This window comes from Sciscionella marina DSM 45152, assembly GCF_000379465.1.
Taxonomy (GTDB): Bacteria; Actinomycetota; Actinomycetes; order Mycobacteriales; family Pseudonocardiaceae; genus Sciscionella; species Sciscionella marina.
On record NZ_KB905465.1, the window covers coordinates 114601 to 227082 of the forward strand.

Here is a 112482-nt window from a genome sequence, read left to right on the forward strand (position 1 = left end):
ATCCTCGCCGTCCCGGATCACCGAAAGTCCCGTGACGGACGTGTCATAACTCACCATTCCGGGCAATTTGGCGGCGCACCATTCCAAATAGTCATGGAATTCGACGCGCAACGGAAACAGAGTTTTGTGATTGATGAAATCGACGAGCCGTCCATTGTCGTGTAAATAATTGAGGAAACTGAATTCACTCGTCGGACGACGCATGGTCACCAGATCCTTGAGGAACGAGACCTGCATCGTCGCCTCTTCCAGGAGCATCCCGCGATGCCAGCCGAACCGCGGCTGGCGTTCCAGAAAGCGCGCTGTCACCGGAGAGTCGCTGTCCTCGTTGTGCTCGGAGAGCGCGATCGCGAGGGCCAGATTCGACGGTCCGAAACCGATCCCGAGGACGTCGTATGTCACCGGTTCGCCCGCCCCGGCCCTCACCCCATTGGTCGTGCCGTCGCGGAGATCATCCCGAGTGATTCCCTGTGTCATGCCCGTCCTCGCGTCGTGTGTCGTTCCGGTGGCATTTTTAGGGAACCCTAACTTAGGTTAGCCTGTGTTCGCCAGATGGGTGTGAGCTAACGAAGGAGACAGAATGCGCGTCGCTATGTTCGGTTACCAGACCTGGGGGCACCGGACGTTGTCCGCTCTGCTGGGCTCGGAACACGAGGTGGTGCTCGTGGTGACCCATCCGCGCAGCGAACACGCGTACGAGAAGATCTGGTCCGACTCGGTCGCCGAACTCGCCGAGGAACACCAGGTCCCGGTGCACATCGCGCAGCGGCCGACGGAGGAAACCGTACAGGCGCTGCAGGACGCGGCCCCGGACATCATCGTGGCGAACAACTGGCGGACCTGGATCCCGCGGGAGATCTTCGACCTGCCCCCGCGTGGCACGCTGAACGTGCACGACTCGCTGCTCCCGGCCTACGCGGGTTTCGCCCCGCTGGTCTGGGCGCTGATCAACGGCGAACCCGAGGTCGGAGTGACCGCACACATGATGAACGAGGAACTGGACGCGGGCGATGTCGTGCTGCAGCGCTCGGTCGCGGTCGGCCCCCGGGACACCGCCTCGGATCTGGTGCTCAAGACCGTGGAGCTGATCGGGCCGATCGTGGTGGACGCGCTCACCCAGATCGAGTCCGGCACCGCCGTGCTCACCCCGCAGGACCGCAGTAAGGCCAGCTTCTTCCACAAGCGCGCGGTGCGGGACTCGCGCATCGACTGGACCTGGCCCGCCGAGGACCTCGACCGGCTGGTGCGCGCCCAGGCCGATCCCTACCCGAACGCGTTCACCACGCACAACGGCGCCACGCTGCGCGTCACCGAGGCCGAGGTCTCCACCGCGAACTACGGCGGCACCCCCGGCCGGGTGTTCGTCCGCGAGGGCGAGGGCATCGTGATCGTGGCCGGACCACAGGCGCGCTCCGGACACTCCCCTGGGCTGAAGCTGCTGCGAGTGCGCACCGAGGACGGCACCGAACACGCCGCGCCTGACTACTTCAAGCGGATGGGCGACTACCTCGGCGACTAGCTTTGCCGAGGGGCCGCCTCAAGCGGCCGTCTCCGCGGCGAAGCCGCTAACCACCCAAGCAACCGGCACCGCCACCTGAGCCGCCCCTCAACTCAAGCCGCCTTCTCACCCTTCTCCTGCTCCGCGAACTGGGTGCGGTAGAGGTCGGCGTAGTGCCCGCCGAGGGCCAGCAGGTCCTCGTGGGTGCCACGTTCCACGATCCGGCCCTGGTCGAGCACCAGGATCTGGTCGGCCTGGCGCACCGTGGCCAGGCGGTGCGCGATGACCAGCGAGGTACGCCCGGCGAGGGCGGTCGCCAGCGCGCGCTGCACGGCCACCTCGGACTCGGAGTCCAGGTGCGCGGTGGCCTCGTCGAGCACCACGATCTCCGGTTTCTTGAGCAGCAGCCGGGCGATCGCGATGCGCTGTTTCTCCCCGCCGGAGAGGCGGTAGCCACGGTCGCCGACGAGGGTGTCCAGCCCTTCGGGCAGTGCCTCGAGCAGTCCGCTCAGGTGGGCGGCGCGCATCGCCTCGCGCAGTTGCTCGTCGGTGGCCGATGGCCGGGCGTAGCGCAGGTTGGCCCCGATGGTGTCGTGGAACAGGTGCGCCTCCTGGGTGACCACGCCGAGCCGGTCGTACAGCGAGGAGAGCCGCAGTTCGCGCACATCGTGGCCGCCGATGCGCACGGTCCCCGAGTCGGCGTCGTAGAGGCGCGCGGCGAGCTGGATGGTGGTGGTCTTGCCCGCGCCCGAGGACCCGACGAGAGCGACCATCTCACCGGGCCGCGCGGTGAAGCTGAGCCCGTGCAGCACGCGCTGCTTGCGAGTGCGTTCGCCTGTGGCGACCGCTTCGAGCGAGGCGAGCGAGACCTCGTCGGCGCTCGGGTAGGAGAAGGTGACGTCCTCGAACTCCACGCTCGCCTCGCCCGCGCCGAGCTCCACCGGCCGCTCCGGCTCGCCGATCATCGGCTCGAGGTCGAGCACCTCGAACACCCGGTCGAAGCTGACCAGCGCGGTCATCACGTCGACGTGCACGTTGGACAGCGCGGTCAGCGGGCCGTAGAGGCGGGCGAGCAGGGTGGTGATCGCGACCAGGGTGCCGAGCTGGAAGGTTCCCGCGATCACCAGCGAACCGCCGAGCCCGTAAGTGATCGCGGTGGCCAGCGCGACGATCATGGTCAGCAGCGCGAAGAACCCGGTGGAGTACATCGCCGAGCCGATGCCCAGATCGCGCACCGCGCCCGCCTTCGCGGTGAACGCGCGGGTCTCCTCGGCCGGGCGGCCGTAGAGCTTGGCGAGCATGGCACCGGAGACGTTGAACCGCTCGGTCATCATCGAGCTCATCTCCGCGTCCCGGCGCATCTGTTCGCGTGCCACGGCGGAGAGCTTGCGGCCGAACCACTTGGCCGGGAGCACGAACAGCGGCAGCAGCACCAGCGCGACCAGGGTGACCTGCCAGGACAGCACCAGCATCGTGGTCAGCACGATCACCAGGCTCAGCGCGTTGGACACGATGGCCGACAGCGTCCCGGTCAGGGCCCGCTGCGCGCCGATCACATCGGAGTTCAGCCGGGACACCAGCGCCCCGGTCTGGGTGCGCACGAAGAAGGCCACCGGCATCCGCTGCACGTGGTCGAACACCTCGGCGCGCAGGTCGTAGATCAGTCCCTCGCCCAGCCGCGCGGAGAACCAGCGTTCGGCGAACTGTAAACCGGCGTTGACGATCGCGATCGCCGCGGCGGCTCCGGCGAGCCAGAGGATCACGTCATACCGGCGTGGCACGATCCCCTCGTCGATGATCGCCTTGAGCAGCAGCGGGGTGACCACCCCGAGCGCCGAGCCCAGCGCGACCAACAGCAGGAAGAGCAGGACCGTCCGCTTGTAGCTCGCGGCGTAGCCGAGCACCCTGCGCAGCGTTCCCTTGGACAAGCGTTGCCTGGTCACCGATTTGTCCCTGGAGAAGGACTGCATCGTCTGCCAGCTCGAGACTTCGGACATGCGTCGAGTATGAAACCTCAAGTAATGTAGAGGTCAACCCTGCTCGGCGGATGTGCGTACCGTGAGCCCGGTCTCGTCCTCGCTCACCGACAGTTCCGTGCGCAGGCTCCGCAGCTCGGAGAGGGCGTCGAGGTGCGTACCACCGCAGGGCACGCTCGCCGTGCCGCTCGGGAGTTCGCACTCCCAGGTGCGCAGGTCGGTCAGCAGCGGGCCTTCGCTGCGCACCCCGACCTTGGCCCCGGACGCGCACCATTCGGCCAGCTTCCCGTTGACCGCCTGCTCGATCCCGGACGTGTCCGCGGCGAGCTCGCCCGCCGTGAAGCCCTTCTTGCGCAGGGATTTCCCGATGCGGTACTCGTCGATGCTGCCGTTCTCGAGGATGCGGGAGCGCACCATGGCCAGCGAGTCGAAGTCCGGGCTGCCGAGCGAATCGGCCCGCACCTCCTTGCGCCAGCGGTCGGCGAGCGCGGCGTTGAGCGCGAAGGCGAGCAGGTGACAGCCGGTGTGCCCGGCCGAGAGCGCGGCGCGGTACCCGGCGTCCACGAGGAGTTCCACCTCAGCACCGACCTCGGGCGGCCGACCTTCCACCACGTGCGCGACGTGCCAGGACCACTCCGGGTCTCCCCGGCGCACCGGGATGTCCTCGGCGAGGAACAGCCGCTGCCCGTCACCGGCCGCGGTCACCGTGTCCAGGACGGCGAGCCCGCCGAGGGTTCCGGTGTCCCCCGGCTGATCCGGCCAGGTGTGATCCACCGGATGAAACGGTGTGCTGTCGGTGAGCACGGCAGAGCGTCCCGCCTCGAGCTCGTGCACGGCGAGCACGCGGGCGCTGCCGCGCAGCCCGCCATCCGGGAAAACGATCTTCGTGGTGGGTAGCAAGCTGGGGATCCCGTTACTTCTTCGGTGCAGTCACTTTTTACCGCCGGCCTTCTTCGCGGCCTTGCGCAGTTGCAGGATCCGACCATACCCGGGGATCGCCACGAGCAGCACGCCACCGACGGCGGCGAGCAGCAGCGCGACACCCGCGGGCAGACTGCCCTGCGCGCCGAAGAAGTAGATCTTCACCGGCTGCAGGTTCTGCACGATGAAGATCAGCAGCAGGACCAGCACGATCGCGGCGAGCACGAGGGTCGTCCACACCACGCCCATGCGAGTGTTCTTGACCTTCGGCTTGGCCGGGGTGCTCGTGCCAGGGGCTGGTGTGTCCGCCGCCTGTTCGACCTCGGTCGTCCCGGGAGCCTCGACGGCCTCTGGAATCTCGGCCTGCTCCGAGGACTGCTGTTCCTTGTTGTTCACCGATTCGCTCCTCTCCGTGCGAAGTGTGTCGCCAGGTGTTGTCGTTCTACCTTCTAGACACGCGCCGGAGTGGAAAGATCACCCGCGATTCGGTAACGATTCGGACGTCAGCGGCTACCGGGCCCTTCCGTGGCGCACTTTGACCACCTTGCGCACCAGCGCGAAGACCAGCCGGTTGCGGTTGAAGGTGAACAGCTCACCGCCGGGGATGGAGAACCGCTTCTCCGCGATCGATTTCGGCCGGGAGAACTCGCGCAGCCCCTCCTCGCCGTGGATCCTGCCGAAACCGCTCTCCCCATGCCCGCCGAACGGCAGCGCCGAGGTCGCCGCGAAGGCCATCACCGAGTTCACCGCGGTCGCGCCCGCGTTGAGCCGGTTCGCAATCTCGGCGCCGTGGTAGCGGGAGAACACCGAGGCCCCGAGGCCGTAGTCGGTGGCGTTGGCCAGTTCCACCGCCTCGTCCATCGAGCCCACGGTGCGCACGGTCAGCGTCGGGCCGAAGGTCTCCTCGCGCACCGCGGCGCTGTTCTCGTCCGCGTCCAGGATCACCACCGGATCCACGAAGGGCTCGCGCACCGAGTCCGGGCCGCCGATGACCGCGCGCCCACCGGCGGCCAGCGCCGCGTCGATGTGCCTGCGCACGGTGTCCGGACCGGTCGGCATGGTCATCGGGCCGTAGCTGGCGTCGGCCTCCCCGCCGGGGCGCAGTGCCCGCGCCTGGGCCCGCAGCGCCTCGAGGAACCGGTCCCGCACCGGGCGCGCCACGTACACCCGCTCGGTCCCGATACAGGTCTGTCCGGAGTTGGAGAAGGCCCCGAACGCGGCCGCGTCCGCCGCGGCTTCCACATCCGCGTCCTCGGCGACGATGAGCGGGTCCTTGCCGCCGCATTCGAGCACCACCGGGGTCAGGTTCTCCGCGCAGGCGGCCATGATCTTGCGCCCGGTGCCCGGGGAACCGGTGAAGGCGAGCTTGTCCACCCCGGAGCGGCACAGCGCGGCACCCGTCTCGCCGAAGCCGGTGACCAGTCCGAGCACCCCGGCAGGCAGGTGCGGGTTCGCCTCGGTGAACGCGTCGACCAGGTACTCGCCGACCGTCGTGGTGTACTCGCTCGGTTTGAACACGACCGTGTTCCCCGCGGCCAGCGAATAGGCCAGCGAGCCCATCGGCGTGTAGACAGGGTAGTTCCACGGCCCGATCGCGCCGACCACCCCGAACGGGCGCTGTTCCACGGTCGCCGAGAAGTTCCCCATGAGCAGTCCGGTGCCCACCTTGCGCGGCCGCAGCACCCGGCCCGCGTGCTTCGCCGCCCAGCGGATGTGCTCGAGCGCGAGCAGCAGTTCGGCGTACGCGTCCTCGTGTGGTTTGCCGTTGTCCTTGTGGATGACCTCGGCGAACTCATCGCTGTGGTTGACCAGGTAGGCGGCCCAGCGCAGCATCGCCTTCTCCCGGTCGGCGAACCCGAGGGTGCTCCACCGGCGCGCGGCCTCCCGGGCGGTGACCACGGCGGCGTCCACATCCTCGGCGGTGTGCACCGGATAGGTCGCGATGAGTGCCCCGGTCGCGGGGTTCACCGCACGCAACTCGGCACGGTCGGCCCGCGCGGTCCCCTTCGTCCCCGCGACGGTCTCAGTCATCACGTACTCCTCACATCGGCCGCGCAACCTTATTCGTACAGCGTGCCCCGCGAACCCTATAATTGACAAGATGCCAATACGCCCCGAAGCTCGCTGAGCATGAGTGTCGACGTCCCCGCACGCCGGGGCAGAAGGCTCGAACCGGATGCGCGCCGCGAACAGATCTTCGAGTGCGCGCGAACGCTGTTCCTCGCGGGCGACTACTCCGCGGTATCCACCGGGGACATCGCCGCGGCCGCCGGGGTGGCGCGGGGGCTGATCAACCACTACTTCGGCACCAAGCGCGCCCTCTATCTGGAGGTGCTGCGCGAATCGCTCACCCTGCCGCCGATTCCCGAGCTGGATCTGCCGCAGGGTTCGCTCGAGGAACAGGTCACCGCCGGAGTGACGTGGTTCGTGGAGTTCGTCTGGCGCAACCGGCAAGCCTGGATCGCCTTGTCCGGGGTCGGCCCGGCCGCCGATCAGGACATCCGGCAGATCGTCCACGAGGCGGAGGAGACCTGCACCGATCGGCTGCTCGCCGCAATCGAACTCGGCGAGCGGCTCGTGGACGAGGGCTCGCGGGCCACGATCCGGGCCTTCGCGGGCATGGTGCGCGCCACGGCAGCCGAATGGCTGGTGCGCGGCTCGATGGACCGCGAACGGGTGCGCGAGCTGCTCAGCTGCTGCCTGCTCGCCATCCTGCGGGACGTGCTCGCGCCTTGACCGCGGCACGCACAGCGGGGGCACTCACAGCGGGGGCACGAAACCGGGCAGCCAGCCCGAATCCTCCCCGTCCCCGCACACCGGGCACGGGGTCGAGGCGAGCTGACCGGGCGCGACCTCACGGATGATCATGCCGTCCCCCGGGATGATCAGGGTGCGCACCCGCAGGGTCTCGTCCGGGCCGTCGACGTGGGTCTGGGCGACGCGCCGGCATCCGTGACAGACGGTGCGCAGACCGGGGAACGCACCGTCGGCGCGGTAGTCGTCGAACGGAAGAGCACCAGCCATGCCTCCACGCTAGCGAAGCAACAGGAATACCGCTCCACCGGCGACCGGTCCGAGCAGCGCACCGGCGATCACCTGGGCGAGCGTGTGGTCGGCGAGCCGTACCCGCGACCAGCACACCACCGCCACGGCCGCGTACAGCGCGAGGTAGGGCAGCCCGTAAACCGCGGCGACCGCGGCCGCGGCACCGGAGGCCACCGCACCGTGCAGCGAGATCTTCCACCACCGGGTGATCACCATCGCCACGACGAGCACGGTGAGCATGGCGGCGAGCAGCGCGATCAACTCCTGAGGCGCGCCGCCGAACATCAGGCCCGCGAGACAGCCGAGCGCGCACAACAGGCAGGCAAGCATCGGCACGAAGCGTTCCTCGCGGTTGCGCACGTGGTGGGTCTCCCATCGGCCGCGTCGCGCCCCCTGCACGATGAAGGCCATCGGCAGCGCGCTGCAGCACAGGGCGACGAGCAGTCCCCAGCCCAGCGTCGGCCACGGTCGGTACCCGGTTGCGTGCCAGGCGATCGCCAGCGGCAGGAACACCACCACGATCCCGGGGGAACCGCCCTCGCTCAGCGCTTTCGCGAGCCTCATCGGTAGGTGAGCAGTTCGCGGCCCGCGCCGTCGAAATGCGCGTGATCGTTGAAGCACAGCAGGTTCGCCCCGCTGCGGCCGATGACGACCTTGCTGATCGAGGCGTTCGCGGTCACCCGGTTCAGCGCGATGAACCCGCGCACATCGAGCCCGAGGATGCTGGCCACGACCGCGGAGATCACCCCGCCGGAGGTGAACACCACCGCGGCGGCGCCCTTGCCGAGCTCCCCGCGCAGCTCGTGCATCGCGTCATCGATGCGCTGGCGGAACTCGTACCAGGTGCCCGGCCCGGTCTCGCTGCCCCAGTGCCCGAGCGACTGCTCGAGCAGTTCCTGGCTCGGCGCCGGCCAGACCGCGTCCTCGCCCGCGTAGCGGCGGATGATCTCGGCCGCGTCGTACTCGTTCCACCGCTGATCGGCACGCGCTTCGAGCTCCGGAAGCGCCTCCGCCGCGGTGTCCAGTTGCCTGCGCAGCGTCCCGGAGAGCGTCAGCTGCGGTGCCACACCCCTGCGGCGCAGTTCCGCCCCGACCAGCCGGGCCTGCTCCCGCCCGAGTTCGGAGAGCACGTCGTAGTCCTCGGCACCCCAGGCCGCCTGGCCGTGCCGGACCAGGTAGATCACACCCATATCGCTCCTGGCTTGCGTACCGTGTACACCGAACACCGTAGAGGAGGTCCGAGCATGGCGCGCTGCGTCGTCCACATCGCCCGTCCGGTCACCGACCCCGATCGTTGGCGGTTCTTGCTCGACGAGGGGGAACAGGCCCGGGCCGACCGGTTCCGGCAGGCGATCGATACCGCGCGGTTCGTCACCGGGCGCGCGGTCGCGAAACTCGCCATCGCCGATCACCTCGGCAGGAAACCCGCCGATGTCTGGTTCCGGCTCTACTGCGCGAACTGCGACAGTGCCGAACACGGGAAACCGGTCGTGGACGGGGTGGAGTTCTCCATCGCGCATTCCGGTTCCTTCGTGCTCGTCGCGGTCACCGGGGAAATCCCGGTCGGCGTGGACGTGGAATTCGTCAACCAGCGCACCGATGTCGATTCACTCGCCGGGAGCGTGCTCTCCGAGACCGAACGCGCGGAATTCACCGCGACCGGCGATGCGGCGCGGCGTGCGGCGTTTTTCACCTACTGGGCGCGCAAGGAAGCGCTGGTGAAATCCACCGGGCTCGGGCTTTCCGGGGAACTGCGCTCGGTCTCGGTCACCCCCGCCGACGCGGACCCGGGCGTGGTCTCCTGGAACGGCCCAGAAAAAGTCTGGCTGACCGATCTGGCGCTGGAGGACTACGAGGACGGTACAGACTACCGAGCCGCCCTCGCCGCGCTGACCACCGAAGAGCTCGAGGTCGTGTTCCAGCATTTCGCTGCATGACCAGCACAGTGCCGCATGACCAGCACGGCGCCGCATGAGTTCGGCGCTTGACCTCCACCGCGCTGGAGGTCCGAGCATGGACCGCATGCCCTTGTGGATATGCGATGTATGCGGACTGGAACACCCCGACACCCCCGAACCGCCGGGCTGCGTGCTCGACCGCGGCGAGGTGACCATCGAGGAACGTGGCGATCTCGGGCCGCATCCCGAACACTGGTCCACGCACGAGGAACTCGTCGCGCAGCCGCACGAAACCGTGCACCACGAGCACGGGCGCGGGATCCACAGCCTGCACCGGGAGCCGCGGTTCGGGATCGGCCAGTGGTCCTTCCTCGTCCAGACCGGGAACGGGAACCTGCTCTGGGATCCGCCGAACTATCTGGACGAGGAAGTCCTGGAACTGGTGCGCGGGCTCGGCGGAGTCGACGCGATCGCCACCAGCCATCCGCACATGTTCGCCGCCCAGGTCAGCTGGAGCCACGCGTTCGGCCGGATTCCGGTGTACGTCAACGCACTCGACGAGGAATGGGTCCCGCGCCCGGATCCGGTGCTCGAATACTGGGACGATGAAACCGAGCCGCTGCCCGGAATCAGGCTCATCCACCTCGGCGGGCACATGCGTGGCAGCGCGGTCGCGCTCACCGCGGACGGGACCTTGCTGGCCGGGGACACCATCAGCGCGGTGCCCACACATCCCGCCTGGGTTTCGTTCACCCGCAACTACCCCAAGCTCGTGCCGCTCTCCCCCGCCGTGGTGCGCCGCATCGTCGACCGGCTGGACGCCTATGACTACGACCGGCTCTTCGTGCTCAACGGGTACACAGTGGACTCCGACGCGAAACGGGTGGTGCACCGATCCGCGGAGAGCCACATCCGCTGGGCGAGCGGAGAATTCGACCACCTGACCTAGCAGCCCGGCTCAGCCGCCCAGTTTGGCGACCGGTCCGTGGTGCACGGTGCGGACCTTGTAGTCGGCATCGTGGTATTTCTTCGCCCCCGATTCGTAGACCACGTACAGCTCGCCCTTCGCGATCGCCAGATCCTCGGACATGTTCGGGGCCACGATGCGTTTGCCGACCGGTCCCTGGCGCGCGTCGACGGTGAGTTCGCTGTCGTTGTTGCGCCCGAACGAACGGCTCCACACGAAGTTCTTCGGGGTGATCGCCATGCCCTGTACCTTCGCAGGCACCTTGAACGAGGAACCGTCGTATTTCGGCTGTTCCTTGGCGTCGAGGGTGTAGCGGTACACGGTTCCCTCGTTCTTTTCGTCGAAGGTGCCGGCGTAGAGTTTGTCGCCCGAGATCTCCATGAAGGAGCTCGCCTTCAGATGCGAGATCCCGGAGTTCTTGATCGTCGAACCGTTCTTCGCCTTGGCGATCGCGTCCTTGGAGTACCGGATCACCTGTTTGTCGCTGCCTTTGGTGCTGGACACCCACAGGTAGTGCTTGCTCTCCGCGAGGGTTCCGGCGTGGCCCTTGTCGTCCAGTACGAGGGTTTTCTGCTGTTTGCTGGTCTTGCGGTCCAGGATCGCGATGCGCGCGTTGCCGCCCCCCTCATGGTAGTAGGAGACGACCATCGCGTCCTGCTCGGGCAGATAGGCCAGCCCCTGCGGCACAGAGGGCGTGGTGTCGAGATAGGGGATTTTCGCGGCACCACGGCTGAACGTGGAGTAGTACTGCTTGTACCGCGGCGGGTCATCGGCGTTCGCGGTCGCGGCGGGCAGGATCGTGGCGAGCAGCGCGGCACCGGCCGCTGCGGCTATGAGGTTTCGCATGTGTCCAGCATCACGATTGTCCGATTCCCCGGCAACATCCGTTCTGCGATGTTCACCCATCCATTGGTCGGTGGTGTCAGAACTTAGGGACTATTGCGGCATGACTTGTCCGGCTACGTCGTGGCCCGGGCGACGGTGTGCACGTAGAGGTTTGTGAGCCGTCGGTGCACGATCCGCCAGCCTTCGGGTCGCCGCTCCAGAGTGTCGTGGAACAGGCCCGCGGCGATGACGTTCGCCGGTTCCCCGGTTTTGGTCTCGTGGGTATGCAGATGCGGGGACACGGCGGTTGCCCGGTCGCCGTCGATCGTCACGGTGGCGTGTCCTTCGACGTGCTGCCAGACGGTGTAGATGTCGGCCATGCCGCCATCGCGATCAGGGCCGCGCATCAGGTCGGCGAGGTCCGCACGGCTCATCGCCGCGGGCATCCCGGCCTCGGAGTAGTCGAGTACGGCATCCTCGGAGAACACGTCCGCCCAGTGCTCCAGTACGTCGAGATTCTCGTCGTGGGGCTGATGCAGGTCCTGCCCGAGACCGTAGCGCGCGATCACGTCCTGGATCTCGAGACGATCCAAGAGGTAGCGGACGTCCGATTCGAGTGACATGGGGTCCCCTTTGCTCAACACCGGCGTTACCGACCTCGTGGCCTCATACTCTCAGGTGCACACCCCGGCGAGCCGGACGTAACCGCCGAGGTTCTCGTCGTCGGCGCCCAGCAGCCCCTGCGCGGAACCGGGGAGGCAGGCGATGCCCTCGATCTTGTGCCCGGTGAACCGGCCGCGGGACTCGGGTTTCCCGGTGTTCAGCCGGGCTTTCGCCGAGACGGTTCCGACCCGGTAGACGGCCGAGTCGAAGGGGCCGTCGTCACCGTCGTCCGAGGCGGAGGAGATCAGCAGCCCGCCCCCGGGCCGGATCTTCACGTCGGAGATGTGCCGGACGTGCTCTTCCGGATAGGGAACCCGGACGTCGGCCTCGTCCACTTTCCCGAATGTGAACTTCGCGGTGTCGAAGGGTGCCGCGAACAGCCGCCCGGGCCGCTTCTCGGCCTTGCCCCGGTCGGCCCACACCGCGACGGTGCCGCCGTCCTGTTCGGCGAGCGCGAAGCCCTCGTAGTTCGCCTTGCCCTTCGCCGAAGGCAGCTCGAAGGTCTTGCGCACGGTCGCGGTGCCCCCGGCGATGGTGAACGCGTACCCGGTGCCCGCGCTGGCCAGTGCGATGTACTCGCCCGGTTTTCCGGGAACCGCGTCGATCGATTCCAGGTCCACCGGTTCCGCACCGGACCAGCGCAGCGGGGTCGGCTTCGCCCCCTCGCCGTCGACGAGGTGCACCGCGGCGAGCCGGTTCTGCCCGGGTTCCTTGTTGTCCCGCACGACAAGCGCGTCTACCACGCTCTTGGCCGCTCCAGTGCCGGACGACCCGGTGATCACCGCACCACTGACGCCCTCGGTGATCGAATCGCCGACCCGGTGCCAGGCGCTGTCCGCGCCGGCCGGAACGGACGTGAGGGCACCTGCGGCGGCGAGCGCGAGACCGGCGACGATCTTCATGCGGCACAGGCTAGCTAATCACCGCGCAGAACGGAACGCAGCGATTCGAGTACGTTCGGGTCCTCGATGGTGGAGGGCACCGGCTCATCGCGGCCGTCGGCGATCGCCCGCATGGATTTGCGCAATACCTTGCCCGAGCGGGTTTTCGGCAACGCGTCGACCACGGCCACCTCCCGGAATGCCGCCACCGCACCGATATCCCGGCGCACTGCGTCGACCAGCTCTTCGCGCAGCACCTGCTCTGCGATGTCCACATTGGCCTTGAGCACTACGAATCCCTTGGGCAGCTGGCCTTTCAGCCCATCCGCCACCCCGATCACCGCGCATTCGGCGACCGCGGGATGCGCCGCGAGTACCGCCTCCATGGACCCGGTGGACAACCGGTGCCCCGCCACGTTGATCACATCGTCGGTGCGGCCCATCACGAACAGGTAGCCGTCCTCGTCCAGATAACCGCCGTCCCCGGTCAGGTAATACCCCTCGTAGCGGGACAGGTAGGACTCGATGAACCGCTCGTCATCGCCCCACAGGGTGGGCAGGCAACCGGGCGGCAGCGGGAGTTTCACGCAGATCGCGCCCTCGGTGCCCGGCGGGACCTCGGTGCCGTCCGGGTCGAGCACCCGCACGTCGTACCCGGGAACGGGAACGGTCGGCGAACCGGGTTTGACCGGCATCGGTTCCAGCCCGCGCGGATTCGCCGCGATCGCCCAGCCGGTCTCGGTCTGCCACCAGTGATCGATCACCGGGACACCCAGTTTCTCGTGCGCCCAGCCATAGGTTTCCGGATCGAGCCGTTCGCCGGCCAGGAACAGGGTGCCGAACGCGGAGAGATCGTAGTCCGCCAGCAGTTCCGCGTCCGGATCCACCTTCTTGATGGCGCGCAACGCGGTCGGTGCGGTGAACAGCGCCTTGGCCCGGTATTCGGAAAGCACCCGCCAGAACGCGCCCGCGTCCGGGGTACCCACCGGCTTGCCCTCGTAGATCACCGTGCTCGCGCCGACGAGCAGCGGCGCGTAGACGATGTACGAGTGCCCGACGACCCAGCCGACATCCGAGGCGGTCCACCACACGTCCCCGGGACCGATGTCGTAGATGTTGGTCATCGACCAGGCGAGCGCGACGGCGTGCCCGCCGTTGTCCCGCACCACGCCCTTCGGTTTCCCGGTCGTTCCCGAGGTGTAGAGGATGTAGAGCGGATCGGTCGCCCGCACCGGAACGCAGTCCACGGGCTCGGCGGCGCGCACCGCGGCGGTCCAGTCCACATCCCGGTCCCCCAGCTCCACGCGCGCCTGTTCGCGTTGCAGCACAACGACATGCTCGACGCTGTCCGTCGCCTCGACGGCTTCGTCGACGATCGGCTTGTACTCCACGACCCGGTTCGGTTCGACCCCGCAGGAGGCGCACACCAGCACCTTCGGTTCGGCGTCCGCGATCCGCGCGGCCAGTTCCTTGGGCGCGAACCCGCCGAAGACCACCGAGTGCACCGCCCCGATCCGGGCGCAGGCGAGCATCGCGATCAGCGCCTCGGGCACCATCGGCAGGTACACCACGACCCGGTCGCCCTTGCCCACCCCGAGCCCGCGGAGCACACCGGCGAACCGGGCGACCTGATCGAGCAGCTCACGGTAGGTGTAGCTGGCCTTGCTACCGGTGACCGGGGAATCCCAGTACACCGCGACCTGCTCGGCCCGCCCGGCGGCCACGTGCCGGTCGAGCGCGTTGTGGCAGGTGTTCAGCTCGCCATCCGGGAACCAGTGGTAGAACGGCGGCTCGGTATCGTCGAGCGCGCGGCTCGGCGGGCGCTGCCATTCGATGGCTCCCGCCGCATCGAGCCAGAACGTGTTCGGGTCCTCGATACTGGCGCGATATTGCGTACTGTAGTCGCCTCCGTGCGCATTCATTGCCATATCGTGCACCGGAGAAGCCTCGAAACACCACCGTTACCGGGAGTGGCTAGCCAAAGTGCAAGAGAGACTGCACCATGACGCTATGGAAGCCGAGCGACGACGCCGGATCGTGGTGGGTGTCGATGACGGATCGGACAGTGCCCTCGCGGTGCGCTGGGCCGCCGCACACGCCGCCGCCGTCGGACTGCCACTACACTGCGTGTACGCAGAGTTCAATCCGTACACCATGGCCGCGGGCGACGCGGGGATCCCGCCCGCGCTCGATCTCGGGATGTCCAGATCGGATACCGACCGAGTGCTCAGCGACGCCATGCGCATCGCCAGCGAGGTCGCCCCTTCGCTCGACATCCGGGCGCACGCGGAACCGGCGAGCCCGGCAACCCTGCTGCTCGGCGAGGCGAAGATGTCCTCGCTTCTGGTGATCGGCAATCACGGCGCCGGCGTGCTCTCCGACCTGCTGCTCGGCAGCGTGTGCGGGACCGTGGCGGCGCGTTCGGCCTGTCCGGTGGTCGCGGTGCGCAGCAGGCTCACCGAGCTGGACCAGCTCGCCCCGGTCGTGGTCGGCGCGGACGGCTCCGAGGTCTCCGAGCGGGCGATCGAGTGGGCGCACAAGTTCGCCGCCTGGCACGACAAACCGCTGCGGGTGCTGCACGTGTGCCGTCGCGGGCGTGGTGACCTGGACCAGGCGCGGGCCTACACCGAGCAACTGCTCGACCGCTGTGCACACCCGGGTGTCCCGGTCAGCACCGAGTTCGTGGACGGCGAACCGGCCGAGGTGCTCGCCGGTGAAGCGGAGAACGCCTATCTGCTCGTGGTCGGGGCACGCGGGCACGGGGTGGCCTCGGGCCTGCTGACCGGCTCGGTTTCGCACGCGCTGCTGCGCCAGGCGCCCTGCCCGGTCGCCGTCGTTCGCAAGCAGGTGGTGCTGCAGCCGGTATGACGAGAGAACCGAGGGCAGGACGGTCGACGCAGTAGCCTGGGCGGTATGGGCATCCGTGCGCGCGTTCGGGAACTGCTCGAACGCCCGGGTTCGGCGAACCTGCAGCGCTACAGACCGATCGTGACCAGGGCGGGCGAACGCGAGCGGGAACTGCGCGAGTACAGCGACGCCGAGCTGACCGCGGCCGCGAACCGGCTGCGCGAGGGCACCTTCGACAAGGCGGGGCTGGCGCAGGTGTGCGCGCTCGGCAGGGAGGCGGCCCGGCGCACTCTCGGCGAACGCCCCTTCGAGGTGCAGCTGCTCGGGGTCGCCGCGATGCTGAACGGGCGCGTCGTGGAGATGGCGACCGGCGAGGGGAAAACCCTGGTCTGCGCGCTCGCCGCGGCCGGATACGTACTACAGGGCCGCCGGGTGCACGTGGTCTCGGTGAACGACTACCTCGCCCGCAGGGACGCCGAGTGGATGGCCGAGTTCTACGCGCTGCTCGGGGTCTCGGTCGGGTCGATCGATCAGCACAGCACCGATGCCGAACGGCGCATCGCCTATCGGGCCGAGGTCACCTATGCCTCGGTCAACGAGGTCGGTTTCGACGTGCTGCGCGACCGGATGCGCACCGAGGCGAGCGAACTGGTCACCGCCGAGCCCGATGTGGTGCTGGTGGACGAGATCGACTCGGTGCTCGTGGACGAGGCGACGGTGCCCCTGGTGCTGGCCGGTTCCGCCGAGCGCGCTCACGGGGATCCCCAGCTCGCCGGGCTGGTGCGCAAGCTGAAATCCGGCACGCACTACGAGGTGGACGCGGACGAGCGCAATGTGAACCTGACCGATACCGGGCTCGATCACGTGGAGCGCGAGCTCGGCGGGATCCGGCTGCACACCGAGGAACACGCGGCGCTGCTCACCGAGCTCAACCTCGCGCTGCACGCGCGGGCGCTGCTTCGCAGGGACGTGGACTACCTGGTGCGCAAGGGAAAGGTCGAGCTGGTGAACCGCTCGCGCGGGCGGGTGGCCCGGCTGCAGCGCTGGCCGGACGGGCTACAGGCCGCCGTGGAGGCCAAGGAGGGACTGGCCGCGAGCCCGACCGGCGAGGTGCTGGACTCGATGATCGTGCAGTCGCTGATCGGCCGGTATCGCACGGTCTCCGGATGCAGCGGGACCGCCATGGGCGTGGCCACCGAGCTCGCCGAGTTCTACAAGCTCAGCCTCGGCGCGGTGCCGACGAACCTGCCCTGTGTGCGCGAGGACGAACCCGACCGGCTCTACGAGACCGCGGAGCGGAAGCAGGCCGCACTCGTCGAGTACGTGCGCGAGGTGCACGAGACCGGGCGCCCGGTGCTGATCGGTACCGCCAGCGTCGCCGAATCCGAGCAGCTGGCAGCCCAGCTCGACGAGGTCGGGGTGTACGGGGTGATCCTGAACGCGAAGAACGATGCGCAGGAGGCCGGGATCATCGCGCGTGCGGGCGAGCACGGCCGGGTCACCATCTCCACCCAGATGGCCGGGCGGGGCACCGATATCCGGCTCGGTTCGGCGAACGGGCGCGGCGGGGAGCGCATCGCACGGCTCGGCGGGCTGTGCGTGGTCGGTTCCGGGCGCTATCACACCGGCCGGCTGGACGACCAGTTGCGCGGGCGCGCCGGGCGGCAGGGTGATCCGGGCAGTTCGGTGCTGTTCACCAGCCTCGAGGATCCGGTCGTCACGCACAACATCGCGGAACCGCGCCCGCCCGCGCAGGTCGGTGAGGACGGCCAGGTGACCGATCGCCGCTGCGTGGAACTGGTGCGGCACGCGCAGCGCGTCTCCGAGGCCGCGCATCTGGAGATCCACCGCAACACCTGGCGGTACCACCAGCTCATCGCCAAGCAGCGCGAGCTCGTGCTCACCGAGCGGGACGCGGTGCTGCGCGGCGAACGGGCCGCCGAACTGCTGCGCGAGCGCTGTGCGGACCGGTACGCCGCGCTGCGCGAGGAGGGGCACGAGCGCTCCGCGATCGACCGCGCCGCCCGGCTCGTCATGCTGTTCCACCTGGACCGCCGGTGGACCGAGCATCTGGCCTTCCTCACCGATGTGCGCGAGGGAATCCATCTGCGCGCGCTCGCCAGGGAAACCCCGATCGACGAGTTCCACCGGATCGCGGTCGCCGAGTTCGCCCAGTTCTCCGCTCAGGTCCACGAACGGTCCGCGAGCACCTTCGAGGAAGTGAAACTCACCGAGAACGGCGTGGATCTCGAGGGAATCGGGTTGCGCAGGCCGAATTCCACCTGGACGTACATGGTGACCGACAACCCGTTCGGTTCCGAAGAAGAGCGCGCGCTCGCTTTTCTCGGGCGTGCGCTCAAATCCCCGAAGACCGATCAGGACTGAGCACCCGAATTCCGCAACCGCTCGAGATTCGCCGGAGCGGCGCCCAGCCACCACCGCGGATCCGCGCTGCCCTCGGTGGTCTCGCCGTCCCGGTGCACGAAGAACCGCTCGTCCCGTCCCGGTGTGTCGAACGCGCCGTCCAGTGCGCGCCGCACCCATTCCGCGCTGTACGCGAACACCTCGGCCGCGACCCCGCCGAGCGGGTGGAATTCGTTCTCGTACACCCGCATTTCCTTGGGTGCGGTGATTTTCTCGAACGTCGCGATCGCGTTCTCCACCGGGGTCAGCTCGTCGAATTCCCCGGTACCGAGCAGCACCGGGCGCTCGATGTTCCGTACCAGATCACCGAGCGGCATCTGCTGTTTCAGCTCCCGGTCGAAGGCTTCCTCATCGGTGTACCCGGCCATGAAGAGATAATTGTTCTTGAAGCTCGGCTGGGCGCGTTCGAAGATCGTCTCGAAATCCCCGGAAACCGCTTCGTAGGAGGCCACCGCGCGCAACCGGGTGTCCGGGTTCGCCAGCGCACGCAGTGACCAGTAGCCGCTCATGCTGATCCCGAACATGCCGATGCGGTGCTCGTCCACCTCCGGAAGACCGGCCAGGTATCCGGCGTAGGTCTCGATCGCCCGCTCGTAGTTGTCCAGCGTGACGGTGCAGCCGTTTACCCGGGTCTCCCCCTGGCCCGGCCCTTCGATGGACAGCGCGACCACCCCGCGCGCGGTGTAGTAGCGCTCGGCCGCGTAGATGTAGTCCTCCTTGATCATGTCCATCCCCGGGCCGAGGATCACCGCGGGCGCACCGGTCACCGGGCGATCGGGCAGGTGCAGCAGCGCGTAGATCGTCCGGCCCTCGAAGTCCAGCTCCACCCGGCGCACCGTGTTCCCGCGCAGTTCGCCGAGCCGGGCCACGCAGTGATCACAGCGCTCGCGCAGGTTCGCCTTGCGCGCATCGACCGGGTCGAAGATGGAGTACTGCGCGCGCCCGTACATCACCGCGGCCCGCAGGTACAGATCCGAGGCGGTGCGCGCGAAGCCGAGCGATTCGTGGTGCTCGGCCCGCCGCTGCGCCTGTGCCGCGATCGCACCCCAGGCCTTCGGCTGCATCGCCCCACTCTTGACCAGGGCGAACACCTTGTCGAAGTCGGTGTGATCGTGGCCGAGCTGTTCCAGGGTCCCCTTTCCTTCCGGGTGCAGCGCGTCGAAACCGCCCTGGGCGAGGGCGATGTCCAGCGACCAGCTCTGTCCCGTCGAACGTGTGGTCACGGCAACCTCCAACTGTGTCAGCAGAAAATACTAAGTACTTATTGATTAACTACTTAGCTAATGTAGCGAGGCTTCCGGTCGGGCGCAAACCGCCCTCGGACAGGCGGCCGGGACGGGACAGAGAGGATGTGCCGGATGAGCGACCGAACAACGGCGGTGGACCAGCTCGCGAAGGCCGCGTACCGACTCAGCGCGGCCGATTCCCGGCTGCGCGGCCGGGCCACCCGCGTACCCGGCGCGCTGTCCCTGGCACACGCACGCGCGCTGAAGAGCCTCGCCGAGCACGGCCCGATGACCGTCGGCAAGCTGGCCGCCCAGGTGGAAACCACCGGGGCCGCGGTGACCCAGCTGGTCACCGGGCTGGTCACCGCAGGATTCGTCACCAGAGAGCGCCTGCGGTCCGGGGACCGGCGCACCACCACCGTCGCACTCACCGAGGCCGGGCTGGCCCGGCACCGGGAACGCGAACAGGTGGTCACCGAAGGGCTGACCGAACTGCTGCACGAGCTGGACGCGGACTCGATCGAGACGGCCGCGAACGTGCTCGATCAGCTCGCGGTCCTCTACGACCGGCTCTGAATCACGACCGGCTCTGAATCACGACCGGCTCTGAATCACGACCGGCCCCTGCCCGCGCGGTTAGCACGACCGCCGGAAATCGGCCAGGAAACTCACCCTCGTGTCCGGGGAATCGTCCGGGCGAACTCGCGCTGAACCCCAGGAACACCACGTTCGGTGCAGAATGCGGTGACGGGCAGAGTGAGGGGAGCCACCATATGCCGCAGCCGAGCGAGAATGCCAGACCGGAAAACCGAATCGAAACGGTCGCCGAGCGCACCAGGGCGAAACTCGGCGAGCTTTCCCCGAGCGAACGCAAAGTCGGCCGGATACTGCTCGCCGCCTATCCCATCGCCGGCCTCGAAACGGTTTCCGAATTGGCCAAACGGGCCGGGGTGAGCGCGCCGACCGTGCTGCGATTCGCCGCACGCCTCGGATTCGGCAGCTATCCCGCCTTCCAGGACGCGCTGCACCGCGAGGTGCACGAGCTGCTCGGCGCGGGACCGCACCTGGCGCCGATCCCGGACTGCGACGGGCCCCAGCTCACCGAGGCGCACGGCCGCTATCAGGAGACGATCACCGCGACGTTCAGTGCGCTGCCCGCCGCCGAGCTCGAACGCGCGGCCGAACTGCTCGCCGATCCCAGGCTGCGCGTGCACCTGCTCGCCGGCCGGTTCGGCACCTGCCTCGCCGACTACCTGTGGAACCAGTTGCTGCTGGTGCGCAAGGACGTGCTGCTCATCCCGGAGAACGAGCCCTACCGCACGAGCACCCTGCTCGATCTGGGCCGCCGGGACACGCTGATCGTGTTCGACTTCCGCCGCTACGACACCGCGATCGTGGACTACGCGCGCCGGGCCCAGGCGGGCGGCGCGCACATCGTGCTGTGCACCGATCCCCGGATGTCCCCCGCCGCCGAGGTGGCCGAGGTCGTGCTCTCCGCCCGGATCGAGGGACTGACCCCGTTCGATTCGCTCGTGCCCGCCTGCGCGGTGGTCGAAGTGCTCACCGCCGCGGTCGCCGAACGCATCGGCAATCCCGCACGCGCCAGGCTGCACCGGATCGAAGCGATGCGCGCGTTCACTGAACCGACCGGTTGATCCCGCCGCGCAGCTGCCGCGAGAACACGGCCGTGACCAGCAGTACCGCGCCGATTCCCGCGACCACGTACCCCAGCACATGCATGCCCTCGGTCGGTGTCCTGCCGGTCTGGGCGAGTTCGATCACCGCGGCCGCGATGTTCGCGCCGATGTACTGCGAGGTGCGGTAGAGCCCGGAAGCCGCGCCCGCTTGCTCGGCCGGCGCGGCCGCGTACACCGCCGACTGGTTGCCGATGGAGTTGAAGCCGTTCGGCAGGCCGAGTACCGCGGCCACCCCGAACAACAGCGCGAGCGGGGTGTCCCTGGCGACGAGGGCGAGCAGGCAGGCACCGGCCAGCAGCCCGGTGGAACCGATCACCAGCAGCGGCCGGATCCCGTTCCGGCGCTGCATGCGCGAGGCGATGGTGACCACGACGACGCCGAGCGCGGCGAGCGGGAGCATGACGAGTCCGGCGAGCCCGGTGTCCAGTCCACGGCCCGATTCGAGCCAGGAGGGCATCCCGTAGAAGATCAGATAGAAGGCCACGTAGGTCAGCGCGGTGCGAGCATAGGTCGCGCGCAGGCTGGGATCGGTGAGCAGCCGCAGATCCAGGAACGGCCGGGCGGCGGCGCGTTCGCGGACGAAGAGCACGACACCGAGCAGCACCGTGATCGGCAACAGGTACCACTGCGGAGTTTCCGCGAGCGAGAGCAGGAACAGCATCAGCGCCGACATCGTCGCGGTGAACAGCACCAGGCCGGAACCGTCCACAGTGGACAGCTTGCGCAACACCCCGCTGCGCTGCTCGTCGGCGGGCAGATAACGCACCGCGAAGAACACGGCGACCGCGATGAGCGGCAGGTTCACCAGGAAGATCGACTGCCAGCCCGCGAACTGTACGAGCAGGCCGCCCAGTGGCGGGCCGAGCGCGACCGCGACCTGACCGGCGATCGCGAGCACCCCGATGCCACCGACCGCATTGCCGATTCCATGCCGGTCGGCGTAGGCCCGGATCATCGCGATCCCCGCCGGATACGGCGCCGCCGTCCCGATGCCGAGCAGCACCCGCAGGGCGATGAGCACCCCGATGTTCGGCGCGAACGGGGCGAGCACCGAGCTGATCGCCACGATGGCCAGTCCGCCGAAGAACACCTTGCGCGGGCCCAGAATGTCCGCGAGCCTGCCCATCAGCGGAGCCCCGACCGCGGTCGCCAGGTAGAGCCCGGAGATCAGCCAGGAAACCGAGGCGCCCGCGTGGAACGAGGAACGGATACCGACCAGCGCGACCGCGATCATCGAGGAGTTCAGTGCCTGCAGCAGGGTGCCGAACGCGATCGGCACCACCAGCTTGGCGGGGACCTTCGGTGCGCGCGCCGCGTCCTGGCGCGCGTTCGATCGCATCGGTGTCACTTTCCTTCGTCTTGACTCATTGCTGAGCATGGCTCACTAATGTGTGCCGGCGCAAATCGGAATACTCCGGACACGAGCGGTGGTTATGCTCGTCTGGGTCCGATGTATGGCGATACGAAAAGGACGAACGTGACAGCCACCCAGGCTATCGACCAGACCAGAAACCACCCGCTCCGCACCAGAATCAGGTTCGCCTTGATCCTCGGCGCGCTCACCGCATTCGCGCCGCTCTCGATCGACATGTACCTGCCCGCACTTCCCGCACTGCGTAACGAGTTTCACAGTTCCGAATCGCTCGTGCAGCTCACCCTCACCGCCTGTGTCGTCGGTCTCGGCGTCGGCCAGCTGATCGCCGGTCCGCTCTCCGATTCGCTCGGCAGGCGCCGCCCGCTGCTGGTCGGGCTCGGCATCTACGCGCTCGCCTCACTCGCCTGCGCGTTCGCCCCTTCGGTCCCCGCGCTCATCGGTCTGCGGCTGGTGCAGGCGCTCGCCGGGTCGGCCGGGCTGGTGATCGCCCGTGCCGTGGTGCGCGATCTGTTCTCCGGCAAGGCGATGGCCAAGTTCTTCTCCATGCTCATGCTCGTCAATGGGCTCGCCCCGATCCTGGCCCCGGTGCTCGGCGGTCAGCTGCTGCGGGTCACCACCTGGCGCGGGGTGTTCGTGGTGCTCACCGTCGTCGGGGTGCTGCTGCTCGCGACCACCGTGTTCACCCTCCCGGAAACCCTGCCGCACGAACGGCGCGGTGCCGGGAAGGTGAGCGCGACCCTGCGTACCTATCTGCGCCTGGTCACCGACCGCGGCCTGCTCTCCTGCGTGCTCGTCGCAGGCATCTCGTTCGGCGCGCTGTTCACCTACGTGAGCAGTTCCTCGTTCGTCCTGCAGTCCGGATACCACCTGAGCCCCCAGCAGTTCAGCTTCGTGTTCGGCGCGAACTCCATCGGCATCGTGTTGTTCGGCCAGCTCAACGGCAGGCTGGTCGGCCGCTTCTCGCCCCGGGCCCTGCTCGGCGCCGGGCTCGGGATCTCCGCGGTGGCCGGGCTGCTGCTCGTGCTCGCCGTGCTGTTCGGCGCCGGGCTGGCCGTGGTGCTCGTGCCGATGTGGGTATCGGTCTCCTCGGTCGGGATGATCATGCCCAACGCGAGCACGCTGGCGCTGTCCGATTACCCGGATTCGGCGGGCTCGGCCTCCGCGCTGCTCGGTTTCGGGCAGTTCCTCATCGGTGGGGTCACCGCCCCGATCATCGGTCTCGGCGGCGCGAACCCACTCCCGATGGCCGGGTCCATCTGCGGTTTCGCCCTGATCGCACTGCTCGTATACCACACCATGGTCAAGCCGGCCACGCGCTGATCATTCGACGGCTGAATTCGACGGCTGAAATTCGAGGGCGCAGCACCGAGTCACTGTGTACAGTCCCGCCCATGCTCGAACTGGCGCTCGATGAGGACATCCGGCTCACCTCACTGGAACCGTGGCAGGCGGCGGAATTCGCCGAGTTCATCGCCACGCACCGGGAACACCTGGGCCGGTGGCTGCCGTGGGCGAACACGATCACCGATACCGAGGGTGCCCGGGCCTGGCTGGCCGATTACGCCGAGAAACAGCGCGCCGATTCCGCCCGCGTCTACGCACTGCGCGACCGGGGAACCATGCTCGGCGGGGCGGTGTTCCGGGTGTTCAGCGCCGAACTGGGATTCTGCGAACTGGGCGTGTGGCTCGCCCCGCACGCCCAGGGGCGCGGGCTCATCACCCGGACCGCGATCGCGATGATCGACTGGGCGGTCACGGTGCGCGGCATCGCACGGGTGGAATGGCGCTCCGTCTCCGCCAATGAGCGCAGTATCGCGGTTGCCGGGCGGCTCGGCATGCACCGCGACGGGGTGCTGCGCGAGGCGGTTCCGCGCGACGGTCAGCGCCTGGACATCGAGGTGTGGTCGCTGCTCGGGCACGAATGGCCGGCCATGCGCGCCAAGCTCATCGGCCGCTGTAGCTGATCGATTCGAGGCTGCGCCCGGTCGTGCGCGGCCCGAGCACGGCAACATCCACGATCACCAGCACCATCGCGGCGACGATCACCGCGAACAGCGAGGCCGATCCCGCCAGGTCGAGCACCGGGACCAGCAGGAACGGCATCGCCGCATTGGTGAGCCTGCTGATCGAGTAGGCGCTTCCGGCTGCCGTGGCCCGCACCGAGGTCGGGAAGATCTCGACCTCGTAGGCGTGGTACGCATTGGAGAAGACGTTCGAGGAAAGCGTGTAGCAGAACCCGAACACTGCGATGAGCACCGCGCTCGTGGTGAAACCGAAGGCGAGCCCGAACGCGATCATCGCCAGCGCGCCACCGCACACCAGCCACTTGCGCTCACCGCGTTCCATGATCGGCACCGAGAGCAGCGAACCGACCGGATAGCCGAGGTAGGACAGCGCCGTATAGGTCAGCGTCGAGGTGACCTCGAATCCCTTCTGCTGCAACACGAGCGGCACCATCGTGCCGAACCCGTAGTAGCCGACCGTCTGGAACACGTGGAAAATCCACAGCATCACGGTCCGCTTGCGCCACTGCCCCGCGAACAGCTGGCGCAGCGAGAGCCGCTCGCGTTCGGGTTCGAGCTCCACCGGTTCCCTGGCCCTGTCCCCGGCCAGCCGCTCGAACCGCCTGGTCGCCTCGTCCGCTTCCGCTTGCCTGCCAACGGATTCCAGCCAGCGCGGCGATTCCGGGAGGGTGCGGCGCAGGAACCAGATCAGCACCGCGCCCACTGCGCCCGCGCCGAGCAGCCAGCGCCAGCCTGCGATACCGAGCGGTGCGGCGGGAGCCAGCGCCATACCGGCGAACCCGGCGACCGGCATACCGCAGAAGCCGACCGTGAAAGCCAGTGCCACGAACCGGCCGCGTACCGCCGAGGGCAGCAGATCCGCCAGATAGACCGCGCCGAGCGGAAGTTCCGCGCCGATCCCGACCCCGGCGAGGAACCGCGCCACGATCAGCAGCTCCACCGAATTCGAGAACGCACCGAGCAGCGAGAACACCGAGTACACCGCGAGGGTGGCCAGGAACGCCGTCCGCCGCCCGATCCGGTCCGCGACCCGGGACATGATCAGCGCGCCGAAGAACGAGCCGACATAGACCGAGGCCAGGAGCAGCTTCTTCGCCGTGGCACTGCCACCGAGCTCCTCGGTGAGCGTCACGGCGAGAATCCCGGAGAGGAAGGACTCATAGAGATCGAAGAAGAAACCGATCCCGATGACCATCGTCGCCTTGCGGTGCAAGGCCGTTATCGGGAGCGCGTTCAGCCGCGCCGCAACCGAGAAATCCGCCACGTGTCCGTCCAACCATTGACCGACAGCCGCCTACCGCGGCCAGTTCGACTTCGGCATGCTAACCGGTTGCCCGGAGCCGGAGAGCCCCGGCTGGCACACTTCCCGCTCAGTGGGAAGCCGGAAATTCTGTCCTCACCGAAGACATCTGGCCCACCCGGCGGCGCCGTCCTAGACTCGCCGGATGACCGCGATCCGAGCCGCGCGCGTCGGCGATGCCGAGGAACTGTCCACAGTGGCCAGGGACGCCTACGCGCACTACGCGGACCGGATGGGCAAGGAACCGGCGCCGATGCGGGAGGACTACCTGGCCGCCATCGAAACCGGCGGGGTCTGGGTGGCCGAAGACGACCGGGCACTCCTCGGCCTGCTCGTGCTCAAGTTCGAGCCGGATCATCTGCTCCTGGACAACATCGCGGTATCCCGCGAGGTACGCGGCACCGGGCTCGGCGCCCGGCTGCTGGCGTTCACCGAGGAACGGGCGCGCGAGCACGGCCTTCCGGAAATCCGGCTCTACACCAACGAAGCCATGACCGAGAACCTGAGTTACTACCCGCGGCACGGCTATGTGGAGACACACCGTGGCGTCCAGAACGGCTACCGCCGGGTGTTCTTCTCCAAGCACCTGTAGCCGCCGCAACCGAGCCGAGGATGAGGACGAGAAACCATGGTCGAGTATCTGCCCCCGCCCCGCACCCTGCTCAGCGGACTGGCCATGGTCGAGTCCGCCCGGTGGCACGACGGCCGGTTGTGGTTCGCCCACTGGGGTGTCGGCGAGGTCGTCGCCGTGGACATGGACGGCAATGCCGAGGTGATGGCCGCGGGCCCGCCGAGGATGGGGTGGTCGCTCGACTGGTTGCCCGACGGGCGCCTGGTCACGACCGGACCGGAGGTGACCCGCCGGGAACCGGACGGGACACCGGTGACGCACTGTGAACAGGGCGGCAACGAGATCGTGCTCGATCCGCGGGGACACATGTACGTCAACGGTTTCGATTTCGATTTCCTCGGCGGCGGGGCACCGGAGCCGGGCTGGATCAACCTCGTCGCGGCCGACGGGTCCTACCGGCAGGTGGCCGACGGCATCGAGTTCCCCAACGGGATGGTGGTGACCCCGGACGGTTCCACCCTGGTCGTGGCCGAGTCGTTCGCCGGGCGGCTCAGCGCGTTCGACATCCGGGAGGACGGCGCGCTCACCGGCCGCCGGGTATGGGCGCAGGATCTGGGCCCGGACGGCATCTGCGTCGACGCCGAATCGGCGATCTGGACGCAGACCGCCGACACCGCCGCACACGCCGGTGATCCGGACGCTCCCGCCGGAGCGTGCGTCCGGGTGCTCGACGGCGGCAGGATCACCCACCGCATCGAAACCGAACTGCCCTGCTTCGCGGTCACCCTCGGCGGGCCGGAGGGACGCCACCTGTTCCTGCTCTGCAACGAATTCGAGGGGGTCGACCAGCTGCAGGCGGTACAGTCGCGGCGCTCCGCCCGGATTCTCGTGACCGAGGCGCCGGTGCCCGGGGCGAACTGAGTCCGGCGCGGCGCGCTCAGTTCTCGAGCCGAACGGTGACCGTCACCTTTCCCGATTCGTCGCGGTGCGCGATCGCGTGACCGTCGCGTACGGCGCCGTCCAGCTCGAGCGAGATCGGCCCGCCCGGATCGGTGAAGTTGCGCCACCAGTTCTTCGTATCCGGCATCCGGACCCCGATCCGGACCGTGTCTCCGTGCCGCCGGTATCCCACCGGGGTGCTGAACTTCCGGCCCGAGCGCCTGCCGGTGTAGGTGACGACGGCGATGCGCCTGCCGACCAGTTTTCCCCACCGCGGGGACGAGTGCAGTGCACCGACCCGTGCGTTGAACCACTCGACGGCACGTTCGATCGGTGGTGCTACGGAGCGCATGGAACCTCCAGGGCAGAGTGATCGGGAACCGGCACGCCTACGGCGTAGCCGGGGTCATCCGGCGAGCTCACCGAGCTCCCCTTCGCACAGCGCGTCCGCGGAAACCTCGGTTCCGTTGTCCACCAAGGCTTGCAGTGCGTCCCCGTCGTCCCAGAGGTTCACGTTCATCGCCGCGCGGACGGCTCCCTCGCGCAGCCAGAAGGCGATGAATTCCCGGTCGGCCAGCGATCCGCGCACCACCAGCTCGTCCTTGCCCGGATCGGCCAGCCCGCGGTACTCGCAGCCGAGCTCGTACTGATCGGTGAAGAAATAGGGCGCGGCGGTGTAGTCGCCCGCCTCGCCGAGGATCGCCGAGGCGGCGTGGATGCCCTGGTCCTTGGCATTGGACCAGTGCTCCACCCGCACCCGGGTGCCGTATCGCGGATGGTCGTGCGCGGCGATGTCCCCGATGGCGTAGATCTCCGGAACGGAGGTGCGCAGCGCGGAGTCGACGGCGACCGCTCCCCCGGCGATCTGGATCCCCGCGGCCTCGGCGAGTTCGATGCGCGGCTGCGCGCCGACGGCGAGCACGACGACATCGGCGGGCAGTTCGCTGCCGTCGTCGAGCCGCACCGAGCGCACCGCCGCGTCCCCGGTGAACCCTTGGACACTGCGGCCGAACCGGAACTCGACACCGTTCTCGGTGTGCAACCGGGTGAACACCTCGGCGATCTCGTCCCCGAGCACGCCGAGCAGCGGAGCAGGCCCCTGCTCGACGACGGTGACGGCGGTGCCGTGCTTGCGTGCGGCCGCCGCGACCTCGCAACCGATCCAGCCGGCGCCGATCACCACGAGCCGGGCGCCCTCGGTGAAGGTCTCGCGCAGCGCGAGCGCGTCCTCCAGGGTGCGCAGGGTGTGCAGGCCGGAGAGCTCGATTCCCGGCACGGCAAGGGTTTTCGGCCGTGACCCGGTGGCGAGCACGGCCGCGTCATAGGCGTAGCTGCCGCCCGCGGCGTCGAGTACGGTGTGCTCCTCGGTGAGCAGCCGGGTGACGTCGGTCCCGGTGCGCAGGTCGATGTCGAAGTCGCGGTAGAAGCTCGGCTCCCGCACCCAGTCGGGCTCGTCCGCCTCGCCGAGCAGGATGCCCTTGCTCAGCGGGGGCAGTTCATAGGGCTGGTGGCGCTGCGCGGAAAGCAGCGTCACCGCGCCGTCGTAATCGCGCTCGCGCAGCTGCGCGGCGGCACTCGCCCCGGCCAGACCGGCACCGACAATGACAATCCGCGACACCATGGCATACCTCCGTAGTCGAAATGTCCGCCAATCGGGTGATGAACAAGCAGAACGGTCGCTACTCGCGTCATCCATGCCTTCTGCCATGCTCTCACCTCCGCAACGGGACGCAGCAGGGGAAGGTGAACCGACCGTGTCGAATCAGTGGCGGCTGCACTATCGGGACATCTCCGGCCGCAAGCGCGAGCTGAAAGTGGTCTCCGAGCCCTCTTCGGTGACGCTGCTGCTGCCGACCGGCGATCGTGCGACCTTCACCCCGCTCGAGATCGGCAGGCTGCGCGCGGCGCTGCGGGATGCCGCCGCCGAGGCGACCGCGGCCGCCGAGGCCATCGTGTGGCACCCGAACCGGTAACCATGACGGATGTAATCGGGACGAATCAGCTGTCTGTCGCCACCGGGCCGGGGCCGGGACGGCATGATGTGCCCTATGCGACCCGCAAACGTTCCCTCCGCGGAGCACAGTAAGCAGTTACGGCTGCGCAATCCGGCCCACCGGGTGAGTCCGAAAGCCAAGCGCATGTGGCTGGTCGAGGGCTCGATCGGCTGGCTGGTACTGCTCGTGCTCGAGGTCCTCGCGGTCACGCTCGACTGGTTCCCCGGCCTGCCGACGGCGATCCGGGTGCTGATCCTGGCCGTCACCGTGCTGGCCGCCGCGGCACATCTGACCCTGATGCCGCTGATCCGCTACCGCGTGCACCGCTGGGAAACCACCGGCGAGGCGGTGTACACCCAGAGCGGCTGGCTGAACGTCGAATGGCGGATCGCCCCGGTCTCACGCATCCAGACCGTGGACACCAAGCGGGATCCGATCGAGCGGATGTTCGGGCTCTCCTCGGTCACCGTGACCACCGCCTCCGCTGCCGGGCCGGTGCGGATCAAGGGGCTCGACCACGAGATCGCGATGTCGCTCGCCGATGAACTGACCGCGACCACCGCGAGCAGCGCGGGAGACGCGACATGAGCGCGCCGCAGGCGGCACCGGAACAGCCCTGGCGACGGCTCAACCCCAGGATGATCGTGGTGCGCCCGATGCACGACGGGATCACCCTGGTGCCCGTGCTGTTCTTCTACCTCGTCTTCGGCGAGGGTGACCGGCTCAAGATCATCCTGTCCTGCGCGGCGTTCGTGCTGCTGCTCGCGCACGGGCTCGCGCACTGGTACCTGACCACCTACCGGATCGATGCCGAACAGGTGCAACTGCGCACCGGACTGGTCTCGCGCAAACGCCTCTCGGTGCGCACCGACCGCATCCGCACGGTCGAGACCACGGCCAAGTTCGGGCACCGGATCTTCGGCCTCGAAGCGGTGCGCATCGGGACCGGTCAGCAGGTCAAGGAACACGAGGACGAGCTCAAACTCGACGCGATCACCAAGACCGAGGCCGAACGGCTGCGCCTGACCCTGCTGGATCGCGGCCGGAAAGCCCGGGCGGCCCCGGAACTCGGCACCGAATCCGCCACCGACCCCACACAACCGGTGCCGCAGCGCGCCGAGGGCACCGTACTGGCCAGCATTCGGTGGGCCTGGCTGCGCTATGCCCCGCTCACCCTCACCGGGCTGACCGCCTCGGCCGTGATCATCGGCGTTTTCCTGCGCGCGCTCAACGAGCTCCAGGTCGATCCGGCCAGCGTCGGCGCCGTCGACTGGGCGGTGGACACCGTGCGGCGCAACAGCATTGTCGTGGATGTGCTGCTGATCCTCGCCGTACTGCTGGTGATCGTGGTCGTCGGCGGGCTGATCGGTTACGTGGTCCAGTTCAGCAACTACCGGCTCACCCGCGAACCGGACAAGACCATCCGGGTGCGCCGCGGCCTGATCACCACTCGCTCGATCACCGTCGAGGAAGCCAAACTGCGCGGGATCAGCGTGCGTGAACCGGCCCTGCTGCGGCTCGGCAAGGGAGCGCGGACCGTACTCATCGCCACCGGCATGAGCAAACGGGACCAGACCCCGCTGCTCGTTCCGCCCGCACCGAAACGGGTCGCGCACGACGTCACCCGGGATGTGCTGCGCACCGAACAGCCACCGACGGACGCGAAGCTGCTGCGGCATCCCCCGGCCGCGCTGCGCAGGAGGCTGGTGCGGGCGCTCGCCTTCGCCGCGGTGATCACCGGCGGGCTCGCAATCGCCGCGGCCGCGGGCGGACTTCCCGCGTGGCCATGGCAGCTCGCGCTGGTGCTCGTGCCGATCTGCCTGTGGCTGGGCTTCGACCGGTACCGTTCCCTCGGGCACGCGCTCTCCGGGCCGTACCTGGTCAGCCGGTCCGGATCGGCCCAGCGGGACACCACGGCACTGCAGCGCACCGGGGTCATCGGCTGGACCGTGCGGCAGTCCTTCTTCCAGCGCCGCTCCGGGCTGGTCACCCTCACCGCGACCAGCGCGGCGGGACGGGGCGCGTACCACGTGTTCGACCTGGACCAGGGCGAGGCGACCGCGTTCGCCGAAGCCGCCACTCCGGGCCTGCTCAGCCCCTTTCTCGAACCGGGTGCCAGCGAAGACGAACCAGCCGAGTTAGGCTCACCAGCGTGAATGACCATCTGGTATGGATCGACTGCGAGATGACCGGGCTCGACCTCGGGAACGACGCGCTCATCGAGATCGCCGCACTGGTCACCGATGCCGAGCTCAACGTGCTCGGGGACGGCGTGGACCTCGTGATCAGCGCACCCGAGGAGAAACTCGAGCGCATGCCCGATGTCGTGCGGGAAATGCACGCCAACTCCGGGCTCACCGAAGAGGTACGTGCCGCCACCGTCACTCTCGCCGAAGCCGAACAGGCCGTGCTCGACTACATCCGGCAGTACGTGCCCGAGGGCAAGAGCGCCCCGCTGGCGGGGAACTCCATCGCCACCGATCGCGGCTTCATCAGCAGGGACATGCCCACCCTCGACAGCTACCTGCACTACCGCATGGTCGACGTCTCCTCGGTCAAAGAGCTGTGCCGCCGCTGGTACCCGCGCATCTACTACGCTCAGCCCGACAAGGGCCTCGCACACCGCGCGCTCGCCGACATCAAGGAATCCATCAGGGAACTCGAGTACTACCGCAAGGCCGCTTTCGTCGCGCATCCCGGGCCGAGCACCGACGAGGCCAAGGCCATCGCGGCCGAACTCGCCGCCAAACCCCTCCCCGGTGACTGAGCCCGCGAGCGTTGCGCTAAGCTAGCCGAGCCGCGTGCGGCGATGGTGGGTGTAGCTCAGCAGGTAGAGCACCTGGTTGTGGTCCAGGAAGTCGCGGGTTCAAGTCCCGTCACTCACCCCAAAAGTTTTTGCAGGTCAGAGGGGCACCCGAGGAAGGTGTCCCTCTAGCACCCCGAATCCGTCCCCGCGGTCGGCCGGAGTCGGCCTCCTGGCGAGTAGCAAGCGAGGTCCGCATGGAAACGAGACAGCTGCCTGCCGCCCAGTGTGATCCAGACCATCAGCGCAACGATGGGGTCACCGGACATTCGATGGTCCAGGACATGCTCAATGGCTTCGGCAGCTGTCGGACGCGAACTCGGCGAGGCACGCGGCGCACAACTCGTGCCCTGCTCCAGGAGCGGCTCCGCGAGCCACCACAGATCGATATTCTCACCGGACCGAGCATCTGCCCGATCAGACCTCGGCTCGACGAGATCTTCCCACGGCGATGAACCGTTCCGGTGGAATGCCCCGTCAGTCTCGAGTCAGCTTCCGGTGGATGTCGTGGTGCGCTCGGGTGGCTTCGCCGCCGAGCCGCGAATACTTGTTGTGTTCGTAAGCGGCGTAGTTGCCTTCGAACCAGAACCACCGTGCCGGATCCTCGGGCGTGCCTTCCCACGCGAGGATGTGAGTGGTGATCCGGTCGAGGAACCATCGGTCGTGTGTGGCGACGACGACGCAGCCCGGGAAGGCGAGCAACGCCGATTCGAGAGATCGCAATGTCTCGATGTCCAGGTCATTGGTCGGTTCGTCGAGCAGCAGGACATTGCCGCCTTGTTTGAGTGTGAGCGCGAGGTTGAGCCGAGTGCGCTCGCCACCGGAGAACAGCCGCGCGGGTTTCTGTTGGTCCGTCCCGGTGAATCCGAACGCGGCGAGATAGGCACGGGACGGGATGTCGACCTTGCCGACGGTGACGTAGTTTTCCCCCGCCGCAACCAATTCCCAGGCCGTCTTGTCCGGTTCCATTCCGGTACGCTGCTGGTCGACATAGGACAGTCGGACGGATTCGCCGAGCCTGATTCGCCCCTCGTCGGGACTGAGGACTCCGGCGATCATCGTGAACAGGGTTGTCTTCCCGACACCGTTGGGCCCGATCATACCGACAATACCGTTTCGGGGCAGTGAAAATGACAGGTCCCGTATCAGGTGGCGCTCACCGAGCGATTTGGATACGTGCTCGGCCTCGATCACCGAGCTGCCCAGCCGCGAACCGGGCGGGATCTGTATTTCCTCCGGATCCACGGCACGGGCGGTGGTCGCCGCGGACATCATTTCTTCGTATCGGCTCAACCGGGCTCTTGCTTTCGCTCGTCGCCCCTTCGGGCCCGCGCGGCCCCAGGACAATTCTTCTTGCAGGTGTTTGCGTCGCTTGGCGTCTTTGCGCTGTCGACCGTCCAGCCGGGCTTGTTTTTCGTGTAGGTAATTCGAATAGTTACCCTGGTAGATATAGGCATGCCCGCGATCGATCTCGAGAATCCATTCGGCGACATTGTCCAGGAAATATCGATCGTGGGTGACCGCGACAACGGTGCCCGGATACGATTCCAGATGTCCCTCGAGCCATTCGACACTCTCCGCATCGAGGTGGTTGGTCGGTTCGTCGAGCAACAGTAGGTCAGGTCGTGCGAGCAGCAACCGGCACAAGGCCACTCGCCTGCGCTCGCCACCGGAAAGTGAGCGCACCGCCATGTCCGCGGGCGGGCAGCGCAGCGCCTGCATCGCCTGCCCGAGGCGGGCGTCGAGATCCCAGGCACCCACCTGGTCGAGCCGTTCCTGCAACGCCCCGAGCTCCTCGAGCGCATGCTCGGTCGCGGAGTGCGCCAATTGCCCCGTCAGTTCGTGGAACCGGCTGAGCATGTTCCTGGTCCTGCGGACACCTTCTTCGACGTTGCCGAGCACGGTCGTCGTGTCGTCGAGCTGTGGTTCCTGGAGCAGAACGGCTCTGGTGGCCTCAGGGCTCAGCGTGATCTCGCCGCCGGAGGGAGGATCCAGGCCGCCCATGATCCGCAAGGCGGTGGATTTTCCGGCGCCGTTGGAACCGACGACGCCGATCCTGGCTCCGGAAAGGAGTGCCAGAGTCACATCGTCGAGGAGCACCCTTCCGCCACGGGCGACCCGAATCCGGTTCAGCTGGAGAATCGTTCGCATGAGATCGATCCCTCCCGGTTGTGCGCGCTTGGTCTGACCGGGTGGCCGGATGGCCTCAGTCATCCCGGACTGCTGGGGAGAGCGGTTCATCCTTGCGTGAAGTGGGCACGACCTACCTCCTGTGTCATGAGGTAGGGACCGTTGGCGGTCGGTCACCGCATACCATGGCGGGTCCCTCCGCCGGTATCGCCGTGTCCAGGATAGCGCATCGACTCTGGAGTCGCGCCGGCTTGACTGCCGACTGTGCCTGCGGTCATGCTGGCTTCGTTGTAGCGATGGGGCTCGCTCATTGCCTCACCGGCCCTGCCGGTGAGACTGATGGCTCCTACTGGTCTCCGGTGCCGTATCGGGAGGTAGGAGCTGCATGCGGTTGTCGCGGTACGCGGTTCAGCGCGCCCGCCTGGCCTATGGGGATGATCAGGCCCGCTCTGCTGCGGTGCTCTTGACGGTCGGCACCAGATCCGCCCGGCGGTTTCCACCCGGCGTACTCGGTCCACCAGTCCCGTGCGCGGTACGGGCTCATCCGCACCGCAAGCCTTCGTGGTGGATGAACGGAACCGGAACACGGTCCTTGCGGGCAGTTGCCGGGACCATCCGGAAGCGAAAGGAGTGCGATCGTGGTCAACAAGGACGACGCTGATACCAATCTCCGGTGTTCTGTCGTTGTGTATCGCGGCGACGATGTTCTGCTCTGCCGGCGGCGTTCGGACTGGGTGCTGCCCGGCGGCACCCCTCGCAGACACGAAAGCACCGCAGCTGCGGCGCGGCGCGAAACCGTGGAAGAAGCCGGTCTGCAAGTCGCCCCGACGAGGGTCGCTTTCGTCTTGGAGACGGTCAACACCGCAGCCGGTCACCATCTGGTCGAGATCGTTTTTCTGGCGCATATGGCCGAACACGGGACGGAACCCGTGCAGCGCGAGGACGGTCTCGTACCGCAGTTCGTGTCACTCGCCGAGCTGCACACGCTGCGCCTGAGTCCGCCGATCGGCGGACATATCCGTGCGCTGCACCGCCAGGCCGGGGCAACGGGCGCTTACCTGGGTAATGTCTGGCGACCGCAACCAGCCGAGGAGGTCGAGTAGCACGGCCGCCACCTGCGAGACGGGAGCGGACAGGTGACCGGTTCTGCTGGAAACCCTGAGCCCGGTGCCCGTGCGCCGCAACGGAAGGGTCGTTTCCCGCGGCCGCGGCGGTATCCACTGGCGGTGCGGTTCGTCATCGTGGTCGGCGTGATGAGCTTCTTCGCCGATTTCACCTACGAGGGCTCGCGCAGCATCCTCGGTCAGTATCTCGGTCTCCTGGGGGCCGGGACGCTGACGATCGCGGTCATCAGCGGGCTCGGCGAATTGCTCGGCTACGGATTGCGGCTGCTGTCGGGTCCGGGAGCCGATCGGACCGGCTGGTATTGGCCGATCACCATCGGCGGTTACGTGCTGCAGATGTCGGCCGTGCCCTTGTTGGCCCTGGCCACGTCGTGGCAATTCGCCGCCGTGTTGGTCATCCTCGAGCGGATCGGAAAGGCGATTCGCAACCCTCCCCGGGATGCGATGCTCTCGCATGCCGCCGCGGGAATGGGCTATGGGTGGGCATTCGGGATACACGAGGCTCTGGACCAGTTCGGAGCCATGATCGGGCCGTTGGTGATCGCGCTGGCCTTGGCGGTCTCCGCCCACGACTACCGGCTCGCATTCGCCGTTCTGGCCGTCCCGGCCGCATTGATGCTCGCGTTGTTGGTCGCTGCGCGGTTTCTGTATCCCCGCCCGCAGGATTTCGAGTCCACGAACACCGCTACGAACGGACCCGGTCATCCGCGCATGTTCCGGGTCTACGTGGTGGCGACGGCATTGGTCGCCATGGGGTTCGCCGATTTCCCCGTGATGGCATTCCACTTCCAGCAAAACGGTGTGCCGACGGTGATCACGCCGATCTTCTACGCCAGTGCGATGGCCGTGTCCGGGGCCGGTTCCCTGGCGTTCGGGCGGCTGTTCGACCGGGTCGGGATCGGCCTTCTCGTGCCACTGACCGTGATTGCCGCGGTGTATGCACCACTGGCATTTCTCGGCGGGTTCTGGCCGTCCCTGATCGGCAGTTGCCTGTGGGGGCTGGGCATCGGCGTGCACGAATCGATCATTCCGGCCGCCGTTGGCTCAATGGTCCCTCCGGCACGACGGGCATCGGCCTACGGGATTCTGACAGGCAGCTACGGGATCGCCTGGTTTGCCGGCAGCGTGGCGATCGGCGCCCTGATCGGTGTGTCTTTTCCGGCTGTCGTGTCGTTCTCCGTGGCAATCCAGCTCGCCGCGATCCCGCTGCTTCTGGTCGTCCGCCGAGAACGGCGTCCTGCCCGAGCGCGTTGATCAGCATGCACGACATCCGCTGCCCCCGATCCCTCATCGATGCGGTGGTGACCGATCGGAGGAGCTCGGACGGCGAGCGAGTCCTGTCCGCGTTGCTCACCGACCGGAACCGAGGGCTCACCGCCCCAGACTGCGGAGCTCGGGGCTGAGCAGGTCGAGCAATCTGCTACAGGGCCAGGCGCTGCGCCGCCGTTCGGTCTGGTCGACGGTCTCATGCAGTTGGGCCTGGTAATCGTCAGGGCCAGACCAGCGCGGACACCGTTCGTACAGCGGGCACGGGCTTGGCCTGCGTTTTCCGCGCGCACTACAGATCGGTGTCTTCCCCGTACGAAAGGCACGCAATGCGCGCCAGAGCAACAAAACCTCGTCATCGCTCACCCGAGCCATGCCGACACCTCGCTTTCTCCCAACAGTGATCGGCCGGTTGGCAACGGCATGGCCGGCGATCTGTCCCCCACCGCCGCGTCTGCCGCCATGCCAGGACGCTCATCGTCTCGGAAACGTCGTGGGTCACAGGAATTGCTCAGGCATCACCGACCCATGGGACTGCGGTGGGGAATCGGTATTCTCGGGCGCGGTTTTCGGCCACAGCACCACCGCCGCGCCGGTACTGATCGCCCACCCGGCGATGACGTCGGTCGGCCAGTGAACACCGAGCACCAGTCGGCTCAACCCGACTGCCGCACCGACCACCACGACGATGGCGGCACTGCTCCGAGTTCGGTCGGGACACAGCGAGGAGGCCACGAGTACGGCCCCGGTCCCGGCCAGTGTGGTGTGCCGGGAAGGGAAGCTCGGACCCGAATACCGTGCGCGACGCAGGTGCTCGGGCGGGCGCGCCCGATCGACCGACCGCGCCAGCACATACCGGGACAGCGAGATCAGCAGCAGTGCCACCACGGGCCTGCAGACCGCTGCCGGGTGCCGCGCCCGAATCCCGGCCGCGACACTCGTTGCCGCTACCGCGCTCCACACCAGAGAAGTCTCCCCCAAGCAAGTGACCGCGTTCGCCAGCCGAACCTCGCGTTCGCCCGTGGCCAGCGCGATCTGCTCGAGGATCCGGTACTCGATCTCGCGATGCCGCGCCGGTCCGCGGTACCCGGACCGGCGGATCGATGACTTCAGCGAAAATGAGGCCATTGCGCCCGGTCCCGGCTGTGCTCGACTCGCAGGCGAATCGGTGCTGTGAGGTCGATCTCGTCGAGATCGGCCTCGGCGACCCACTGAATCCCGCTCGATTCGACGCTGACCCGCATTTGCCCGCCCACCGGATGAGCCAGAAAACACACGGCGAATTCTTGTCGCACATGCCCGTCCGGATAGGCCATGACGTAGGCGGGATCCGAATAGATTCCGACCAACCCGGCCAGCGCGATGTTGATCCCGGTCTCTTCCTTCACCTCACGGACAGCGGCGTGCCCGACGGTCTCGCCGACCTGTTGCGCTCCTTCGGGCAGATTCAACGCGCCGGTATCGGCGCGCCGGATCATCAACAACGCACCGGCCTCGTCGAACACGCAGGCGCACGCGGTCACGGCGATGATGTTGGCCGCCGGAGCGTTCTCGCTGTGGAAATACTCCAGCCGTGCCGGCTCCGCCGAAACCGGGTCGTCATCGTCCGGGGGCAGCCACTCTCGTTGCCTGGCAGTTCCGGCCAAGGGTTCATCCCGCCTTTCGTGCTGTATGGCTCAGCGCCGCCAGTGCCAGCGCGGCCGTCTGGCTGTTCGGATACGTCTTCGTCGAACGCAGGGGTCGCGGCGGGACGATCCGCCATCGCCGTCTGCCCGCGGGATCGGTCTCCCGGCGTATCCTTCCCACGTAGGCGCCGTCGCAACACACCACCTGGATCACCGCCGAACCGGGAACCAGATCGGCGCGGCACGGACCGGCCTGTTCCGCCAGACGGGCAATGGCCTGCTCCTCCAGAGCCATCAGCCTCGCGTGGTAGACCGTCTGGGCGGCCCGATCGGAAACGAGGTCGAACGAACCGCCTGTCAGCGCGTTCGATGAGACCGGCGAGCTGGACACCGCCAGGGGATCGGCGCAGCCTGGCCCACCCCGCCACGGAAACACCATGTGCCGCTACCTCCGATCCGCGCGTTTCCGCGCTCGAGGTAGGGACCGTTGACGGCACGAACACCGTGATTGGCGGCGAGCCCCTCCGCCGTGCTACCGAAGTTTAACGCACGGTCCCAGGATTTCCCAGCATTCGCGATCCGCGTCGCGCGCGGCGGCGATGGCGGAAGTCCGCCGCAGAACACCGCCGCAAGGTGGCCGCGGTCGCCCGGCACGCATCGCCAGATGACCCGATCGATCGGTTTCCCGGCTCGGATCCGCGGTTGACGGAACTTCGCGATTGACGCAGGATCAGAGACGACGCGATGAAGCCCGCGGATGCGCCCACCGAGGACGATGATGGCTCCTACCGAGGCCCATCAACGCCTAGGTGGTGTCGCGAATGGCGAGCGTAGATCTCCGGCACGCAACGGTCGATTTCCCTGTCTTCGACGCGAAGAGCAGGTCCTTGAAGAAGACGGTCCTCACCGGAGCCGGGAGCCGGATCGCGACCGCTGACCGGATTCCGGTCGTACGCGCACTGGACGATGTCTCACTGCGACTCAATGTGGGTGATCACCTCGGGCTCGTCGGCCACAACGGTGCGGGAAAATCCACGCTGCTGCGCGTGATCGCCGGCATTTACGAACCGACGGCCGGACATGCCACTACGAGAGGACGGGTGGCGCCGGTATTCGACATGGGCGTCGGTATGGACCCCGAGTTGAGCGGATACGAGAACATCTTCATCCGCGGCCTTTTCCTCGGAGTAAGCCGCCGCCGAATGCTGGGCCATGTCGACGATATCGCCGAGTTCACCGAGCTCGACGACTATCTGTCCATGCCACTGCGCACGTATTCCACCGGCATGCGCGTCCGCCTCGCCTTGGGTGTCGTCACCTGCCTCGCTCCGGAGATACTCGTGTTCGACGAGGGAATCGGCGCCGTGGACGCGAGTTTCCTGAACAGGGCACGACAACGGTTGCGCAGCATGGTCGACCGCGCGGGAATCATGATTTTCGCGAGCCATTCCGAACAGATGCTCCTCGACCTGTGCGATCGGGCCCTCTGGCTGGACGGCGGGCGGATTCGGGCGGTGGGCACGGCACGAGAAATCCTGGACGGATACACGACACAATCGCGGACACCGTGAGATCCGCACCGCCGTGAGCTCGTTTTCCCTATAGCGGGCCTCGCTGGCGGCAGGAAAGAAATAGGGGCTCACTGCGCCAGCGAGGCGGTCAGCGGAAAGCGCAACCATCACGCTGACCGCCATCGAGTCTATCAGCGTGATTGCGCTCAGAGAAGATTGTGCTGACGCCGAAAAGCAGCTTCTGACCGAGACGTGTTGCGCTCGGAACGCAGCACATCCCGGCATTGCACAGGCGACGAATACTAATTCTGTACCGGTGACCGACACGGTTCTCGACGGAGCACGGTCCCCGCTATGCCTGCGAACAGAGCATTTCCGGTTGTCAGTCGACGGCCTCCATCTCCAATTGTCGCCGGTCCTCCTCGCTCATGATGTGCGACAGGGCTTGTCGCGCAGCGGCGGGAAGAGAACCGAACTCGCGTGCCACGGTGCGCAGATGCCTGCGTTTGGCTGCTCGCCGGGGTAGTCCTGGCGAGGGCTCCAGCTGTGCAGGTATCTGATCCCGGACCTCGTCGTCTCCGGCGGTATCGCCACTCGAGGTGAGAGATTCGGTCTCGGCCTCCGTGTCTTTCTCTTCGCTCATTCCTATCGGACCGGAGCGATCACCATGCAGAAACTGCCGCACCACGTGTTCGTGACTGGTCAACAGCACCTCGCGTGGACCGAACATGACAAGACGTTTCCGGAACAGCATTCCGAGGTTGTCCGGAACAGTGCGCGCGATGTTGATGTTGTGGGTGACGACGAGAATGGTCGCGTCGATCTGGGTGTTGATATCGATCAGGAGCTGCGACAGGTAGGCCGTACGTACCGGGTCGAGGCCGGAATCCGGTTCGTCGCACAGAATGATTTCCGGATCGAGCACGAGTGCCCTGGCCAGACTCGCCCGCTTGCGCATGCCACCGGAGACCTCGCCGGGCAGCCTGTCCTCCGCCCCGGAAAGGCCGACCATGGCGAGGCGTTCCAGCACATTGTTCCTGATCTCGTGCTCACTTTTCCGGGTGTGTTCGCGCAGCGGGAAGGCGATGTTGTCGTACAGATTCATCGAGCCGAACAGGGCTCCATCCTGGAACATCACACCGAACAGGCGACGAGCTCGATAGAGTTCATGCTCCGAGCAATGCACGAGGTCCGTGCCGGCGACGGTTATCCGGCCGCTCTCGGGTTTGAGGAGCCCGATCAAGGCTTTCAGCAGCACCGACTTGCCCGTACCCGAAGGTCCGAGCAGCACGCTGACTTCCCCCGCGGGAAGGGTCATGGTGACGTCGCGCCAGATATCGGTCGGCCCGAACGACTTGCTGATGTGGTCGATCTCGACAGCCCTGCCCGTCATCGTTGTTCACCTCCTGTCACGACGCCGGGCGCTGCGCCGCTCCGGCTGTACAGTTCCGCCGGGAGCGCCGAACTCAGCTCGGGGGACAACGCCCAGCGAAGCGAGGAACCGTCGTCGAAGTCGGCGAACAGTTCCGCTTCCGCTGTCCGGATGCTCCTGGCCGGGCCGACGGGGACGGCCACCATGCTCACCCCGTGCACCAGCGGCAGCCGCTCATCGTCGCGCCGAAGCACCAGCAGCTCCGAACTCGTGAGGATGGCACAGGTGTCGAGGCATTCGGTCTTTCCTCGGCGGCGTGCTCGTTGCCGCGGCCGTATGCACAGCGGTTCGCCCGGGGAGAGCCGGACCAGCGGAGAATGTTCGATGTGCCGCCATGGGGTCGACAGCGCCGCACCGGTCAGCCGCGGGTAGCGAGAAGGAACATGCCCGCCGAGGCGCACCCGGATATCGATGAGGAGATTGCCGATCAGCGGCCACGAGGTCCGTGGATACCGGAACATCAACCGCCGGTCCGCGCCTGTCACGGTCAGCAGGCCACACGCCCCGTCGATCGTGTGCTCCACGGCGGTGATCTGCGGGTAGGCGAACGCGGCCGCGACTCGTTCGTATGGCAGATCGTCGACCCAGAGCGCCACACCGTTCTTTCCGATACCGAGCACCTGTGTCGGTGTCAGGACCCAATCCCTGCCGACGCGGGCAAGGTCGGCCGGGGCCACCAGCAGCTGTTGCGGGTACCGCACATCGACCAGCTCACGCAGCGCGGCCACCGCATCCCCCGGCGCCGCCGACCAGGTGGACGGCAGATACGGCGGAACGCTCACCTGAAAGGCTCTGAGGAGCTTGACGGTCGAGGCGTCGAGCCCGATCTCCCACGGCAGTAACGCTATGGCTGAATCCCGGTTCGTGGCACGGTCACCCGTGACGACGCTGAAGAACCCCATACCTACCTCCCGCTCGTGCTGGAAGTAGGGACCGTTGGCGAAGCAGTCGTCCGCATCAGTTCGGCGAGCCCCTCCGCCGATGTCGTCATGGTAGCAACGTGATCACCGGCGTGGCCAGCTCGAGGCGGTGAGGAACCCACCGCCCGCGCCCGGTCCGGTCATGGTCGTGGTCTCGGTGGCCAACCGCGGGCGATGCGGTTAAGCTGATGGTGGGTGATGGGGCTCACCGACATGCCGCGTCCGAATCGCTGACGGTCCCTGCGGATGGAGACTGGACGGAGGACGGGCATGTGCAGCGCACCCGGGGACACCTTCGCTTTCGCCGGTCTGCTCTTCGACCGGGTGGACGTGCGCGACCAGGCTCTGCGGTCCGCGCCTCCCGACTGCCTCACCGATCTGTGTCTCGATCAGGTGATCGAGACGATCATGCCCGGTGAGCAAGAGCCCGCGAAGGCGTTCTTCTACTGCCCCCAGCCGACCATCGAGGCGATCACCGCACGCCAGCAGCTCCTGCGGGACATCGAGCAGCCCTTTCTCTTCGACGCGTTCCAGACCTTCTGCACGGCGATCGGACGGGTGCGGAACCTTGTCGCTCAGGCCGGCCGCACCTACTATCGACGGGCCCGGGAGGCCCGGCTGCTCGACGCGGCGCAAACCTATTTCGCGACGGTACGCGAGCTGCACCGCCGGTTGTGCGCTGCCCAGCTGCACGCGACTCGACTGCGCACTCTGCGGCAGTGCCTGACCGGATATGTCGAATCGGCCTGGTTCAGGCGAGCTGAGCAGGCCGAAGCGCAAACTCGGGCGCAGCTGCGGGAGATCCGCTATTGCGTTCGGATCAAGGGGCAGCGAGTGCACGTCTTCGGCTACGAAGGCGAAGCCGACTTCAGCGCCACGGTCGCCGATCTCTTCACGAGACTGCATCCCGTCCGGCCGACCGAATTCCCCGAGTCCCCCGATGAGACCTCGGCCATGGACCACGTGCAGGCCGCCATCCTCGATCGCGTCGCTCGCCTGTATCCAAGGGCCTTCTCCGCCCTCGACATGTTCTGTTCGGCGTATCCGGATCTCCTCGGCCCCGGGGTCGAGCGCCTCGATGCCGATCTGCGGTTCTGCCTTGCCTGCCTACGTTTCGTACAAGACTTTCGTGCTGCCGGGTTCGCCTGGTGCTACCCGGAGGTCGTGCAGCGGCCCGAAACCGTGTACGCCAGCGGTTCCTTCGACCCTGCCCTGGCGCACCGGCTGCGCGCTACGGGAAATCCCATCGTCCGCAATGACTTCCACCTCTCCCCTGCCGAGCGGCTGATCGTGCTGACCGGTCCCAACCAGGGTGGTAAGACGACCTTCGCCACTTTGTTCGGCCAGTTGCACTATCTGGCGGGCCTGGGTCTTCCGGTTCCCGCCACCGCTGCCCGCCTCGCGCGATTCGACCGGATACACACGCATTTCGGGCGGCGCGAACATCTCGCCGATCTGCGAGGTGGTCTGGAAAGCGAGCTCCGGCATCTGCACCGGATCGCCGAGACGGCCACACCGGACAGCATCGTGATCTTGAACGAGGCTTTCAGCTCCACCAGCACCGCCGATGCCGTCTCTCTTGGGACACGCTTCATCCGGCTGCTCCTCGCGCGCCGAGTCCTCGGCGTCTACGTCACCTTCCTCGATGAGCTCGCCGCCGAGGACACCGGAATCGTCAGCATGATCGCCGAATTCGACACCGGGACTCCACCCGAACCCAGTTACCGCATCCGCCGCGGCCCACCGTGTGGCCGTCTGCACGCCAGCATGCTCGCCGCCCGCCACCGGCTCTCGTACCGGGATGTCATCGAACGGATCGCGCGATGAAGGTGTGGCTGCTGCACGCCGATCGCGACTCCGAGCAGGAGCCCGCGCAACCCTGCGATGCCGACACTCTCGCCGAAGACCTCGAACTGGGGACGCTCGTCGACGCGATGGCCGACGGCGACCCCTTCCTGGCGGCGACCGGACGGCGAATACTGTTGTCCAGCCGCACCGACCCGGACGAGCTGCGTTACCGGCAGGCCGCCGTGCAGGACGCGATAGCACAACCCACAACCGTCGAACGGCTGTATCGTCTCGCGAGCCAAACCCTGGAACAACGCCGCCGCATCTGGCGGTCCCTGCTGCACAAACCGGAGACGATCCTGCCGTGGGCACTCGACACACTCGAGGTCTATCTCGACACGTTCGAGGAGCTGGCGCCGGTTCTCGATCAGGCGGATCGGTTCCGGTCACCGGCCTTCACACAGCTGTTCGATCGCCTGACCGGCGAGCTCGAGCAGGGTTACCTGAGCCGGGTCGGCACGATCTCGCACATGCTCCGGATGCGCTCCGGGGTATTGTTCAGCGCGACACTGGGGCGTGGCCACACCGGCAGCGACTACCTGTTGCATCAACCCCGGGACTGGCCGGCTCGGGCGCGCACAGCGGCTTCGCCGCGACGGAAGACCTACAGCTTCTCGATACCCGATCGCGACGAGGCCGGGGAACGCGCACTATCGGCGATGCGCGACCGGGCCCTGAGCACGGTCGCCGCCGTCGTCAGCCAGGTCGACGAGCACCTGTGCCTGTTCTTCACCACGTTGCGGCGCGAACTCGCCTTCTATCTCGGTACTGTGCGCCTGCACCGGCGGCTCACCGCTCTCGGGCAACCGACGTGTTTTCCCGTTGTGCACACCGTGAACGATCGGTCCTGGTCCGCGCGGCAACTCTACGATCCCTGCCTGGCTCTGCACCAGGACAAAGCTGTGGCCGGTAATGACCTCCATGCCGACCACCGTGCTCTGGTGCTTGTCACCGGCGCGAATCGCGGCGGTAAGTCGACGTTCCTGCGTGGCCTCGGCGTGGCTCAGCTGATGACCCAGTGCGGAATGTTCGCACCGGCCGAGGAACTGGAGATCAGTATCTGTCCCGGGATCGCGACCCACTATCGACTTGGTGAGAATCGGAGTCGCACGCGCGGGAAACTCGACGAGGAATTGCACAGGCTTTCCCGGATCGTCGAGCACGCCGAGCCCGGTGCACTGCTGCTGTGCAATGAATCGCTGGCGGCGACCAACGAACGAGAGGCCGCGCTGATCGGTTCCGAGCTGATCGCCGCCCTGGTCGAACGAGGCATCAGAATCGTGTTCGTGACCCACTTCTTCGAGCTGGCGAACAAGCTGACGCATCAGCATGGCTCCGGAGTGCTGTGCCTGCGCGCCGAGCGGCGCGCCGACGGGGAACGGACCTTCCGCATGACCGAGGGCGAGCCTTCGCCCACCAGTTTCGGCCAGGATCTCTACGCCCGGTTCTTCGGCGGCGAATCAGCCGATCCTGCCTGGTCCGAAACCGGGAGACCGGGATCCGCCGTGGTGTGGAACGGATCCGGGCGATCATGAGCGGCACCGGCAGCACCGATCCGCGACACGGCACCGCCCGGCTGTCCGTGCTGGCCGCGCAGGTGCGACCACTGTTGTCCACGGCGGAGAACCGAATCCTCGACGATGCCGTGCAGCGCACCCGACAGGGACAGCTGCGGGTGCTGGTCGTCGGCGAGGCCAAACGCGGCAAGAGCACACTGGTGAACCGGCTTTTCGGCACCGAACTGTTGCCCACAGGGGCATTGCCGGTCACCAGTGTCGCCACGGTGGCCACGGTCGGCACCGACCGCAGCGCCGGGGTGCGCTACCTCGACGGCCACGAGCAGCTCATCGACACCGAGGAGATAACACGATTCGTCAGCCAGCGCGAAAACCCCGACAACCGGATGGGAGTCGACCACGTCCATCTCACCGCGCCGAGCGCGGTGTTGCCCGACGGCATCCAAGTCGTCGACACACCGGGCACCGGCTCGGTGCACACCGCCAACACCGAGGAATCGGCCCGCGCCCAAGCCACGGTCGATCTCGCGCTGTTCGTCGTGGCTGCCGATCCTCCCATCTCGGCAGCCGAGCTCAGCCTGGTCGACGACGTCATGACCACCGCCTCGGCCTCGGCGATCGTGATCAACAAGATCGATCTGGTCCCCGCGGCCGAGGTGCCCCGGATCGTCGAGTTCACCCGCGAGGCCATCGCCGGCGTCCTGGAATCCCCGCCGGTGCTGTTCCCGACCTCGCTCCGGCAACCGGGCGCCCCGACCGAACTCGCCACCTGGTTGTCCGGTCATATCGACGCGCACGGCACCCGCGACATCCAGAACTCCACCGCACGGGTGCTCCGCAGGCACGCGACATCCGCGCTCGACGGGTTGCGGGTACGGCAGCATCTGCTCCGGCAATCCCAGCGGCAGCAGGCCGATACGGTCGAGGCGCTGCGACAGATCCTCACCCGTGCGCAGGCCTCCTCCTCGACCGCCGCCGATCACATCCGCGGCGAGCGCGACCGTGTCCTGCGACAGCTCAACGACGACCACGAACACGCGGTGGCCGAGGCTCGCATGGCGATCGGGCGGGAAGCGGCCCTGCCGCTCACGACCACCGATCCGCCCGAAGAAGCGACCGCGCGGCGCCGCACGGAACTTTCGGCGCTCACCGGAGAGTACTGCGCCGTCTGGTTCGATTCCCTCGGCCCACGACTCGAGCAGGCCATGCGCGATGCGGCCGGTCAGGCTCTCGGCGAGCTGCGCGAACAGCTCCGGCAAGCGCGCCAGGCCGCTGAGCGGACACTGGACCTTCCGCTCTCGGATGTCGACGAGCCCGAACCGCCCACGCCACCACGCCTGCCGCACATAGCGCCGACCGATTCCGCCGTCTGGCACGAACTGGTCACCGGCACACTCGTCAAGCAACTCCCCCGCGGTGCACGCAGACAGCGGCTCCAGCGCCGGCTCCGCACGTGGGGACCGGACAGGGCGGCGCAGGCATTCGGCAAAGCACGCGCCAGTCTTCAGCAGTGGCTGTACGATACGGCACTCACCTATGACCACAGCCTGGTCGCCATTCACCGAACCCAGCTTGCCGCGCTGGAAGAGGGAATCGACCACGTGCGACAGCACTCCTCCGACAGCGACACCGCAGCTCAGTGCACCGCATTGACAACGCAGATCCATCGGCTCGAGCACGTTCTCGCCGAGCTGGACACCGTGCGTGCACCCGAGTTCGCAGGCGAACACTCCACCCGGACGCCAGGGAATCGGCAACTGCCCGGCAACGAATAGATTCCGGTCACGCCGACGAACGAACCCGAGCCGGGCGCCGGTCCAGCCCGTCCGGAAACCAGCCGGAACGGAGGTCACGGCTGCTCATCGCGGCACACGGGCCTGGTTCGGAGGGAGCGTTTACCCGGTATTGCCGCGGCTTCGCGGAACGAATATGCTCGGGAGCAATGGCGATGGGGCTCGCCAACAACCGCGGCGCTTCGCTGCTGACGGTCCCTGGTCGATGCGGTAGTGCGCGGTCAGGAGCCACGTGGATGATGCTGGGCGAGCAACGTATGGTGGACGTCGTAGTCGAACAGCCGCGAGGTCACCGCCACCGATACGAGGTCGGCCATGATGGCCTGAAAAAGCGTCTGCAGGGAATAATCCAGACTCACGCCCGATGTCCCGGTGAATACGGCTATATCGTCGGAACCGCGGACTCCGGTGGGCCGCTGCACGCCGTCGTGCTGACCGAGGAAGCCACTTTTCCCGGTTGCGTCATCACGGCCCGGCCGATCGGTGTGCTGTGTTACGAACGAGATATGCGCGCATCCGTGATCGTCGCGGTTCCCGCGGTTTATTCCTCCTATCAGGAAATCGAGGACATCGACTCCTTGCCCGGGCACCATCGGACCGAACTGCGACAGCGGATCGAGCGGCTGACGGGGGTACAGCCCGATAGGGACGCGACCGTCACGAAGTGGGGAGACCACACTATGGCACGGCGAATCATCAACAAGGCCTTGGACGATTCCGGCGAACAGAACACGGCTGTTCGATCGGCCGCAGATCAGCCCGCTGCGGAACCCCGGGGGCATCCGGGCGACCGGGGAGCTACGGCCCCTCGTTTCGCCGCGCACGCGGTTCTGGGTTTCGAGCCGCATCATGAGGGTGACACGGTGCTGGCGGCCGGAGTGGATCTCGCGTCCCGTCTGGGGCTCACCTTGCACGTGGTGCATGCCATCAACCTCACCGACTATCCGGTCGATCCGGATTCCGCGAACTGGGAACGTGACGGTCAGTCCCATGTGGACGCCGACCGGCGCCGAGCCGAGAACATGCTGCGGCGATCCGGGATCACGTGGACCTATCGGGCCGATCGTGGCGACCCGGTACAGCTGCTGCGCGGTGTGGCGGACGAATACGACGCGTTGATGTTCATCGTCGGCAGCTCCGGAGAAGGGCCGAGCCGTGTGGTGCGGCGCCTCTTGCAATCACCGTCGGTCTCGCATGCCTTGATCAACCGGACCCACAGACCGGTGGTGGTGGTCCCCCCGCATGCCCTGGAACACACGGCACCCAGCTGAAGGGACATCTCCGGAACGGCTTGCACCGGTCGCGGTGTCGCGGCGACGTCCTCGGAGTGTGCACGGCTATGGGACCTCGGCCCCCGAGTGTTTGCCGGGGACGGATACCGACGCCGATTCCTGCTTTGTGCGCCACCGATACCAGAACGGCGATCGTCCTCCGGGGGCACGACGCGCGATAGCCGCCCGGGACAAGGCTTTGATGATCGTAGCGCCGGCTTGTCCGGTGATCATCTCGATCTGGAGCGCGGACAGACCGCAGTCGGTGTACAGGGCATCGAGTGCCTCACGCGTGAGAACGACCGGGCTCGGAAAGCGTTCCCAGACGGGTCTTCCCGGCGGGACAAGGGGAATACCGAACCGGCGCAGCGTCTCGAGAACCGCTTCGTCTTCATACAGTGCCGAGATGAGTTCGACACCATCGGAGCTCTCGGCGTGGTTCCCACCGAAGCGAACCGCCACACCGGCGTCATGCGCCGTGCGCAGCGTGCTTTGATAGGGAGCCTGCAGCCGCTCGCTGATCTCGAGCAGCGACAAGGCACATTCGTCATGGAGATAGGCGAGCGCGGCGACGTCGATCTTGTGCCGGTCGGCTCGGTCCAGACCGCCGCGCGGGCGCGCCGCTATCCCGGCCTGGCGAAGCCGGGTACGGACGCGGCGTTCCGGTATTTCGAACAACGCGGCGATCTGCTTCGAGGACAACCGTTCCTGCTCGTACAGTCGTCGCAATACGGTGGAAAACCCGGGCGGTTCGGCCACCCGGCGAGCCGGGCGAGCACGTCCGGCACCTCTCGATGCGACGGAAACGCCTGCCTCCTCGAGTAGGCGAGTCGCGCGCCGGCGATCGATACCGAGATCCACGGCGATCTGTCGTATCGATTCCCCTCGGCATGTGTAAGCATGCACCACGGCGTCTTCCAGCGTGTCGATGCTGGCACAGACACAGGAAAAGCCGTCCACAATGGCCTGACTACCCACGAGACTACCCCTCCGGCAGCGGTCTTCCGGGTAGAAGCCATCAGGACGTCACGGTGTCCGGTTCACGGTGGGCCTCATCACCGTCGAGACTTCTTTCTTACTAGGCGGATCGAGGCGTCGCAAGTACTGTCGTAGAGTTCGTTCTCACGTCTACTCCGTTCGGTTTCGCACGAAACACGGGCATGGCAACGGATCGGGTGCTCGAAGAGCCGAATCCGTGGATCGGCCGGTACGAGACGGTCGGCTATTCCCCGCGGACCGGTATCGTTCCGGCGGGCAGTCCGTAGGGCATGCTCTGTTCGCCGCGTTCGATCGCGAGTAGCCGGTTGTACTTGGCGACCCGCTCACCGCGGGCGGGCGCCCCGGCCTTGATCTGGCCGCAACCGATACCCACGGCGAGATCGGCGATGAAGTCGTCCGGGGTCTCGCCCGAGCGATGCGAGACCATCTGTCCCAGCCCGCCGGCTTGCGCTCGTTCGATGGCCTGGCGAATCTCGGTGACGGTGCCTGCCTGGTTGGGCTTGATCAGCACGGCGGTGCAGAGCTCTTCGCGGACGGCCCTGTCGATCAGCTCCGCATTGGTGACCAACAGATCGTCACCGACGATCTGCGTTCGTTCTCCGAGTTCCTCGGTGAGCAGCCGCCAGCCGTCGAGATCGTCCTCGGCCATCCCATCCTCGATGCTCCATACCGGATAGTCGCGGACGATCTCCACATACCGCGCGGCCAGTTCGGCGGCACTGTGCGAATGTCCGGCCAATCGGTAGGTTCCGTCCGGATCCCGGAACTGAGACGCCGCCGGGTCGATGGCGATGGCGAGCCCGTCGAGTCCCTCCGCGTAACCCGCATCCTGAATAGCGCGTTGCAGCAATTCGATCGCCTGTTCCGGAGTGCGAAGGTCCGGCGCGAAACCACCTTCATCACCGAGGCCGGTCGCATACTTCTGCTCGGCCAGCAGCGCCCGCAAACGGTGGTACACCTCTGCTCCCGCGCGAACGCCCTCGGTCAGCGAAGGAGCACCGATCGCGGCGATCATGAACTCCTGGAATTCCAAACTCGTCCTGGCGTGCGCGCCACCGTTGAGGATGTTCATATGTGGCACGGGTAGGCGCGGTTGCCCGCGTCGGGACCGGAGGCTCGCCCACAGCGGACGTTCACCGATCTCGGCCATCAGACGCGCCACCGCGAGCGAAACTCCGATCAGGGCGTTACCACCGAGCCGGTCCCGGGTCCGCGTTCCATCGGCCTCGATCATCGCCTGGTCGATGGCCTCCTGACCTTCCCAGGTGCGGGACCGGAGAAGGTCGGCGATTTCCCCGTTGACCGAGGCGACCGCTTTCGTGACTCCGGCGCCGGAATACCGGTTCGGGTCGCCGTCACGGAGGTCATGTGCCTCCTTGCTTCCCGTGGACGCCCCGACCGGCACGCTCGCCGAGGTACGGAGTCCGTCCCCGCGCATCACGGTCACCGATAATGTCGGCATGCCACGCGAATCGAGAATCTCTTCGGCGTGCACGGAGGAAAGATGCAGTCGGCTCACAATGATGTGTCTCCTTAGGTTTCGGGAACATGACCGCCGGTTCCGGACCTGAAATTTCCGGGAACGGCGGGGGCCGGTCATCTCCGTACTGGCACTGTGTTTCACCTCTAGTTCAGCGCGACGACGACAGCGAGCACGGCAACGAAAGCGATGAGCATATAGCTGACATAGGCGTCGAGCCTGCCGTTCTGCAGCCGTTTCACGATATGGATCAGTCCCAGGAACGGCTTGAGCAGCGGCCGGTAAAGCAATTTCTCGACAAGCTCGGCCACGTCACTGGTGTAACCCAGGTGCGCGGTCTCGATGTCATGGTCCTGGTCGGTCTGCTGCCCGCCGGTCTCGGCCTCGAGGACGTGCAGCTCCGAGCGGGTGAGCAGGACATTGGCGAGAACTTTGCGGGTGGGATTGGCGAATCCGAAAGGAGTGTATTGGTTCTCGCCTGCCACACCGCTGGTGGCCGAACGCCAGGCCGGGACCGATCGTATTCGCCATACCCGGTGACGGCCGAACGCGATGGCGATAGCCAGGACGCACAGCGCCAGCACGGGAATCGCGATGATCAGCCAGGACGGGGAGAGTATCGAGAAATCCGGGTAGACCGGCTGTACTATCCACGGCGACTTCGATACACCTTCCAGGACATGCCGCGGCACGATCTCGCTCAGCCCGGTGGTCACGACGGTGAGTTCGAGCGGAGTGACCGCCGCGATGGCGAGGCAAGCGAATGCCAATACGAGAAGTCCGATACGGGCGACACCGCCGGCATCGAGTTGCCGGTGCACCTCGTGCCAGCCGCGCGGCCCGAGAACGGTGAGGCCGACGATCCGGACGAACGCGACGGCGGCGAATCCCACGGTGAGGGCCACGAGCGCACCGCTGATCGCGAGTGGGAGCGCGAAATACAGGTGGCCGACCCGGAACTGCTGCATCAGGGCCTCGAGCAGAAACCATTCGGAGACGAAGCCCACGGTCAGCGGCAGCCCGGCCAGCGTGACGGCACCGACCGCAAGGCCGGCGCCGCTGGTGCGCAAGCGGTGCCCGACACCACGCAGTTGTTCCAGTTCAACGGTCCCGGTGGCGGCTTCGATCGTCGCGGTACTGCAGAACAGCAGCGACTTCGCGATCGCGTGGGCGATCATCTGCAGGGTGGCGGCCACCAGGCCGATGCCGATCAGCTGTGGTTTCGCCAGGGCGGCACCGACCAGCGCCACCGCGAAACCGACGGTGATGAGCCCACCGTTCTCGACACTGGAGTAGGCGACGACTTCGGTGAGCCTGGTCTGCACCGTGGTGTGGACGATGCCCAGCACCGCCGTGCACGAGGCGAGCAGCAGCAGTACCACGACGAGCCACACCGGTGGCCGCCCGAGCACCTCCAAGGTGCGCCACATGCCATAGAAACCCACGTTCACCGCGACTCCGGCCAGCAGTGCACGCAACGGTCCGGGGGCGGCCGCGTACCCTCGTGGCATCCAGACATGGAACGGGATCACTCCGACCTTGACCGCGAATCCGGCCAGCAGCAGCGCATACGCGGCGTCCCGGACACCACCGCCGGAGACGTGGGTGAAGCTGCTGATCGTGAAACTTCCACTGCGGCTGGAGAGCAGCAGAAAGCCCAGCAGCAGAAAGGCTCCGCTGATCTTGCCGAGAATGACGGTCACGTTCGCGGCGTTCGGGCGCCCCGCGCGCCCGCGGTCGTGCGCGACGATCAGGTAGAAGGACAACGTCAACGCCTCCCAGGCGAACAGGAAGCAGAACACGTTGTCGGCGGACAGAATCGTCGCGATCGCCGCCAGGGCGATACTCTGCGCGCTCGCGAGCCCGCGGGCTCTTACCTGACCCGGACGGCGTGCCCAGTGCACGGTCACCACGCTCACCAGAGTCGCGACACCGAACACCAATACCAGGAACAGCCCGGAAAGCCGCCCCACGACCAGTCGACTGTCGCCGAACCCGAAGAAAGCATCAAGATGCAGGGTGACGCCGTGCCCGGCCATGGCCTCGGCACCGGCAAGGGTGAACAGGACGCTCGCCACCGCGGCCAGCAGGTACGGTGCCGGCCGCAGGCTCGGGCGCGAGACACCGAACACGACGTCGACCACGAGCGCGAGCCCACAGCAGGCGTATCCGGCGATGAAGACGGCGTTCATCGTGCTCGCCCCGATTCCTCCGGCAGGCGTCCCATTGCCAGCAGTAGCGCGAACAACAGGCTGAACGGCGAGGGTGGCGCGCCGGGGACCCAGATATCCACATCCGCCAGTTCGCCGACCCCGGCCGATACCGCGTACGAGGGAGCGAGGAGTCCACCGCTGATCGCATCGACCCCGGCGGCGATCACGACCGCCGGGCGTGGCGTCGCTTCCAGACTACGGCGCACCGGCTCCGCCATACCGTGCGCGCCCGCCCCGGTCAGCAGCAACACGTCGGCGTGCCTGGGGCTGGGGGTGAAGAAGATTCCGAGCCGGTGCACGTCGTAGACGGGATTCAACAGCGCGAGGATCTCCCATTCCTCGGTTCCGTCCGATCCCGCGTCGACATGGCGGACATGGATGGACCGGCGAAAGGCCCGGGTACGCTCGGCGAGTGCCGTGCGCACACGATCGAGCTGGTCATCGTCTTCCTCCAGCGGTGGAACGGACAATCCGGAACGCCGGAGGGTCGCCGTTTCACTGCCCGGCCGCCATTCGAACACATCCGGCCGTTCGCGAACACACAGTCCACAGAGGACACATCGTCCGGCATCCACTCGTACCGGCCCGGTACTGATCGCCCCGGTCGGGCACAGGCGGCCGAGATCCCCGTCCTCCGAAGGCGGATCCTCCCTCGGCACCACCCTGGCAGGGAAAGAGTTCGCATAGTGGTCCGGCCGCCGCGGGTACCGTGTCGTGACGATTCCCTCGCGCAGACCGCGGAAGACCCATGGCATCTACAACACCGCCCCGGCGATCGAGAGCCCGAAGCTCGCTTCGATGAACGGGAAGTCCGTCAGGACATCCCCGCGAAAGGTCGATGCGAAAACGGCCAGATTGTGAAAGGACGCCGAGCGCGGTGCACACCGTTCGATGCGCCCGTCATCGTTGACCGCGACCACATAGAGCACCTCGCCCTGCGGTGCTTCGGCCCAGCCGACCGCCCGCCCGGCAGGCACCCGCAGCGGCACGCGCAGACTGTCGCCACCAGCCAGTTCCAGCAATTCCGTCGCCTGTCGGATCAGCGCGACCGAGTCGTTGACCTCCTCCCAGCGCACCTGGAGCCGAGCCATCGCATCGTCTCCGCCCCGCCGGTCCCCGACCACCGGCTCCAGCCGTGGGTAGGCATCGTAGGGCCGCACCCAGCGCGCATCGTCATAGACTCCCGACGCCCGCCCGACCGGGCCGAGCGCACCGTGCACCCGCGCCTGTTCATGCGACAGCGATCCCGTACCGCGTAAGCGGTCCAGGAACGACGGAGTGTCCATCAGCGCGTCCGCGTCCCCCCGGATGCCCTCGGCCAGCGCATCCAGCCGCGCACGCAGATGTGCCGGGGGCATCCGGGGTACAGCCGTCACACCACCGGGCAGCACGACGCCACGGCCGAACCGGCTGCCGCACATTGCGCCGATCAGTCGCAGACAGCGCTCCTTGTGCAGGCCGAACCGGGCGACCGCCACCGCAAGGCCGGCGGCGTCCGCGAGTTTCATCGCCACGTCCAGGTGGTTGGCGATCCGTTCCAGCTCCGCATGAACGACCCGGACCAGCGCGGCCGCCGGGGGCACGGTCACGCCCGCGAGCCGTTCCACCGCATGGGCGTAGGCCAGCGCATGGGCTACCGAAGCGACGCCCTCGACGCGTTCGGCGAGCAGCATTCCGTGGTGTACCGACAAGTCCTGGAATCGGTTCTGCACACCCCGGTGCTTCGCATAGGGCCGAACGTTCAGGTGTGGGATGTCCTCACCCGGGGTCTCGATCACATACTCCACCGACTCGAACACCCCGGAACGGACCGGTCCGTGCGGGATGGTGAAGACGCCGGTACCGAGCACTCGCTGCGGGATGGCGCGTTCATCCGGGACCACCCGGTCCGGCGAGCTCGACGCGCCAGGACAGGGCAGCGGGTCGTACTGCTCGTCATGCGGCAGGATCAGCGGATCGAGGCGCGGATGGTTCTCCGCGACGACACCGAACAGGTCGTGCAGGGCGCGCTCGTACCAGAACGCTGGTTTGATCTCGCGGCTCATCGTCGGGTAGCGCACCGCACCGGGCGCCAGTTCGGCGTCGAGCAATTCGACATCCTCGGAAGTGGCCAGCATCCCGGTGATGGTGACTCCTTTGGTCGGCGCTCCGCTGCCGAACAGCCCGGCGAACCGGTCACCGGAGGCCAGCCGCTCGGTCATCGCCTCGAGCAATGCCGCCGCACCGTCGACCCCGTTCATGACGCGCCTCCGAGTTCGAGTGCGCCCTGGTGCAACAGCGCGGCCAGTGCCTCCGGCGGGTGGATGCCGAGCAGCAGCAGCACGAGGATCCCGGCCACCATCGGCGCCACCATCCATCCGCTCGGTTCGCCGCGCAGCAGAGCCTGCCCACCGCCGGGCGTGTACACCATGCGAGTGGTCGCGATCGAAAGACCGAAGAACGCCAGGGTGACCAGTCCGACCAAGACCACGGCGGGAAGGTGCGTGCCGGAACCGAGCCCCCCGGCCACGATCTGGAACTCGCTGCGGAAGATGCCGAATGGGGGAAACGCGGACAACGCCAGGATGCCGAACAGGAAAAGCGGCGCGGTCCACGGAAGCACGTCCAGTCCCGACCTGATGGCGGCGATGTCCTTGGTTCCGTACTTGCGCACCAGAACCCCCGCACCGAAAAAGGCGTTGCCCTTCGCCGCGGCGTGCGCGATGACGTGCAGCAGAACACCGGCCATCGCGATGGGGGCGCCGAAACTCACCCCGATGGCCAGTATCCCCATGTGCTCGACGCTCGAATAGGCCAGCAGGCGTTTGACATTACGTTGCTCGATCAGATAAAGCGCGGCCAGCAGCAGCGAGAGCACACCGAAGACCAGCATGACCGTGCCGGAGAACCGCGGCCCGAGCGTGCCGACGGCGACCTGGTAGTAGCGCAGGATCGCGTAGAAACTGACCGCGAGCAGGGAACCGGAGAGCAGCGCGGACACCGGCGTCGGCGCCTCCGAGTGGGCGTCCGGCAGCCAGGTGTGTACCGGGAACAGACCCACCTTGGTGCCGAATCCGACGATCGACAACACGAATGCCAATTGCACGGCCGTGTGCGGCAAGGCATGGCCCGCTTTCAGCAGGGGACCGAAAGCAAGGTCGAAGGACTGCCCCAGCGTGGTGCTCCCCGCGTAGTACATCACGATCGTCGCCAGCAGTCCGAGCCCGAGCCCGGCCGAGGCCAGCAGCACGTATTTCCACGAGGCCTCCGCGGCCGAATCCGTCCGATCCGCGGCCACCAGCAAGGCGGAGACCACGGTGGTGATCTCCACCGCCACCCACAGCAGGGCGAGTCCGTCGACGAGGGGCGCGCACATCATCGACCACGCGAACAGGTTCAGTCCCAGATAAAAGCGACGGCTATAGCCCGATGGGTCGGTGTTCTCCGGATCGCTGCGCAGGTAACCGATCGCGTAGATCGAGGCGGCCGCGTACAGAAAAGTCGTGCCGAGCAGGAACACCACCGAAACAGCGTCGGCGCGGAGGAAACCGAATTGCAGCGCACCGTGCGACACGTGCGGCATCAACACGATCGCCAGTCCGAACGAGCCCGCTCCGAGCAACGCCGTCACGGTCTCGGTTGCCCGCTGGTGTCCCAGCAGCGCGACCGCCGCACCCAGCAGGGGCACGGTCGTCAGCAGTACGAGTACCACGTTCATCGATCAGCCCCGTAGTTTCGTCAGATGCTCAGTGGACAGTGACCGGGCACGTCGGTGGTGCACCCGCATCAGCACACCGAAGACCACCACCGCTACCAGCAGATCGAACAGGAACGCCACCTCCAGGATCAATGGCAGCCCGGCCGCGACCACCAAGCTGGCCAGGGAGACCCCGTTCTCCAGGGAGAAGAAGCCCACCGCTTGGGAAACCACGTCACGGCGCACGATCATCAACACGAACGACACCGCGATCACCGCCACCGCCAATCCCAGCGCGGTGGTCGGCAACGCAGGACTGGCGATATGGAACCGGCTGGTCGCGAAAAAGGCCAGGACCGCGACCACCACGGCGACGAGAACCTCGCTGGCCACGCCGAGCACACCACTGCCGGCGATCTCGGTCCGTGTCTGGCGCAGCTGCCGCATCACGACCCAGGGGACGACGACGACCTTCAGCGCCAGCGAGAGAGCCGCGAGCACGTACAACTCGGGTACGTCCCGCCCCCAGGCCACGACCGCGGCAAGTACGGAGACGAGCAGAGACTGGGCCGCGTACAACCGCATCTGTGCCCGCAGCAGCGCGGCGCGCAACATCGCGAACTCGCTGAGCAGCACGAGCACGGCGAGAACATTCGCGACACCCGCGTAGGTCCCGGGCGGAGTAACCGTCGGTGCCATTCATCCGCCTCCGAAATACAAGGTGCACACCGCCAGCACGGCAAGCAGGAACGCGGCCGCCACGAATTCGGTGATCTTGAACAGCCGAAGTTTGGCGAACGTATTGTCGATCACCGCCACGACGCCACCGAGCACACATGATTTCCCGAGCAGCGCGAGAATGGCGAGTGCCACGGCCAGCAGCGACCGGTCACCGGCCAGTCCCCACGGAGCCACGAAGACGTTGATGAACAGAATGTAGAGAATCAACTGCTTCATCGTCGAACCCCACCGCAGCAGGGCGAGGAACGGCCCCGAGTGTTCGAACACACGGACTTCTTCGAGCATACCGAATTCGTTGGTCCCGGAATGCGTTTCGACCGGTATACGGCCGGTCTCGTAGAGAATGACCAGCAACAGTCCGGCCGCGGCGAGCAGGTGTGCCGGGCGCACGATCTGTTCGGACGAGGCACGTACCGTGGCGGCCAGAGCGTACGGCTTGTCCGTTCCGGTCACCAGCGCCACCGTGAAGAACACGAACAGCATCACCGGTTCGGTGATGGCGCCGAAGGTCTTCACCCGGCTCGCGCCGAGCTGCGCATACGGCGCGCCGGTCTCGGTCGCCGCCACCGCCACCAGAAAGCTCGCCAGCCCCAGGATCATGCCACCGCCGAGAATGTCCCCCATGTCACCGAGTGGCAGATCGAAACTGGTCAGCACCGGAATCAGCATCGGCACGGTCAGATAGCAAGCCATGGCACCGACCGGAGCGGCGAGAAACACCCAGCTCGTGCCGTGTGGGACCAGGGTTTCCTTGGCGAACAGCTTCCGCAGGTCGTAGTAGGGCTGCAGTATCCGGGGCCCGCGCCGACCCTGCAGGCGCGCCTCGACACGGGCGATCACACCACTGATCCCGGGCGCCGCGCACAGCACGGTCAGCATCTGCAGGGCCTGGATCAGCGGCTCGGGGACCATGGCGCCTTTTCACCTACCGCCACGGTGTCGAGCCCTGGGGCGAAGACCCCGCGCGGCGGTCGCGCACACCCGCGTCAAACGGCGCGAGTATCCCTGGGAATTCGGGAGTACTCCCATGCACGCCTCCTCTACCGTCAAGCTGGTGAGTGCGCGCACCCACCAGTGTGGTAGAGGCCATCAGCGGGAGAATTCCCGCGGTTGCGGCGAGCCCCATCGCCGTCCGGCGAACCGGCGTTCGATTCCCCCTCAGTGTCGACCATGACCCGCTGTTCGCGCAAGGCGACACCACGGCCGGGGATGATCTCGTCCTCGTTCGAAGAGGTCACCGAGGCGATCGGACGCACCCTAGAAGGGCGGGTCGCCGAGGACCGTACCGCCACGGTGGTCACCGTTACCGTCGAAGGCGGTCAGGGCAGGCACCGATTCGGTGGTGACCAATCCCTGTTCGCCGGTGAGCTCGTCGATGATGTCGAAGGACGCGGCGATGTTGTCCGGGCGATCGATCACGATCGTCACCACGGGAACATGCCTGGCCAACTGGAACACCCGGTCGCCGTGCGGTCGATGGTCACCGTGGAAACCCCACAGACCACGCAACACCGTGGCACCACGCGCGGTCGAAGATCGGCGCAGCCGCTGCACCAGGGCCCGATGGATCGGTTGGTGGTCATGCAAGGCGGCCTCGGAGGTGAACACCATCAGCTTCTGCCACAACCGCAGCCCCTGCTCATCGAACTCCGGGAGCTGGCGTGGCCGCTCGACCACGACACCGTCACGTTTGCACACCCGGACCCGCTCCAAGGTCATCAGCGGATGCCGCAGGAACCCACCCAGCTCCGGCAACACCCGGGCGATGCGCTCGCCACTGCCCACCGCCATGATCATCACCGGCACATCGGTGTTACGGCTGAAAAACCGCGCACGCTCGCGCTCTCCATGCCTCGTACCGTCCACGCCGAGCAGGACCGTCGCACCATCGATCCCGCGCCGGTACAACAGATCACAGATCGCGTGGTAAGCGGACTCCCGATAGACACGATCCTGGCGGCCGACATAGATCGTCAACTTCGTCGCTTCATGCAACTGCTCGGGCAACGCCACCTGACCGATCTCTCCCTGCAGCAGGCGCGCGCGTTCGAGCGTGAGCAAACCGCCCCGGTTCAGATCCAGCACCTCGGGGACCAGAGCCTCGATGTGTTCACGGTCGTCCACGGCTATCGCGGAGACCGGCAGATCCTCGGAGAGGGTGAGCAGCTCGTCGGTACGCAGATGATGCTTGAGCCCGAAACCGGCGATCCCGCGCAACAGGATACTCGTGGCGACCTCCCGACGACCGTACACATCCATCAGCGCATCCGCGAACAGCCGTTCTCCGGTGCGCGTACGCTCACCGAAATAGCTGGTCAGTTTTACACAATCCGCGTTCACAACCTCACCCCGATCCATTGCCCCAGTGCCGCCGCGCCCACGCCGAAAACAAGACTCAGCAACACGTTCGACACCGCGGCAGCGACCCGCCGCTCCTCACCCACGCGATGGGTCTCCAACATCCACGTGGAGAAAGTCGTATAGGACCCGACCGCGGCCGTGCCCGCGAGCAGCGCCGCATCACCGTTGAACGCCAGGCCACCCACCAGTCCCAACAGCACGGCACCGGTGCAGTTCACCACAAAGGTTCCCAGGGGAAACCTGCCGCCGAACCGCGCGGATACCGCCCCGTCGACGAGAAAACGCAATACCGAGCCCGCACCGCCGATGAGCGCCACCGCTATCCACACGAGCACCGTCATGACCGGATCCGCACCCGTCGCACGAGCGCCGTGGCCGCGTACACGGCGAGAAATCCGCCGCACACGCTCGCCGCCGCGTATCCGAGCGCCAGCCCGTAGACGTGATGTTCGAGCATTTTGAGCAATTCGACCTGCATCGTGGAGAACGTCGTCAAACCGCCGCACAGCCCGGTTCCGAGCATCGGGCGGCGATAGCTGGTCATCGGCAGACGTTCCTGAAGCCGTGTCGTGAAATACCCGAGCAGCGCGGCGCCGACGAGGTTGACACCGAACGTCACCCACGGCCAGCTGGTCGGATCCTGGACGAACAATTCACTGAGCACCGCTCGGACGAGGGTGCCCAGCGCGCCACCGGCGAAGATCGCCCCCAGTTCCCGGCGGTCACGGGGCTGCATGCGTCCCGTGCCCCGGCGAGGGCGCCGACCGGCGGCCCGGTTGACGGTCGGGTCCACAACGAATCCCTGTCATCCTTCCATCGCGGCTTTTCCGGATACTCTACGGAACTCGGGGCCCACACGCGATCATGGCGACCGTCCCGCGGAATCGAATATCATGCGATACAGATCCTGACCATGACTCGTGGGCCTGGGCGCACCGGCCACCAGCCGGAAAGAGCGGTTTCCGTCCGCGTCTCGGTCTGCCCGAAGAAAGGTCACGGCTCCCGTCCCCCGCCGGGCAAGAGCAGCGGACAGCGCGTACATGTGCGTCACGCAGAACACCCGAACCCCGGCAGCACACAGCGCTTCGAGCACCTCGAGTGCGATCTCGGAGCCTTCGCTTTCGTTCGTGGCGGCAAAGGATTCGTTGAACAGCACCATGCTTGCCGCGGTAGCGGACTCGGTGATGTTCCGCAGTCTTCGCAATTCCTCGTCGAACTTCCCGCTTTCCATCTCATCGTCCTCCTCTCGCCGGTAGTGCGTGAAGATCCGGTCGCACACACTCGACGAAAGACTCTCGGCGGTGACGAACAGGCCGGCCTGGGCCATCAGCTGCGCGATTCCGCAGCTACGCAGGAAGGTGGATTTCCCTCCCTGGTTGGCGCCGGTCACGATCACCAGCGGCCTGCCGCTCGATTCCACGTCATTGCCGACGACCCCGGACCCGGACCGCAGCAGTAGTACGACATCCCGCAGGTCTCGCGCGGCGAACGCCAGTTCCGCTCGTTGCCGCGGAACGGGGAACGAAAGCGGTGCCCCCGCGTCTGTCAGTGCGGTGTGCAGATTCAGGCATCCGAGGTAGAAAGCCAGGTCGGTGCGCAACGCGACCAGGAAATCGTGGACATGATCGGCCGACTCGGCCAGGGCATGCACCGCGTTTTCGATACCGCGCGCCCGGAGCTCGCTCAAGGCACGAGCACCCGATTCGTCGCGCTCGTCTATCTTGAACGTGTAACCGGTGGCCGACCCACCGGTGACTCGTTCCCACCAGCCCGGCTTCTGCTTCTCCGGCATGTGCAGTCGATACGCGCGGCCCTGATTCTCGTCCCCAAGGGCCGCGCTGAGTTGTACGCCGGAGCGTAATTCCATCCGGCGCAGATGCTTTCGCATCGTATCGAGGTATTCATCGCTCAACTCCTGCGTGAACAGATCGAACAGCTCACCGAATCCGTCCGACTCGAAATCGTGTCGTGCCCGCTCGGCCAGTGAGCGCAGGTTCGTCAGGCCCTCGAGGAAGATTCCGAGCACTTCCACCGAGCGTGACCGCATCGATTCTATGTGTTTCGTGAACAACCCGCGCCATACCTGTTTTTCCCGATTCAGGCAGTCCACGGCGCCGTGGTAGAGTTCGCGAACGGTAGACTGGTTTTGCAGACAATCCCGCAGTACTGCCTGACGATAGCGGATTTGATCGACGGTTCTCAGCGAATCCGGCAGTAATTGCCGAACGACACCGCGGATGAATTCGTCACCGGACGCCATGGCGTCGAAGAGGTCATCGAGTCCGAGGTCGTCCACGAGCTCTTGATCGAGTTCGCCGTCACGCCGCCGAGCCGGTGACGCGCCCTGGTGATTCAGCAGACACGACTTCATCGCAGGACCCGTTCCTTGATCCGATCATAGGTGAGTCCGTACTTCTCGGCGATCGCTTCGGCATACGAATGTCCGTCCGCCGGCCGGCGGACGAGCTGGTAGGTTCGGATGGCCGGATCTTCCGGATCCACGACGCTGACCATGCTCACCGTGGCCTTCCCCAGTCTCGACAGCTCGTCGATGAATGTGACGCAGACGCACAGGCAGCCCAGTTCGATCATCCGCAGAAGGATTTCGGTTCCCATTTCGGAAGCGTCGGCCATGCTCGTGGAGGTGAACAGCTCGTTGAGGATCACGATCGACCGGTCGGTTGCCGTGTCCAGTATCGAACGCATCCGCAGCAGGTCGTCCTGAAGTTTGCCGCGCAGATCGCCGAGATTCTCGCCGTGCTCGAAGTGGGTGAACAGCTGGTCGAACAGGTACACCCGCGCTTCGCTTCCCGGAACGAGCAGGCCGAGCGCGGCCAGGTAGTGCACCTGGGCGAAGGTCCGCGCCATGGTCGTCTTACCGCCCTGATTCGGTCCGGTGATAACCAGTATCCGCTCCCGATCGTGAAGCCGGAGATCGTTGCAGACGACGGTCTTGTTCGCTTGGGTCAGCTTGTGCGCCAGGGCGATGTCGAAGGTCTGCCCGGCTTCGACCTCCTTGCCGGACGTGCTCACGACCGGGAAGCAGAATCGCAGCCCGGCTTGCCGAAGGGGATCGATGAACTCCAGGTAGGCCAGGTAGAAATGCACCTCACGGTCGAATGAGGATATCGTTTCGTCGACGAAATCGGCGAATTCGCTGTTGAACCTTTCCAACAGTGCGAACGGCTCTGGGTACAGCTTCGCGACCAGTTCGAGTACCGCCATCTCGACATGGTTCAGCTCGAGGCCGTCGCTGCGCCGCGTACGGCGCTCAGCTGCTTTTTCCTGCGCGAATTTCTGGAATGTCCGGCGGATCTCGGCACCGTAGTCGGGTTCATCTCCGTATCCGCTGACCCGAACCCGGCTGCCCTTGATATGCACGCAGTAGCGTATGGCCGCGAGCGCCTGATCCACCTCACCCGCGCGTTGTTCCAGCGATACGAAGGCTTTCGAGGCACGGTATCTCGTCAGGAAGTCCACCAGCGAACGAAGACCGCTCGAGGTGACTCGCATCGACTCCACCGCAGCACCGAATTGCCGGACACCCTGGCAATACCGTTGTGCCGCACGGAGAAAACACGCCTGTTGCTGGTAGCGACAGTGCATATCCCGTGCCCGCCCGAGACATCCGCGAACCGAGCGCATGGCGGCGACGAAGTTCCATACCTGATCGGAGGGTTCGGGCACCGTATCCAGTTCGTGCAGCACCGCCTGCCGATAGCCGACCACGGCGGGGTCCTGTTCGGGATGGCGGAAGAAGGGGGCCAGCCGATGCTCGGCGTAGCCGGCGGTCAGCTCCTCGACGACCTGGTCGAGATTCAGGTCCGCGAAATACGCCGGGTCCTCGTCCGGCAACGGAGGCACAGCACCGGCATCCGGATACAGGATACTGAAAGCGCAACCGGTCGAACTGTCCTCGGCAGCAGGCTGCAGCGGGTTGGCGCGCACCGGCACTCCTTCCACCTCGTGTCAGGGACCGTCAGCGGCACGCACCGCAGCTTGTGGCGAGCCCCATCGCCCGTGACATTCATTATCCGCCACCAACGGCGGGACCGCCACCCCAGAAACCGGCCGGACCACAGCAATATCTCGTCGGGCCGGGGAGCCCCGGAAGCGGAGTATCCTCAGTGCACGAGGCAACGTCACCGCTGGTCCGTTACCCACGGCGCCCTGCCGCGGACCGCGGGAAACGACAGGGATGGACAGTGAACGATCGCTCCGACGACCGCTACCGCGGAGCCATGTTCTGGTTACCGGACACCGGCTTCGGTAACGGCGTCCCCGCGAGCCATTGGGCCGAGCTGGCCGACCTTCCCGAAGGCGAACTCGCCCCTGTCCTGTTCGCTCTCTTCGAGGCCGACATCGGTGCTTACGCGGCACGTCGGCACCCACCGCTGCGTCTCCCGGACGCGCATTCCCCGTATCGACTCTGGGTCGATTCGCTGTACTACCGCAGTGCCGAGGAGGTCCTGATGACCGAGCTCGCCCGGCTGCACGGCGTACGCCCGCCGACCATCGAGGACTGACCGCGGACAGCCGTTTCCCGGCCGACCGGTGCTCGGACCGATCTCGGCGCCTTGGCGTGTCATCCGGAAAGCTCCCGGCACTCCAGCACGATACCTGGGTGTTCATGCGATCGCGCCGGGCTGTTTCCTGGACAGTCCGCCGATCAGCCCGGAGCAACCGGTTCCTTCGGGCTCGACCCTACCGGCCAGACAGGAAGGAAACGTTTTCCGAATGTGGCGGCGGTGATATCACTGGCGGCGTGATACCAGGCGAGAACGGCAAACGCCAAGGTGACCCAGCCTCCGGCGACAGCCGCCCACTGTTGCGCGGACGACTCGGCCCAGGCCAGCAGGGCCAGACCGATGACGATCAATGCCAGGATCACGGCCAGCACGATATCGGTTCGCAGTGCGGCGAGAAAAAGGTAGAAACTCACGACCGCGAACACCGCGAGGAACAGTCCCAGGGCCGAATCCACGCTGGTTTTCGGTATATCGCTGGCGAAAAGGCTGTTCAACGCCGCATAGATGACCCAGAACGGGCCATAGGTGCCAAATACACAGGCCCCGAACAGGTTTCCCCGGAATATCTCCAGCACCGCCACGACAATCTGTATGAATCCGCCGAAGAAGAAAGCAAAAGGCACTGCCAGGGCCACACCTGCTTTGTCCATCAGCCCGGCGTTGTACATTCCCAGGACAAATGACGTGGTCGCGAACGCGGTGACCGCCCAAGCTCCCGGATCCGCCAGCCGCGAGGGAGCCGGGCGGTGATCGGCCGGTCGTTGTTCATGCTCCCCCATGATCGGCCTCCGCCCGGCCCGGCCCGCTTACCTGCCGGGCACACCCGTCGGCTTCGTCCACTTCGGACGACCGCACTTCGGGAAACAGCGAGGGACCTGCGCAGCGATTCGCTCTTCCGGCCGCGAACAACCAGACCGGCCAATCGACATCGCCGGATCCGTCCGGAGGCCTCCGGCACACCCGGGGACGCAGGCGGACGAGGCCGTGATCGTCTCGTTGGAGAGCACCGTTTTCGTGCATGAAGCTCCTACTCACGCCACGTATTCCTTCCTACGAGCGCACAGTAGAAGCCATCAGAGCAGGGATACCCGGTTGAAGGTGGGCCTCATCACCTGTAGATCAGTGTGACCGCACCGAGGGTGTCGTGCAAGTCCGCTCGGTGATGATCACTCCCATGCGTGAAGCCGGACGAGCGGACCAGAGGTATCGAGTGCACCACGGCGCGGCACCGAGGGCGTCACCACTCCGGATCGCGGCACTGTCCGATTTGGCCGGTGAGGTGCGGCGCGCGGCAACCCCCGCGCGATCGACGGCTGAAAACGGCCGACCCGTTGGCGTCCTGCCGATCCAGCGCGCATCCCGTCGAACTCGGATTCGCCGAACACCGGAAACGGCTGTGGCCTCAGGCTTGCGAAGGCACAACCGGTGGCGAGAACCGGTAGGTGTCCGCGTGGTGAGCATCGAGGGCGGTGGCACAGGTCTGGCAGACGAGTTTCCGGACGGTCGTGAATGCTTCCGCTGCGGTGGTGAACCCGCTGGCGTGGGTGAGGGTATCCACGCCGATGCGGGCGCACGAACGGCACACCGCCACACCGCAGGTGGTGCAGATACCGACAGCAGGCCGGGTTCGGTCCTGACTGGCGCAGTCGAAACATTCCATGTCGAATATGTCCATTCCTTGTCGAGGATGATCATCGGGTGTGTGCCTGCCACTGGGCGCACCTATCCCCCGCGACCTCGGCGGATGAACCCGGTTCCACACACCGACTGCTGATCGGCGTGATGGGGTTCGGCCGGATCGGCGATGCCCTGTTCGTGTCACATGCTTTCGGGGAACGCGACGCGAGCCATGCTGGCGCGTACCTGGCCTGAGAGCTCCTTTCCTGCGCGGCGTCTACCGACGCAGGAACCATCAGCCCGATCCCGGGGCGGTTCGGTCGCTGGTGACCTGGCGGGGCCCATCGCCATGATCAGTACATCGCACCCCCGATGTGGCGTCAACCGGTAACCGGCGCCGTCACCAGGGATGACGATGGCAGGGCCAGTTCACGCCAAGACGCGGGCAAGGTGACGTATCTTGACCGTGATCTACCGGCGGGAATGGTCGACTGCTCCTGATGTGCCCCGAAGGTTCGGCCGGCCCATCCGCCCCAGTGCCGCAGGCGGCCTGGGACGCGCCATTCGCTGTCGGCGATCGCTGTCGCCGTGCGTTGTTCGGGAAGGAAGTATCAATGATCGACCGGCGTTTCGACCCTCCGACGGTTCCGGTACCGGCGGTGGCCTCGCGACATTGGGGACGGCACCTGATTCTCGGCGCACTGCTCGTCGTGCTGGTGTTCGTGCTGGGGGTGATCATGAAGATCGATGCGGTCGGCAGGTGGTCGCTGCAGGTGGACCAGAACATCGCCGAACACGGGCGCGAGCCCGCACTGACAACGGCCGCCTCGGCGCTGACCGCGATCGCCACCCCCGAGATCGTCGGTATCGGTGCGATGGTCCTGATACCGCTCTTACTGCTGCTGTTCGGCAAGCGGATCGATGCGGCACGGGCGCTGTGCATACTCGGCGGTGCTCTGGCCCTGGCCGCGGTGGCCAAGTCCGCCATCGCCGAACACCGTCCGCCGCGGGCGTTGTGGGCCATCCCGGCGGACTCCGGTGCCTCGTACCCAAGCGGTCATACGACGGTCGCCGCCGCGATTGTCGTGGCCCTGTTGGTAACCGTGGCTCGTCCCCGCCCGTTGCGGCTCGTGCTGAGCTGTCTGGGAGTGCTCTACATCCTCGGAGTGGCCCTGAGCCGGATATATCTGGCCGATCACTATCCCCTCGACGTACTCGGCAGCATCCTCACCGCCCTCGCCGCAGGGTTCGTCGTGACCGGAATCGCCGCGCACCCCTGGATTCGCGCCCGGCTGATCCGGCTCGAGGGCACGCGCGAGAAGCCTCGGACACGGGGCGAAGCCCGACACCCCTGATTTCGCCCCGGCATTCCTCGCCAAAGGCAACGGACGCTGCATGACCGCGCGCCGAGTAGCGAACCGTACGGACCGGTGCCGGTCACGGCGTTCACGCTCACCGGCTCGGATGATCCGTCCCGCTCCGGGCTGTCCTGGTGCCTGCCGAACCGGCGGTTGTCAGCCCCTGGAGTGTTCAGGGCTATCGGGCGGACACGGCCTTTTCACCGGCGGGTGGACGGCCCGGGCGGCTGCCTCCCGTATTCGGTGAGCGCGGTGACATCCACCTCGCCCCAACCGTCCTCCGCCACCCGCTGGTATGCGGCTCGGGCTGCTTCGGTGAGCGGCATCGTCCCGGTACCGGTAGCCAGTTCCAATGCGAGGGAGAGGTCTTTGGCGGCCAGTGGGCTGGTGAACCAGCCCGAGTGCTCGGGATCGAACAGGCCGTCGCGACGGTTTTGCAACCCTGGGGGCATCTGTGCCGAATCCCGCAACATACTCGACAGAACCGTGTCATCGATACCGGCCGCGCGACCGATACGGACGGTTTCGGCCACCACCGCCAAGCCCGCGAGCAACATCTGGTTGTTCAGGAGCTTCATGACCACAGCGCGAACCGGATCTGCCCCGGCCTCGATCCGCTCGGTGAGGCACGTCCAGACGGGGGCCAGCGCCTGGCACGCCGATGCGGGGCCACCGGTGATGAATCTCGCCGCACCGGTGCGCACGGCCTGCGGAGCGCCGACGATCGGGGCGGCGACGAACCGGTCGCCATACGATGCGGCCAGCCGGGCGGTGGTCTCCGCGGAGACCGTGGCGGTGTTGACCACCACGGCATCCGTCCACGCGGTTCGCCCGTTCCCGTCAGGGAGCACGACATCCGCCACGCTGGCGTCATCGGCCAGACAGACGAGCACGGCCTCGACGCCCGCGCCGAGCCCGTCGGGCGAATCCAGCACGACGGCACCGCGTTCGGCCAGTTCCGCAGTTCGGCTGCGGGTGCGGTTCCACACCAGCAGCTCGTGGCCCTGGCCGAGCAGCCGCTCCGCCAGGGCGCGTCCCATGTTGCCGAGTCCCATGATCGCCAGCCGCATCAGCCGCTCGCCTTCCTGATCGGTTTCCGGAAAGCTCCGGTCCGGCATTGTCCGCCCCGTGCCCGACGATGCCGCGCGGTGGCTGCCCTACCCGGTGCCCTCTGCCCGGTGTCTCCGCCCGGAAGCTACTCCTTGGTGTCCTCGAGCGTGAAACCCACCTTCACCGTCACCTGGAAATGCGCGAGATCACCATCCTCGACATGCCCGCGAATCTCGGACACCTCGAACCAGCTCACCTCCCGCAGCGTCGAACTCGCCCTGCGCACCGCACCCCGGATCGCCTCGTCCAAGCTCGACTGCGAACTACCGACCAGTTCGGTCACACGATATACATTGTCAGCCATACGAACTCCTTCCCGCGCCGCTCTCTGCTGATCAACCGATTACCCGCAAGGCGAGCGTGATAAACCCGGGCAGCGATCACGTACTCTCGCACCAACCCGCTGTCCACTGAGGACTGAAAAGATTCCACCGGGCTCGAACCGGGCTCCCCTGAGCGGTGCCACGCGATACTCGCCGAAACCCCGCAGAACCTGCGCCGGTCCGGCGCAGCGGACTGGACACGCCACCGGCCTTCGTGGGGCTAGATGACGGTGAGCCACCCGGCGAGCGCGAGCAGGGTGATCAGCAGGACGGGAACGGTGAGCAGGATGCCGGTGCGGAAATAGCGGCCCCAGCCGATGTGCATGCCGTTGCGGTCGAGCACGTGCAGCCACAGCAGGGTGGCCAGGCTGCCGATGGGGGTGATCTTCGGGCCGAGGTCGGAACCAATGACGTTGGCATAGACCATCGCTTCGTGGGTGAGCCCGGTTGTCCCGGCGGCACCGATCGCCAGCGCGGCGATCAGTACCGTGGGCAGGTTGTTCATGATCGACGCGAGCCCCGCCACGACGACACCGGTGCCGAGGGCGGCGACCAGCACCCCGTGACCGGCGAAGAACCCGAACAATGTGGCCAGCTCACCGGTCAGGCCCTGGTTGCGCAGACCGTAGACGACCAGATACATGCCGATGGAGAACAGCACGATCTGCCAGGGAGCCTCCCGGATGACCTTGCCGACCGGGATGTGGCCCGGCCGGGTGGGAAGGCCGTCGGCCGGGTCGGCGGTGGGCTCGTCCGCACCGGTGGTGTGCGGGTCGCTGACCGAGCGCGGTGCCGTGGTCTCCGGGCTGCCCGCGCCCACGGCTACCGGAAGCGGCCTGCGGATCGTCTCGGGAAAGGCGAAGGCGGGTTTGCGGGCGGCGACGGCGATGAGGATGAGCGCACCGGCTCCGGCCACGGCCGAGAGGGGCACGCCGAGTGGATCTGCGCTGAAGTATCCGGCCAGCAACAGCGCGAGGACGATCCATCCGGCGCGGAAGGTCAGGCGGTCGCTGATGGCCTCCGCGGGCCGCCGCAGTGCGGTCACGTCGTAGCGGGCCGGGATGCGGCGGCGAAAGTACAACAGCAGCACACCAAGGCTTGCGGCCACCGAGACCATTCCGACCGGGACCATGACCGCGGCGAAACGGTCGAACTCGATGTGGAAGAAATCCGCGGAGACGATGTTGACCAGGTTGGACACGACCAGCGGCAGACTGCCGGTGTCGGCGATGAACCCGGTGGCCATGACGAATCCGAGCGCGGCCGCCGGGGGAAAGCGCAGGGCGAGCATGAGCTGCATGACGATCGGGGTCAGGATCAGCGCCGCCCCGTCGTTGGCGAACACCGCCGCGATCGCGGCCCCGAGTAGCACGACCAACACGAACAGGACCCGCCCGTGTCCGCGTCCCCAGCGAGCCACGTGCAACGCGGCCCACTCGAAGAAGCCGCACTCGTCGAGGATCAGCGAGATGACGACCACGGCGACGAAGGCCAGTGTCGCGTTCCAGACGAGACCCACCACGGTGGGCACATCGGAGAGGTGCACCACCGTGGTCGCCAGTGCCACGACCGCGCCGCCCAGCGCGCTCCAGCCGATCCCCAGCCCCTTGGGCCGCCAGATCACCAGGCTGAGCGTGGCGAAGAAGATCAGAATCGCTGCCACTGTCCTGGCGTCCTCGTCTCTTCCGTGGTCGGTCGGATCGGAGGCGGCGGCCTCCCGCACCGGGGCGCCTCCGACAGCGTCACCAGCAGGATACGGGCACAGTCCGGGGTGGTGCGCCGGTCGAGCGGTGTTCACCACACTCGGACCGCGGCGCCACGACCACGCGCCAGGCGAACCGGATCCGGCCGACCGGCCATCGAGGTGCGGGGTGGCGACTCGTCACGTGACCGGTCGCAGCCGAGCACGGCGGTGACGACTTCGGTCTCGACACGGTTGCGCGGCGAACGGGTCCTGCCCACCGCCGAGGCGGATCTTCGCCGATTTCCTCTCCATCGCCCGTCGCCCTGGAGCCCGGCGAACACATCGCGATCACGGGAGTTCCGGAAGCCGCGGATCGCACACCGGCCGGGATGACTCAGGTGTTGCGAGGTGTGCGGACACCGTTACCCGGACGGCGGGCCGGCACTAGCGGGTGCCCGCTTCGGACGTGTGCCCTTTCCCGGCCGCGGAGCGCTCCTCGGCGAAGGCGCGCAACAGGTCTGCCGCGACGCTGACCGCGATGGCCGCCGGTTCCTTTCCGGGTACCCCGTTCAGTCCGATCGGAGTCTTGATCCGGTTGATCGTCTCCTCGTCATGTCCGCCCTCGTTCCGCAGTCGCTTCCGGAATCGTGCCCATTTGGCCGAGGAACCGATCAGCCCGATCGAGCCGAACTCGCCGGTGCGCAGCACGGCGTCGCACAGCGCGGCGTCCTCGGCGTGATCGTGCGTCATGATCAACACATGGGTGCCTCTCGGCAGCTCCCCGAGGATCATCTCGGGAAGCACGGGGACGTGATGCACGTGCACGCTGGCCAGGGCGTCGCACAGTACCGCGAGCCGTTCCTCGCTCAGGGATTCCGCGCGGGTGTCGATCAGGTGCAGATCGATGTCATGGCGCGCCAGAATCCGCGCGAGTTCCAGGCCCACGTGTCCGGCCCCGAAGATCGCCACCGCGGGAAGCACGGCGAGCGGTTCGAGCAGCAGGGTGACCGTGCCACCACAGCACTGCACACCGTGCTGGTAGGGCGCTTTCTCGGACAGCGCGGACTCGAGGAGTTCGGGCACGGTGGCGGTGCGGCCCAGCATGTCCCGCGCCGCATCGATGGCCACGGCCTCCATATTGCCGCCGCCGATCGTCCCCCAGCTGTCCTCGGCGCTGACCACCATCTTCGTACCGGCGTGCTGCGGTGCATGGCCGCGCACCGTCGTCAGGGTGATCAGCACACCGGGCTCACGACGATCCCGCAGTTGTGCGACGGCGTCCAGCCAGAACAGGTCAGGCACGGCTCAACCTCCCCTCGCGTGGTGGCGGTTGGATCACCGCGGCGGGCGGCGTGCCGGCCGCCCGTGCCCGTTCGATCGCCCAGTACACCGCCTCGGGGGTGGCCGGGGAGGCAAGTTCGACGCCGATGCTCGGCGAGCCGAACGCGGCCACGGCTTGGCGCAATGCCTCGCGCACCGAGAATGCCAGCATCAGCGGGGGTTCGCCGACCGCTTTCGAGCCGTAGACCACGCCTTCCTCCTCGGCGTGCGGCAGCAGGGTGACGTTGAATTCCTCCGGCATCTCGGAGAAGCTGGGCAACTTGTAGGTACTGGCTGCCTGGGTGAGCAGCCGGCCTCTGCCCTGCCCATCGCCGGTGTCCCAGCGCAGATCCTCCAACGTCAGCCAGCCCGCGCCCTGCACGAACCCACCTTCGATCTGACCGAGGTCGACCAGCGGGGAGAGACTGTCCCCCACGTCGTGCACGATGTCCACGCGCAGGGTGCGGTACGCCCCGGTGAAGCCGTCGACCTCGACCTCGGTGGCGGCGGCTCCGTAGGCGAAGTACTTGAACGGCGACCCGCGGAAGGTTGTCGCGTCCCAGTGCAGTCCCTCGGTGCGGTAGTACCCGGCCGCGAACAACTGCACGCGCTGCAGATAGGCGGCCATGACCAGCTCGTCCCAGTCCAGGCTTGCCGTGCCGTCGAGCGTGCTGACCGACCCCTCGGCGATCCGCACCTCGCCAGGGCCGCAGCCGAGCCGGGTCGCGGCGACCACGTGCAGCCGCTCCCGGATCTGCTCGCAGGCGTTCTTGATGGCGCCGCCGTTGAGGTCGGCCCCACTGCTGGCCGCGGTGGCCGAGGTGTTGGGCACCTTGTCGGTCCGGGTCGGGGCCAACCGCACCCGGTCCAGCGGGATCCCCAGTGTGGTGGCCGCTACCTGCAACATCTTGGTGTGCAGCCCCTGGCCCATCTCGGTGCCGCCGTGGTTGATCAACACCGACCCGTCCTTGTAGACGTGCACCAGCGCACCGGCCTGGTTGAAAGCGGTCAGGTTGAACGAGATACCGAACTTCACCGGGGTGACCGCGAGCGCCCGCTTGGTGTGTTCGTGACCGGCGTTGAATGCCGCGATTTCCTGTTGCCTGGCAAGCACATCGCCGTTGTCGATCACCTGTTCCCAGACTCCGGCGATCCGCTCCGGATGCCGGACCGGCTGCCCGTACGGGGTGCTCTGCCCCGCCTGGTAGAAGTTGCGCCGCCGCAGTTCGATCGGATCGAGGCCGAGCAGTGGAGCGCAGCGCCCGAGGATGTCCTCGAACACCAGCATCCCCTGCGGACCACCGAATCCGCGAAACGCCGTGTTCGACTGTTTGTTGGTCTTCGCGATCCGCCCGTGCACCCGGACGTGCGGGATCCAGTAGGCGTTGTCGATGTGGCAGAGCGCGCGAGCCAGTACCGGCGCGGAGAGATCCATGCTCCAGCCACCGTCGGCGGTCACAGTCGCTTCGAGGGCGAGCACGTGCCCCTCGAGATCGAACCCCACCCGCCAGCGTGCGTGGAAACCGTGCCGCTTTCCGGTCATCAGCATGTCCTGGGTGCGGTTCAACCGCAGCCGGACCGGACGGCCGGTGACGGTGGCACCGAGTGCAGCCACGGCGGCCAGACCGTGCGGCTGCATCTCCTTACCGCCGAAACCGCCGCCCATGCGCAGGCACTGGGCGGTGACCGCGTGGCTCGGGCGCCCCAGCACATGCGCCACGATCTCCTGCGTCTCCGAGGGATGCTGCGTGCTGCTGTGCACGAACACCTGCTCGTTCTCGTCGACGAAGGCCAGCGCCGCCTGCGTCTCCAGGTAGAAGTGTTCCTGCCCGGAGAACTCGAACTCTCCGCTGAACACGTGCGCGGCCTTGGCGAACCCTTCCTCGATGTCACCTCGGCTCAGCACCGGCTGGGCACCCTGGAAGCTGTCCGTCTCGATCGCCTCGGCCACCGTGGCCACGGCCGGAAGCGGCTCCGCGTCGAACTCGACCACCTGTGCCCCGAGCCGCGCGGCCTCCCAGGTCTCGCCGAGCACCCAGCAGACCGCGTGCCCGTGGAACATCACCTCGCTCGGGAACAGCGGCTCGTCGTGGGAGACGCCCGCATCGTTGAGCCCGGGCACATCCTCGGCGGTGAGCACGGTGACCACGCCCGGCACGGCCATCGCGGGCTCGGTGCGCAGCGCGGTGATCCTGGCATGCGCGTGCGGTACCTGCACCGGATGGGCGTGCAGGACATCCTTGGTGCGGTGCACCAGATCGTCGGTGTACAGGGCCGCCCCGGTGACGTGCAGGCCGGCGCTCTCGTGGGGCAGCGCGACACCCACGACGGGGTTTTCGGGCCGCTGTGACAGGTTGCTCACGCCACGACCTCCTCGATGCTGCGCGCGTACAGTTTCAGCAGGCTCTGGCCGAGCATCGCGGCGCGATAGCGGGAACTCGCACGGTGATCGTCCATCGGTGTGCCCTCGGCGCGCAGCAGACCGGCCGCGGCCAGCACCGTGCTCCGGGTCCACGGCTGCCCCTCGAGCGCGCTTTCGGTGTGGTACGCGCGAATCGGGGTCGCCGCGATCCCGCCGAGACCGATACGTGCCCTGCGGACCGTGCCCTCGTCGATATCCAGCGCGAAGCCGATCGCGACGCTGGAGATATCGTCGAAACGCCGCTTCGCGATCTTCTGGAAAGCCGTCAGACCCGCGAGGGGCAGTGGAATCCGCACCGCCTTGATCAGCTCGCCGGTTCGGCGCACGCTCTGCCGGTAACCGGTGAAATAGTCGGCAAGCGGCACTTCGCGCTCCCCGCCGATACCGCTGAGCACCACGCGGGCATCGAGGGCGAGCAGGGCGGGCGGGCTGTCGCCGATCGGTGATCCGGTCCCCAGGTTCCCGCCGAGCGTCGCGCTGTTGCGAATCAATCGGGAGGCGAACTGTGGGAACAATTCGGCCAGCAACGGCACCCGGCCGTCGAGCCCCCGCTCGATCTCGGTGAGGGTGAGCGCCGCGCCCAGTTCCAGATATTCCTCGGTGACCACCAGGCCGCGCAGCTCGGGCAGCCGGTCGATGGCGAGCGCACAGTCGGCACGGGAACCACGAATGTTCACCTCGACACCCCAGTCGGTACAACCGGATATGACTGTCGTCCGGGGGTTCCGGTGAAGCAACTCCAGTGCGGCCGAGAGCGTCGCGGGCCGGACGAAGGTCCGTTCCCCGTCGCTGAATTCGGTCGCCTCCGGCGCATCGGGCGGCTCCTCGCGGCGGTCCGCGAGCCGGTCACCACCCTGCGGCGTACCGAGCGCGTACGCGGCATCCCGGATCGGCCGGTAACCGGTGCACCGACACAGGTTTCCGCTCAACGCGTGCAGATCGAAGCCGTTCGGTCCGTGAACCTCGCCGTGATCCGCACCATCGGCCTCGCGATCCGGGCGGTAGTACTCGGCCGCCATACTGCAGATGAAACCGGGAGTGCAGTATCCGCACTGCGAACCACCCCGCACGGCCATCTCGCGCTGTACCGGATGCAGTACCTCCGGGGTACCCAGGCCCTCGCTGGTCACCACCTCCTGCCCGGCAAGCGCCGCGGCCGGTGCGAGGCAGGCGTTGATCGCCACCCACTCGGTCGCGCTGGTCACGCCAGGACGGGCGACCAGCACCGAACAGGCTCCGCACTCTCCCTCGGCGCAGCCCTCTTTTCCTCCGGTCAGACCACGTCCACGGAGGAAATCGAGCAACGTGGTGTGGGACGCGATCCCGGCAATCGGAAGGTTCCGCGTATTGACTGTTATCTCGCCAGTACCCAAAGCCGGCTCCTGTGCGCGCATGCCGCGCCGACTGTGCTCCGCGCGAATCACTCGGCGCGGGCATGGTTAGCGGAATACCTGCCGGTGCGTGTTTTTCCATGCGAACGCTCCACCAGCGGAAACCACTGTACAAGCCATCGCCCCGTCGAGCCAAGCACCGCCCGGAATTTCTTCTCCGTATCGCAAAATCGGCGGTGCACATCAGCCGTCGAAGCATCGGTCGCGGTCTTCCGGCGATAGCCGGAAGGACTGCTCAGCCGAGAGCCGCACCCACGACCGGCCGGGCCTCACGAGCTAAGCTTTGCTCTGCATCGACCGGCGGGCCGGGTTGGCCTGTTCATCGGCTTTGGGATCCTTCTCCTGCTGTTTGGCTTCGACGGTGACCTGGATCCGGTCGCCGATCTCGGGGTCGATCGCCCGCCAGTAGGCGAAGGCACGGTCGAGAACGGGTGCGGTCACGCCGTTGAGCAGGTGCCCGGCGACGTTGTCCACCAAACGTTCGCGGGCCGCTTCGTCCATCACCTCGCGGACCAGGGTGCGTGCCTGTCCCCAGTCGTCGTCCTCGGGATGCGCGACATAGGCGGTCCTGGTGATCTCGCCGTCGGCCTGCCAGCTCGGCGGGCTTCCGTGGCGGGCCACGTCGGCGGCAGGCCCGCCCTTCGAGTTGGGCGCGTACACCGGATCACTGACCGGGGAGAACCGCATCGCCCCGTCCTTGGAGTACGAGTGTGCTTCGGTGGCGCGCGGGGCGTTGACCGGCAGTTGCTGGTAGTTCGTGCCGACCCGGGCGCGGTGCGCGTCAGCGTAGGAGAACAGCCGAGCCAGCAGCATGCGGTCCGGGCTGGGGCCGATTCCGGGCACGAGGTTGTTCGGCTGGAACGCCGCCTGCTCGATCTCGGCGTGGTTGTCCGAAGGATTGCGATCAAGGGTCATCCTGCCCACCTCGATGAGCGGATAGTCCCCGTGCGGCCACACCTTGGTCAGATCGAACGGGTTGAACCGATAGGTCGCCGCGTCCTCGTACGGCATGATCTGCACGTACATCGTCCAAGACGGATACTCGCCATCGCGAATGTGTTCGAACAGGTCCCTGGTGTGGTAGTCGGTGTCCGCCGCGGCCATCTGGTCGGCCTCGTGCTGGGTGAAGAATTCGATGCCCTGGTCGGTCTTGAAGGTGTACTTCACCCAGAACCGCTCGCCTTCGCGGTTGATCCACATGTAGGTGTGCGAGGTATAGCCATTCATGTGCCGCCAGGTCCGCGGGATGCCCCGATCGCCCATCAGCCAGGTGACCTGGTGCGCCGACTCCGGGGACAGGGTCCAGAAATCCCACTGCATATCGTGGTCGCGCAGGTTGTTGTCCGCGCGGCGCTTCTGGGACCGGATGAAATGCTGGAACTTCATCGGGTCCTTCACGAAGAACACCGGGGTGTCATTGCCGACCATGTCATAATTGCCCTCGGTGGTGTAGAACTTCAGCGCGAACCCGCGGGGATCCCGCCAGGTGTCCGGGCTGCCCCGCTCACCGGCCACCGTCGAGAACCGGGCTACCAGCTCTGTCGTGGTGCCGGGCTGGAAAACCGCCGCCTTGGTGTAGCGGCTGACATCGGCGGTCACCTCGAACCGGCCGAAGGCGCCGCTGCCTTTCGCATGCGGCTGTCGCTCCGGAATCCGCTCCCGGTTGAACTGTGCCATCTGCTCGATCAGATAGGCGTCCTGCAGCAGAATCGGGCCGTCGGCCCCGGCCGTCAGCGAATGCTCATCGCTCTCGGCAGGGATCCCGGCGTCGGTGGTGGTGGAATGACGGTCGAGTTCGGTCATGGCGATCAGCTGTCCTCTCTCCTCGCCGAATGCCAGTACGCACAGGCCTTGGCCGAGGAGTACCCGGACCACGGCCCGGCAAACACGACTCGCCCGGACCGCCGATTCACCCTGGCGGCACGGTGAACGGCCTCTCCTCCCGGAGGTACGCCGGACAGGGCACGAATCCGTCCCGGAAGGCGATCGGTGGCAGCAGGGCCGAACACCGCCGACGGCACCGAGACGAACGCAGGCGAGGTCATCGTGTGCCGCTTGGACACGCTCCGACCGGCGAGCTCGTGCCGAACCACCCGGGAACGCCGGTGCGGAATACAGGGCAGCCCACCGGGCTCAGCACGGCTCAGCACTGCTCCGCTGAAACGCCCATCGTCGATGACGCCGATCCGCCACCCGCCGGGCACCTGGTCGCATCGCACCCGGCCGATACGTCGCGCGCGGAGACGGCGGGCGATGTCGTCGAGCGACGTATCGGCCTACCGGGAAAGTCGTGTCGTGGAACGGCATCCGCACGCCACCCCGGCGCTGTCCAGGAGGCCGTTCCCGGCCGCCTCGTCAGCCTTCCGGTTGCTGGAAAACCGCGAAATTGAGCTGACCTTGATCGTCCTGTTCGACATCGAGAACCTTGTCGTCCAGGAATTGCGCCGCTTCCGGTTCGAGGAATACCTTGGCTTCCCCGGAACCGAGCACCTGATCGTTCTGCTCCGGCACATCCGTGACCGAAACCGCGAGTTGCGCTTCCGATCCTTGCTCCTGCTGTATCGCGAACCGCAGCCCACTTCCCTGCTGTTGACCATCCTGTGCGGTCAAAGCGTTGATGGCGTTCGCGGCGGCGTCCGTGACGGCGAGCATTTCCGGTCCTTCCTTTCGGTTGCCGTTGTCCTGCCTGCCAACCCCACCATACGGATCGACCGGTCCGGGCAACCCCACCCGCGGATCGGTTCCGGCCGCCTCGCGGCGTGACCGCGACCGTGAGCGCCGCACGTCATTCAGGACTCGACAGCCCGTGCGGCTTCGTCGAGACCCGCGGTGCGATCCGGCCTTCCAAGTACCGGTTCGCTGCCCTCGGCGAACACCGCCCGGCGCGGAGCGGTTCCCGGTGAGCACCGCCGAGAACCGTGTGATCACGGCAATGCGGCCGGCGCAGGTCAGCCTGCTCGGCGTGCCGAGGCCGCCGAACTCTCCCCTGGCACCATCCACGTTTCGGCGCGGCTTGGACGGTGACCTCGCCCGCCTGGCTAGATGGTGCGCGTGCGGGCGTAGTACTGCTCGGACCGCGCGGTCCCGTAGCTGTGCGCTCGGACATCGTTGAGCTGCGCGGTCGAACACGAGCCGTCCGGCCCGGCGCGGCAGGTCAGCGTCGCCGGGTCCGCACCGGTGCGATACAGGGTGGCTGTCGCCCCCGGTTTGGCGTCGCGCAACACCAGCCACACCGTGCGGCACGCAGGGCTGTAGTCCAGGGTGACGACCGCGGCCGAATGCGGTCCCGTCTGCACGGGCCAGTGCGGGTAGAGGTGGCTGTAGAAGGTGGTCAGCCTGGCGGTGTCGGCACAGCCGGTGGCGTTCGGGTCGCTGCCGTCCGGTTGCGGGCGGTGCTGTTGTTCTGCCTGCTGTGCGGGGGTCGCCGTGGACTGCCGCCCCGGGAACTGGGTGAGCACCACACCGATCGCGCTGCCCATGACAACCAGCGCGATCAACCCGAGTGCGACCGAGAGCGGGGTCAGGACACGCCAGCGGCGGCGGGGCCGTGGCGGTTCCCCGGCCACGGGTCCGGCCGCGGACTCCGGTTGTGGCTCGGTGCTCGCCTCCGCCGGGGTGCGGTTACGCCACTCCTGCTGTGCCGCCTCCCAGCGCTCGAGGTAGTCGCCCGGTTCGGCACCCAGCAGCCCGAGCAGCGTTTCGTAGTACACCCATTCCGGCAGGCTCGCCCCACCCGCGCGGCCCGGGTTCGGCGTGAAGATGCGGTGCAGCGTGGTCGGGGTCAGCACCAAGGCAGCACCGCTGCGGACACTGCGCGCACGCAGCTCCCGGAACGAGGGCCGTCCCGCCTGGTCACTCGCGGCACGCAGCGCCTCGGTGAGTTGACGCGTCAGGTCTGGCACGGCCGGATCGAGGGTGGTCCAGCCGCCGTGCCGACCCGTACTCCCCATGGCCGTCCTCACGTCCCCTCATCCGCCCCGGCCTGCGAGGTGCGACGGGGCTTCCTCGTGCTGGAGAATTCTCGCACGGATCACGCCAGCTCGGAACAACGAAACGTTCCGCATCAACCAAATCGCAGGTCAGAACCTTGCCGGGGATCGAAGGCCGGTTCATGGTGATCCGGTCAGCAGTATTCGCGAGATGACCAGAAGGGCTGGGGATCGACCATGCAGACCTCCGAGACCAAACGAAGGATCGCGACTGTGGGGACCGTACTGGCGGCGGCGGTGGGCGCCGCGAGCCTCGGGACCGCTCCGGCGGGCGCTGCGGCCACCGGCCATGCCGCGCACGAGCACTCCGCGGCCTCGATCAGCCGTGCCACGGTGATGCAGCGTGCGGCCGCCTGGATCGGCAAGAAGTCCTACACCTACTCCGACGGCACCTACCCCGGCCCCGGCGGCAAGGGCCGCTACCGCGGTGACTGCTCCGGGTTCGTCTCCATGGCGCTGCACCTTCCCGGGCCCGGACCGAACACGGTCGGCCTCGCCGGTGACGTCACGCCGATCAAGGCCACGCAGCTGCAACAAGGCGACCTGCTCGGCAACCTCGGCTCGGGGACCGGCGGGCAGGCCGGGCACGTGCAGCTCTTCGTGAAGTGGGCCGACGCCAAGCACACCAAGGTGACGGTGGCTGAACAGGGACATCTGAGCCAGGGCGGATCCGCGCCCGCGTACCCGCACGAGAAGACCTACCGCTACCCCGAACACATGTCTTCCGGGGCCACGCTCAAGCCCTACCGCTACAAGCACATCAGCTGACCACGGCCTTGGCGCCACCGGAGGTATCACCGATGAACACCGCACATCTCCCCCGCCGCCTCATGGCCGTTACGTTCGGTATCGCCGCAGCGGCCGCGGTGCTCGGCGCAGAGCCGAGCGCCGCGGCCACCACACCGACCAACTACGACTGGGCACAGCGTGTCCTGCACGAGGGGCACTGGCCGCAGAGCCAGGACAACCTCACCGTGCTGACGCAGTGGATGGCATCCGAACAGAACGACATCGGCCACTGGTGGACCGGCGGCAACCCCGACCACCACCACATCAACCCCCTCAACGACGGCAACGGCACCGGAGGGGGTGCCGGACTCGGCAGCTACGACAACCTGCGTTCGGCGGCGTACTACGCCGCCAAGACCCTGCGCGAGGGGCCGGACTACCGACACATCACCGCCGACCTGAAAGCCTCGAAACCGCCGGGCACCACCGCCAAGGCGATCTGGACATCGCCGTGGGCCGCCAGCCACTACGGGCATGGGAAACACTGGTACAACACTCGTGTTCCGGAAAAGGCCGCCCCCGCGTCCGACTGGTGACCGGTACCGGCCACACCCGGAAACACACAGCGGTTCCGGCCATTTCCGACCCGTGGCCGGAACCGCAGGTCCGTATCGTGGATCCATTCGCCCGGCGCAGTGCGCGCGAGGCATCGGCCGAAAACTCGCCGGACCGTGCCCGCCGTGGCATAGTCGGTGCTCGTTCAGGGGAAACAGTCATTCTGGGGTAGGGAGAACTGATGCGCGGTACGGTGATTCGATCGACGTCCCGGAACCTGCTTGTGGTGTGCGCGGCGGCGGCCATGACGGCCGGTGTGACCGCGGCCCCGGCAGGCGCGACGGCCGACGGGGTGACGGCGAGCGCGCTCCCGGTCAAGGCGATGACCTGGAACGCATGCGCGAACACGAAACCGGCGAAGGGCGACAACCGGTGCCGCATCGGTCGCCGGACCGACGAGGTGGTCGCCACGATCCACGACCGGATCGCCAAGAACCAGCCGGACACGCGTGTGCTCTTCCTCCAGGAGGTTTGCTCCGTGGACATCCAGCAGCTCGCGAAAAGTGGTCTTTCCGGCTGGCATTGGAAGTTCGCACCGATCCGGTTCCAGGGTTCGGGCGGCAAACCGGGCAGCGCCGTGACGGATCGGCGATGCGCCGCGGACACGAAGACCAAGAAGAGCCGCGGGAGCTTCGGTATCGCCGTAGGGGTGCGCGCCGACGCGAACTTCCAGGCCCGTTATTACCCGGATGCCCACCAGCCGATCGACAACAGGCACAAGGACGTCTACGGATACTGGAATGTGCGTCAGGCCGCCGTCTGCGCCTCGGTCGCCGACTGGAAGACCACCGTCTGCGGCACCCATCTGACCCCACTGAGCGACAAGGCCGCCGATCCGGCCGTGTATCGCTCCGCACAGGCCGCGCAAGTGAAGGACCTGATGAGCTATGCGAAACAGGGCGTCGGCGGCGCGGCATACAAGCGAGTGCTCTTCGGCGGTGACCTGAACCAGGCCGCGCCCGACGGGGACTACGGATCGGGCAACGCCAGCACCCTCGCACCGGCCTACGCCCAGTACGCCGAATGCGACCAGGGCGCCCACGGCGGGAAACGCAACGGCGAGAACACCTACCAGAACGCAGACGGCAAGGTGACACGGAAACTCGATTACCTGTTCACCGACAAGGACGCCGCGTCGAAGTGCTACGTGACCGACAAGCACGTGTCGAGTTCCGACCACAAACCGGTCGTCGACACGGTGACCTTCCCGGGTTGAGCGGCCGTCACCGGTGATCGTGCGCCATCACCGGACTCCACTCGAAGCTGGCCGACCGTCACGCGTCAGCGCGAAAGGCTCGGCCGCGCCGCTGGATCGGCACCGCGGTCCGCACAGACCGGCGCCATGAGGCCGCGCCCTCGTCATCCGCCGACTGCGCTCGATAAGGCAACTCGAGACCCACCGGGTCCGACTCCGGCCGCTGGCCCCGGTGCTCGGTGGACACGGTTTCCCGATCAGCACCGAACGGGGCCGGTCCAACGGGCGGCCGACCTCGGCATGGCGTTCGGCATCCGCCGACCCGAATTCGGGCCGCACATTTTGCAACGGAGATTTCCGAATGGCCTGTCGACGGCGTTTCGGATTCCTTCTTACTTGAAGTTCGATCGAACGATAATGACACTTTCTTCTGCCTCCGGCCGAACCGTTGAATCTGGATGGAGCTCGAACCGGATGGCCAGCCGATGGCCGAGGGTGCGAGATCGGCTCCCTGACCCGGCCGGTTGCACACATCGAGCCGACAGAGCGCGCGGTTTCGATGAAAAGTACAAGATGATGATTCAGCCTTCGGGTATCACGACCTGAGCAATTTATTTCGATGTCTCATTTCTAAGACGGCGTCTTGCCAGGAGCCGTACTTTCAACTTAATCTGCTAGCCGTCCTTGGTTATGAGAGACATTCTCACAGAATGAGAGGACACGACAATGAGTCAGGCAGCAGACAAAGTGCTCGTGGTTCTGGATCACGTGGCTGCCAGTGGGGAACCGGTCAGCGCGATGTCGGTCGCGGGTCAGCTCGGCCTGGACAAGTCGACGTGCTCACGTTTGCTGGCCCTGCTCGTCCAACGGGGATGGCTGGTCCGGGATCACCGCTCGAGGCTGTTCAGCATCGGGCCGATCCTGGCCCGGCTCGGTGCCACCGCCGTGCTCAACAACCGCTTCCAATCGATACTGCTGCCCCTGCTGACGAAACTGCGCGACCAGACCGGCGAGACCATCGGATTCAACCGCCGCACCGGGGATCACCGGGTCACCGTCGCCGGTCTGGAGAGCCAGGAGGTGATCCGCCGGATCCTGCCGATCGGTGAATCCTTCTTTCTCCCGTACGGGCCATCGGGAAAGGCGATCATGGCGTTCGTCGACGGTCCGCAACGGGATGCCCTGCTGGCCACGCTCGATCCGCCCGAGGCCGACATCCTGGCAACACAGCTCATCTCCGTGGCGCGGATCGGATACTTCTCCTCGGATGTCGACCATGTTCCCGGCGCCAGCGCGGTGTCGGTTCCGGTGTTCGACGCCAACGGCATCTTCGGCTCGCTCACCATCGCCGGACCGGGCCAGCGCTGGACCGCCGCCCGGCGGGAGCACGCGACACCCGCGCTGCTGGCCGCGGGCCAGGCCCTGTCCCAGAGCATGGGCTACTGCGCGAACCGCTACCAGCAATGGCGGCGCGCTTTCGACCAATTGAGACAGGAGGCGGCGGTATGAGACATCAGCCGCGGGCGCGCTAGACCCGCACCACTCCGATCCCCGATCAACCGACCGTACTGCTCGGCAACCAAGGCCGTTTCATTGTTCCCGGCATTCACCGAAGGGCGCAGCCATGCCTTGATCCGGCCGGACCCTGATCCGTTGTTCCCCGCACAGTCCCACTGCCGACAATGGAGTCGTCCTGATGACATTCACCTCGTTACCCGATCGCGAAATCTCTCCCGTGCTGCAGGATCTCAGCCGCAGGCGGGTGCTCCGGCTCAGCGTGGCCACCGGCATGGGGATCGCGGTCGGCATTCCGGCGCTGTCCGGATGCTCGCTCGGCAGTGCGCCCGCGAACCGGCCGTCGAGCCCGCCACCGAGCAAACCGACCGGAGTGCTGCGGATCGCCAACAACGCCGAACCGCAGAGCCTGGATCCGACGATCGTCTCCAATATCGCCGACCTCGGCATCCTCAAGCACAATATCTACGAGAGCCTGGTGCACTATCGCACCGGGACGAACGAGCTGGAACCCCAGCTGGCCGAAAGCTACGAGTCCTCGCCCGACACCCGCGAATGGATCTTCCGGCTGCGGCGGGGAGTGCAGTTCCACGATGGCGCGGATTTCACCTCCGCCTCGGTGAAGGCCTCCTTCGAGTACGCGAAGAACAGCGGTGGGTCCACCGGCCGGTTCCTTCCCGACAACGCGACCTACGATGTGTCCGATCCGCATGTTCTGCGGGTCACCATGCCGACCCCGTTTCCCGATATGGCCAGGAACGTGGCGGCACAGAAACTGCTCTCCCCCAAACTGCTCGCCGCCGGGGAATCGGCGATCAAACAGAAACCCGCGGGAACCGGACCGTTCCGGTTCGTCAGCTACCGGACCGCGCAGAGCGTCATCCTGGAAGCGAATCCGGACTACTGGCAACACAGCGGAGGCCCCTATCTCCAGCGGCTGGAATTCCTCATCATTCCCGACCAGGACAGCCGGATCGCGGCGCTGCGTTCGGGCAGCGTGGATCTGGTCCTGCAGCTCACGCCGACGGATTCGGTCACCCTGCGGGGAGATCCGAACATGGTGGTCACCAAGAACCAGGCGTGGACGACGAGCAGGCTGTTCCTGTTCACCAAGACCCCGCCGATGGACAACGTCAAACTGCGCCAGGCATTGGCCTGCGCCATCGACCGGCAGGCGCTGATCAAGAGCGTATTGCGCGGTGTCGGCGGCAAACCGAGCGACAGCTGGGTCGCGCCCGGCGTCTACGGCTATCAGGAACCCACGGACGCCAACACCTACGACCCGGGCCGCGCGCGGAAACTCATCGCGGAAAGCGGACTGCGCACACCGGTGCCCATCACCATCGCCTTCTCCAAGGACGTCATCGGACCGGGCGAACAGCTCGCCCAGGCGATTTCCGGAATGGCCAAGAAGGTCGGCATCGATCTCACCGTGCTCTCCAAACCGGGCGGCGAACTCACCAAGGTGATGACCGACCAGGCGCCCGGACCCCGGCCGTGGCACGGCATGGTCGGCACCCGAACCTTCGTCACCGGCGGGGCCGCGCACTGCATCGCGCTGAAATGCCTTCCGCGGGAGAACCAGCTCAACGATCCGCAGATAACCGATCTCGGCAAACAGGTGCTCAACACGCCGGACGGGCCCGCGCGGGAACGGTTGTTCGAGGACATCGAGAATCGGGTGGCGGACCTCGAACCCGTGATAACGCTCTACGCGCAGACGGCACTGAACGCGCATCGCGCCGACGTCCAGGGATTCGTGCCGCCGCAGGACGGGCTGATCCCGGAATACCGCTCGGTCTACCTTTCCCGTTGAGCGCGGTTCGGCTCCTCGATCCGTGGCATGACCATGCCTAAGGAACCCCACCATGATCAAACGTTATGTGCTCGGCCGCCTCGCCCAGGGAATCATCGTCCTCTTCGGTGCCGTCGCGATCAGTTTCCTGCTCACCAATGTGATCGGCAAACCCGCGGATGTCCTCGGTGGCGATTCCCTCACCCCGGCGCAGCGCGCGGTGCTCAACGCGAAACTCGGTTATGACCGGCCGATGCCGGAACGATTCCTGAGTTTTCTCGAGGGCGTGGTGACCGGGGACTTCGGGAAGTCGTATCGCACCGATGACAGCGCGATCGGCCTCGTGCTCCGGGCATTGCCCAACACCCTCGTGCTCGTGCTGCTCGCGATGGCCCTCGCGGTGCTCATCGCCGTGCTGCTGGCGATCTTCAGCGTGCGGCATCGGGAACGGCGCTCCGATCGCCTGCTGCGCCGCGTGATCGGAGTACTGCAGGGAATGCCCGAGTTCTGGTTGGCACTCATGATGATCCTGCTGTTCTCGGTGCAGCTGCGGCTGTTTCCCAGTTTCGGTTTCTACAGCACATCCTCGCTGATACTGCCGGTGGTCTCGCTCGCGATTCCGATGGTGCCGATGCTGTTCCGCATCGTCCGCGGCCAGTTGCTCGACGTGCTCTCCGGTGAATTCGTGGACGCCATGCGTGCGCGGGGGCTGACCGAGCGGTTCATTCTCTACCGGCACGTGCTGCCGAACACCGCCGGTCCCAGCGCGACCTTCGGCGCCCTGCAGCTCGGCCACCTCATCGGCGGCAGCCTCATCGTGGAAACCATCTTCTCCTGGCCGGGAATCGGAAACCTGACGGTCTCCGCGGTCCAGGCGCGCGATTTCACGGTCGTGCAAACGGTCATCATCATCGTGGCCACGTTCTATGTCCTGCTCAACCTCGCCGCGGACCTGATCGTGCTCGCGGCCGATCCACGTGTGCGGGTAGGTGTCTCATGACGGCGATTCCCCTGCGATTGTTCCGTGTCCCGGCCAAAGCGGGTGCCGCCTCGCTGCGTGCGGGAGGAATTCTCCTCGGCGGGCTGATCCTGCTTTCCCTGATCGCGCGTTTTTTCCTGCCGGACCCGAACAGCCAGCAGCTGACCAGTGGCAATCTTCCGCCGTTCTCGGCGGGGCACCCGTTCGGCACCGACCTGCTCGGCCGCGATGTGTTCACCTGGTGTGCGAGCGGTATCACCACCTCGCTGTCGGTCGGCCTGACCGTGGTCGTGGTCAGTGCCCTCGTCGGGGTGCTGGTCGGCACTTTCGCCGGATACGCGGGCGGCTGGGCGGACGCGGTGCTGATGCGGCTGGTGGATCTGCAGCTCGCGGTGCCGCCATTGCTGATCTTCCTGGCGGCTTCGATGGTGATCACCCGCAACATCCCGGTGCTCATCGTGCTGCTGGCCTCGGTGAGCTGGGTTCCCTACGCGCGGCTGGTGCGGGCGCGGGTGCTCACCGAACGCGAGCGCGGATACATCGCGGCAGCCCGGCTCGCCGGTACCCGCAGGCTCGGTATCGCCTTCGGCCACTTCGTCCCGGCCTGCACCACACCCATCATCGTGTACGCCTCGCTGCACATCGGATTCGTCATGCTGGCCGAATCGGCGCTGTCCTTCCTCGGCCTGGGTCTGGAACCGCCGACCGTGAGCCTCGGTTACCTGATTTCCCAGGGCCGCAACGAACTCACCAGCGACTGGTGGATAGCGACCTTCCCCGGCGTCATGATCGTGCTCCTGGTGGTGGCGACCAATCTGATCGGCGACGGCCTGCGGGACCGCTTCCACCTCGACTCAGGAGATGTGTGATGACCACCGGAACACCGCACACCGAGGCACTGGGCGTGAAAGACCTCACCGTGCTGACGAACACGGGCACCCGGATCGTCACCGAGGTGAACCTGTCCGTGCGCGCCGGAGAACTGCTCGGCCTGCTCGGCGAGACCGGCGCGGGAAAAACCATGACCGCGCGCGCCATCCTCGGCCTGCAGCCGCGCGCGCTGCATGCCACCGGGCGGGTCCGGTTCGGCGGCGGGGAATGGCTTTCCCTTGCGCGGCCGGGAGAACTCGCCCGGCATCGGGGCCGGACCGCCGGGCTCATGCTGCAGAACCCCATGGGAGCCTTCGATCCGATCAAACGCATCGGCCCGCAACTGATCGAAGCGGTGGTGCACAACGGGATCATGACCAAGGAACAGGCCATCACCCGCGCCACCGGTTTGTGCCGCCATCTCGGGCTCGACGAGACGGATTCCGTCTTCCGGCTCTACCCGCATCAGCTCTCCGGCGGGATGAGCCAGCGCGTCGCACTGGCCCTGACCCTGATGCCCGCGCCCAAGGTACTGCTCGTCGACGAACCGACATCCGCGCTCGACGCGAACCTGCGGGTCGAGGCACTCGACCTGGTGCGCTCCGTCGCCCGCGAGGACGGCACCGCGATCGTGCTGATCTCCCACGATCTCGGTCTGGTCAGCCGGTTCTGCGACAGCATCGCCGTGCTCTACGCGGGCCGGCTCGCCGAATACGGGCCCACCGCGGACATCCTCGGCGCACCCGCGCACCCGTACACGAGCACGCTGATCTCCTGCTCTCTCGGCCTGGACAGTCCGCGCCGCACCGCCTTGCCCACGGTCGGCGGGGAACCACCGTTACCCGGGCAACTACCGAGTGGGTGCTGTTTCCATCCGCGCTGCCCCGAGGTCCGGGAACGGTGCGCACTCGAACAGCCCGAATTCATCGCCGGACCCGAACGCGGGGTCGCCTGCCACTTCGCCACCCAGGAGGTGCACTGATGTTCATCGACACACCCGCCATCGAAGTAGCCGGGATCACGAAGACCTTCGGTTCCCGCGCGGTCCGGCCCGCCCTGGACACGGTGTCGTTCACCGTGCTCCCGGGATACACGACGGCCGTGGTCGGGGAAAGTGGCGCCGGAAAGACCACGCTCATCCGCTGCGTCGCCGGTCTGGAGAAACCGTCCTCCGGGGAAATTCTCATCCACGGCAAGCCACTCGTACCGCGGCCCGGGCACACCAGCCCGGTGCAGATGGTCTTCCAGAATCCCTCCGATGCGCTCGATCCCATGCGCAGCATCGGATCGAGCATCGCCGAGCCACTGCGCGGAACCGCTCGCGGGCAGCGGCGGAGCCGGGTGCGGGAACTGCTCTCGCTGGTCGGCATCAACCCGTCCCGGGCCGCGGAACGGCCACGTGCCTTCTCCGGCGGACAGCTGCAACGCGTGGTGGTGGCGCGGGCGCTCGCGCCCGCACCGGATGTGCTGCTCTGCGACGAACCCACCTCCGCGCTCGATGTCTCCGTGCAGGCACAGATCATCAACCTGCTGCTCGAACTCCAGGAACAGCATCGCTTCGCCATGGTGCTCGTCACGCACGACCTCGCCGTCGCCAAGGTCCTCGCGGACGACATTCTCGTGCTGCGCAAGGGAACCACCCGATTCTACGGCGATGTGCACGAGCTGCTCACGCCGAGCGGGCCGCTCGACGAATACGTCGCCGGTCTCGTGGACACCTCCCGGGCCAGCGAACTCAGCTCCGAAAGGCCCGTGCCACCACGACACCAGGACCTGACCTTCCTCACCGGGGCTTGAACGAGAGCCCGGGTTCCGGGTGGCGGTTATCGGACAGGGCTTGTCGCTCACGGGCCCCGCTCCGGCCCCGGTCTCCCCTAATCTCCCGGGTATGACCGCTGTCCTCAGCCGCACCCGGGACCCCGAACTGCTCGCCGAACTGTCCCGGCGACTGGTGCCGGACGAGATGTGGCTCGTGATCGAGCCGCTGCTCCCGGCAGGCCACCCACGCCCGCAGGGCGGAGGGCGGACCCGCGTCGGCGATCGAACCGTGTTCACCGCGATCGTGTTCATCGTGACCACCGGCTGCGCCTGGCGACACCTCCCGCCGTTGTTCGGGGTCACCGTTCCCACCGCACATCGCCGATTCTGCGAATGGACCGAGGCCGGGCTGTGGTCCGCGCTCGATCATGCGGTGCGCGGGGAACTGAGCTGCCAGTGCCTCATCGACTGGTACCAGACGATCCTGGACAACGTCTCCGTACGCGCCGGGAGGCAGTCGGCCTGCTGATCAGCCAACCCGGCGGCAGCGTCGCCTCGGTTGGCTGTTTTCACAGGTAACCATGCCTACTTAGCCATGAGCACGCCTTGACATCCCACAGAGAACAAGGTAAAACAACATGGGCGGGTCATGCCCTGAGCCAAGCGGTTCCAGGGAGGTCGTGAGCTTCCGTCCGAGATTGGGAGACGACGAGATGTTCGCTCTCGAACGCCGGCAATTCATCGTGCAGGAAGCACAGAAACACGGCAGCGTCGACGTGGCGAGCCTCGCCGCCACCATCAGGGTCACCACCGAAACCGTCCGCCGTGATCTCACCCTGTTGGAACAACAGAACATACTCCGCCGCGTACATGGCGGGGCCGTACCGGTCGAGTTCGTCAACCCGGTACCCGGCCTGGCCGAGCGCCCCGACATCATGGCGAGCGCGAAACGCGCGATCGGAAAGCGTGCTGTCGCCCTGCTTCCGCGAACCGGCACGATCCTGATCGACGCGAGCACGACGACCGCACAACTCGCCGCGGCGATCCCGGAGGACCGGGAACTCACCGTCATCACCAATGCCCTGCCGATCGGCGAGTCCATGGTCCGGCTGCCGCTGCTCACGGTCCACCTGCTCGGCGGCCGCCTCCGGCCCTCGAGCCTGGCCACGGTCGATCACTGGGCACTCGAGCAGCTCGATTCCCTCGATGTGGATGTCGCGTTCATCGGCACCGACGGGATTTCGCCGACCAGAGGATTCTCCACCCCGAATTCCTTCGAATCGGCCATCAAGCGCGCCATGGTCAAGTGCGCCAAGAAAGTGGTCGTGCTCGCCGACAACACGAAAATGGAGAACTCGTTCATGTCCGTGTTCGCCCCGCTGGACAGCGTCGACGTGCTCGTCACCGACTCCGGCGCACCGCGGGAAAAGATCGCCGCGCTGCGCGGGACCGGCCTGCAGATTGAACTGTCCCGCCATCTCGGCCGCGCGGAGTCCTGAGTGAACGGTTCCCTGCCCCGGTCCGCGCAGTGAGTGACGGCCGTTCTCGCCGTCACGAATGAAGTGGAGCGAGACGAGAATCCGCTCGGCACTGGTCCACAGTTCACTACTCGTCATGAGCGATCACGGCACGGTAGACCGAGAAACCTCCTCGATCCAGGACCGCGCATCCGGGCGTAATCTGACCGGATGATCGACCACCCCGCGGTTCCCGAAGCCGTACGAGCGCCGGTCCGGTTCGGCACCGCGGAGCTGAGCCCGGACGAGACCGCCGCGCACCGGTGGCGGATCCTCGTCGACGGTGTCCTGCAGTCCTATGTGGACCTTGCGGACCCGGGCAACCTGATACTGCCCTACACGAACTGGATGGCCTCGACGATCGAGGAGCACTGGGCCGGGGAACGACCGCTGGCCGCGGTGCACATCGGCGGTGGCGGCTGTTCCCTTGCCCGCTATCTCGCCCGGACGCGCCCCGGATCGGCGCAGACCGTGTTCGAGCTCGATGAACCGCTCACCGGTCTCATCCGGGAACACCTCGGCCTCGACGATGTTCCCGGGGTGCGGGTCGAAGCCATCGACGGGCGGGCCGGGATCGAGCGGTTGCCCGGGCGGTCCATGGATCTCGTGGTATTGGACGCTTTCCGGGCGGGTGCTCCGGACACCGGGATGGCCACGGTGGAATTCCTCGAACGGATCGCGCGCGTGCTGCGCCCCGGCGGGCTGTACCTGGCCAATGTGTGGGGTGCCGGCCAGCTGGACTTCCTGCTCGGCGCGGCCGCCGGGATGGATGTGGTGTTCTCGCGGATGGCCGCCCTCTCCGAGGCCGGGGTCTTCATGCGGGTCCGGCCGGGCAATGTGGTGCTCGCCGGGGTGCAGGCCCCGCCGCCGGACCGGGAACTCGGCGGCTGGGCCGCGGGCACCGGTGGCGAGGTGTTCTGCCTGGACCCGGCCACGCTGGCGGCCGCCTGCGGAACGGCTGCCCCGCTGACCGGTTCCGGGGACGGGTACCCGGAACCGCCGCCGGTGCGCCCCTGGCCCCGCCTGGACACCTGAACCGGCCCGGTCGGTGGTGGCCGGACGGAGCCTGTTCCGGCACGGCGGAGCCGCTTTCGCTCCCAGGCGCCCGGGACCGCCGTCCCGTCCCGGCACGCAAGCCAGGTCAGGACATCTTTCTCCTAATCGAAGGGCATCGGGGCGAGGTTCTTGTTCGCGGGGCAGGGATTCGCGAAATCGGGCAGGCCGATGCTGGGCCCGTTCGGGATTCCCATCGACAGCATCCACGAGTAGAGGCTGTAGACGACCGCGTTGAGGTTGTCGCAGAACGGCCCCAGCACCGTGCCGGTGACATCGGCCTTGCGCTGGATCATGCCGCGCAGCTCGTTCTCGTAGGGTCGCAGGTTCTTCTTGATCTCGGCGGAGTTCGGGACTCGCGAACGGTCCACGGAATCGAGGTAGTCGTGTACCTGGGTGCGCACCTGCTCCGGATCCCGTTGCGTCAGCGGCACACCGGCCGGCGCGCTGCTCGGCTTCGGGATGGCCTTCGGCTGTCGCGGTGCCGGTGCCGGTGCCGGGGAACGGCGGGCCTGCTCGTTCTGCACCGCGGCGCGCACCTTGGCCGAGGACTCCGCCGGTGATTCGGGCGCGGCCTGCTTGATGTGGCCCCCGCCCTGGATCCCGGCGAAAATCACGACGAGCGCGACCAGTGCCGCCACCGCGAGCGCCGCTATGCCAGCTCTTTTCACCATGATGTTCTTCCCTGTCGGTCAGGTCGTATCGCCGGAAGCCTCAGAAGCCCTGGGTCAGCAGGGGCCAGGCACGTTTGAGCTCGTGAATCCAGTAACCCCACATGTGGGTTCCCGGGCCGTAGAAATGCGTCGTGATCGGGATTCCCAGCCGGTTGAGCTTGTTCACGAACATCAACGAGTTCGGCAGGGCCGGCATCTCGAACATGTTCAGCCCATTGTCGGTGATCAGGTGCAGCGGACCGGGAAAACCGTTCCCGGTGGAGATGAACAACCGCGTTCCGCGCAGGTTCTCCGCATTGTCATAGGGGTTGTGCGCCTTCCAGATATCGGCCTGCGCGATCGGATCCCCCCAGAGCGCGTCCTGGTCCTGATCGGTGCGGAAATTGCCGACGGCGACCCCGAAATCGCCGAACATCGAGCGAATGTTCGGTGTGCCACTGAAGGCCGCGGCCGCCTGGAACATGCCTGGCCGCCGGGAGGCGTACTCCATCGCGCCGTAGGCACCCGCGGAGAGTCCGGCCACCGCGCGCTTCTGCCCGGCGTGGTAATTGCGCTCCAGAATCTGGCGCATCTCGTCGAGGTGGAACTTCTCCCAGTCCGGCGGCCCGTATTTGCCGTAATTCCACCAGTCCGAGAAGTTCCCGTTCGCCCCGTCGGTCGGCATCGCGATGAGAACGTTCTTGTCCTTCGCGAAGGCGGCGATATCGGTCAGTTCGGTCCAGGCCCGGAAGTCCTTGGGCTCGCAGCACCCGGGAAGCAGATAGAGGACCGGCCAGGTGCGTGTGGCTTCCGGCGTCCATCCCGGCGGAAGCAGGAGACGCATCCCCACATTCGCGCCCACCGCCGGCGACTGCATGGTCACGTCCAGCATCTGCCCGTTCGGCTGGCTCTGCTGGACCACCTTCGCGCCGTCATCGGCCGCGCTCAGCGTGCGCGGTGCCGCACCGGCGAAATTGGCCGATCCGATGCACAGCACCAAGGCCCCCAGCAGAGCGCACGCGAGCTGCACAGGTCTTCTTGGCTTCATGGAATCGAACGATAACCCCGTAATCCGCGAGGCTGACCTGAAAACCACCTGCAACGGGGAACTTTCCGCGGAACCCGTAACGAATCGCGGGGCAAAGCTTTATACGAAAAGCGTTGTGTCGAAACGGTAACCGAAAACGGTGGCCATGAGTACCCATCGCGATCACCATGGGCCGGTCAGACCACGAGCCAGTCCCGCACGGCCACGACCATCGCGGACACATCGGCCTCGGGAACCGCGCGCGCGATATGCCCGTCCGGGCGGATGAGCAGTCCCGCGAACGTGTTCGAGGACGGCACCCGGTACACATCGAGGTGCTGCCCGCCGAGTCCCGCGAACGCGCCCGCGGGCGTGGCATCGGCGATCAGGAACCGGTCCGGCCGCAGCAAGCGGAACACGCTCTCGCCGTCCACCCGCAGATCCGGCACCCGTTCGCCGGTGGTCGCCGTACCCGGATAGCGCACATCGAGCCCGGCAAGCCAGAAGGCGAGGGTTTCCCCGGTGCCGCCCGGACCGGTGATCAGGTCCGTGAACAGCTCGCGGAGCGCCGATCCCGCCGGGGTGAAGGTGGTCATCAGGCCCGACTGGGCCAGGGTGTTGCGCGCCAGCTGGGCGGACTGCCGCGCGCGCTCGCTGTGGTAGTCGTGCTCGCCCTCGGTGATCGCGGCGGGCGCGCGGCCACCGAGTTCCGCGGCGAGTTTCCACGCGAGGTTGGCGGCGTCCTGAATCCCGGCGTTGAGCCCCTGACCCCCTGCGGGGAGATGGATGTGTGCGGCGTCCCCGGCGAGGAACACCCGCCCGCTGCGATACCGCTCGGCGCGGCGGGTGCCATCGTTGGCGGTGGACTTCCAGACCACCTCGCGCAGCCCGAAATCGGTGCCCGCGATGCTGTGCAGGATTTCGCGTAACCCGTGCTCGGTGAGCCCTTCGGACTGGCGTGCGCGGACCTGTTCCGGGCTCAGTCCCGTATCGCCCGGCCGTGCACCGAACACTCGATGCAGCCCGTCCGGCAGCGGGGTGACACTGATCCATCCGCTCTCGTGCGTCCAGTGATGCAGCACCTCCGGTGGCGGATCGGCCAGCCGCACATCGGCGACGAACCCGCACAGCGAGGGCAGCGTCCCGGGGTATTCGATCCCGGCGCAGCCACGGACCACGCTGCGCGCACCGTCCGCACCGAGCACGTACCGAGCCTCGTGTACCCGCGCACCGGCATGCACCCGAACACCGTCCGCGTGCTGTTCGACCGCGGTGACCTCATGCGTATAGCGCACATCCACCCCGTGCGCGGACAGGTGCCCGGCGAGTACCGCTTCGGTGCGGTGCTGGCCGAGCATGAGCACGAACGGATAGGGCGTCGGCAGTTCGCGGTAGTCCAGCAGTTCCGGCAGCACGGCGAAGTGCACCCGTCCGGTCGGCCGCCCGAGCGCGAGAAGCTCGTCGGTGACCGTGTGCCCGGTGTCCATCCGGATCGCGTCCAGCAGCTCGAGGGTTCGCGGATGAATGGTCGTCGCCTTGCCCTGGGCTTGCCGCGGCCCCGCCGGACCGCGCTCCAGGACACGCACCGCTAGCCCGGCCGCGTCCAGCAGCGCGGCCGCGGTCATCCCGACCGGTCCGGCACCGACGACGATGACCTCGGGATTCACTCGCCACGCCCCGGACGGAGCAGCCACATCCCGGTGGCGAGCCCGGTGGTCGATGCGATGTGCACGGTCAGCGCCTTCCGGTTCGGTGCCCATGTGCCCGCGGTCGGCCCTCCGGACCACATCGCGGCGACGAATCCGCCCGTGATGCTGACCATCGCGGCCCACATCCGCCGATCCCGGTGCTCGGTGAGCAGGCCGATCCCGAGCGCCCCGAAGGCACCGAGAGTGATCAGGGCTTCGCGCGCCATGTGGTACTGCACGTGCCCTGCCCCGTGCCGAGCTTCGGGCGCGCGGTAACTGCTGTCCCGGATATGCGTGACGGTCTGCCACACCGAGGGTGCCGCTGCCGCCAGTCCGAGCACCGAGGTGGCCAGTCCGATTCGCTTCCGCATCGTCACCATCTCCAATACGTTAAGCTCAAGAAGATGAACGTTAATATAATGAGCCTTCGTGTTCCGGTCAACGCCTGTTACTCTTCGTGGCTGTGACCTCCGGAACCGATCGCGACATGATCGACGCGCTGATCGAGGCCATCTCGGCCCCGCACGAGGCCGGGACACTCGAAGCCAAGGCGCTCAGCTATCGCATGCGCCGCATCGCGCACCATCTGGAAACCCGGATGCGGCGCGAACTCGCCCCGCAGGGCATCGAACTGTGGGAACTGGAGATGCTGGCCTGCCTGCGCCGGGCCGAACCCGGTTGCCGGCTCAGCGCCGGTGAACTGATGCGGCAGCTGCAGTTGACCTCGGGCGCGGTCACCAACCGGGTGTCCCGCCTCGCCGCCAAAGGATGGGTCACGCGCGAGGTGGACGAGGCCGACCGGCGCAGCGTGAGCGTCGTGCTCACCGAGGAAGGAAGGGGCCGCGCCAAGGCGGTGTTCGGTGGGAAGACCGAGACCGAACGCGAGGTCTTCTCCCCGCTCAGCCGGGAACGGCAGCGCCGGATCAACGAGGACCTGCGCACCCTGCTGCTCGCGCTGGAGGGCCCCGTGGCGTGACGGCGACGCCCCGCGGGCCGACCGTGCCCGGTGCCACACGGGGGCACGCCACATCGGCGTGCTGTTGCGGGGATCTCACCACCCGGTTTAGCCTCGATATGCGCAGGATATCGGGATATCACTGCCGCAGGACATCGAAGCGCGGGCACCGCGTATTCGAACCGGGAGCGCAACGATGAGCTCACTGACCACCCCGACGAAAACCGCCGGAGTCGCGCTGAAGCAGGCGAGCAAGGCCGCCGACGAGCTGGACAGCCGCCTGCGGTTCGCGGCGGGCATCCGCCGCCAGTTGAACAAGGTCTTCCCCACGCACTGGTCGTTCATGCTCGGGGAAATAGCGCTGTACTCGTTCATCGTGCTGCTGCTTTCCGGCACGTATCTGGCGCTGTTCTTCGACCCCTCGATGCAGGAGGTCACCTACAACGGCTCGTTCGCGAATCTGCACGGTGTGGAGATGTCGCGGGCCTACGAATCCACCCTGAACATCAGCTTCGATGTGCGCGGCGGCCTGTTCGTGCGGCAGCTGCACCACTGGGCGGCACTGTTGTTCGTGGCGGCGATGGTGGCGCACCTGTGCCGGATCTTCTTCACCGGCGCGTTCCGCAGGCCACGCGAGACGAACTGGTTCGTGGGCGCGTTACTGCTCGTGCTCGGGATGTTCGAAGGCTACTTCGGCTACGGCCTCCCCGACGATCTGCTCTCCGGGATCGGTATCCGGGCGGCCATGTCCGGCGGAATTCTCAGCGTTCCGCTGATCGGTACCTGGTTGCACTGGCTGATCTTCGGTTCGGAATTCCCGGGTAACGAGCTCATTCCGCGGCTCTATACCATTCACATCCTCATTCTTCCGGGAATTCTTCTCGGCCTGATCGCGGTACATCTCGCGGTGGTCTGGTACCAGAAACACACCCAGTTCCCCGGGGTGCGCCGCAAGGAGAGCAACGTGGTCGGCGTGCGCATCATGCCCGTGTTCGCCGCGAAAGCCGGGGCCTTCTTCGCGGTCGTGCTCGGACTGCTCGCCGTGATCAGCGGCATCTTCCAGATCAACCCGATCTGGAATCTCGGCCCGTATTCGACCGGGAAGGTCTCCGCCGGGGTGCAACCGGACTGGTACATGGGCTGGACCGACGGACTGATCAGGTTGTGGCCGGACTGGGAGATCTATCTCGGCAATTACACGGTTCCCGCGGTTTTCTTCCCGCTCATGGCCTTCGGTGTGATCATCACGCTGACGATCATGTATCCGGTCATCGAACGCAAATTCAGCAAGGACACGGCACACCACAATGTGCTGCAGCGGCCGCGGGATGTGCCGGTGCGGACCGGCCTCGGGGCGCTCGCGCTCACGTTCTACGCGGTGATGTTCATTTCCTGCGCGAACGACATCATCGCATTCAAGTTCGACATCTCGCTGAACGCGATGACCTGGGGCGGGCGCATTCTGCTGCTGATCGGGCCGCCGATCGCCTACTACGTGACCTATCGGATCTGCCTCGGTCTGCAGCGTTCCGACCGCGCGATACTCGAGCACGGGATCGAGACCGGGATCATCAAACGGTTGCCACACGGCGAGTTCATCGAGGTGCACCAGCCACTGGGCGGAGCCGATGAGCACGGGCACGCGATCCCGCTCGAATACCAGGGCGCCTCGGTGCCGAAGAAGATGAACGAGCTCGGCTACACCGGTCGCGGAATGTCCGGGATCTGGCGCGCGGCCGACCCGCCCGAGGAGATCGAGGCACTCGAGAATGCGCGGCAGGACCAGCACGAACCGCACTGACCGGATCAGCGCTGCGTCAAGGGCCTCCTGCGCAGTGCGGCATCCGTGAGATGCGGCGGGGTGTAGTCGGTGTCTCCGGGATTGAGGTCCGTCGCGGGAGCCACGATCGCGTCGATCCGGTCGAGCACGTCATCGGCCAGCTGGATCTCCGCCGCGGCGAGCAGATCATCGAGCTGGGCACCGGTGCGCGGCCCGAGGATCACCGAGGACACATCCGCGTGGCTCGCCGCGAACGCGAGCGCGAGATGGGTCAGCGAGATCCCGGTATCCGTGGCGAGGGCCAGCAGTCGTTCCACCGTCTCGAGTTTGCGCCGGTTCCCGGGAAGCTCCAGATCGAACTTGTGCGCGATCAGTTCCCGGAATCCGCTGATCTCGATCCGCTCATCACGAATGCGGCCGGTGAGCCATCCGCTGTTGAGCGGGCTCCAGGTGAGCACCCCGAGGCCGTATTCGCGCGCTGTGGGCAGCACGTCGCGCTCGATCCCGCGCACGAAGATCGAATACGGCGGCTGCTCGCTGCGGAACGAGATGTGGTTGCGCTCGTGTGCCACCCATTGGGCCCGCACCAGCTGCGCGGCGGAGAAATCCGAGGAACCGATCGCCATGATCTTGCCCGCCCGCACGAGATCGGAGAGCACCGACAGGGTTTCGTCGATATCGGTGTCCGGGTCCGGGCGGTGGATCTGGTAGAGGTCGATCCGGTCCGTACCGAGCCTGCGCAGGCTGTCTTCCACCGCCCTGGTGATCCAGCGGCGAGAATTCCCGCTGTAGTTCGGGTCCTCCCCCATCGGAAAATGCCCCTTGGTGGCCAGCACGACGTCATCACGCCTGTCCCGGATCGCCGCGCCGACGAGCCGTTCCGCCTCCCCACCTGAGTACATGTCCGCGGTGTCCACGAGATTGATACCGGCATCGAGCGCGGTGTTGATCAGCCTGGCGACCTCCGCGGGCTCATCGTTGCCCCACGGCCCGAGATGCATCGTGCCCAGCGCGTATTTACTCACCGAGATCCCGGTCTTGCCGAGGTTCCTGCGCAGCATGATCCCCACTTTTCTTTGCAGAATTTTCTTTGCAGAACTATTTCTGTAACCAGCCGCCCGCTGTTTCGCCGCCCGGTCAGCCGCGGCGCTGCAGCTCGGCCGTCCGCACCGAGACCGGTGCGCCCTCGCAATCCAGACCAGCCTCGATCAGCTCGCCGTAGTGCCCGATCTTGTGCTCCACCGTCGCGAGATCCGCGCGCAATTGCGCCATCTGGTCCAGGATCCGGTCCCGCTGCTCGGTCAGCAGTGTCATCCGCTTCCCATGCGTGGAGGCGCCCCGGCGCACCAGAGTCACGAATTCCCGCACCCGGGCCACCGGCATCCCGGTGCGCCGGAGACAGACGATCAGCCGGACGAAGCCCACCTCCGCCGCCGAATACCGGCGCCTGCCATCGCTGCCCCGGTGCACCGGCGGCACCAGACCCTCGCGCTCATACCAGCGCAGGGTCTCCATGCTCAGCCCCGTCTGCTCCGCGACATCCCGGATACCGAACATCGCCGCCTGTGCGCTCCCAGCCATGCGGCAACCGTAGGCGCTGGAGCCCACTCCAACACAACATCGCAGGTCATGACTGCCTGATTGGTGCACCTCTTGATATCGGGCCAAGTGGAGATCCGATACTGCCCGCATGACTCCCCCGCTTCCGAACCCGCCGGAGACCGCCGCCGCACAGCAGGCCGACCTCACCTCGATCCGCGCCATCGTCACGGATCTGGAAACGGCACTGAACACCGCCGACACCGAATTGATGAGCACCCATTTCGCCGCGAATGCGATCGTGATCGAGGCAACCGGGACCGTGCTCAGCGGACGGGCCGCACTGCGCGAGCGATATCAGCGCGGATTCGCGGCCGAGCTACGCGGGATGCACGCCCGCTATACGCTCACCGAGCCGATCTTCGTCCGCCCCGATGTCGCACTCGTGTACCAGCGCGCGCATGCGGTCGACGCCGCCGGCGAACCACTCGAACTCGACCACACCATGATCACGTCATACGTCCTGGTCAATGAGGAGGGCCGATGGTGGATTCGCGCGCGCCAGGACACTCTCGCGTCGACCTGAACGATCCGCTCATCACCCACTGCTCTACGCCCACACCGCGGTAGGGTTCGCGAACATGACGAGGAGCGCACTGCCGGACCTCGGGACGCCGTTCGGCGAGCGGGTACGGCGCCGGTTACACGAGGAACAGCTCATCTGGATCACAACAGTCGGAAAGGACGGCACCCCGCAGTCGAACCCGGTCGGCTTCCTGCTCCAGGACAACGACTCGATCCTGATCTACAACGACGCTCGAGCGAACCGGCTCGACCATGTCATCGACCGGCCCCGGGTCTGTCTGCACTTCGAGACCGACGGCGACCCCGGCAACGTCGTCGTCTTCACCGGAACCGCACACCGCGCCCAGGACATTCCCCTGCCGCACGAGAATCCGGCATGGCTTGCCAAACACGGCGACAACGCAGCGAGGGCGTTCGGCAGCGTAGAGAAATTCAGCGAACGATTCCCAGTACCGTTGCGAGTCGAGATCACCCGCACACGTGGAGTGTGACAGCGGAGCGAGCTCGGCTACTTCCCGCCCCGAACCCGCCGGAACAGCGAGCGGACCCAGCCCCAGAATCGGCGGCGAATCTCGTCCGAACGCTGGAGCCGATCCCGGTCGAGTCCGGACTCCATTTGCTGTTGCTGAACGAACCGCTTCGCGCTCTCCTCATTCCGGGTATTCACCCACGAACTTCCACCTCCACCGAGGTACACCGATACCACCTATTCCCAGATTTCCGGGTCAATGGTCCATCAAAAACAGAATCGACAATGATGCGCACTCAGCGTGGCGAGTCGTAGGGATCCGAACCACGCGCATGGAAACGGGCGACCATGCGACTCCACCACGACCCGCGCGCCTGCCGGACACGCTGCACCTCCGCCTTCCGCGAAGCCTGCTCAGACGTGACCCGCTCGTTCGGCCGTACATGCCGCTCACCGCGGCGACCCGACACCTGATGAAACTGTCCTGATCCGTAGAACATCATCGCCTCCCAGGTTGAGCCTGTCATTTTACTATGGACAGCAAAGCGAATCGAACTTCGCAATCCACCCGAACCGTGTTCCGAGAGCCAACGCATGACCAGCACAGACGCGGGCACTACCGCGACTACGCGATCCCGGTCTCCGCAGGTCGCCCGCTCGCATTAGGGTGCCGCTATGAGTGAAGACTGCCTGTTCTGCTCGATCGTCTCCGGGGACATCCCGGCGACGATCGTGCACGAGACCGACGAGGTGCTGGCGTTCCGGGATCTGAATCCGCAGGCGCCGACGCATGTGCTGGTCATCCCGAAGGCGCACTACGCCAATGCCGCGGAGCTGGCAGAGGCGGAGCCGTCCTCGGCCGCTTCGCTGCTGACGGCGGCCAAGGAGGTGGCGGTGCTCGAGGGGATCGCGAAGAGCGGTTATCGGCTGGTGTTCAACACGGGCAAGGATGGGCAGCAGACGGTGTTCCATGTGCACTGCCATGTGCTCGGCGGGCGCGCGATGGTGTGGCCTCCCGGCTGAGCCTGCCCGGTCCACCAGGCCTGCCCCCATGAGACCAGGCCTGCCCTCATCAGACACGGGGAACTCTCCGGCCCGTTCCCTCGTTGCACTCGGTGACTGCCGTTGATGTGCGCTGGAGGCCGCCGTGGGCACCGCGATCGTGATTGTCGTGTTACTCGTCGTGGTGATCGCCGCTATCGTGCTGTTCACCAAGCGGGGCAATGACCGCAAGGCCGATGAGCTCGGCGATGCGAAGGCGGAGGCGCGGCGCTGGATCGAGCGTCTGGGCGGGCAGGTCTTCCAGCTGGAGGGCACGACGGAACCGGCGGCGAAGCAGGCGATCGCGGACGCCTCGGAGCGGTACACGGCGGCGGGTTCGCAGATCGAGCAGGCGAGCACGGCGCGGCAGTGCCAACTGGCCACGCACACCGCGATGGAGGGCCTCTACTACGTGCGCGCGGCGCGTGAGGCGCTCGGCCTGGACCCGGGTCCGGAGCTGCCGGAGATCGACGGGCAGCGCGCGGCGGGCTCGGTGACCGAGAACCGCAAGGTTCAGGTGGAGGGCCATGATTACGCGGCCTCACCGAACCCTGGCGAGCAGACCCCGCACTACTACCCCGGTGGCACGGTGGCCGGCCGCCCGGTGCCGCGCGGCTGGTACTCGGAACCGTGGTGGAAGCCTGCGCTGATCGGCGGCGCGTGGGGCGTCGGCTCGATGCTGTTGTTCGACTCGCTGTTCTCCGGCATGCACGGCTTCGGCGGCGGCTGGGACGTCGGTGGCTTCGACCCGGGGATGGGCGATATGGGCGGCGATTTCGGCGGTATGGACATGGGAATGGACGGCGGGGACTTCGGCGATTTCGGCGGCTTCGATCTCGGCGACTGGTGAACCACCCGCCGTTCAGGATTGCTGCAGGAATTCCGCGATCCGCGGCAGCATCCGCGCGTCGATAGTGTGCCCGCCGGGATGATCGATCCGGGTGACCTCGGCCCCCGCGGCCCGCAGGTGCGTGATGAGCCGCGCGGTCTGGTCCGGAGCGGCCATGGGATCGGCGTGGCCGTTGACCACCGCCACACGCTTACCGCTCGCGTCCGCCTCGGGCGGTTGCCGGAAGGGCACCATCGCGGCCAGTAGTACGGCACCGGCCAGCCGTTCCGGCCTGCGCAGCAGCGTGGCCGAGGCGATGTTCGCGCCGTTGGAGAATCCGAGGGCATACCAGGAACCGGGCGCGACGCCGTAGTGCCGTTCCGCGGCCGCCAGGAACTCGGCGAGCTCATCGACGCGAGCGCGCAGATCCTCCTCGTCGAACACACCTTCGCGCAGCCGCCGGAAGAACCGCGGCATGCCGTTCTCCAGCACGGTGCCCCGGACCGACAGCACCGGGGCCTCCGGAGCCAGCTGCTCGCGCAGCGCCAGCAGATCGTGCTCGTTCCCGCCGGTGCCGTGCAGGAGCAGCAGCGGTGGTTGCCCGGTGTCCCCGGGCAACCACACGTGCGGACGGTCCAGTACCGCGGTCATGCCGTCTCCCGTTCCGCGAACCCGGGATTGTTCTCGTCCGGCAGGGACAGGCTCGCCAGCTTGGCCTGGATCTGCTCGCGGGTCGGCTCCAGCCACGGCGGCAGCTTCAGCGCGCGGCCCAGCTCCAGCAGCGGCTCGTCGATCGCGAAACCCGGTTCGTCGGTGGCGATCTCCAGCAGTGTGCCACCGGGTTCGCGGAAGTAGATCGACCGGAAGTACTGCCGGTCCCGCACCTCGGTGACCTGCGCGCCCCGCTCGACGAGCTCCTGGCGCCAGCGCAGCTGGGTCTGCTCGTCCGGGGCCCGCCAGGCGACGTGGTGCACGGTGCCGCCGGCGACCAGCCCCTGTGGAGCACGGGGATCCACCAGGACATCCACGAGCGCGCCCGGTCCGCCCTCGCCCGCGGCGAACCGCAGCCGGTTGCCGTCCTGGCTCTCGGCGCGCAGGCCGAGCTCGGCCAGCATCGCGATGGTGCCGCCCTCGTCGCCGGTGGACAGGGTCACCGAGTGCAGTCCGCGGACTCCGTGCCCGGCCGGGATGATCCCGTTGTCCCACGGTGCACGCGGATCGCCCTGGGGGTGCGCGACCAGGGCGAGTTCGAGCCCGTCCGGATCGTGGAAGGTCAGTGCCGCCTCCCCGTCGCGTTCGGCGATCTCGCTGACCTCGGTGCCGAGTGCACGCAGATGATCCCGCCACCAGCCGATCGAGGCGGCCGGTACCGAGAACGCCGTGCGGGTGGCCTGGCCGTTGCCGTGAATGCCGGGCGCCACCTTCCCGAACGGGAAGAAGGTCAACAGCGTGCCCGGCTGCCCCTGCTCATCGCCGTAGTAGAGGTGGTAGACATCCGGCGCGTCGAAGTTCACCGTGGTCTTGACCAGCCGGAGCCCGAGGCTGCGCAGGTAGAAGTCGGCATTGGCCTGCGGGTTGCCCGCGATCGCCGTGACGTGGTGCAGGCCGCTGGTCGCGAGTGTCATGTGGTCCTCCTCGAATCGGGCAGGCCGGTCAGTTCTGCTTGATCGCGGAGAGTTCGAACTCGAGGACGATCTTGTCGCTGACGAGCACTCCACCGGTCTCCAATGCGGCGTTCCAGGTGATGCCGAAGTCTTGGCGGTTGATGGTGGTGGAGCCCTCGAAACCGATCCGGCTGTTCCCGAACGGGTCGGTGGCCTGGCCCTCGTAGGACAGCGGGATGGTCACCGAGCGGGTCACGCCCTTGATGGTGAGATCACCGGTCACCTCGAAGGTGTCCTGCTCGGTCCAGGTGATCTCGGTGGACCGGAAGGTGATCTCCGGGTGTTCGTCCATGGCCAGGAAGTCGTTGCTGCGCAGGTGCGCGTCCCGGTCCGGGTTGCGGGTGTCGATGCTGTTCGCGGCGATCGCGAGCGCCGCCGAGGAGTTCGCCGGGTTCTGGCCGTCCACGTGTGCGCTGCCTTCGAACTCGTTGAACGCGCCGCGCACCTTGGTCACCATCGCGTGCCGTGCCACGAACCCGAGGCGGCTGTGCGCGGGGTCGATGGTGTAGTCGCCGGTCAGCTGCGTGTAGTTGCTCGCCGTGGTCATCTCGGTACCTCCAATTAGTTGACGTATCATATTGATACTGGCTCCAAGGTAGGTGACATGTCAACCATTCCGGTAGAGTGGAGGACGTGACGCGATGGCTCAGCGATGACGAACGACGTGCCTGGCGGGGGTACCTGGACATGAACACGCAGCTCAGCGCCCAGCTGCACCGCCAGCTACAGGCGGACTCCGGACTGTCCCTTGCCGATTTCGACGTGCTCGTCCAGCTCACCGACCGCGCGGAACCGCGGATGCGCGTCGGGGAGCTGGCCGATGCGCTGCAGTGGGAGAAAAGCCGCCTCTCCCACCACCTGGCCCGGATGAACAAGCGCGGGCTCATCGCGCGCGAGGACTGCCCGGACGACGCCCGAAGCGTATTCATCGTGCTCACGGCCAAGGGCAAGCAGGCGATCGAACAGGCGGCACCGGCCCACGTGGACACCGTGCGGGACCTGGTCTTCGATCACCTGAGCGCCGAGGAGGTGGCGGCACTGGCCGCGATCAGCGCGCGGGTGCTCGGCCGGCTGGGGCGGGCCGGACCGGAAGTGGCCCAATGAGCGGGAGAGGACACATGCCATGGACCCGCCCGGACTGATCCGGTTCCGCACCGGTGATCTGCCGCGCGCACACCGGCTCGCGGCCTGGGAGGAACACAACGCCCGCTCGCTGCTCGGACTGCGTGCCCGTGCGCTGGACCGGCCGTTCGAGGGCGCCGAGCTGAATCTGCGCCTGCCGCGGCTGGGCCTGGCCAGGGTCAGTGGTTCACCGCATGTGGTGCGCCGGGACGCGGGCCAGATCGCGCGCCACCCGGCCGAGGGCGTGGTCGTGTACTTCGCCCTGGCCGGTGCGGGACGGTTCCGCGACCGCGAGGGCACACGGATACTGCACCCCGGCCAGGCGCTGGTGTGCGATGCCGACCGGCCGTTTCAGCGCGGTTTCCCGTACGGGCTCACCGAACTGGTGCTCACGGCGCCACGGTCCGCGCTGCGCGAAACGGCGGGACGGTGCGCGCCTGCCGGGCCGCGGGTCTTCGGTTTCCGGCACGGCGAGGGGGATGCGCTCGCCGGTGCGGTGGCGGGTGCGCTCGCGGGCCGCGGCGATTGGGAGGCGCTGGAGAGCACGGTGCTCGACCTGCTCGCGGGGTTGCTCGGGGCACCGGCCACCGACCGGCTCGCCGCCGCGCGCGCCTATATCGCCGCGCATCTGCACGAGCCGGACCTGTCCGCGAGCCGGATCGCCACGGCGGCCGGTTATTCCGAACGGCAGCTCTCCCGGTTGTTCGCCGAATCCGGGCAGAGCGTGCCGCAGGCGGTGCTGGCCGCGCGGCTGGACGCGGCCCGGGGCACATTGACGGACCGGAACCGGGCGCGGACCCCGATCGCCGAGCTCGCCGCCCGGCACGGTTTCGCCTCCCCGGCACACTTCTCGCGCAGTTACCGGGCGAGGTTCGGCAACTCACCGGTGCGCGATCGCGGACGCCGGTGATTTTTGCCTGGATCCGCCATCCCGGAGCATCGTGGTGTCCGGGCCGGGCAGGACCTGTCACGGTGCCCCGAGGTACCGGCGACGTGGCCGGTCCGGAAAAGAGGAGGCGTCCGGCATGGTCGAGACGGATGTGCTGATCGTCGGTTCGGGGCCCGCTGGTACCTCGGCGGCGCTTTTCCTGTCCACACTGGGTATTCCGAACATCATGGTGACCAAATACCGCTGGACGGCGAACACACCCCGCGCGCACATCACCAACCAGCGCACCATGGAGATCTTCCGTGACCTCGGGATCGAGGACCAGGTGCTCGCCGAGGCCACACCGCACCACCTGATCGGCGACACGGTGTTCTGCACCTCCATGGCAGGCGAGGAGATCGGCCGGATCCTGGCATAGGGCACCCATCCGGCCCGGCACGCCGACTACGAACTGGCCTCGCCCTCGCTGAACTGCGATATCCCGCAGAACCATCTGGAGCCGATCCTGGTCCGCAACGCCGCGACGCGAGGAGTCCGCGATTCCCGAGGCCGCGCGGCTGATCCTGGACGCGGTCCCGCCCGGCAACCCGCGCCCGGTCACCGAGGAGGACCTGACCCGCCTGCTCACCGCTGCCTGGGAGGGCGGGGATCCCACGGACCCTCCGCCCGGGAAGCAGCAGCGCGTCGAGGAGCGGCTGACCGAGGAAGTGCTGGCCTCGTTCGAAGCGACCCCGGATCCGCGGCTGCACGAGCTGATGCGCTCGCTGACCGGGCACCTGCACGCGTTCATCCGGGAAACCCGGCTCACCGAACAGGAATGGCAGCGGGGCATCGATTTCCTGACCGCAGCAGGGCACATCACCGACGACAAGCGCCAGGAATTCATCCTGCTCTCCGATGTGCTCGGCGCCTCGATGCAGATCATCGCGGTGAACAACGGGGCCTACCGGGACGCAACGGAGGCCACCGTGTTCGGCCCGTTCTTCGTCGAGGACTCGCCACTGATCGGCAACGGCGGGGACATCGCCGCGGACGCCTCCGGCACGCCCTGCTGGGTTCAGGGAACCGTGCGCGACACCGAGGGAAATCCTGTCCCCGGAGCGCGCATCGAGGTCTGGGAGGCCGACGAGACCGGTCACTACGACGTGCAGTACCCGGACGGCCGCGTCGCCGGTCGCGGGCACCTGTTCGCCGGGGACGACGGGAGCTTCCGGTTCTGGTGCCTCACCCCGACCCCGTACCCGATCCCGCACGACGGCCCGGTCGGCGCGCTTCTCGATGCCGTGCGCCGCTCCCCCGTGCGCGCCGCCCATCTGCACTTCATGGTCTCCGCCGAGCGGTTTCGCACCCTGGTGACCCACATCTTCGTGCGCGCGGATCCACAGCTGGCCATCGGCGACGCCGTGTTCGGGGTCAAGGACTCGCTCATCAAGGACTTCGCCGGACAGCCCGCGGGAACACCGGCCCCGGACGGCCGGGATCTCGGGCAGCGAACCTGGCACAGGGCGCAGTTCGACGTCGTCCTGGCACCCGCCCGCTGACGGGAGGGGAGCAGACACACATGTTGGCCATATTTGTGGCACGAGCGTAGGGTTAGAACCTACGGAGGTGACACTTATGCCCCATACGCCCGCGCGAGTGCCACCGGAACTACTCCGCGGTTCCTCACGGGTACTCCGCCCCCGCGATGCCACCGGAGTGTATGCGCATCCGCGCCCCGAGTTCGCCCGGCTCGAACGATCCGGTGCCCTGCACCGGTTGGCGACCGGGTATTACGTCCCCGTTCCCGACGACCAGCTCGGCCGCGACTGGCGCCCCGACCTCGAGGCGGTCGCGCTGGGGATCGCCGTGGCCGACGAGGGCACCGCCTCCGTCGCGCTGATGGGGCTATCCGCTGCTCGCGTGCATACGGCCATCCCACGCGGGCTGGCTATCGCGGTGGTAGCGACCAGCCGTCACCGTCCGCCCCTGCATCTGGCCGACCGGGATGCGATAGTTCTGTTCGCACGTCGCCGAGTCAGCTCCCTGGACGTGCAGCACCACACCGGTGAACTCGGCCAGGGATGGATCACCACGATCGAGCAGACCACACTCGATCTCGTAGCCCGGCCGACGCTGGGCGGGCTTCCCGATCAGGCCTTGAGCGCCGCGCACGCCTTGCTCACCCGCTGTGACCGGGACCTGTTGAACGAACTCGCCGTTACACAGCGCCGTCGAGCCAGTCTCTCCCGCCTCTACTCCGTAGCCTGAACCATGCTCGATCCCAACGAAGCGGCCGCCATCGCCGAAGGATTCGGCGTCGCCCGTACACAAGTGCGCCGCGACCACCTGATCTCCCATCTACTCGCCGCGGTCAGTGAACACCTGCCCGACGAGGTCCTGTTCTTCGGGGGAACCGCTTTGTCTCGCACCTTCGCCCCGCACGGCCGACTGTCCGAGGACATCGACCTGATCGCACACGGAAACCGTAGCCGTACAGCGAAGGCTCTCGACACCATCCTGCTCCGCGCCACCCGACGCGAGTACCCAGGTCTGCGCTGGCAGCCCGCGCTCTCAGCGGTCAGCAACTCCACACCCGCCGTACTCGCCGCACCGGACGGCACGAGCGTGCGTATCCAGTTGCTCAGCCCGACCGGCTACCCTCCCTGGCCGGTCGAGCCACGGGCAATCACGCAACGCTACAGCGACACCCCACCGGCCACCCTGCGTGTACCCACCGCGCCGCCTTCACAGCCTGGAAAACCGTCGCCTGGACACAACGTGCCGCTTCCCGCGACCTCTACGATCTCTGGCTGCTGGCCCGCCTCGGCCTCATCACCGCCGATGCCGCCGAGCTCTTCAAACGCTTCGGCCCCACCAACAGGCCACCGGGCGACACACTGTTCACCGATGCGCCCGAGGAACCCGCATGGACGCGCGAACTCGCCGGGCAAACCCGCCTGAACGTCACCGCCACCGCAGCACTGAATGAGGTACGCCAAGCGTGGAACACCGCTACTCAAGCACGCATAGGATTGATCTGAACGGCTACCCCGCCTGGCAGCTCGGGCACCAGTAGAGATTGCGCCCGGCCAGCTCCGCCATCGCCACCGAAGTGCCGCACACATGACAGGGCATCCCGGCCCTGCGGTACACGTACACCTCTCCGCCGTGCCGATCCTTGCGCGGCGCCCGCCCGGCCACCCGCGGATCGTGCTCGGGCCGCACGGTGTCGATCCGCCCGACCCGCACCCCGTCCCGCATCAGCATGACCAGATCGGCCCACAGCACCGACCACAGCTCCTCGTCGATCTCCCGGCCCGGCCGGTAGGGCGGAATCCCGTGCCGGAACAACAATTCGGCCCGGTACACGTTCCCGACGCCCGCGAGCACGCTTTGGTCCATGAGCAGTGCGGCGATGCTGGTCTTGGAGCGGGCGATCCGCGCATGCGCGAGTTCGGGCTTCGCGTCCTTGCGTAACGGGTCCGGGCCGAGCATGGCGAGCATCCGGTCCACGGCGAGGACGTTGAGCAGCTCGCATTTGGTGGGCCCGCGCAGGTCGGTGGTGTGGGTCTCGCCGGCCAGCCGCATCCGCACCTTGCCGACGGGTTCCGGCGCTGGGTTCTCGAGTTCGGTGAAGGCGCCGTAGAGGCCGAGATGCACGTGCACGATGCGCCGGTCGTCGTACCGGTGGAACAGGTGCTTGCCGTAGGCCTCGGCGCGCTGCAGCACCATGCCGTCGATGGACTCGGCCTCGAGCGCGAACCGTCCCTGCGGGCTGGAGACGGTGACCGGCTTGCGGGCGTAGCGGCGCTGGTGCAGCTTCGCGAGCCGGTGCAGGGTGTGCCCTTCGGGCATGGTTACGGCAGCCTTGGCGGCTCGCCGCTCGATTCGTACTCGGCGAGCATGGCGATCCGGCGCTTGTGCCGTTCCCCATCGGAGAACGGTGTCGCGAGGAAGGCCTCGGCGATCGCGATGGCCTCCTCGGTGCTGTGCATCCGGGCGCCGATCCCGGCCACCTGGGCATTGTTGTGTTCGCGGGCGAGGCTCGCGGTCTCGGTGCTCCAGGCGAGCGCCGCACGCGCCCCGGGCACCTTGTTCGCGGCGATCTGCTCGCCGTTGCCGGAGCCGCCGATGACGATGCCGAGGCTGCCCTCGTCGGCGACGGTGCGCCGCGCGGTCTCCACGCAGAACGGCGGGTAGTCGTCGTCCGGGTCGTAGGCGGCGGGCCCGACATCCACGACGTCGTGCCCAGCCTTGCTCAGGTGGGCGATCAGCTCGCCTTTGAGTTCGTATCCGGCGTGATCGGAACCAAGGTAAACGCGCACGGCGAAAAGTCTGTCACCTCGTGTTCCGCTGCTGCATTAGGGTCGCCCGCATGGAGAGCTACCACCGTCAGCTCGGCCACCCGGTCCGCTGTGACTGGGGTCCGGAGGGACTCGATGCGCTCGCCGATTGCGCGGTGCTGATCATCGTCGACGTCCTCTCGTTCTGCACCTCGGCCACGATCGTCACCGAGCGGGGTTCCTCGGTGCTCCCGCTGCGGATGACCGACGACGGCGAGTTCGACGCGGCGCGGGCGCGCGGCGCGGTGCTCGCCGGGGACCGGTCCTGGACACTGCGCCCGTCCTCGCTCACCGGGATGGAGCCGGGTGTGCTGCTCGGGCTGCCCTCACCGAACGGTGCCACGCTGTGCGTTCTCGCGGCGGGCACCGGGGCCACGGTGCTGGTCGGGAGCCTGCGCAATGCGAGCGCGGTGGCCGCGGCCGCCACACGGCACGGCGGGCCGATCGGAGTGCTCGCGGCCGGGGAACGCTGGGGAAGCCGCTCCGGTCCGCTGCGCCCCGCGGCCGAGGATCAGCTCGGCGCGGGCGCGATCGTCACCGCGCTCGAATCCGCCCGCTCCCCCGAGGCCGAACTGGCCGCTGCCGGGTTCGCCGCGCTGCGGCCCCGGCTCGCCCCGGCGCTGCGGGACTGTGTCTCCGGGCGGGAACTGATCACCAAGGGCCATCCTGGGGATGTGGAACTGGCGGCCGAACACGACGTGACCGAGGTGGTCCCGGAATTGCGGGACGGGATCCTCGCGCCGCAGCGGGTGCCGGGTCTTGCTTGACCGGTGGGTGGAGCTCGCCGCGGGTGTCTGGGTGGTGCGCAACCGCGAGCTCGACCTGAACCTGGGGCTCGTGCTCGGTTCCCGCTCCGGACTGGTGGTGGACACCGGTTTCGGTGCGGCGCACGGGGCGGCGTTCGCCGAGGCGATCCGGGAGCACACCCCGCTGCCGCTGTCCGTGGTGCTCACCCACGCGCACTTCGATCACGTGCTCGGCACCTCGGCATTCCCGGGCGTCGAGGTGTACGCGCATCCGGTGTGCGCCGCGCGGCTGACCGAGATCACTGTTCACGATCGAGAACAGTGGTCACAGGAGTGTCCTGCGTTCACCGAGGAGATCACTGTTTCCCCGCTCGTGCCGCCGACCGCCGGGACCGCGGACCACACGCTCGACCTCGGCGGGCGCACGGTGCGGCTGCTGCATCCGGGCCGCGGGCACACCGGGGGTGATCTGATCGTGCACATCCCGGACGCGGCCTGCGTGTTCGCCGGTGACCTCGTCGAGCAGGGCGCCGAACCACAGGCGGGCGAGGACGCGTTCCCCGCCGAGTGGCCCGCGAGCCTGGACCGCCTGCTCGCGCTGGACCCGCAGCTCGTGGTCCCCGGTCACGGCGAACCGGTGGCCCCCGCCTTCGTGGCCGCCCAGCGCGAAGCGCTCACAGCTGGATGGACTTGACCTCGGTGAACTCCTCGAGCCCGTAGCGCCCGAGTTCCCTGCCGATGCCGGACTGCCGGTACCCGCCGAACGGGGCGACCGGGTTGAACGCGCCGCCGTTCACATCGACCTGCCCGGTGCGCAGCCGCCGCGCGAAGGCCAGTGCCCGGTCCGGATCGGCAGAGGACACTCCCCCGGCCAGCCCGTAAACGGTGGCGTTCGCGATGCGCGCCGCGTCCTCCTCGTCCGCGTAGGGCATGATCGACAGCGCCGGTCCGAAGATCTCCTCGTTGGCGATGGTCATCTCCGGGCGCACCCCGGCGAAGATGGTGGGCGCGACATAGGCGCCACGGTCCGGCAGTCCCTCGGCCCCGGCGCCGCCGAGCACCACGTCCGCCCCTTCGCTCGCCCCGGTGCGGTAGTAGCCGAGCACCCGCTCGCGCTGCGCGGCCGAGGACATCGGGCCGACCCGGGTTGCCGGATCGGTCGGATCGCCGACGGCGTACTTCGCGGCCGCGGCAACGGCGAGTTCCACGATCTCGTCGTGCCGCGCGGCGGGCACCAGCATCCTGGTGAGCGCGGTGCAGGTCTGGCCGCCGTTGATGTAGCAGTTCGCCAGCCCGATCTTGACCGCCTTGGCGAAGTCGGCGTCATCGAGCAGCACGTTCGCGGATTTCCCGCCCAGTTCCAGGGCGACCTTCTTCACTGTGTCCGCGGCCGCCTTGGCCACCAGTTTGCCCGCGCGGGTGGATCCGGTGAACGAGATCATGTCGATGCCCTCGTGCGCGGACAGCGCCGCGCCCACCACGTCCCCGGTGCCGTGCACCAGGTTGAACACCCCGGCGGGAAGGCCGATCCGGTCCAGGATGTCGGCGAAGATCCCCGCCGAGAGCGGGGCGATCTCCGAGGGTTTGAGCACCACGGTGTTGCCCGCGACGAGCGCGGGG

General features: G+C 67.2%; 110 protein-coding genes, 1 tRNA gene, 3 pseudogenes and 4 riboswitches (2 of these 118 cut by a window edge). Of the genes and pseudogenes, 55 read left to right on the top strand and 59 right to left on the bottom strand.

Annotation, left to right across the window (positions count from 1 at the left end; translation table 11 throughout):
• A protein-coding gene (locus A37U_RS0141025) for a lysine N(6)-hydroxylase/L-ornithine N(5)-oxygenase family protein (protein ID WP_020502472.1) crosses the window boundary here: on the bottom strand, nucleotides 1-477 show its 5' portion. Its footprint begins 876 nt before the window's first position; only the first 477 of its 1353 coding nucleotides appear in the window; the start codon lies at nucleotides 475-477; its stop codon lies beyond the left edge, outside the window.
• A gap of 103 nt (nucleotides 478-580) precedes the next feature.
• On the opposite strand from A37U_RS0141025, the gene A37U_RS0141030 reads away from it, so the two are divergent.
• Nucleotides 581-1519: a methionyl-tRNA formyltransferase gene (locus A37U_RS0141030; RefSeq protein WP_026198165.1), complete on the top strand. Its 939-nt coding sequence runs from the start codon at nucleotides 581-583 to the stop codon at nucleotides 1517-1519.
• A gap of 92 nt (nucleotides 1520-1611) precedes the next feature.
• Here the strand turns inward: A37U_RS0141030 and A37U_RS0141035 are convergent, their stop codons facing one another.
• The 4 genes from A37U_RS0141035 to A37U_RS0141050 all read right to left on the bottom strand — a co-directional run bounded on the left by A37U_RS0141035 (nucleotide 1612) and on the right by A37U_RS0141050 (nucleotide 6426).
• Nucleotides 1612-3495, bottom strand: a complete 1884-nt coding sequence (locus A37U_RS0141035) for an ABC transporter ATP-binding protein (RefSeq protein ID WP_020502474.1) — start codon at nucleotides 3493-3495, stop codon at nucleotides 1612-1614.
• Nucleotides 3496-3528: 33 nt separating this feature from the next.
• Nucleotides 3529-4374: an alanyl-tRNA editing protein gene (locus tag A37U_RS0141040; RefSeq protein ID WP_020502475.1), complete on the bottom strand. Its 846-nt coding sequence runs from the start codon at nucleotides 4372-4374 to the stop codon at nucleotides 3529-3531.
• 30 nt (nucleotides 4375-4404) lie between these two features.
• Nucleotides 4405-4791, bottom strand: a complete 387-nt coding sequence (locus tag A37U_RS54280) for a LapA family protein (RefSeq protein ID WP_020502476.1) — start codon at nucleotides 4789-4791, stop codon at nucleotides 4405-4407.
• A gap of 114 nt (nucleotides 4792-4905) precedes the next feature.
• The gene (locus A37U_RS0141050) at nucleotides 4906-6426 is read right to left on the bottom strand and encodes an aldehyde dehydrogenase family protein (protein WP_020502477.1); all 1521 of its coding nucleotides are present in this window, start codon (nucleotides 6424-6426) and stop codon (nucleotides 4906-4908) included.
• 99 nt (nucleotides 6427-6525) lie between these two features.
• Here A37U_RS0141050 and A37U_RS0141055 point away from each other — a divergent pair, with 99 nt between their 5' ends.
• Nucleotides 6526-7131 carry a TetR/AcrR family transcriptional regulator gene (locus tag A37U_RS0141055; protein ID WP_020502478.1) on the top strand — a complete coding sequence of 202 codons (606 nt, stop codon included), beginning with the start codon at nucleotides 6526-6528 and terminating at the stop codon, nucleotides 7129-7131.
• Nucleotides 7132-7155: 24 nt separating this feature from the next.
• On the opposite strand, the gene A37U_RS0141060 is transcribed toward A37U_RS0141055, so the two are convergent.
• Genes A37U_RS0141060 through A37U_RS0141070 form a run of 3 tightly spaced genes read right to left on the bottom strand, consistent with a single transcriptional unit; the run spans nucleotide 7156 to nucleotide 8630 of the window.
• Nucleotides 7156-7419 carry a hypothetical protein gene (locus A37U_RS0141060; protein WP_020502479.1) on the bottom strand — a complete coding sequence of 88 codons (264 nt, stop codon included), beginning with the start codon at nucleotides 7417-7419 and terminating at the stop codon, nucleotides 7156-7158.
• 9 nt (nucleotides 7420-7428) lie between these two features.
• A complete protein-coding gene (locus tag A37U_RS0141065; RefSeq protein WP_020502480.1) occupies nucleotides 7429-8004 on the bottom strand; it encodes a phosphatase PAP2 family protein in 576 nt (191 codons plus the stop codon).
• A complete protein-coding gene (locus A37U_RS0141070; RefSeq protein ID WP_020502481.1) occupies nucleotides 8001-8630 on the bottom strand; it encodes a histidine phosphatase family protein in 630 nt (209 codons plus the stop codon). Before A37U_RS0141070 ends, A37U_RS0141065 begins: the two co-directional genes overlap by 4 nt.
• 54 nt (nucleotides 8631-8684) lie before the next feature.
• Between A37U_RS0141070 and A37U_RS47865 the strand changes: the two genes are divergently transcribed.
• Nucleotides 8685-9377 (top strand): 4'-phosphopantetheinyl transferase family protein, encoded by a 693-nt coding sequence (locus A37U_RS47865; protein WP_020502482.1) that lies wholly within the window; start codon nucleotides 8685-8687, stop codon nucleotides 9375-9377.
• Nucleotides 9378-9453: 76 nt separating this feature from the next.
• The gene (locus A37U_RS0141080) at nucleotides 9454-10287 is read left to right on the top strand and encodes an MBL fold metallo-hydrolase (RefSeq protein WP_020502483.1); all 834 of its coding nucleotides are present in this window, start codon (nucleotides 9454-9456) and stop codon (nucleotides 10285-10287) included.
• A 9-nt stretch (nucleotides 10288-10296) separates the two neighbouring features.
• Here A37U_RS0141080 and A37U_RS0141085 read toward each other — a convergent pair whose 3' ends face one another.
• From A37U_RS0141085 to A37U_RS0141100, 4 genes are all read right to left on the bottom strand, one after another.
• Nucleotides 10297-11151: a hypothetical protein gene (locus A37U_RS0141085; RefSeq protein WP_020502484.1), complete on the bottom strand. Its 855-nt coding sequence runs from the start codon at nucleotides 11149-11151 to the stop codon at nucleotides 10297-10299.
• A 113-nt stretch (nucleotides 11152-11264) separates the two neighbouring features.
• Entirely contained in the window at nucleotides 11265-11753 is a 489-nt protein-coding gene (locus A37U_RS0141090; RefSeq protein WP_020502485.1) for a nuclear transport factor 2 family protein, read from the bottom strand.
• Nucleotides 11754-11804: 51 nt separating this feature from the next.
• On the bottom strand, nucleotides 11805-12695 hold the full coding sequence (locus A37U_RS0141095; RefSeq protein ID WP_020502486.1) for a hypothetical protein: 891 nt from the start codon (nucleotides 12693-12695) through the stop codon (nucleotides 11805-11807).
• Nucleotides 12696-12709: 14 nt separating this feature from the next.
• Nucleotides 12710-14596 carry a propionyl-CoA synthetase gene (locus A37U_RS0141100; RefSeq protein WP_020502487.1) on the bottom strand — a complete coding sequence of 629 codons (1887 nt, stop codon included), beginning with the start codon at nucleotides 14594-14596 and terminating at the stop codon, nucleotides 12710-12712.
• An 88-nt stretch (nucleotides 14597-14684) separates the two neighbouring features.
• Here A37U_RS0141100 and A37U_RS0141105 point away from each other — a divergent pair, with 88 nt between their 5' ends.
• Nucleotides 14685-15542 carry a universal stress protein gene (locus tag A37U_RS0141105; protein WP_026198168.1) on the top strand — a complete coding sequence of 286 codons (858 nt, stop codon included), beginning with the start codon at nucleotides 14685-14687 and terminating at the stop codon, nucleotides 15540-15542.
• 45 nt (nucleotides 15543-15587) lie between these two features.
• A complete protein-coding gene (gene secA2 / locus A37U_RS0141110; RefSeq protein ID WP_020502489.1) occupies nucleotides 15588-17906 on the top strand; it encodes an accessory Sec system translocase SecA2 in 2319 nt (772 codons plus the stop codon).
• Here the strand turns inward: secA2 and A37U_RS0141115 are convergent.
• Nucleotides 17897-19168 (bottom strand): alpha/beta hydrolase family protein, encoded by a 1272-nt coding sequence (locus A37U_RS0141115; protein ID WP_020502490.1) that lies wholly within the window; start codon nucleotides 19166-19168, stop codon nucleotides 17897-17899. The genes secA2 and A37U_RS0141115 overlap by 10 nt on opposite strands.
• Nucleotides 19169-19303: 135 nt before the next feature.
• On the opposite strand from A37U_RS0141115, the gene A37U_RS0141120 reads away from it, so the two are divergent.
• Together A37U_RS0141120 and A37U_RS0141125 are read left to right on the top strand one after the other, a co-directional pair.
• Nucleotides 19304-19747 (top strand): MarR family winged helix-turn-helix transcriptional regulator, encoded by a 444-nt coding sequence (locus A37U_RS0141120; protein WP_020502491.1) that lies wholly within the window; start codon nucleotides 19304-19306, stop codon nucleotides 19745-19747.
• Between the two features lie 197 nt (nucleotides 19748-19944).
• Nucleotides 19945-20826 (top strand): MurR/RpiR family transcriptional regulator, encoded by an 882-nt coding sequence (locus A37U_RS0141125; protein ID WP_020502492.1) that lies wholly within the window; start codon nucleotides 19945-19947, stop codon nucleotides 20824-20826.
• Here A37U_RS0141125 and A37U_RS0141130 read toward each other — a convergent pair.
• Entirely contained in the window at nucleotides 20807-22207 is a 1401-nt protein-coding gene (locus A37U_RS0141130) for an MFS transporter (protein WP_020502493.1), read from the bottom strand. The two genes, A37U_RS0141125 and A37U_RS0141130, sit on opposite strands and share 20 nt — an antisense overlap.
• A gap of 111 nt (nucleotides 22208-22318) precedes the next feature.
• Here A37U_RS0141130 and A37U_RS0141135 point away from each other — a divergent pair, with 111 nt between their 5' ends.
• A complete protein-coding gene (locus A37U_RS0141135) occupies nucleotides 22319-23563 on the top strand; it encodes a Bcr/CflA family multidrug efflux MFS transporter (protein WP_020502494.1) in 1245 nt (414 codons plus the stop codon).
• Between the two features lie 71 nt (nucleotides 23564-23634).
• Entirely contained in the window at nucleotides 23635-24207 is a 573-nt protein-coding gene (locus tag A37U_RS0141140) for a GNAT family N-acetyltransferase (protein ID WP_020502495.1), read from the top strand.
• Here the strand turns inward: A37U_RS0141140 and A37U_RS0141145 are convergent.
• Complete coding sequence (locus A37U_RS0141145) at nucleotides 24188-25531, bottom strand: MFS transporter (RefSeq protein ID WP_020502496.1); 1344 nt, start codon at nucleotides 25529-25531, stop codon at nucleotides 24188-24190. The genes A37U_RS0141140 and A37U_RS0141145 overlap by 20 nt on opposite strands.
• A gap of 181 nt (nucleotides 25532-25712) precedes the next feature.
• Between A37U_RS0141145 and A37U_RS0141150 the strand changes: the two genes are divergently transcribed.
• Both A37U_RS0141150 and A37U_RS0141155 read left to right on the top strand, forming a co-directional pair.
• A complete protein-coding gene (locus A37U_RS0141150; RefSeq protein WP_020502497.1) occupies nucleotides 25713-26159 on the top strand; it encodes a GNAT family N-acetyltransferase in 447 nt (148 codons plus the stop codon).
• Nucleotides 26160-26195: 36 nt separating this feature from the next.
• A complete protein-coding gene (locus A37U_RS0141155) occupies nucleotides 26196-27059 on the top strand; it encodes an SMP-30/gluconolactonase/LRE family protein (protein ID WP_020502498.1) in 864 nt (287 codons plus the stop codon).
• A gap of 16 nt (nucleotides 27060-27075) precedes the next feature.
• Here A37U_RS0141155 and A37U_RS0141160 read toward each other — a convergent pair whose 3' ends face one another.
• Both A37U_RS0141160 and A37U_RS0141165 read right to left on the bottom strand, forming a co-directional pair.
• On the bottom strand, nucleotides 27076-27429 hold the full coding sequence (locus A37U_RS0141160) for a nitroreductase/quinone reductase family protein (protein WP_020502499.1): 354 nt from the start codon (nucleotides 27427-27429) through the stop codon (nucleotides 27076-27078).
• Between the two features lie 54 nt (nucleotides 27430-27483).
• Nucleotides 27484-28698 (bottom strand): NAD(P)/FAD-dependent oxidoreductase, encoded by a 1215-nt coding sequence (locus A37U_RS0141165; protein WP_020502500.1) that lies wholly within the window; start codon nucleotides 28696-28698, stop codon nucleotides 27484-27486.
• Between the two features lie 133 nt (nucleotides 28699-28831).
• Between A37U_RS0141165 and A37U_RS0141170 the strand changes: the two genes are divergently transcribed.
• From A37U_RS0141170 to A37U_RS0141190, 5 genes are all read left to right on the top strand, one after another.
• A complete protein-coding gene (locus A37U_RS0141170) occupies nucleotides 28832-29050 on the top strand; it encodes a hypothetical protein (RefSeq protein WP_020502501.1) in 219 nt (72 codons plus the stop codon).
• 75 nt (nucleotides 29051-29125) lie between these two features.
• On the top strand, nucleotides 29126-29659 hold the full coding sequence (locus tag A37U_RS0141175) for a PH domain-containing protein (protein ID WP_026198171.1): 534 nt from the start codon (nucleotides 29126-29128) through the stop codon (nucleotides 29657-29659).
• On the top strand, nucleotides 29656-31227 hold the full coding sequence (locus A37U_RS47870) for a PH domain-containing protein (RefSeq protein ID WP_020502503.1): 1572 nt from the start codon (nucleotides 29656-29658) through the stop codon (nucleotides 31225-31227). The genes A37U_RS0141175 and A37U_RS47870 overlap by 4 nt, the downstream gene beginning before the upstream one ends.
• The gene (gene orn / locus A37U_RS0141185) at nucleotides 31224-31838 is read left to right on the top strand and encodes an oligoribonuclease (protein WP_020502504.1); all 615 of its coding nucleotides are present in this window, start codon (nucleotides 31224-31226) and stop codon (nucleotides 31836-31838) included. Before A37U_RS47870 ends, orn begins: the two co-directional genes overlap by 4 nt.
• Before the next feature lie 45 nt (nucleotides 31839-31883).
• Nucleotides 31884-31959 (top strand) — tRNA-His (locus A37U_RS0141190).
• Between the two features lie 392 nt (nucleotides 31960-32351).
• Here the strand turns inward: A37U_RS0141190 and ettA are convergent.
• Nucleotides 32352-34025, bottom strand: a complete 1674-nt coding sequence (gene ettA, locus A37U_RS0141195) for an energy-dependent translational throttle protein EttA (protein ID WP_026198172.1) — start codon at nucleotides 34023-34025, stop codon at nucleotides 32352-32354.
• 617 nt (nucleotides 34026-34642) lie between these two features.
• Here ettA and A37U_RS0141200 point away from each other — a divergent pair.
• Together A37U_RS0141200 and A37U_RS47875 are read left to right on the top strand one after the other, a co-directional pair.
• Entirely contained in the window at nucleotides 34643-35107 is a 465-nt protein-coding gene (locus A37U_RS0141200) for an NUDIX hydrolase (protein ID WP_020502506.1), read from the top strand.
• A gap of 123 nt (nucleotides 35108-35230) precedes the next feature.
• Nucleotides 35231-36382, top strand: a complete 1152-nt coding sequence (locus A37U_RS47875) for an MFS transporter (protein WP_020502507.1) — start codon at nucleotides 35231-35233, stop codon at nucleotides 36380-36382.
• 510 nt (nucleotides 36383-36892) lie between these two features.
• On the opposite strand, the gene A37U_RS49000 is transcribed toward A37U_RS47875, so the two are convergent.
• The 3 genes from A37U_RS49000 to A37U_RS47885 all read right to left on the bottom strand — a co-directional run bounded on the left by A37U_RS49000 (nucleotide 36893) and on the right by A37U_RS47885 (nucleotide 38410).
• Complete coding sequence (locus A37U_RS49000) at nucleotides 36893-37522, bottom strand: phosphatase PAP2 family protein (protein WP_020502508.1); 630 nt, start codon at nucleotides 37520-37522, stop codon at nucleotides 36893-36895.
• Nucleotides 37504-37917: an NUDIX domain-containing protein gene (locus A37U_RS0141215; RefSeq protein WP_240437835.1), complete on the bottom strand. Its 414-nt coding sequence runs from the start codon at nucleotides 37915-37917 to the stop codon at nucleotides 37504-37506. Before A37U_RS0141215 ends, A37U_RS49000 begins: the two co-directional genes overlap by 19 nt.
• Before the next feature lie 127 nt (nucleotides 37918-38044).
• Nucleotides 38045-38410 (bottom strand): hypothetical protein, encoded by a 366-nt coding sequence (locus A37U_RS47885; RefSeq protein ID WP_157183364.1) that lies wholly within the window; start codon nucleotides 38408-38410, stop codon nucleotides 38045-38047.
• A gap of 430 nt (nucleotides 38411-38840) precedes the next feature.
• On the opposite strand from A37U_RS47885, the gene wzt reads away from it, so the two are divergent.
• Nucleotides 38841-39590: a galactan export ABC transporter ATP-binding subunit Wzt/RfbE gene (gene wzt / locus A37U_RS0141225; RefSeq protein ID WP_020502511.1), complete on the top strand. Its 750-nt coding sequence runs from the start codon at nucleotides 38841-38843 to the stop codon at nucleotides 39588-39590.
• Between the two features lie 322 nt (nucleotides 39591-39912).
• On the opposite strand, the gene A37U_RS0141230 is transcribed toward wzt, so the two are convergent.
• A complete protein-coding gene (locus A37U_RS0141230; protein ID WP_020502512.1) occupies nucleotides 39913-40923 on the bottom strand; it encodes an ABC transporter ATP-binding protein in 1011 nt (336 codons plus the stop codon).
• Nucleotides 40920-41864 (bottom strand): hypothetical protein, encoded by a 945-nt coding sequence (locus tag A37U_RS49005; RefSeq protein ID WP_020502513.1) that lies wholly within the window; start codon nucleotides 41862-41864, stop codon nucleotides 40920-40922. The genes A37U_RS0141230 and A37U_RS49005 overlap by 4 nt, the downstream gene beginning before the upstream one ends.
• Before the next feature lie 288 nt (nucleotides 41865-42152).
• Between A37U_RS49005 and A37U_RS0141240 the strand changes: the two genes are divergently transcribed.
• The 5 genes and pseudogenes from A37U_RS0141240 (at nucleotide 42153) to A37U_RS54290 (ending at nucleotide 48311) form a co-directional block, all read left to right on the top strand.
• The gene (locus tag A37U_RS0141240; RefSeq protein WP_020502514.1) at nucleotides 42153-43709 is read left to right on the top strand and encodes a MutS-related protein; all 1557 of its coding nucleotides are present in this window, start codon (nucleotides 42153-42155) and stop codon (nucleotides 43707-43709) included.
• A complete protein-coding gene (locus tag A37U_RS47900; RefSeq protein ID WP_020502515.1) occupies nucleotides 43706-45265 on the top strand; it encodes a MutS-related protein in 1560 nt (519 codons plus the stop codon). The genes A37U_RS0141240 and A37U_RS47900 overlap by 4 nt, the downstream gene beginning before the upstream one ends.
• Nucleotides 45262-47022 carry a dynamin family protein gene (locus A37U_RS0141250; protein WP_083934289.1) on the top strand — a complete coding sequence of 587 codons (1761 nt, stop codon included), beginning with the start codon at nucleotides 45262-45264 and terminating at the stop codon, nucleotides 47020-47022. Before A37U_RS47900 ends, A37U_RS0141250 begins: the two co-directional genes overlap by 4 nt.
• A gap of 275 nt (nucleotides 47023-47297) precedes the next feature.
• Nucleotides 47298-47693: pseudogene (locus A37U_RS55280) on the top strand (inorganic diphosphatase); the annotation flags it as partial.
• A gap of 210 nt (nucleotides 47694-47903) precedes the next feature.
• Nucleotides 47904-48311: a universal stress protein gene (locus A37U_RS54290; protein WP_240437837.1), complete on the top strand. Its 408-nt coding sequence runs from the start codon at nucleotides 47904-47906 to the stop codon at nucleotides 48309-48311.
• A gap of 66 nt (nucleotides 48312-48377) precedes the next feature.
• Here A37U_RS54290 and A37U_RS52790 read toward each other — a convergent pair whose 3' ends face one another.
• The 13 genes from A37U_RS52790 to A37U_RS0141325 form a co-directional block, all read right to left on the bottom strand.
• Nucleotides 48378-49271 (bottom strand): hypothetical protein, encoded by an 894-nt coding sequence (locus A37U_RS52790; protein WP_169527033.1) that lies wholly within the window; start codon nucleotides 49269-49271, stop codon nucleotides 48378-48380.
• 42 nt (nucleotides 49272-49313) lie between these two features.
• Nucleotides 49314-49380: riboswitch (Fluoride riboswitch) on the bottom strand.
• Nucleotides 49381-49533: 153 nt separating this feature from the next.
• On the bottom strand, nucleotides 49534-50829 hold the full coding sequence (gene eno, locus A37U_RS0141270) for a phosphopyruvate hydratase (protein ID WP_020502519.1): 1296 nt from the start codon (nucleotides 50827-50829) through the stop codon (nucleotides 49534-49536).
• A 107-nt stretch (nucleotides 50830-50936) separates the two neighbouring features.
• Entirely contained in the window at nucleotides 50937-52982 is a 2046-nt protein-coding gene (locus A37U_RS47915) for a proton-conducting transporter transmembrane domain-containing protein (protein WP_020502520.1), read from the bottom strand.
• Nucleotides 52979-53758, bottom strand: coding sequence for an NADH-quinone oxidoreductase subunit B family protein (locus A37U_RS0141280; protein ID WP_020502521.1), 780 nt, complete (start codon nucleotides 53756-53758; stop codon nucleotides 52979-52981). The genes A37U_RS47915 and A37U_RS0141280 overlap by 4 nt, the downstream gene beginning before the upstream one ends.
• Nucleotides 53759-55243: an NADH-quinone oxidoreductase subunit D gene (locus A37U_RS0141285; protein WP_020502522.1), complete on the bottom strand. Its 1485-nt coding sequence runs from the start codon at nucleotides 55241-55243 to the stop codon at nucleotides 53759-53761. It lies immediately after the preceding gene.
• Nucleotides 55240-56700: a proton-conducting transporter transmembrane domain-containing protein gene (locus A37U_RS0141290; RefSeq protein ID WP_020502523.1), complete on the bottom strand. Its 1461-nt coding sequence runs from the start codon at nucleotides 56698-56700 to the stop codon at nucleotides 55240-55242. The genes A37U_RS0141285 and A37U_RS0141290 overlap by 4 nt, the downstream gene beginning before the upstream one ends.
• A 3-nt stretch (nucleotides 56701-56703) precedes the next feature.
• Nucleotides 56704-57378, bottom strand: a complete 675-nt coding sequence (locus A37U_RS0141295) for a hypothetical protein (RefSeq protein WP_020502524.1) — start codon at nucleotides 57376-57378, stop codon at nucleotides 56704-56706.
• Complete coding sequence (locus A37U_RS0141300) at nucleotides 57379-58332, bottom strand: respiratory chain complex I subunit 1 family protein (protein ID WP_020502525.1); 954 nt, start codon at nucleotides 58330-58332, stop codon at nucleotides 57379-57381.
• 161 nt (nucleotides 58333-58493) lie between these two features.
• Nucleotides 58494-58559, bottom strand: a riboswitch (Fluoride riboswitch).
• Between the two features lie 118 nt (nucleotides 58560-58677).
• A complete protein-coding gene (locus tag A37U_RS0141305; RefSeq protein ID WP_020502526.1) occupies nucleotides 58678-59760 on the bottom strand; it encodes a DUF190 domain-containing protein in 1083 nt (360 codons plus the stop codon).
• Nucleotides 59757-60122, bottom strand: a complete 366-nt coding sequence (gene crcB, locus A37U_RS0141310) for a fluoride efflux transporter CrcB (RefSeq protein WP_020502527.1) — start codon at nucleotides 60120-60122, stop codon at nucleotides 59757-59759. The genes A37U_RS0141305 and crcB (A37U_RS0141310) overlap by 4 nt, the downstream gene beginning before the upstream one ends.
• A complete protein-coding gene (crcB, locus tag A37U_RS0141315; RefSeq protein WP_026198177.1) occupies nucleotides 60119-60517 on the bottom strand; it encodes a fluoride efflux transporter CrcB in 399 nt (132 codons plus the stop codon). The genes crcB (A37U_RS0141310) and crcB (A37U_RS0141315) overlap by 4 nt, the downstream gene beginning before the upstream one ends.
• 126 nt (nucleotides 60518-60643) lie before the next feature.
• Nucleotides 60644-61828 carry a MutS-related protein gene (locus A37U_RS0141320; protein ID WP_157183366.1) on the bottom strand — a complete coding sequence of 395 codons (1185 nt, stop codon included), beginning with the start codon at nucleotides 61826-61828 and terminating at the stop codon, nucleotides 60644-60646.
• A gap of 320 nt (nucleotides 61829-62148) precedes the next feature.
• Nucleotides 62149-63729 (bottom strand): MutS-related protein, encoded by a 1581-nt coding sequence (locus A37U_RS0141325; protein WP_157183367.1) that lies wholly within the window; start codon nucleotides 63727-63729, stop codon nucleotides 62149-62151.
• Between the two features lie 257 nt (nucleotides 63730-63986).
• On the opposite strand from A37U_RS0141325, the gene A37U_RS47920 reads away from it, so the two are divergent.
• Entirely contained in the window at nucleotides 63987-64307 is a 321-nt protein-coding gene (locus A37U_RS47920) for a hypothetical protein (protein WP_020502531.1), read from the top strand.
• Between the two features lie 143 nt (nucleotides 64308-64450).
• On the opposite strand, the gene A37U_RS0141335 is transcribed toward A37U_RS47920, so the two are convergent.
• Complete coding sequence (locus A37U_RS0141335; protein WP_020502532.1) at nucleotides 64451-65089, bottom strand: acetate uptake transporter; 639 nt, start codon at nucleotides 65087-65089, stop codon at nucleotides 64451-64453.
• A 278-nt stretch (nucleotides 65090-65367) separates the two neighbouring features.
• A riboswitch (Fluoride riboswitch) is annotated at nucleotides 65368-65432 on the bottom strand.
• 280 nt (nucleotides 65433-65712) lie between these two features.
• Entirely contained in the window at nucleotides 65713-65985 is a 273-nt protein-coding gene (locus A37U_RS55285) for a DUF2180 family protein (protein ID WP_083934282.1), read from the bottom strand.
• A gap of 221 nt (nucleotides 65986-66206) precedes the next feature.
• A riboswitch (Fluoride riboswitch) is annotated at nucleotides 66207-66285 on the bottom strand.
• Nucleotides 66286-66541: 256 nt separating this feature from the next.
• Between A37U_RS55285 and A37U_RS49015 the strand changes: the two genes are divergently transcribed.
• Nucleotides 66542-67282, top strand: a complete 741-nt coding sequence (locus tag A37U_RS49015; RefSeq protein WP_020502535.1) for a phosphatase PAP2 family protein — start codon at nucleotides 66542-66544, stop codon at nucleotides 67280-67282.
• Between the two features lie 203 nt (nucleotides 67283-67485).
• Here the strand turns inward: A37U_RS49015 and A37U_RS0141355 are convergent, their stop codons facing one another.
• The 7 genes from A37U_RS0141355 to A37U_RS0141385 form a co-directional block, all read right to left on the bottom strand.
• Nucleotides 67486-68403 (bottom strand): NAD(P)-dependent oxidoreductase, encoded by a 918-nt coding sequence (locus A37U_RS0141355; protein ID WP_020502536.1) that lies wholly within the window; start codon nucleotides 68401-68403, stop codon nucleotides 67486-67488.
• A 77-nt stretch (nucleotides 68404-68480) separates the two neighbouring features.
• On the bottom strand, nucleotides 68481-68699 hold the full coding sequence (locus tag A37U_RS0141360) for a dodecin (RefSeq protein ID WP_026198179.1): 219 nt from the start codon (nucleotides 68697-68699) through the stop codon (nucleotides 68481-68483).
• A 239-nt stretch (nucleotides 68700-68938) separates the two neighbouring features.
• Complete coding sequence (locus A37U_RS0141365) at nucleotides 68939-70381, bottom strand: arsenic transporter (protein ID WP_026198180.1); 1443 nt, start codon at nucleotides 70379-70381, stop codon at nucleotides 68939-68941.
• A 465-nt stretch (nucleotides 70382-70846) separates the two neighbouring features.
• Nucleotides 70847-71704: a xanthine dehydrogenase accessory protein XdhC gene (xdhC, locus tag A37U_RS0141370; protein WP_020502540.1), complete on the bottom strand. Its 858-nt coding sequence runs from the start codon at nucleotides 71702-71704 to the stop codon at nucleotides 70847-70849.
• Nucleotides 71697-74084 (bottom strand): xanthine dehydrogenase molybdopterin binding subunit, encoded by a 2388-nt coding sequence (gene xdhB, locus A37U_RS0141375; protein ID WP_020502541.1) that lies wholly within the window; start codon nucleotides 74082-74084, stop codon nucleotides 71697-71699. Before xdhB ends, xdhC begins: the two co-directional genes overlap by 8 nt.
• On the bottom strand, nucleotides 74081-75538 hold the full coding sequence (locus A37U_RS0141380) for an FAD binding domain-containing protein (protein ID WP_086010872.1): 1458 nt from the start codon (nucleotides 75536-75538) through the stop codon (nucleotides 74081-74083). Before A37U_RS0141380 ends, xdhB begins: the two co-directional genes overlap by 4 nt.
• A gap of 273 nt (nucleotides 75539-75811) precedes the next feature.
• A complete protein-coding gene (locus tag A37U_RS0141385; protein WP_020502543.1) occupies nucleotides 75812-77338 on the bottom strand; it encodes a catalase in 1527 nt (508 codons plus the stop codon).
• Between A37U_RS0141385 and A37U_RS52485 the strand changes: the two genes are divergently transcribed.
• Together A37U_RS52485 and A37U_RS54740 are read left to right on the top strand one after the other, a co-directional pair.
• On the top strand, nucleotides 77318-77464 hold the full coding sequence (locus A37U_RS52485) for a hypothetical protein (protein WP_157183368.1): 147 nt from the start codon (nucleotides 77318-77320) through the stop codon (nucleotides 77462-77464). The two genes, A37U_RS0141385 and A37U_RS52485, sit on opposite strands and share 21 nt — an antisense overlap.
• A gap of 324 nt (nucleotides 77465-77788) precedes the next feature.
• Nucleotides 77789-78298 (top strand): hypothetical protein, encoded by a 510-nt coding sequence (locus tag A37U_RS54740; RefSeq protein ID WP_157183369.1) that lies wholly within the window; start codon nucleotides 77789-77791, stop codon nucleotides 78296-78298.
• Between the two features lie 275 nt (nucleotides 78299-78573).
• On the opposite strand, the gene A37U_RS0141400 is transcribed toward A37U_RS54740, so the two are convergent.
• Entirely contained in the window at nucleotides 78574-79485 is a 912-nt protein-coding gene (locus tag A37U_RS0141400; protein ID WP_020502546.1) for a DUF2690 domain-containing protein, read from the bottom strand.
• Between the two features lie 252 nt (nucleotides 79486-79737).
• Between A37U_RS0141400 and A37U_RS47935 the strand changes: the two genes are divergently transcribed.
• The 12 genes and pseudogenes from A37U_RS47935 to A37U_RS47955 all read left to right on the top strand — a co-directional run bounded on the left by A37U_RS47935 (nucleotide 79738) and on the right by A37U_RS47955 (nucleotide 91532).
• Nucleotides 79738-80292 carry an NlpC/P60 family protein gene (locus tag A37U_RS47935; RefSeq protein WP_157183370.1) on the top strand — a complete coding sequence of 185 codons (555 nt, stop codon included), beginning with the start codon at nucleotides 79738-79740 and terminating at the stop codon, nucleotides 80290-80292.
• A 32-nt stretch (nucleotides 80293-80324) separates the two neighbouring features.
• On the top strand, nucleotides 80325-80849 hold the full coding sequence (locus tag A37U_RS47940) for a hypothetical protein (RefSeq protein WP_157183371.1): 525 nt from the start codon (nucleotides 80325-80327) through the stop codon (nucleotides 80847-80849).
• Nucleotides 80850-81049: 200 nt separating this feature from the next.
• Nucleotides 81050-82084: an endonuclease/exonuclease/phosphatase family protein gene (locus A37U_RS0141415; protein ID WP_020502549.1), complete on the top strand. Its 1035-nt coding sequence runs from the start codon at nucleotides 81050-81052 to the stop codon at nucleotides 82082-82084.
• Nucleotides 82085-82789: 705 nt separating this feature from the next.
• Complete coding sequence (locus tag A37U_RS0141420; protein ID WP_040590148.1) at nucleotides 82790-83572, top strand: IclR family transcriptional regulator; 783 nt, start codon at nucleotides 82790-82792, stop codon at nucleotides 83570-83572.
• Nucleotides 83573-83759: 187 nt separating this feature from the next.
• Entirely contained in the window at nucleotides 83760-85394 is a 1635-nt protein-coding gene (locus tag A37U_RS0141425; protein ID WP_020502551.1) for an ABC transporter substrate-binding protein, read from the top strand.
• A 52-nt stretch (nucleotides 85395-85446) separates the two neighbouring features.
• Entirely contained in the window at nucleotides 85447-86373 is a 927-nt protein-coding gene (locus tag A37U_RS0141430) for an ABC transporter permease (RefSeq protein ID WP_020502552.1), read from the top strand.
• Nucleotides 86370-87221 (top strand): ABC transporter permease, encoded by an 852-nt coding sequence (locus A37U_RS47945; protein WP_020502553.1) that lies wholly within the window; start codon nucleotides 86370-86372, stop codon nucleotides 87219-87221. Before A37U_RS0141430 ends, A37U_RS47945 begins: the two co-directional genes overlap by 4 nt.
• Nucleotides 87221-88204 (top strand): ABC transporter ATP-binding protein, encoded by a 984-nt coding sequence (locus tag A37U_RS0141440; RefSeq protein ID WP_020502554.1) that lies wholly within the window; start codon nucleotides 87221-87223, stop codon nucleotides 88202-88204. The genes A37U_RS47945 and A37U_RS0141440 overlap by 1 nt, the downstream gene beginning before the upstream one ends.
• Nucleotides 88204-89019: an ABC transporter ATP-binding protein gene (locus tag A37U_RS47950; RefSeq protein WP_020502555.1), complete on the top strand. Its 816-nt coding sequence runs from the start codon at nucleotides 88204-88206 to the stop codon at nucleotides 89017-89019. Before A37U_RS0141440 ends, A37U_RS47950 begins: the two co-directional genes overlap by 1 nt.
• Before the next feature lie 127 nt (nucleotides 89020-89146).
• A pseudogene (locus A37U_RS0141450) lies at nucleotides 89147-89488 on the top strand (transposase); the annotation flags it as partial.
• A gap of 205 nt (nucleotides 89489-89693) precedes the next feature.
• Nucleotides 89694-90479 carry a DeoR/GlpR family DNA-binding transcription regulator gene (locus A37U_RS0141455; RefSeq protein ID WP_020502557.1) on the top strand — a complete coding sequence of 262 codons (786 nt, stop codon included), beginning with the start codon at nucleotides 89694-89696 and terminating at the stop codon, nucleotides 90477-90479.
• A gap of 189 nt (nucleotides 90480-90668) precedes the next feature.
• Nucleotides 90669-91532, top strand: a complete 864-nt coding sequence (locus A37U_RS47955) for a spermidine synthase (RefSeq protein WP_020502558.1) — start codon at nucleotides 90669-90671, stop codon at nucleotides 91530-91532.
• A 122-nt stretch (nucleotides 91533-91654) separates the two neighbouring features.
• On the opposite strand, the gene A37U_RS0141465 is transcribed toward A37U_RS47955, so the two are convergent.
• The 4 genes from A37U_RS0141465 to A37U_RS0141480 all read right to left on the bottom strand — a co-directional run bounded on the left by A37U_RS0141465 (nucleotide 91655) and on the right by A37U_RS0141480 (nucleotide 95298).
• Nucleotides 91655-92224, bottom strand: coding sequence for a hypothetical protein (locus tag A37U_RS0141465; protein ID WP_157183372.1), 570 nt, complete (start codon nucleotides 92222-92224; stop codon nucleotides 91655-91657).
• A 40-nt stretch (nucleotides 92225-92264) separates the two neighbouring features.
• Nucleotides 92265-93251 (bottom strand): alpha/beta hydrolase, encoded by a 987-nt coding sequence (locus A37U_RS0141470; RefSeq protein WP_040590149.1) that lies wholly within the window; start codon nucleotides 93249-93251, stop codon nucleotides 92265-92267.
• A gap of 176 nt (nucleotides 93252-93427) precedes the next feature.
• Nucleotides 93428-94897 (bottom strand): FAD-dependent monooxygenase, encoded by a 1470-nt coding sequence (locus tag A37U_RS0141475; protein ID WP_020502561.1) that lies wholly within the window; start codon nucleotides 94895-94897, stop codon nucleotides 93428-93430.
• A complete protein-coding gene (locus A37U_RS0141480) occupies nucleotides 94894-95298 on the bottom strand; it encodes a hypothetical protein (protein ID WP_020502562.1) in 405 nt (134 codons plus the stop codon). Before A37U_RS0141480 ends, A37U_RS0141475 begins: the two co-directional genes overlap by 4 nt.
• A gap of 83 nt (nucleotides 95299-95381) precedes the next feature.
• Between A37U_RS0141480 and A37U_RS0141485 the strand changes: the two genes are divergently transcribed.
• The gene (locus A37U_RS0141485; RefSeq protein ID WP_240437838.1) at nucleotides 95382-95894 is read left to right on the top strand and encodes a MarR family winged helix-turn-helix transcriptional regulator; all 513 of its coding nucleotides are present in this window, start codon (nucleotides 95382-95384) and stop codon (nucleotides 95892-95894) included.
• A gap of 175 nt (nucleotides 95895-96069) precedes the next feature.
• Nucleotides 96070-97674: a cytochrome bc1 complex cytochrome b subunit gene (qcrB, locus tag A37U_RS47960; RefSeq protein ID WP_020502564.1), complete on the top strand. Its 1605-nt coding sequence runs from the start codon at nucleotides 96070-96072 to the stop codon at nucleotides 97672-97674.
• A 5-nt stretch (nucleotides 97675-97679) separates the two neighbouring features.
• Here the strand turns inward: qcrB and A37U_RS0141495 are convergent, their stop codons facing one another.
• Together A37U_RS0141495 and A37U_RS0141500 are read right to left on the bottom strand one after the other, a co-directional pair.
• Nucleotides 97680-98714 carry an aldo/keto reductase gene (locus A37U_RS0141495; protein ID WP_026198184.1) on the bottom strand — a complete coding sequence of 345 codons (1035 nt, stop codon included), beginning with the start codon at nucleotides 98712-98714 and terminating at the stop codon, nucleotides 97680-97682.
• A 76-nt stretch (nucleotides 98715-98790) separates the two neighbouring features.
• Nucleotides 98791-99234 carry a MerR family transcriptional regulator gene (locus A37U_RS0141500; RefSeq protein WP_020502566.1) on the bottom strand — a complete coding sequence of 148 codons (444 nt, stop codon included), beginning with the start codon at nucleotides 99232-99234 and terminating at the stop codon, nucleotides 98791-98793.
• Between the two features lie 109 nt (nucleotides 99235-99343).
• On the opposite strand from A37U_RS0141500, the gene A37U_RS0141505 reads away from it, so the two are divergent.
• Nucleotides 99344-99778: a YybH family protein gene (locus A37U_RS0141505; protein WP_020502567.1), complete on the top strand. Its 435-nt coding sequence runs from the start codon at nucleotides 99344-99346 to the stop codon at nucleotides 99776-99778.
• A gap of 55 nt (nucleotides 99779-99833) precedes the next feature.
• On the top strand, nucleotides 99834-100268 hold the full coding sequence (locus tag A37U_RS0141510) for a pyridoxamine 5'-phosphate oxidase family protein (RefSeq protein ID WP_020502568.1): 435 nt from the start codon (nucleotides 99834-99836) through the stop codon (nucleotides 100266-100268).
• A 17-nt stretch (nucleotides 100269-100285) separates the two neighbouring features.
• Here A37U_RS0141510 and A37U_RS47965 read toward each other — a convergent pair whose 3' ends face one another.
• Complete coding sequence (locus A37U_RS47965; RefSeq protein WP_020502569.1) at nucleotides 100286-100444, bottom strand: hypothetical protein; 159 nt, start codon at nucleotides 100442-100444, stop codon at nucleotides 100286-100288.
• Nucleotides 100445-100921: 477 nt separating this feature from the next.
• Here A37U_RS47965 and A37U_RS0141520 point away from each other — a divergent pair, with 477 nt between their 5' ends.
• Nucleotides 100922-101269 (top strand): histidine triad nucleotide-binding protein, encoded by a 348-nt coding sequence (locus A37U_RS0141520; protein ID WP_020502570.1) that lies wholly within the window; start codon nucleotides 100922-100924, stop codon nucleotides 101267-101269.
• A gap of 124 nt (nucleotides 101270-101393) precedes the next feature.
• Nucleotides 101394-102137, top strand: a complete 744-nt coding sequence (locus tag A37U_RS0141525) for a hypothetical protein (protein WP_020502571.1) — start codon at nucleotides 101394-101396, stop codon at nucleotides 102135-102137.
• 12 nt (nucleotides 102138-102149) lie between these two features.
• Here the strand turns inward: A37U_RS0141525 and A37U_RS0141530 are convergent, their stop codons facing one another.
• From A37U_RS0141530 to A37U_RS0141540, 3 genes are read right to left on the bottom strand one after another with little or no spacing between them, the layout of a single operon-like run.
• The gene (locus A37U_RS0141530; RefSeq protein ID WP_020502572.1) at nucleotides 102150-102767 is read right to left on the bottom strand and encodes an alpha/beta hydrolase; all 618 of its coding nucleotides are present in this window, start codon (nucleotides 102765-102767) and stop codon (nucleotides 102150-102152) included.
• Nucleotides 102764-103741, bottom strand: coding sequence for a ring-cleaving dioxygenase (locus tag A37U_RS0141535; protein ID WP_020502573.1), 978 nt, complete (start codon nucleotides 103739-103741; stop codon nucleotides 102764-102766). The genes A37U_RS0141530 and A37U_RS0141535 overlap by 4 nt, the downstream gene beginning before the upstream one ends.
• Before the next feature lie 28 nt (nucleotides 103742-103769).
• On the bottom strand, nucleotides 103770-104327 hold the full coding sequence (locus A37U_RS0141540) for a YceI family protein (RefSeq protein ID WP_020502574.1): 558 nt from the start codon (nucleotides 104325-104327) through the stop codon (nucleotides 103770-103772).
• A gap of 86 nt (nucleotides 104328-104413) precedes the next feature.
• On the opposite strand from A37U_RS0141540, the gene A37U_RS0141545 reads away from it, so the two are divergent.
• The 6 genes and pseudogenes from A37U_RS0141545 (at nucleotide 104414) to A37U_RS50865 (ending at nucleotide 108814) form a co-directional block, all read left to right on the top strand.
• Nucleotides 104414-104884, top strand: a complete 471-nt coding sequence (locus A37U_RS0141545; protein WP_026198185.1) for a MarR family winged helix-turn-helix transcriptional regulator — start codon at nucleotides 104414-104416, stop codon at nucleotides 104882-104884.
• Between the two features lie 19 nt (nucleotides 104885-104903).
• A complete protein-coding gene (locus tag A37U_RS0141550) occupies nucleotides 104904-105812 on the top strand; it encodes an AraC family transcriptional regulator (RefSeq protein WP_020502576.1) in 909 nt (302 codons plus the stop codon).
• A gap of 115 nt (nucleotides 105813-105927) precedes the next feature.
• Nucleotides 105928-106209, top strand: a complete 282-nt coding sequence (locus tag A37U_RS0141555; protein WP_020502577.1) for an FAD-dependent monooxygenase — start codon at nucleotides 105928-105930, stop codon at nucleotides 106207-106209.
• Between the two features lie 289 nt (nucleotides 106210-106498).
• Nucleotides 106499-107332: a dioxygenase family protein gene (locus A37U_RS0141560; protein ID WP_020502578.1), complete on the top strand. Its 834-nt coding sequence runs from the start codon at nucleotides 106499-106501 to the stop codon at nucleotides 107330-107332.
• A gap of 76 nt (nucleotides 107333-107408) precedes the next feature.
• Nucleotides 107409-108041: a hypothetical protein gene (locus tag A37U_RS0141565; protein WP_026198187.1), complete on the top strand. Its 633-nt coding sequence runs from the start codon at nucleotides 107409-107411 to the stop codon at nucleotides 108039-108041.
• A 3-nt stretch (nucleotides 108042-108044) separates the two neighbouring features.
• A pseudogene (locus tag A37U_RS50865) lies at nucleotides 108045-108814 on the top strand (nucleotidyl transferase AbiEii/AbiGii toxin family protein).
• Between the two features lie 4 nt (nucleotides 108815-108818).
• On the opposite strand, the gene A37U_RS0141575 reads toward A37U_RS50865, so the two are convergent.
• Both A37U_RS0141575 and A37U_RS0141580 read right to left on the bottom strand, forming a co-directional pair.
• Nucleotides 108819-109628, bottom strand: coding sequence for an Fpg/Nei family DNA glycosylase (locus tag A37U_RS0141575; protein WP_020502581.1), 810 nt, complete (start codon nucleotides 109626-109628; stop codon nucleotides 108819-108821).
• A gap of 2 nt (nucleotides 109629-109630) precedes the next feature.
• Nucleotides 109631-110098, bottom strand: a complete 468-nt coding sequence (locus A37U_RS0141580; protein WP_020502582.1) for a ribose-5-phosphate isomerase — start codon at nucleotides 110096-110098, stop codon at nucleotides 109631-109633.
• A 50-nt stretch (nucleotides 110099-110148) separates the two neighbouring features.
• Between A37U_RS0141580 and A37U_RS0141585 the strand changes: the two genes are divergently transcribed.
• Together A37U_RS0141585 and A37U_RS0141590 are read left to right on the top strand one after the other, a co-directional pair.
• Nucleotides 110149-110883 carry a 2-phosphosulfolactate phosphatase gene (locus A37U_RS0141585; protein ID WP_020502583.1) on the top strand — a complete coding sequence of 245 codons (735 nt, stop codon included), beginning with the start codon at nucleotides 110149-110151 and terminating at the stop codon, nucleotides 110881-110883.
• Nucleotides 110876-111556 (top strand): MBL fold metallo-hydrolase, encoded by a 681-nt coding sequence (locus A37U_RS0141590; protein ID WP_026198188.1) that lies wholly within the window; start codon nucleotides 110876-110878, stop codon nucleotides 111554-111556. Before A37U_RS0141585 ends, A37U_RS0141590 begins: the two co-directional genes overlap by 8 nt.
• Here A37U_RS0141590 and A37U_RS49020 read toward each other — a convergent pair.
• Nucleotides 111537-112482, bottom strand: the 3' portion of a protein-coding gene (locus tag A37U_RS49020; protein ID WP_020502585.1) for an aldehyde dehydrogenase family protein. 482 nt of this gene lie beyond the right edge of the window; 946 of the gene's 1428 nt are visible here — the last part of the coding sequence; its start codon lies off the right edge, out of view; the stop codon is at nucleotides 111537-111539. The two genes, A37U_RS0141590 and A37U_RS49020, sit on opposite strands and share 20 nt — an antisense overlap.

Excerpts from the sequence above, each read along its gene's own strand:
- A37U_RS0141510 (WP_020502568.1), top strand. The coding sequence starts at position 99,834 with ATGACGAGGAGCGCACTGCCGGACCTCGGGACGCCGTTCGGCGAGCGG.
- A37U_RS0141140 (WP_020502495.1), top strand. The coding sequence starts at position 23,635 with ATGCTCGAACTGGCGCTCGATGAGGACATCCGGCTCACCTCACTGGAA.
- A37U_RS0141430 (WP_020502552.1), top strand. The coding sequence starts at position 85,447 with ATGATCAAACGTTATGTGCTCGGCCGCCTCGCCCAGGGAATCATCGTC.
- A37U_RS0141160 (WP_020502499.1), bottom strand. The coding sequence starts at position 27,429 with ATGCGCTCCGTAGCACCACCGATCGAACGTGCCGTCGAGTGGTTCAAC.
- A37U_RS0141550 (WP_020502576.1), top strand. The coding sequence starts at position 104,904 with ATGGACCCGCCCGGACTGATCCGGTTCCGCACCGGTGATCTGCCGCGC.
- A37U_RS0141050 (WP_020502477.1), bottom strand. The coding sequence starts at position 6,426 with ATGACTGAGACCGTCGCGGGGACGAAGGGGACCGCGCGGGCCGACCGT.
- A37U_RS0141555 (WP_020502577.1), top strand. The coding sequence starts at position 105,928 with ATGGTCGAGACGGATGTGCTGATCGTCGGTTCGGGGCCCGCTGGTACC.
- A37U_RS0141385 (WP_020502543.1), bottom strand. The coding sequence starts at position 77,338 with ATGACCGAACTCGACCGTCATTCCACCACCACCGACGCCGGGATCCCT.
- A37U_RS47940 (WP_157183371.1), top strand. The coding sequence starts at position 80,325 with ATGAACACCGCACATCTCCCCCGCCGCCTCATGGCCGTTACGTTCGGT.
- A37U_RS0141400 (WP_020502546.1), bottom strand. The coding sequence starts at position 79,485 with ATGGGGAGTACGGGTCGGCACGGCGGCTGGACCACCCTCGATCCGGCC.
- A37U_RS0141250 (WP_083934289.1), top strand. The coding sequence starts at position 45,262 with ATGAGCGGCACCGGCAGCACCGATCCGCGACACGGCACCGCCCGGCTG.
- A37U_RS0141100 (WP_020502487.1), bottom strand. The coding sequence starts at position 14,596 with ATGAATGCGCACGGAGGCGACTACAGTACGCAATATCGCGCCAGTATC.
- A37U_RS47955 (WP_020502558.1), top strand. The coding sequence starts at position 90,669 with ATGATCGACCACCCCGCGGTTCCCGAAGCCGTACGAGCGCCGGTCCGG.
- A37U_RS0141520 (WP_020502570.1), top strand. The coding sequence starts at position 100,922 with ATGAGTGAAGACTGCCTGTTCTGCTCGATCGTCTCCGGGGACATCCCG.
- A37U_RS47870 (WP_020502503.1), top strand. The coding sequence starts at position 29,656 with ATGAGCGCGCCGCAGGCGGCACCGGAACAGCCCTGGCGACGGCTCAAC.
- secA2 (WP_020502489.1), top strand. The coding sequence starts at position 15,588 with ATGGGCATCCGTGCGCGCGTTCGGGAACTGCTCGAACGCCCGGGTTCG.
- A37U_RS0141085 (WP_020502484.1), bottom strand. The coding sequence starts at position 11,151 with ATGCGAAACCTCATAGCCGCAGCGGCCGGTGCCGCGCTGCTCGCCACG.
- A37U_RS0141300 (WP_020502525.1), bottom strand. The coding sequence starts at position 58,332 with ATGGTCCCCGAGCCGCTGATCCAGGCCCTGCAGATGCTGACCGTGCTG.
- A37U_RS0141575 (WP_020502581.1), bottom strand. The coding sequence starts at position 109,628 with ATGCCCGAAGGGCACACCCTGCACCGGCTCGCGAAGCTGCACCAGCGC.
- A37U_RS0141030 (WP_026198165.1), top strand. The coding sequence starts at position 581 with ATGCGCGTCGCTATGTTCGGTTACCAGACCTGGGGGCACCGGACGTTG.
- A37U_RS0141295 (WP_020502524.1), bottom strand. The coding sequence starts at position 57,378 with ATGGCACCGACGGTTACTCCGCCCGGGACCTACGCGGGTGTCGCGAAT.
- A37U_RS0141130 (WP_020502493.1), bottom strand. The coding sequence starts at position 22,207 with ATGCGATCGAACGCGCGCCAGGACGCGGCGCGCGCACCGAAGGTCCCC.
- A37U_RS55285 (WP_083934282.1), bottom strand. The coding sequence starts at position 65,985 with ATGGACATATTCGACATGGAATGTTTCGACTGCGCCAGTCAGGACCGA.
- A37U_RS0141420 (WP_040590148.1), top strand. The coding sequence starts at position 82,790 with ATGAGTCAGGCAGCAGACAAAGTGCTCGTGGTTCTGGATCACGTGGCT.
- A37U_RS0141470 (WP_040590149.1), bottom strand. The coding sequence starts at position 93,251 with ATGAAGCCAAGAAGACCTGTGCAGCTCGCGTGCGCTCTGCTGGGGGCC.
- crcB (WP_020502527.1), bottom strand. The coding sequence starts at position 60,122 with ATGACGGTGCTCGTGTGGATAGCGGTGGCGCTCATCGGCGGTGCGGGC.
- A37U_RS0141070 (WP_020502481.1), bottom strand. The coding sequence starts at position 8,630 with ATGGGTGTGATCTACCTGGTCCGGCACGGCCAGGCGGCCTGGGGTGCC.
- A37U_RS0141480 (WP_020502562.1), bottom strand. The coding sequence starts at position 95,298 with ATGGTGACGATGCGGAAGCGAATCGGACTGGCCACCTCGGTGCTCGGA.
- A37U_RS0141320 (WP_157183366.1), bottom strand. The coding sequence starts at position 61,828 with ATGCGGTCACGCTCGGTGGAAGTGCTCGGAATCTTCCTCGAGGGCCTG.
- A37U_RS0141355 (WP_020502536.1), bottom strand. The coding sequence starts at position 68,403 with ATGCCGGACCGGAGCTTTCCGGAAACCGATCAGGAAGGCGAGCGGCTG.
- A37U_RS0141440 (WP_020502554.1), top strand. The coding sequence starts at position 87,221 with ATGACCACCGGAACACCGCACACCGAGGCACTGGGCGTGAAAGACCTC.
- A37U_RS0141425 (WP_020502551.1), top strand. The coding sequence starts at position 83,760 with ATGACATTCACCTCGTTACCCGATCGCGAAATCTCTCCCGTGCTGCAG.
- qcrB (WP_020502564.1), top strand. The coding sequence starts at position 96,070 with ATGAGCTCACTGACCACCCCGACGAAAACCGCCGGAGTCGCGCTGAAG.
- A37U_RS0141175 (WP_026198171.1), top strand. The coding sequence starts at position 29,126 with ATGCGACCCGCAAACGTTCCCTCCGCGGAGCACAGTAAGCAGTTACGG.
- A37U_RS0141280 (WP_020502521.1), bottom strand. The coding sequence starts at position 53,758 with ATGCCATGGGTCTTCCGCGGTCTGCGCGAGGGAATCGTCACGACACGG.
- A37U_RS47900 (WP_020502515.1), top strand. The coding sequence starts at position 43,706 with ATGAAGGTGTGGCTGCTGCACGCCGATCGCGACTCCGAGCAGGAGCCC.
- A37U_RS49000 (WP_020502508.1), bottom strand. The coding sequence starts at position 37,522 with ATGGCCTCATTTTCGCTGAAGTCATCGATCCGCCGGTCCGGGTACCGC.
- A37U_RS0141455 (WP_020502557.1), top strand. The coding sequence starts at position 89,694 with ATGTTCGCTCTCGAACGCCGGCAATTCATCGTGCAGGAAGCACAGAAA.
- A37U_RS0141465 (WP_157183372.1), bottom strand. The coding sequence starts at position 92,224 with ATGGTGAAAAGAGCTGGCATAGCGGCGCTCGCGGTGGCGGCACTGGTC.
- A37U_RS0141230 (WP_020502512.1), bottom strand. The coding sequence starts at position 40,923 with ATGACGGGCAGGGCTGTCGAGATCGACCACATCAGCAAGTCGTTCGGG.
- A37U_RS47915 (WP_020502520.1), bottom strand. The coding sequence starts at position 52,982 with ATGAACGCCGTCTTCATCGCCGGATACGCCTGCTGTGGGCTCGCGCTC.
- A37U_RS52485 (WP_157183368.1), top strand. The coding sequence starts at position 77,318 with ATGACGGTCGAGTTCGGTCATGGCGATCAGCTGTCCTCTCTCCTCGCC.
- A37U_RS0141165 (WP_020502500.1), bottom strand. The coding sequence starts at position 28,698 with ATGGTGTCGCGGATTGTCATTGTCGGTGCCGGTCTGGCCGGGGCGAGT.
- A37U_RS0141290 (WP_020502523.1), bottom strand. The coding sequence starts at position 56,700 with ATGAACGTGGTACTCGTACTGCTGACGACCGTGCCCCTGCTGGGTGCG.
- A37U_RS0141540 (WP_020502574.1), bottom strand. The coding sequence starts at position 104,327 with ATGACCACGGCGAGCAACTACACGCAGCTGACCGGCGACTACACCATC.
- A37U_RS0141565 (WP_026198187.1), top strand. The coding sequence starts at position 107,409 with ATGCCCCATACGCCCGCGCGAGTGCCACCGGAACTACTCCGCGGTTCC.
- A37U_RS47865 (WP_020502482.1), top strand. The coding sequence starts at position 8,685 with ATGGCGCGCTGCGTCGTCCACATCGCCCGTCCGGTCACCGACCCCGAT.
- A37U_RS0141105 (WP_026198168.1), top strand. The coding sequence starts at position 14,685 with ATGGAAGCCGAGCGACGACGCCGGATCGTGGTGGGTGTCGATGACGGA.
- A37U_RS49005 (WP_020502513.1), bottom strand. The coding sequence starts at position 41,864 with ATGGGGTTCTTCAGCGTCGTCACGGGTGACCGTGCCACGAACCGGGAT.
- A37U_RS0141155 (WP_020502498.1), top strand. The coding sequence starts at position 26,196 with ATGGTCGAGTATCTGCCCCCGCCCCGCACCCTGCTCAGCGGACTGGCC.
- A37U_RS0141090 (WP_020502485.1), bottom strand. The coding sequence starts at position 11,753 with ATGTCACTCGAATCGGACGTCCGCTACCTCTTGGATCGTCTCGAGATC.
- A37U_RS0141530 (WP_020502572.1), bottom strand. The coding sequence starts at position 102,767 with ATGACCGCGGTACTGGACCGTCCGCACGTGTGGTTGCCCGGGGACACC.
- A37U_RS0141285 (WP_020502522.1), bottom strand. The coding sequence starts at position 55,243 with ATGAACGGGGTCGACGGTGCGGCGGCATTGCTCGAGGCGATGACCGAG.
- A37U_RS0141380 (WP_086010872.1), bottom strand. The coding sequence starts at position 75,538 with ATGCGCGCACAGGAGCCGGCTTTGGGTACTGGCGAGATAACAGTCAAT.
- ettA (WP_026198172.1), bottom strand. The coding sequence starts at position 34,025 with ATGCGAACGATTCTCCAGCTGAACCGGATTCGGGTCGCCCGTGGCGGA.
- A37U_RS0141095 (WP_020502486.1), bottom strand. The coding sequence starts at position 12,695 with ATGAAGATCGTCGCCGGTCTCGCGCTCGCCGCCGCAGGTGCCCTCACG.
- A37U_RS0141150 (WP_020502497.1), top strand. The coding sequence starts at position 25,713 with ATGACCGCGATCCGAGCCGCGCGCGTCGGCGATGCCGAGGAACTGTCC.
- A37U_RS0141065 (WP_020502480.1), bottom strand. The coding sequence starts at position 8,004 with ATGAGGCTCGCGAAAGCGCTGAGCGAGGGCGGTTCCCCCGGGATCGTG.
- A37U_RS0141060 (WP_020502479.1), bottom strand. The coding sequence starts at position 7,419 with ATGGCTGGTGCTCTTCCGTTCGACGACTACCGCGCCGACGGTGCGTTC.
- A37U_RS0141495 (WP_026198184.1), bottom strand. The coding sequence starts at position 98,714 with ATGCTGCGCAGGAACCTCGGCAAGACCGGGATCTCGGTGAGTAAATAC.
- A37U_RS54740 (WP_157183369.1), top strand. The coding sequence starts at position 77,789 with ATGTCGTCGAGCGACGTATCGGCCTACCGGGAAAGTCGTGTCGTGGAA.
- A37U_RS0141335 (WP_020502532.1), bottom strand. The coding sequence starts at position 65,089 with ATGGGGGAGCATGAACAACGACCGGCCGATCACCGCCCGGCTCCCTCG.
- A37U_RS0141360 (WP_026198179.1), bottom strand. The coding sequence starts at position 68,699 with ATGGCTGACAATGTATATCGTGTGACCGAACTGGTCGGTAGTTCGCAG.
- A37U_RS0141120 (WP_020502491.1), top strand. The coding sequence starts at position 19,304 with ATGAGCGACCGAACAACGGCGGTGGACCAGCTCGCGAAGGCCGCGTAC.
- A37U_RS49015 (WP_020502535.1), top strand. The coding sequence starts at position 66,542 with ATGATCGACCGGCGTTTCGACCCTCCGACGGTTCCGGTACCGGCGGTG.
- A37U_RS0141415 (WP_020502549.1), top strand. The coding sequence starts at position 81,050 with ATGCGCGGTACGGTGATTCGATCGACGTCCCGGAACCTGCTTGTGGTG.
- crcB (WP_026198177.1), bottom strand. The coding sequence starts at position 60,517 with ATGCAGCCCCGTGACCGCCGGGAACTGGGGGCGATCTTCGCCGGTGGC.
- A37U_RS0141080 (WP_020502483.1), top strand. The coding sequence starts at position 9,454 with ATGGACCGCATGCCCTTGTGGATATGCGATGTATGCGGACTGGAACAC.
- A37U_RS0141135 (WP_020502494.1), top strand. The coding sequence starts at position 22,319 with ATGTATGGCGATACGAAAAGGACGAACGTGACAGCCACCCAGGCTATC.
- A37U_RS0141035 (WP_020502474.1), bottom strand. The coding sequence starts at position 3,495 with ATGTCCGAAGTCTCGAGCTGGCAGACGATGCAGTCCTTCTCCAGGGAC.
- A37U_RS0141585 (WP_020502583.1), top strand. The coding sequence starts at position 110,149 with ATGGAGAGCTACCACCGTCAGCTCGGCCACCCGGTCCGCTGTGACTGG.
- wzt (WP_020502511.1), top strand. The coding sequence starts at position 38,841 with ATGGCGAGCGTAGATCTCCGGCACGCAACGGTCGATTTCCCTGTCTTC.
- A37U_RS0141535 (WP_020502573.1), bottom strand. The coding sequence starts at position 103,741 with ATGACACTCGCGACCAGCGGCCTGCACCACGTCACGGCGATCGCGGGC.
- A37U_RS0141240 (WP_020502514.1), top strand. The coding sequence starts at position 42,153 with ATGTGCAGCGCACCCGGGGACACCTTCGCTTTCGCCGGTCTGCTCTTC.
- A37U_RS47945 (WP_020502553.1), top strand. The coding sequence starts at position 86,370 with ATGACGGCGATTCCCCTGCGATTGTTCCGTGTCCCGGCCAAAGCGGGT.
- A37U_RS0141125 (WP_020502492.1), top strand. The coding sequence starts at position 19,945 with ATGCCGCAGCCGAGCGAGAATGCCAGACCGGAAAACCGAATCGAAACG.
- A37U_RS0141505 (WP_020502567.1), top strand. The coding sequence starts at position 99,344 with ATGACTCCCCCGCTTCCGAACCCGCCGGAGACCGCCGCCGCACAGCAG.
- A37U_RS0141500 (WP_020502566.1), bottom strand. The coding sequence starts at position 99,234 with ATGGCTGGGAGCGCACAGGCGGCGATGTTCGGTATCCGGGATGTCGCG.
- A37U_RS47950 (WP_020502555.1), top strand. The coding sequence starts at position 88,204 with ATGTTCATCGACACACCCGCCATCGAAGTAGCCGGGATCACGAAGACC.
- A37U_RS0141055 (WP_020502478.1), top strand. The coding sequence starts at position 6,526 with ATGAGTGTCGACGTCCCCGCACGCCGGGGCAGAAGGCTCGAACCGGAT.